General features: G+C 66.3%; 102 protein-coding genes, 2 rRNA genes, 1 pseudogene and 1 riboswitch (1 of these 106 running past the window's edge). Of the genes and pseudogenes, 71 read left to right on the plus strand and 34 right to left on the minus strand.

The window, feature by feature from the left end:
* Positions 1 to 2556, plus strand: a 23S ribosomal RNA gene (locus ASE11_RS05475); it begins 323 nt to the left of the window's first position.
* Between the two features lie 173 nt (positions 2557 to 2729).
* Positions 2730 to 2842: ribosomal RNA gene (rrf, locus tag ASE11_RS05480) — 5S ribosomal RNA — on the plus strand.
* Between the two features lie 106 nt (positions 2843 to 2948).
* Here the strand turns inward: rrf and ASE11_RS05485 are convergent.
* Both ASE11_RS05485 and ASE11_RS05490 read right to left on the minus strand, forming a co-directional pair.
* Positions 2949 to 3902: an MBL fold metallo-hydrolase gene (locus tag ASE11_RS05485; RefSeq protein ID WP_056267544.1), complete on the minus strand. Its 954-nt coding sequence runs from the start codon at positions 3900 to 3902 to the stop codon at positions 2949 to 2951.
* Between the two features lie 56 nt (positions 3903 to 3958).
* Entirely contained in the window at positions 3959 to 4696 is a 738-nt protein-coding gene (locus ASE11_RS05490; protein ID WP_235501208.1) for an FFLEELY motif protein, read from the minus strand.
* Between the two features lie 109 nt (positions 4697 to 4805).
* Here ASE11_RS05490 and ASE11_RS05495 point away from each other — a divergent pair, with 109 nt between their 5' ends.
* Positions 4806 to 5795: an esterase/lipase family protein gene (locus ASE11_RS05495; RefSeq protein ID WP_056267547.1), complete on the plus strand. Its 990-nt coding sequence runs from the start codon at positions 4806 to 4808 to the stop codon at positions 5793 to 5795.
* On the opposite strand, the gene phhA is transcribed toward ASE11_RS05495, so the two are convergent.
* Both phhA and hppD read right to left on the minus strand, forming a co-directional pair.
* Entirely contained in the window at positions 5717 to 6571 is an 855-nt protein-coding gene (gene phhA, locus ASE11_RS05500) for a phenylalanine 4-monooxygenase (protein WP_056267551.1), read from the minus strand. The genes ASE11_RS05495 and phhA overlap by 79 nt on opposite strands.
* An 11-nt stretch (positions 6572 to 6582) precedes the next feature.
* Positions 6583 to 7704: a 4-hydroxyphenylpyruvate dioxygenase gene (gene hppD, locus ASE11_RS05505; RefSeq protein WP_056267554.1), complete on the minus strand. Its 1122-nt coding sequence runs from the start codon at positions 7702 to 7704 to the stop codon at positions 6583 to 6585.
* Between the two features lie 116 nt (positions 7705 to 7820).
* Between hppD and ASE11_RS05510 the strand changes: the two genes are divergently transcribed.
* The 12 genes from ASE11_RS05510 (at position 7821) to ASE11_RS05565 (ending at position 19974) form a co-directional block, all read left to right on the plus strand.
* Positions 7821 to 8294: an Lrp/AsnC family transcriptional regulator gene (locus ASE11_RS05510; protein ID WP_056267558.1), complete on the plus strand. Its 474-nt coding sequence runs from the start codon at positions 7821 to 7823 to the stop codon at positions 8292 to 8294.
* Between the two features lie 108 nt (positions 8295 to 8402).
* Positions 8403 to 9140: a GNAT family N-acetyltransferase gene (locus ASE11_RS05515; RefSeq protein WP_056267562.1), complete on the plus strand. Its 738-nt coding sequence runs from the start codon at positions 8403 to 8405 to the stop codon at positions 9138 to 9140.
* 98 nt (positions 9141 to 9238) lie between these two features.
* Positions 9239 to 10105, plus strand: coding sequence for an HlyC/CorC family transporter (locus tag ASE11_RS05520; RefSeq protein WP_082585551.1), 867 nt, complete (start codon positions 9239 to 9241; stop codon positions 10103 to 10105).
* A 61-nt stretch (positions 10106 to 10166) separates the two neighbouring features.
* Positions 10167 to 12005 carry an apolipoprotein N-acyltransferase gene (gene lnt / locus ASE11_RS05525; protein WP_056267565.1) on the plus strand — a complete coding sequence of 613 codons (1839 nt, stop codon included), beginning with the start codon at positions 10167 to 10169 and terminating at the stop codon, positions 12003 to 12005.
* A gap of 127 nt (positions 12006 to 12132) precedes the next feature.
* Positions 12133 to 13593, plus strand: a complete 1461-nt coding sequence (locus tag ASE11_RS05530) for a hypothetical protein (RefSeq protein WP_156406247.1) — start codon at positions 12133 to 12135, stop codon at positions 13591 to 13593.
* Positions 13594 to 13697: 104 nt separating this feature from the next.
* On the plus strand, positions 13698 to 14603 hold the full coding sequence (glyQ, locus tag ASE11_RS05535) for a glycine--tRNA ligase subunit alpha (RefSeq protein WP_056268214.1): 906 nt from the start codon (positions 13698 to 13700) through the stop codon (positions 14601 to 14603).
* 21 nt (positions 14604 to 14624) lie between these two features.
* A complete protein-coding gene (gene glyS, locus ASE11_RS05540) occupies positions 14625 to 16751 on the plus strand; it encodes a glycine--tRNA ligase subunit beta (RefSeq protein ID WP_056267572.1) in 2127 nt (708 codons plus the stop codon).
* Between the two features lie 100 nt (positions 16752 to 16851).
* Positions 16852 to 17436, plus strand: coding sequence for a D-glycero-beta-D-manno-heptose 1,7-bisphosphate 7-phosphatase (gmhB, locus tag ASE11_RS05545; protein ID WP_056267577.1), 585 nt, complete (start codon positions 16852 to 16854; stop codon positions 17434 to 17436).
* A gap of 18 nt (positions 17437 to 17454) precedes the next feature.
* A complete protein-coding gene (locus tag ASE11_RS05550; RefSeq protein ID WP_156406248.1) occupies positions 17455 to 18195 on the plus strand; it encodes a lysophospholipid acyltransferase family protein in 741 nt (246 codons plus the stop codon).
* An 8-nt stretch (positions 18196 to 18203) separates the two neighbouring features.
* Positions 18204 to 19094, plus strand: a complete 891-nt coding sequence (locus ASE11_RS05555) for a M48 family metallopeptidase (protein WP_056267585.1) — start codon at positions 18204 to 18206, stop codon at positions 19092 to 19094.
* Between the two features lie 89 nt (positions 19095 to 19183).
* The gene (locus tag ASE11_RS05560; RefSeq protein WP_056267588.1) at positions 19184 to 19585 is read left to right on the plus strand and encodes a MerR family transcriptional regulator; all 402 of its coding nucleotides are present in this window, start codon (positions 19184 to 19186) and stop codon (positions 19583 to 19585) included.
* A 23-nt stretch (positions 19586 to 19608) separates the two neighbouring features.
* The gene (locus tag ASE11_RS05565; RefSeq protein WP_056267591.1) at positions 19609 to 19974 is read left to right on the plus strand and encodes a DUF1304 domain-containing protein; all 366 of its coding nucleotides are present in this window, start codon (positions 19609 to 19611) and stop codon (positions 19972 to 19974) included.
* Between the two features lie 4 nt (positions 19975 to 19978).
* Here ASE11_RS05565 and ASE11_RS05570 read toward each other — a convergent pair whose 3' ends face one another.
* Positions 19979 to 20584, minus strand: a complete 606-nt coding sequence (locus ASE11_RS05570; RefSeq protein ID WP_056267596.1) for an IMPACT family protein — start codon at positions 20582 to 20584, stop codon at positions 19979 to 19981.
* Between the two features lie 186 nt (positions 20585 to 20770).
* Between ASE11_RS05570 and ASE11_RS05575 the strand changes: the two genes are divergently transcribed.
* The 10 genes from ASE11_RS05575 to ASE11_RS05620 all read left to right on the plus strand — a co-directional run bounded on the left by ASE11_RS05575 (position 20771) and on the right by ASE11_RS05620 (position 32752).
* Positions 20771 to 21154, plus strand: a complete 384-nt coding sequence (locus ASE11_RS05575) for a PaaI family thioesterase (RefSeq protein WP_414842429.1) — start codon at positions 20771 to 20773, stop codon at positions 21152 to 21154.
* Between the two features lie 33 nt (positions 21155 to 21187).
* Positions 21188 to 22369 carry an isovaleryl-CoA dehydrogenase gene (locus ASE11_RS05580; RefSeq protein ID WP_056267603.1) on the plus strand — a complete coding sequence of 394 codons (1182 nt, stop codon included), beginning with the start codon at positions 21188 to 21190 and terminating at the stop codon, positions 22367 to 22369.
* A gap of 29 nt (positions 22370 to 22398) precedes the next feature.
* Positions 22399 to 23058, plus strand: coding sequence for a carbonate dehydratase (gene can, locus ASE11_RS05585; RefSeq protein ID WP_056267606.1), 660 nt, complete (start codon positions 22399 to 22401; stop codon positions 23056 to 23058).
* 73 nt (positions 23059 to 23131) lie between these two features.
* Positions 23132 to 24943, plus strand: a complete 1812-nt coding sequence (gene aceK / locus ASE11_RS05590) for a bifunctional isocitrate dehydrogenase kinase/phosphatase (RefSeq protein ID WP_056267609.1) — start codon at positions 23132 to 23134, stop codon at positions 24941 to 24943.
* Positions 24944 to 24979: 36 nt separating this feature from the next.
* Positions 24980 to 26164 (plus strand): acetyl-CoA C-acyltransferase, encoded by a 1185-nt coding sequence (locus ASE11_RS05595; protein ID WP_056267612.1) that lies wholly within the window; start codon positions 24980 to 24982, stop codon positions 26162 to 26164.
* A 101-nt stretch (positions 26165 to 26265) separates the two neighbouring features.
* Positions 26266 to 26934, plus strand: coding sequence for an SDR family oxidoreductase (locus tag ASE11_RS05600; RefSeq protein WP_056267616.1), 669 nt, complete (start codon positions 26266 to 26268; stop codon positions 26932 to 26934).
* A 20-nt stretch (positions 26935 to 26954) separates the two neighbouring features.
* Complete coding sequence (locus ASE11_RS05605) at positions 26955 to 28085, plus strand: acyl-CoA dehydrogenase family protein (RefSeq protein WP_056267620.1); 1131 nt, start codon at positions 26955 to 26957, stop codon at positions 28083 to 28085.
* Positions 28086 to 28398: 313 nt separating this feature from the next.
* Positions 28399 to 29790: a Trk system potassium transporter TrkA gene (gene trkA, locus ASE11_RS05610; protein WP_056267625.1), complete on the plus strand. Its 1392-nt coding sequence runs from the start codon at positions 28399 to 28401 to the stop codon at positions 29788 to 29790.
* Between the two features lie 17 nt (positions 29791 to 29807).
* Positions 29808 to 31280, plus strand: coding sequence for a TrkH family potassium uptake protein (locus ASE11_RS05615; RefSeq protein WP_056267629.1), 1473 nt, complete (start codon positions 29808 to 29810; stop codon positions 31278 to 31280).
* A gap of 11 nt (positions 31281 to 31291) precedes the next feature.
* Complete coding sequence (locus ASE11_RS05620; RefSeq protein WP_414842430.1) at positions 31292 to 32752, plus strand: TrkH family potassium uptake protein; 1461 nt, start codon at positions 31292 to 31294, stop codon at positions 32750 to 32752.
* A 114-nt stretch (positions 32753 to 32866) separates the two neighbouring features.
* Here the strand turns inward: ASE11_RS05620 and ASE11_RS05625 are convergent, their stop codons facing one another.
* Positions 32867 to 33571 carry a glutathione S-transferase N-terminal domain-containing protein gene (locus tag ASE11_RS05625; RefSeq protein WP_056267638.1) on the minus strand — a complete coding sequence of 235 codons (705 nt, stop codon included), beginning with the start codon at positions 33569 to 33571 and terminating at the stop codon, positions 32867 to 32869.
* 100 nt (positions 33572 to 33671) lie between these two features.
* Here ASE11_RS05625 and ASE11_RS05630 point away from each other — a divergent pair, with 100 nt between their 5' ends.
* From ASE11_RS05630 to ASE11_RS05640, 3 genes are read left to right on the plus strand one after another with little or no spacing between them, the layout of a single operon-like run.
* Positions 33672 to 34097: a rhodanese-like domain-containing protein gene (locus ASE11_RS05630; protein WP_056267641.1), complete on the plus strand. Its 426-nt coding sequence runs from the start codon at positions 33672 to 33674 to the stop codon at positions 34095 to 34097.
* On the plus strand, positions 34094 to 34471 hold the full coding sequence (locus ASE11_RS05635; protein WP_056267644.1) for a YchJ family protein: 378 nt from the start codon (positions 34094 to 34096) through the stop codon (positions 34469 to 34471). Before ASE11_RS05630 ends, ASE11_RS05635 begins: the two co-directional genes overlap by 4 nt.
* An 8-nt stretch (positions 34472 to 34479) precedes the next feature.
* A complete protein-coding gene (locus ASE11_RS05640; RefSeq protein ID WP_056267649.1) occupies positions 34480 to 35142 on the plus strand; it encodes an HAD family hydrolase in 663 nt (220 codons plus the stop codon).
* On the opposite strand, the gene ASE11_RS05645 is transcribed toward ASE11_RS05640, so the two are convergent.
* Entirely contained in the window at positions 35116 to 36168 is a 1053-nt protein-coding gene (locus tag ASE11_RS05645; protein WP_056267653.1) for an AraC family transcriptional regulator, read from the minus strand. The genes ASE11_RS05640 and ASE11_RS05645 overlap by 27 nt on opposite strands.
* Before the next feature lie 121 nt (positions 36169 to 36289).
* Here ASE11_RS05645 and ASE11_RS05650 point away from each other — a divergent pair, with 121 nt between their 5' ends.
* From ASE11_RS05650 to rhtB, 9 genes are all read left to right on the plus strand, one after another.
* Complete coding sequence (locus ASE11_RS05650) at positions 36290 to 37912, plus strand: carboxyl transferase domain-containing protein (RefSeq protein ID WP_056267658.1); 1623 nt, start codon at positions 36290 to 36292, stop codon at positions 37910 to 37912.
* A gap of 4 nt (positions 37913 to 37916) precedes the next feature.
* Positions 37917 to 38420 (plus strand): DinB family protein, encoded by a 504-nt coding sequence (locus ASE11_RS05655; RefSeq protein ID WP_056267660.1) that lies wholly within the window; start codon positions 37917 to 37919, stop codon positions 38418 to 38420.
* Positions 38421 to 38452: 32 nt separating this feature from the next.
* The gene (locus ASE11_RS05660) at positions 38453 to 39589 is read left to right on the plus strand and encodes an acyl-CoA dehydrogenase family protein (protein ID WP_056267665.1); all 1137 of its coding nucleotides are present in this window, start codon (positions 38453 to 38455) and stop codon (positions 39587 to 39589) included.
* A gap of 2 nt (positions 39590 to 39591) precedes the next feature.
* A complete protein-coding gene (locus ASE11_RS05665; protein ID WP_056267669.1) occupies positions 39592 to 40383 on the plus strand; it encodes an enoyl-CoA hydratase/isomerase family protein in 792 nt (263 codons plus the stop codon).
* Between the two features lie 6 nt (positions 40384 to 40389).
* On the plus strand, positions 40390 to 41019 hold the full coding sequence (locus tag ASE11_RS05670) for a DUF4126 domain-containing protein (protein WP_056267674.1): 630 nt from the start codon (positions 40390 to 40392) through the stop codon (positions 41017 to 41019).
* Positions 41020 to 41136: 117 nt separating this feature from the next.
* The gene (locus tag ASE11_RS05675) at positions 41137 to 43143 is read left to right on the plus strand and encodes an acetyl/propionyl/methylcrotonyl-CoA carboxylase subunit alpha (protein ID WP_056267677.1); all 2007 of its coding nucleotides are present in this window, start codon (positions 41137 to 41139) and stop codon (positions 43141 to 43143) included.
* 55 nt (positions 43144 to 43198) lie between these two features.
* Positions 43199 to 44119, plus strand: a complete 921-nt coding sequence (locus ASE11_RS05680) for a 2-hydroxyacid dehydrogenase (RefSeq protein ID WP_056267680.1) — start codon at positions 43199 to 43201, stop codon at positions 44117 to 44119.
* 20 nt (positions 44120 to 44139) lie between these two features.
* The gene (locus tag ASE11_RS05685; protein WP_056267683.1) at positions 44140 to 45048 is read left to right on the plus strand and encodes a hydroxymethylglutaryl-CoA lyase; all 909 of its coding nucleotides are present in this window, start codon (positions 44140 to 44142) and stop codon (positions 45046 to 45048) included.
* Positions 45049 to 45051: 3 nt separating this feature from the next.
* Entirely contained in the window at positions 45052 to 45693 is a 642-nt protein-coding gene (gene rhtB / locus ASE11_RS05690) for a homoserine/homoserine lactone efflux protein (RefSeq protein ID WP_056267686.1), read from the plus strand.
* 33 nt (positions 45694 to 45726) lie between these two features.
* Here the strand turns inward: rhtB and ASE11_RS05695 are convergent, their stop codons facing one another.
* Positions 45727 to 47616 (minus strand): hypothetical protein, encoded by a 1890-nt coding sequence (locus ASE11_RS05695; RefSeq protein ID WP_056267689.1) that lies wholly within the window; start codon positions 47614 to 47616, stop codon positions 45727 to 45729.
* Positions 47617 to 47764: 148 nt separating this feature from the next.
* Between ASE11_RS05695 and ASE11_RS05700 the strand changes: the two genes are divergently transcribed.
* Genes ASE11_RS05700 through ASE11_RS05710 form a run of 3 tightly spaced genes read left to right on the plus strand, consistent with a single transcriptional unit; the run spans position 47765 to position 49214 of the window.
* A complete protein-coding gene (locus tag ASE11_RS05700) occupies positions 47765 to 48268 on the plus strand; it encodes a YbaK/EbsC family protein (protein ID WP_056267692.1) in 504 nt (167 codons plus the stop codon).
* A gap of 14 nt (positions 48269 to 48282) precedes the next feature.
* Positions 48283 to 48522 carry a DUF1289 domain-containing protein gene (locus tag ASE11_RS05705; protein ID WP_056267695.1) on the plus strand — a complete coding sequence of 80 codons (240 nt, stop codon included), beginning with the start codon at positions 48283 to 48285 and terminating at the stop codon, positions 48520 to 48522.
* A 17-nt stretch (positions 48523 to 48539) separates the two neighbouring features.
* On the plus strand, positions 48540 to 49214 hold the full coding sequence (locus ASE11_RS05710; RefSeq protein ID WP_056268221.1) for a 2-hydroxychromene-2-carboxylate isomerase: 675 nt from the start codon (positions 48540 to 48542) through the stop codon (positions 49212 to 49214).
* On the opposite strand, the gene ASE11_RS05715 is transcribed toward ASE11_RS05710, so the two are convergent.
* Positions 49205 to 50275, minus strand: a complete 1071-nt coding sequence (locus ASE11_RS05715) for a substrate-binding domain-containing protein (protein WP_056267699.1) — start codon at positions 50273 to 50275, stop codon at positions 49205 to 49207. The two genes, ASE11_RS05710 and ASE11_RS05715, sit on opposite strands and share 10 nt — an antisense overlap.
* Before the next feature lie 66 nt (positions 50276 to 50341).
* On the opposite strand from ASE11_RS05715, the gene ASE11_RS05720 reads away from it, so the two are divergent.
* From ASE11_RS05720 to ASE11_RS05730, 3 genes are all read left to right on the plus strand, one after another.
* Positions 50342 to 52057, plus strand: coding sequence for an NADH-ubiquinone oxidoreductase-F iron-sulfur binding region domain-containing protein (locus ASE11_RS05720; protein ID WP_056267702.1), 1716 nt, complete (start codon positions 50342 to 50344; stop codon positions 52055 to 52057).
* Positions 52054 to 55008 (plus strand): molybdopterin-dependent oxidoreductase, encoded by a 2955-nt coding sequence (locus ASE11_RS05725; RefSeq protein WP_056267705.1) that lies wholly within the window; start codon positions 52054 to 52056, stop codon positions 55006 to 55008. The genes ASE11_RS05720 and ASE11_RS05725 overlap by 4 nt, the downstream gene beginning before the upstream one ends.
* Positions 55009 to 55100: 92 nt before the next feature.
* A complete protein-coding gene (locus ASE11_RS05730; RefSeq protein WP_056267708.1) occupies positions 55101 to 55538 on the plus strand; it encodes a universal stress protein in 438 nt (145 codons plus the stop codon).
* 2 nt (positions 55539 to 55540) lie between these two features.
* Here the strand turns inward: ASE11_RS05730 and ASE11_RS05735 are convergent, their stop codons facing one another.
* Positions 55541 to 56674: an ABC transporter substrate-binding protein gene (locus ASE11_RS05735; protein WP_056267711.1), complete on the minus strand. Its 1134-nt coding sequence runs from the start codon at positions 56672 to 56674 to the stop codon at positions 55541 to 55543.
* Between the two features lie 130 nt (positions 56675 to 56804).
* On the opposite strand from ASE11_RS05735, the gene ASE11_RS05740 reads away from it, so the two are divergent.
* Positions 56805 to 62873, plus strand: a complete 6069-nt coding sequence (locus ASE11_RS05740; RefSeq protein WP_162258027.1) for an excinuclease ABC subunit UvrA — start codon at positions 56805 to 56807, stop codon at positions 62871 to 62873.
* Entirely contained in the window at positions 62873 to 63196 is a 324-nt protein-coding gene (locus tag ASE11_RS05745) for a hypothetical protein (RefSeq protein ID WP_056267714.1), read from the plus strand. Before ASE11_RS05740 ends, ASE11_RS05745 begins: the two co-directional genes overlap by 1 nt.
* Here the strand turns inward: ASE11_RS05745 and ASE11_RS05750 are convergent, their stop codons facing one another.
* From ASE11_RS05750 to ASE11_RS05760, 3 genes are read right to left on the minus strand one after another with little or no spacing between them, the layout of a single operon-like run.
* A complete protein-coding gene (locus tag ASE11_RS05750; protein WP_056267715.1) occupies positions 63197 to 63580 on the minus strand; it encodes a hypothetical protein in 384 nt (127 codons plus the stop codon). It abuts the gene before it with no gap.
* A gap of 58 nt (positions 63581 to 63638) precedes the next feature.
* The gene (locus ASE11_RS05755; protein WP_056267718.1) at positions 63639 to 64913 is read right to left on the minus strand and encodes an MFS transporter; all 1275 of its coding nucleotides are present in this window, start codon (positions 64911 to 64913) and stop codon (positions 63639 to 63641) included.
* Complete coding sequence (locus ASE11_RS05760; protein ID WP_056268229.1) at positions 64910 to 65722, minus strand: HAD-IIB family hydrolase; 813 nt, start codon at positions 65720 to 65722, stop codon at positions 64910 to 64912. The genes ASE11_RS05755 and ASE11_RS05760 overlap by 4 nt, the downstream gene beginning before the upstream one ends.
* An 89-nt stretch (positions 65723 to 65811) precedes the next feature.
* A riboswitch (S-adenosyl-L-homocysteine riboswitch) is annotated at positions 65812 to 65887 on the plus strand.
* Between ASE11_RS05760 and ahcY the strand changes: the two genes are divergently transcribed.
* The 7 genes and pseudogenes from ahcY to ASE11_RS05795 all read left to right on the plus strand — a co-directional run bounded on the left by ahcY (position 65867) and on the right by ASE11_RS05795 (position 72216).
* Entirely contained in the window at positions 65867 to 67291 is a 1425-nt protein-coding gene (ahcY, locus tag ASE11_RS05765) for an adenosylhomocysteinase (protein WP_056267721.1), read from the plus strand. It overlaps the preceding riboswitch by 21 nt.
* 5 nt (positions 67292 to 67296) lie before the next feature.
* Positions 67297 to 68064: a TlyA family RNA methyltransferase gene (locus ASE11_RS05770; protein ID WP_056267723.1), complete on the plus strand. Its 768-nt coding sequence runs from the start codon at positions 67297 to 67299 to the stop codon at positions 68062 to 68064.
* A 42-nt stretch (positions 68065 to 68106) separates the two neighbouring features.
* Positions 68107 to 68937, plus strand: a complete 831-nt coding sequence (gene metF, locus ASE11_RS05775; protein WP_056267727.1) for a methylenetetrahydrofolate reductase [NAD(P)H] — start codon at positions 68107 to 68109, stop codon at positions 68935 to 68937.
* Positions 68934 to 69350 (plus strand): septal ring lytic transglycosylase RlpA family protein, encoded by a 417-nt coding sequence (locus tag ASE11_RS05780; protein ID WP_056267731.1) that lies wholly within the window; start codon positions 68934 to 68936, stop codon positions 69348 to 69350. Before metF ends, ASE11_RS05780 begins: the two co-directional genes overlap by 4 nt.
* On the plus strand, positions 69347 to 70603 hold the full coding sequence (locus tag ASE11_RS05785) for a LysR family transcriptional regulator (protein WP_082585553.1): 1257 nt from the start codon (positions 69347 to 69349) through the stop codon (positions 70601 to 70603). Before ASE11_RS05780 ends, ASE11_RS05785 begins: the two co-directional genes overlap by 4 nt.
* A gap of 123 nt (positions 70604 to 70726) precedes the next feature.
* Complete coding sequence (locus ASE11_RS05790) at positions 70727 to 71707, plus strand: Bug family tripartite tricarboxylate transporter substrate binding protein (protein ID WP_056267736.1); 981 nt, start codon at positions 70727 to 70729, stop codon at positions 71705 to 71707.
* Positions 71708 to 71713: 6 nt separating this feature from the next.
* Positions 71714 to 72216: pseudogene (locus ASE11_RS05795) on the plus strand (OmpW/AlkL family protein).
* Between the two features lie 9 nt (positions 72217 to 72225).
* Here the strand turns inward: ASE11_RS05795 and ASE11_RS05800 are convergent.
* The 5 genes from ASE11_RS05800 to paaA are packed head-to-tail and all read right to left on the minus strand — an operon-like array spanning position 72226 to position 76027.
* Positions 72226 to 73338: a 2Fe-2S iron-sulfur cluster-binding protein gene (locus tag ASE11_RS05800; RefSeq protein ID WP_056267739.1), complete on the minus strand. Its 1113-nt coding sequence runs from the start codon at positions 73336 to 73338 to the stop codon at positions 72226 to 72228.
* 4 nt (positions 73339 to 73342) lie between these two features.
* The gene (paaD, locus tag ASE11_RS05805) at positions 73343 to 73855 is read right to left on the minus strand and encodes a 1,2-phenylacetyl-CoA epoxidase subunit PaaD (RefSeq protein WP_200959314.1); all 513 of its coding nucleotides are present in this window, start codon (positions 73853 to 73855) and stop codon (positions 73343 to 73345) included.
* Positions 73856 to 73863: 8 nt separating this feature from the next.
* A complete protein-coding gene (paaC, locus tag ASE11_RS05810; protein ID WP_056267745.1) occupies positions 73864 to 74715 on the minus strand; it encodes a 1,2-phenylacetyl-CoA epoxidase subunit PaaC in 852 nt (283 codons plus the stop codon).
* The gene (gene paaB, locus ASE11_RS05815) at positions 74715 to 75017 is read right to left on the minus strand and encodes a 1,2-phenylacetyl-CoA epoxidase subunit PaaB (RefSeq protein ID WP_056267750.1); all 303 of its coding nucleotides are present in this window, start codon (positions 75015 to 75017) and stop codon (positions 74715 to 74717) included. Before paaB ends, paaC begins: the two co-directional genes overlap by 1 nt.
* Positions 75014 to 76027, minus strand: coding sequence for a 1,2-phenylacetyl-CoA epoxidase subunit PaaA (paaA, locus tag ASE11_RS05820; protein ID WP_056267752.1), 1014 nt, complete (start codon positions 76025 to 76027; stop codon positions 75014 to 75016). Before paaA ends, paaB begins: the two co-directional genes overlap by 4 nt.
* Before the next feature lie 112 nt (positions 76028 to 76139).
* Here paaA and ASE11_RS05825 point away from each other — a divergent pair, with 112 nt between their 5' ends.
* A complete protein-coding gene (locus ASE11_RS05825) occupies positions 76140 to 76535 on the plus strand; it encodes a CAP domain-containing protein (protein WP_056267755.1) in 396 nt (131 codons plus the stop codon).
* Between the two features lie 5 nt (positions 76536 to 76540).
* On the opposite strand, the gene ASE11_RS05830 is transcribed toward ASE11_RS05825, so the two are convergent.
* Complete coding sequence (locus tag ASE11_RS05830; protein WP_056267760.1) at positions 76541 to 77458, minus strand: 23S rRNA (adenine(2030)-N(6))-methyltransferase RlmJ; 918 nt, start codon at positions 77456 to 77458, stop codon at positions 76541 to 76543.
* Positions 77459 to 77663: 205 nt separating this feature from the next.
* On the opposite strand from ASE11_RS05830, the gene rplM reads away from it, so the two are divergent.
* The 5 genes from rplM to erpA all read left to right on the plus strand — a co-directional run bounded on the left by rplM (position 77664) and on the right by erpA (position 80214).
* On the plus strand, positions 77664 to 78095 hold the full coding sequence (gene rplM, locus ASE11_RS05835) for a 50S ribosomal protein L13 (RefSeq protein WP_056267763.1): 432 nt from the start codon (positions 77664 to 77666) through the stop codon (positions 78093 to 78095).
* A gap of 12 nt (positions 78096 to 78107) precedes the next feature.
* Entirely contained in the window at positions 78108 to 78500 is a 393-nt protein-coding gene (gene rpsI / locus ASE11_RS05840; protein WP_056267767.1) for a 30S ribosomal protein S9, read from the plus strand.
* A 101-nt stretch (positions 78501 to 78601) separates the two neighbouring features.
* Positions 78602 to 79309: a DUF6776 family protein gene (locus ASE11_RS05845; protein ID WP_056267770.1), complete on the plus strand. Its 708-nt coding sequence runs from the start codon at positions 78602 to 78604 to the stop codon at positions 79307 to 79309.
* A 29-nt stretch (positions 79310 to 79338) separates the two neighbouring features.
* A complete protein-coding gene (locus ASE11_RS05850; RefSeq protein WP_056267774.1) occupies positions 79339 to 79737 on the plus strand; it encodes a bactofilin family protein in 399 nt (132 codons plus the stop codon).
* A 111-nt stretch (positions 79738 to 79848) separates the two neighbouring features.
* Positions 79849 to 80214: an iron-sulfur cluster insertion protein ErpA gene (erpA, locus tag ASE11_RS05855; RefSeq protein ID WP_056267778.1), complete on the plus strand. Its 366-nt coding sequence runs from the start codon at positions 79849 to 79851 to the stop codon at positions 80212 to 80214.
* Between the two features lie 75 nt (positions 80215 to 80289).
* Here the strand turns inward: erpA and ASE11_RS05860 are convergent, their stop codons facing one another.
* Complete coding sequence (locus tag ASE11_RS05860) at positions 80290 to 81645, minus strand: M23 family metallopeptidase (protein ID WP_056267781.1); 1356 nt, start codon at positions 81643 to 81645, stop codon at positions 80290 to 80292.
* A 200-nt stretch (positions 81646 to 81845) separates the two neighbouring features.
* On the opposite strand from ASE11_RS05860, the gene tyrS reads away from it, so the two are divergent.
* Positions 81846 to 83108, plus strand: a complete 1263-nt coding sequence (tyrS, locus tag ASE11_RS05865) for a tyrosine--tRNA ligase (protein WP_056267784.1) — start codon at positions 81846 to 81848, stop codon at positions 83106 to 83108.
* A gap of 278 nt (positions 83109 to 83386) precedes the next feature.
* On the opposite strand, the gene ASE11_RS05870 is transcribed toward tyrS, so the two are convergent.
* The 10 genes from ASE11_RS05870 to glgB form a co-directional block, all read right to left on the minus strand.
* Positions 83387 to 84067, minus strand: coding sequence for an ankyrin repeat domain-containing protein (locus ASE11_RS05870; RefSeq protein ID WP_056267789.1), 681 nt, complete (start codon positions 84065 to 84067; stop codon positions 83387 to 83389).
* Positions 84064 to 84555, minus strand: a complete 492-nt coding sequence (locus ASE11_RS05875) for a GlcG/HbpS family heme-binding protein (protein ID WP_056267794.1) — start codon at positions 84553 to 84555, stop codon at positions 84064 to 84066. Before ASE11_RS05875 ends, ASE11_RS05870 begins: the two co-directional genes overlap by 4 nt.
* Positions 84556 to 84659: 104 nt before the next feature.
* The gene (locus ASE11_RS05880) at positions 84660 to 85301 is read right to left on the minus strand and encodes a response regulator transcription factor (protein WP_056267797.1); all 642 of its coding nucleotides are present in this window, start codon (positions 85299 to 85301) and stop codon (positions 84660 to 84662) included.
* Positions 85298 to 86764 carry a sensor histidine kinase gene (locus ASE11_RS05885; RefSeq protein WP_056267802.1) on the minus strand — a complete coding sequence of 489 codons (1467 nt, stop codon included), beginning with the start codon at positions 86762 to 86764 and terminating at the stop codon, positions 85298 to 85300. Before ASE11_RS05885 ends, ASE11_RS05880 begins: the two co-directional genes overlap by 4 nt.
* 41 nt (positions 86765 to 86805) lie before the next feature.
* On the minus strand, positions 86806 to 89274 hold the full coding sequence (locus tag ASE11_RS05890; protein WP_056267805.1) for a glycogen/starch/alpha-glucan phosphorylase: 2469 nt from the start codon (positions 89272 to 89274) through the stop codon (positions 86806 to 86808).
* Between the two features lie 56 nt (positions 89275 to 89330).
* Positions 89331 to 90851, minus strand: coding sequence for a glycogen synthase GlgA (glgA, locus tag ASE11_RS05895; protein ID WP_056267808.1), 1521 nt, complete (start codon positions 90849 to 90851; stop codon positions 89331 to 89333).
* Positions 90842 to 92107: a glucose-1-phosphate adenylyltransferase gene (gene glgC / locus ASE11_RS05900; protein ID WP_056267813.1), complete on the minus strand. Its 1266-nt coding sequence runs from the start codon at positions 92105 to 92107 to the stop codon at positions 90842 to 90844. The genes glgA and glgC overlap by 10 nt, the downstream gene beginning before the upstream one ends.
* A gap of 95 nt (positions 92108 to 92202) precedes the next feature.
* On the minus strand, positions 92203 to 93708 hold the full coding sequence (gene malQ, locus ASE11_RS05905) for a 4-alpha-glucanotransferase (RefSeq protein WP_056267817.1): 1506 nt from the start codon (positions 93706 to 93708) through the stop codon (positions 92203 to 92205).
* Positions 93705 to 95861, minus strand: coding sequence for a glycogen debranching protein GlgX (gene glgX / locus ASE11_RS05910; protein WP_056267820.1), 2157 nt, complete (start codon positions 95859 to 95861; stop codon positions 93705 to 93707). The genes malQ and glgX overlap by 4 nt, the downstream gene beginning before the upstream one ends.
* A complete protein-coding gene (glgB, locus tag ASE11_RS05915; protein WP_235501201.1) occupies positions 95858 to 97777 on the minus strand; it encodes a 1,4-alpha-glucan branching protein GlgB in 1920 nt (639 codons plus the stop codon). The genes glgX and glgB overlap by 4 nt, the downstream gene beginning before the upstream one ends.
* Before the next feature lie 82 nt (positions 97778 to 97859).
* On the opposite strand from glgB, the gene ASE11_RS05920 reads away from it, so the two are divergent.
* Together ASE11_RS05920 and dtd are read left to right on the plus strand one after the other, a co-directional pair.
* Positions 97860 to 98789, plus strand: a complete 930-nt coding sequence (locus ASE11_RS05920; RefSeq protein WP_056267826.1) for a cation diffusion facilitator family transporter — start codon at positions 97860 to 97862, stop codon at positions 98787 to 98789.
* Positions 98786 to 99229 carry a D-aminoacyl-tRNA deacylase gene (dtd, locus tag ASE11_RS05925; protein WP_056267829.1) on the plus strand — a complete coding sequence of 148 codons (444 nt, stop codon included), beginning with the start codon at positions 98786 to 98788 and terminating at the stop codon, positions 99227 to 99229. The genes ASE11_RS05920 and dtd overlap by 4 nt, the downstream gene beginning before the upstream one ends.
* A gap of 103 nt (positions 99230 to 99332) precedes the next feature.
* Here dtd and ybeY read toward each other — a convergent pair whose 3' ends face one another.
* The 3 genes from ybeY to ASE11_RS05940 are packed head-to-tail and all read right to left on the minus strand — an operon-like array spanning position 99333 to position 101183.
* Positions 99333 to 99791 (minus strand): rRNA maturation RNase YbeY, encoded by a 459-nt coding sequence (gene ybeY / locus ASE11_RS05930; RefSeq protein ID WP_056267832.1) that lies wholly within the window; start codon positions 99789 to 99791, stop codon positions 99333 to 99335.
* Positions 99791 to 100192, minus strand: coding sequence for an MliC family protein (locus ASE11_RS05935; protein ID WP_056267836.1), 402 nt, complete (start codon positions 100190 to 100192; stop codon positions 99791 to 99793). The genes ybeY and ASE11_RS05935 overlap by 1 nt, the downstream gene beginning before the upstream one ends.
* A gap of 10 nt (positions 100193 to 100202) precedes the next feature.
* Positions 100203 to 101183 (minus strand): PhoH family protein, encoded by a 981-nt coding sequence (locus ASE11_RS05940; protein WP_056267838.1) that lies wholly within the window; start codon positions 101181 to 101183, stop codon positions 100203 to 100205.
* Positions 101184 to 101289: 106 nt separating this feature from the next.
* On the opposite strand from ASE11_RS05940, the gene ruvA reads away from it, so the two are divergent.
* The 8 genes from ruvA to ASE11_RS05980 all read left to right on the plus strand — a co-directional run bounded on the left by ruvA (position 101290) and on the right by ASE11_RS05980 (position 108963).
* Positions 101290 to 101868, plus strand: a complete 579-nt coding sequence (ruvA, locus tag ASE11_RS05945) for a Holliday junction branch migration protein RuvA (protein WP_056267840.1) — start codon at positions 101290 to 101292, stop codon at positions 101866 to 101868.
* Positions 101869 to 101876: 8 nt separating this feature from the next.
* Positions 101877 to 102935: a Holliday junction branch migration DNA helicase RuvB gene (gene ruvB, locus ASE11_RS05950; protein WP_056267842.1), complete on the plus strand. Its 1059-nt coding sequence runs from the start codon at positions 101877 to 101879 to the stop codon at positions 102933 to 102935.
* Between the two features lie 13 nt (positions 102936 to 102948).
* Positions 102949 to 104241, plus strand: a complete 1293-nt coding sequence (locus ASE11_RS05955; protein WP_056267846.1) for an efflux RND transporter periplasmic adaptor subunit — start codon at positions 102949 to 102951, stop codon at positions 104239 to 104241.
* Between the two features lie 18 nt (positions 104242 to 104259).
* Positions 104260 to 105486, plus strand: coding sequence for an ABC transporter permease (locus ASE11_RS05960; protein WP_056267850.1), 1227 nt, complete (start codon positions 104260 to 104262; stop codon positions 105484 to 105486).
* A gap of 4 nt (positions 105487 to 105490) precedes the next feature.
* Positions 105491 to 106207, plus strand: a complete 717-nt coding sequence (locus ASE11_RS05965) for an ABC transporter ATP-binding protein (protein WP_056267853.1) — start codon at positions 105491 to 105493, stop codon at positions 106205 to 106207.
* A gap of 19 nt (positions 106208 to 106226) precedes the next feature.
* A complete protein-coding gene (locus tag ASE11_RS05970; RefSeq protein WP_082585569.1) occupies positions 106227 to 107225 on the plus strand; it encodes an SPOR domain-containing protein in 999 nt (332 codons plus the stop codon).
* 209 nt (positions 107226 to 107434) lie between these two features.
* The gene (locus ASE11_RS05975) at positions 107435 to 108568 is read left to right on the plus strand and encodes a 3-deoxy-7-phosphoheptulonate synthase (protein WP_056267863.1); all 1134 of its coding nucleotides are present in this window, start codon (positions 107435 to 107437) and stop codon (positions 108566 to 108568) included.
* Between the two features lie 74 nt (positions 108569 to 108642).
* Positions 108643 to 108963: a hypothetical protein gene (locus ASE11_RS05980; RefSeq protein ID WP_056267867.1), complete on the plus strand. Its 321-nt coding sequence runs from the start codon at positions 108643 to 108645 to the stop codon at positions 108961 to 108963.
* Between the two features lie 105 nt (positions 108964 to 109068).
* Here the strand turns inward: ASE11_RS05980 and mpl are convergent, their stop codons facing one another.
* The gene (gene mpl / locus ASE11_RS05985) at positions 109069 to 110454 is read right to left on the minus strand and encodes a UDP-N-acetylmuramate:L-alanyl-gamma-D-glutamyl-meso-diaminopimelate ligase (protein ID WP_056267872.1); all 1386 of its coding nucleotides are present in this window, start codon (positions 110452 to 110454) and stop codon (positions 109069 to 109071) included.
* Between the two features lie 90 nt (positions 110455 to 110544).
* Between mpl and ASE11_RS05990 the strand changes: the two genes are divergently transcribed.
* On the plus strand, positions 110545 to 111177 hold the full coding sequence (locus ASE11_RS05990; RefSeq protein ID WP_056267874.1) for a hypothetical protein: 633 nt from the start codon (positions 110545 to 110547) through the stop codon (positions 111175 to 111177).
* Positions 111174 to 111701 (plus strand): TlpA family protein disulfide reductase, encoded by a 528-nt coding sequence (locus tag ASE11_RS05995; RefSeq protein WP_056267878.1) that lies wholly within the window; start codon positions 111174 to 111176, stop codon positions 111699 to 111701. The genes ASE11_RS05990 and ASE11_RS05995 overlap by 4 nt, the downstream gene beginning before the upstream one ends.
* The last annotated feature ends 91 nt before the right edge of the window (positions 111702 to 111792 follow it).

The raw sequence follows: 111792 nt of genomic DNA on the forward strand, positions 1-111792 counted from the left end.
TAGCCCCGTACGTGAAAAGACCTGTGTGGTACTGAGCTAACGACAAGTAGGGCGGGACACGAGAAATCCTGTCTGAATATGGGGGGACCATCCTCCAAGGCTAAATACTCATCATCGACCGATAGTGAACAAGTACCGTGAGGGAAAGGCGAAAAGAACCCCGGGAGGGGAGTGAAATAGATCCTGAAACCGCGTGCTTACAAAAAGTAGGAGCCTCGAAAGGGGTGACTGCGTACCTTTTGTATAATGGGTCAGCGACTTACATTCAGTGGCAAGGTTAACCGAATAGGGAAGCCGTAGAGAAATCGAGTCCGAATAGGGCGATTCAGTCGCTGGGTGTAGACCCGAAACCAAGTGATCTATCCATGGCCAGGATGAAGGTGCCGTAACAGGTACTGGAGGTCCGAACCGACTAGTGTTGCAAAACTAGCGGATGAGCTGTGGATAGGGGTGAAAGGCTAAACAAACTTGGAAATAGCTGGTTCTCTCCGAAAACTATTTAGGTAGTGCCTCAAGTATTACCGTCGGGGGTAGAGCACTGTTTTGGCTAGGGGGTCATGGCGACTTACCAAACCAAGGCAAACTCCGAATACCGACGAGTACAGCTTGGGAGACAGAGCACCGGGTGCTAACGTCCGGACTCAAGAGGGAAACAACCCAGACCGCCAGCTAAGGTCCCTAAAACGGGCTAAGTGGGAAACGAAGTGGGAAGGCTAAAACAGTCAGGATGTTGGCTTAGAAGCAGCCATCATTTAAAGAAAGCGTAATAGCTCACTGATCGAGTCGTCCTGCGCGGAAGATGTAACGGGGCTAAGCCAGTTACCGAAGCTGCGGATTTGCAATTTATTGCAAGTGGTAGGAGAGCGTTCTGTAAGCCTGTGAAGGTGTCTTGTAAAGGATGCTGGAGGTATCAGAAGTGCGAATGCTGACATGAGTAGCGTTAAAGGGGGTGAAAAGCCCCCTCGCCGTAAGCGCAAGGTTTCCTACGCAACGTTCATCGGCGTAGGGTGAGTCGGCCCCTAAGGCGAGGCAGAGATGCGTAGCTGATGGGAAACAGGTCAATATTCCTGTACCGATTACAAGTGCGATGTGGGGACGGATCTTAATAGGTTATCCGGCTGTTGGATGTGCCGGTTTAGACAGATGTAGGCGACACGTAGGCAAATCCGCGTGTCATATACCGAGGCTGTTGATCGAGCGAGCTTGCTCGCGAAGTAACTGAACGAGGTCCCAGGAAAAGCCACTAAGCTTCAGCTTGTAATTGACCGTACCGCAAACCGACACTGGTGCGCGAGATGAGTATTCTAAGGCGCTTGAGAGAACTCAGGAGAAGGAACTCGGCAAATTGACACCGTAACTTCGGAAGAAGGTGTGCCCTAGTAGTGTGATGAGAACATCTGAGCACGAATGGGTTGCAAAAAATTGGTGGCTGCGACTGTTTATTAAAAACACAGCACTCTGCAAACACGAAAGTGGACGTATAGGGTGTGACGCCTGCCCGGTGCTGGAAGATTAATTGATGGGGTGCAAGCTCTTGATCGAAGTCCCAGTAAACGGCGGCCGTAACTATAACGGTCCTAAGGTAGCGAAATTCCTTGTCGGGTAAGTTCCGACCTGCACGAATGGCGTAACGATGGCCACACTGTCTCCTCCTGAGACTCAGCGAAGTTGAAATGTTTGTGATGATGCAATCTCCCCGCGGAAAGACGGAAAGACCCCATGAACCTTTACTGTAGCTTTGTATTGGACTTTGAACAGATCTGTGTAGGATAGGTGGGAGGCTTTGAAGCAGGGTCGCTAGATCTTGTGGAGCCAACGTTGAAATACCACCCTGGTGTGTTTGAGGTTCTAACCTAGGTCCATTATCTGGATCGGGGACAGTGCATGGTAGGCAGTTTGACTGGGGCGGTCTCCTCCCAAAGTGTAACGGAGGAGTTCGAAGGTACGCTAGGTACGGTCGGACATCGTGCTAATAGTGCAATGGCATAAGCGTGCTTAACTGCGAGACTGACAAGTCGAGCAGATGCGAAAGCAGGACATAGTGATCCGGTGGTTCTGTATGGAAGGGCCATCGCTCAACGGATAAAAGGTACTCTGGGGATAACAGGCTGATACCGCCCAAGAGTTCATATCGACGGCGGTGTTTGGCACCTCGATGTCGGCTCATCTCATCCTGGGGCTGTAGCCGGTCCCAAGGGTATGGCTGTTCGCCATTTAAAGAGGTACGTGAGCTGGGTTTAAAACGTCGTGAGACAGTTTGGTCCCTATCTTCCGTGGGCGCTGCAGATTTGAGGAAGCCTGCTCCTAGTACGAGAGGACCGGAGTGGACGCACCTCTGGTGTACCGGTTGTCACGCCAGTGGCATTGCCGGGTAGCTAAGTGCGGAAGAGATAACCGCTGAAAGCATCTAAGCGGGAAACTCGTTCCAAGATGAGATCTGCCGGGGCCTTGAGCCCCCTAAAGAGTCGTTCAAGACCAGGACGTTGATAGGTCAGGTGTGGAAGCGCAGCAATGCGTTAAGCTAACTGATACTAATTGCTCGTGAGGCTTGACCCTATAACTTTGATAAAATCTCAAAGTCAAATGTCAAACGACAGAAATGTCATGTGTATGCCGATATGGATCAATTGATTGGTCCAGCTCGTTGGCAGCAATCAAAAATCAGCTGATTCGAAGCTCTATGAATTCGTTAGGTTTGTGCATTTGTACAAACCCGACAACAAGTTATGCCTGACGACCATAGCGAGGTGGTACCACTCCTTCCCATCCCGAACAGGACAGTGAAACGCCTTTGCGCCGATGATAGTGCGGGTTCCCGTGTGAAAGTAGGTCATCGTCAGGCTCTTACCCAGCCCCCAAACCCCCTCGTGCCTCATGGCGCCTGGGGGTTTGGGCTTTTCGGATCTGAATCTCGGATGGCATCCATCGCCTCGGGAGCGAAGTTTGGTTCAAACGTTGTAAATGTAGCCAGACTCTATGCGCAGGGCGTGGCTCGCAATCAGTTCGCTGATCAAGGTGTCGAGTGATTCGCGGAGAAGGTGCTCAGCAGTGGGGTTCGACCGTTGCTCGATGGAGGCGATGTAGGGGGTGTTCCGGTACCAGTCAAAGAGTTCTTGAATCGACACGGATTGCCACTCGAGCAATTTGAACTTGATGAGGACTTTGAGCGCATGCCGGCGATGCTTGGCCGGATGTCGAGTGAATTGGTCGAGACGGCTTCTGGCGCGCTGCAGTGCCCCAGTGATTCCCTCAAATACCGAGCCGTGACCAGGAATGATGATGTTGGGAGCCAAGCGTTCGATCAGGTCCAGGGTATCTGAAACTTCGTTGAATGCGTCGATGCCTTCCAGTTCCGGGAAAACGATGCCAAACCCGTTCTCCCACAGCGCATCGGCCGAGATGAGGATGCGTGACTCGCGTTGAAAAAGGACCACGGAATGCGGATCGTGACCTTTGGCGGCGTGTATTTCCCAGGTGTCCCGGCCCAATCGCATGCTGGTGCCAGGGCTCAATACGCCTTGATGGATGAACGGGGGACATGATTGGCCAGTGGGGACGTAGGTCAGCGCAACAGGATCCCATGTTGCGACCGACGCCGCCTGACCCGGAGGAATCAGGGTGTGCAGATGGGGAAACACACTTTGCAGTTGAGCATTGCCACCGCAGTGATCGCTGTGAAGGTGGGTGTTCAACAGCAGGTCCAGAGGACGTCCGTGCAAGTCGTCCCGCAGCAAGGCGAGCGTTTGTTGCGCGTGTGTGCAGTAGCCCGAGTCAACCAGCGCGCTGGGGCCATCGCCTTGCAGCAGGATGTTGTTGGACGAAAGCCAACCACGTTCAAAGACGGTCACACCTTTCTCGGCCAGGTTTGAAATGACGGTGGGCTTGTCGTGGAGGGGAGGCATTCTATGCACCGCTTGTGTTGAAGAACAACTTTGGAAGGCGGCCGTATGGCCAGCGATCACCCGTGGCGCACCAACTCACGGCTCAAGGCCGCGCTGCAGGCTTCCAGTGGTTGGTCGAATAGCGCGGCTATCCACCGCGACTCCCGCTCCTGGATTGTGTCAAGAAATGCGCGCGCATCACCCAGTGCGGAGAAAGCGTCAAATCCGCTTTCGAGAAAGTGCTGCAATGCGTCCAGTCCAGCCAAGTGCGCTGGGTTGCGCATCATCCGCAGTCCCAACCGCAGGCTTTTCAGGCGCGTGAGGCGCTGCAATTCAAGCCCCATGTGCTGGACGACAGAAAGTTGTCGATCTCGAGCAGCCCGCGAATCGGTCAGCCGCCAGCTCAGGATGTAGCGCGTTGCCGTGGGCATCGCGCTGTTCAGCGTGAGCCAGTGTGTGGCGAGTTGTTGATCCAGCACCTCGGTCAGCGCGTGGGTCTCGGCCAAGTCGACGGCCAGTTGCGCAACGGCTTCGGGAAACAAGCGCTCCAGGGCTCCGGCAATTCGCGAAAATTGGGCATCGCGCTGCATGAAGTCGTGCACGCCGTAGAGTTCGTCGAGGAAAAAACGGGTGGCGGGAGCGTATCGCGCTTGCCCCAGAAAGTCGGCGTACGTTGCGCGAAACCGAAGGGCCTGCAATCGCTTGATATCGTCAACAGCCGACTTCAGTCCTTCAGCTTGTGCCCGCACACGCAGTTGCTCCACGCGCGCCAGATGCGCTCGTATCAGGTCTGCGGCGAGGGGATGTTCACTCATGTGGGACAACAGGCTTTTGAAGAGTCTAGACGGAGAGCCTCGGACCAGGTGTCGCGGATGATGACCGCGTGATCCGCCCAGGTGGGGGCAGGCATGCGATAGTTTGAGGATGAAATCGCCGACTCCATCCTTGGCTGCTGCAGCCCGCCCAGTCTCTTCCTCGCTCGCCAGGCTCCAACAGTCGATGGTCCTGATGGCCTTCGCGGTGGCCGGGGCATGGTTGTGCTGGATGGGGCCACGTTCTGCTGCTTGGGCTGCGGCGGGTGTGGGTGCCGTGTTCTTGGGGTATGCCGTCATTCTGGCGGTGGAGATGGTCGCTGCCGCGATGGTCAACCGCCATGATGCGGCGCCCAGGGCCAATGCCGCCCAGTGGATGGCGGCTTGGCGCCAAGAGGTGCGGGTGGCCCCGCTCGTGTTTGCATGGCGGCAGCCATTTTGCTGGAGGCAACTGCCGGACAGCGCCGAGGGGAGGGCCTCTCAACGGGCGGTGGTCCTGGTCCATGGGTTCGTCTGCAACCGCGGGTTCTGGTTGCCATGGATGAAGCGACTGCGAGCCCTCAACGTGCCCTACGTGTCGCTCAATCTGGAGCCGATCTTCGGCTCGATTGACGAATATGTGCCGCTTATGGACGCAGCTGTGGCGCGGGCCACAGCGCTGACAGGCCTGGCGCCAACGCTGATCTGCCACAGCATGGGCGGACTGGCCGCGAGGGCATGGCTGGCCAGTTCGCCGGGCGCAGCCTCACGTATCGACAAGGTCATCACGATTGGAACGCCGCACCGCGGCACCTGGCTGGCCCGATTCAGCCACCTGAACAATGGACGCCAGATGCGCCACGACTGTGACTGGCAGCAAGACCTGCTGTCGCGCGAGCTGCTGCTCCACGCCGAGCGCAACGCCGATCGGTTTGTCTGTTGGTACAGCAACACCGACAACATCGTCTTTCCGGCCTCGACGGCCACACTCCCCGGCTCCGACAACCGTCTGGTGGCTGGTGCTCCCCACGTTGCGTTGGCGTTTCACCCGAGGGTGATGAACGAGTCGCTGGCGATGGTGGCATCGGGTCCCAGCTCGCCGAGCGAGCGCACCGCCTCATAGATTGGCGCAAAGTCGGGCGCAGTCATCTCGAACAGCTGCTCGAAGCTGTCGATGACGAAGTAGGTGGCCTGGTAGTCGTCGATCTTGTAGCGCGTGCGCATGCAGCGCAGCAAATCCAGCGCAATGCGCTGCGGCTGCGGGCTGGTGACGCTGTGGCGCAGCTCCCCCGATGAACTGAGGATGCCGGCGCCATAAGCCCGCAAGCCGCCAGCCTGGCGGATCAGGCCGAATTCAATGGTGTACCAATACAGCCGCGAGAGCAGTTCGCCCGCACCCAGGTCGTGTGCCTTCAGGCCACCTGCGCCGTAGCGCTGCACGTAGTCGGCAAACACCGGGTTGAACAGCAAAGGCACATGGCCGAACAGATCGTGGAACACGTCGGGTTCGACGATGTAGTCGAACTCGTCGGGCTGGCGAATCCAGTCGGTGACGGGAAAGCGCCGGTGGGCCAGCAGGTCGAAGAACGGACGTTCCGGAATGAGGCCGGGCACGGCCACAATTTCCCAACCGGTCGCGGGCCTGAGGCGCTCGTTGATTTCCTCGAAGCGCGGAATGCGGTCCTTCACGCCCAGCGAGGGGAGCGCCTCGATGAAGGTGTCACAGGCCAAGCCTGGCAGCAGCGCGGTCTGGCGCTCGTAGAGGCGTTGGTAGGTGTCATGGTCGGCCTCGGTGTAGGAGGCCCAGTTCTGTGGGCAGGTGTAGTCGACCTGCGCGCGTGAGTAGTCGCCGCGCGGTGGGCGGTCGCTGGCGCCATAGACGACGGGTTCAACGGCCATGGCGTGTGCCCTCAGGCCTTGAGCACGCCACGGCGCACCTGGTCCAACTCCATGGTCTCGAACAGGGCCTTGAAGTTGCCTTCGCCAAAGCCCTGGTTGCCCTTGCGCTGGATGAACTCGAAAAATATCGGGCCGAGCTGGTTCTCGCTGAAGATCTGCAGCAGCAGCTCGCCGGGCGCGCCATCCACCAGAATGTTGCGCTGCTTCAGCGCCTCCACATCTTCACCGTGATTCGGGATGCGGTTGGGCAGCAGCTCGTAGTAGGTGTCACTGGTGTTGAGCAGCTTCACGCCACTGAGCTCGAGCGCGTCGACCGTGTTGTACAGGTTGGTCGAGCCCATCGCGATGTGCTGGATGCCTTCGCCGTGGTAGCGGTCCAGGTACTCCTGGATCTGCCCCGCCTTCTCGTTGCCCTCTTCGTTGATCGGGATGCGGATCTTGCCGCAGGGGCTGGTCATGGCCTTGCTCTTCACCCCGGTGGCCTGGCCTTCGATGTCGAAGTAGCGCACCTCGCGGAAGTTGAACAAGCGCTCGTAGAAGCCGGCCCACTCGTCCATGCGGCCGCGGTGCACGTTGTGCGTGAGGTGGTCAATGTAGGTGAGGCCATGGCCCACGGGGTTGAGCTCGGCACCGGGCAGGGGCTCGAAGTCCACATCGAAGAAGCCGATGTTGCCGATGTCGCCCTCCTTGGCGCCGTTCTTGCCACGCCAGCGGTCGATGAAATAGATGATGGAGTCGCCGATGCCCTTGATGGCCGGGATGTTCAGCTCGCCCGGACCGGCCGACTGCGCGTAGCCCCAGGCGCCCAGCGAAATGGCGCGCTCGTAGGCGGCCTTGGCATCGCGCACGCGCAACGCGATCGCGCACACACTGGGGCCATGCAGGCGTGCGAAGCGTTGCGCAAAGCTGTCGGGCTCGGCGTTGATGATGAAGTTGATCTCCCCCTGGCGGTACAGCGTCACGGCCTTGTGGCGGTGCTTCGCGATCGGTTTGAAGCCCATGCGCTCGAACAGGGAGCCCATGGCCACCGGGTCGGGCGCGGCGTATTCGATGAACTCAAAACCGTCGGTGCCCATGGGGTTCTCCCATTCGGAGACGGCGTTCTGGGCGGCAGTGGGCAAGGCGTTGTTCATGGCAGTCTCCGTTGGGCGAGGGTGATTCGCCACTGTATCGGCGCAGCGTGTCACGATTCCGGCGTTTTGGGGCGCTCCACTTGTCCTTCTTGCAGGAAACATGCATAGTTCAAAGAATGGAAGCACTGGACAAGCTTGATCGACACATTTTGCGCAGCCTGCAGGCCGACGGCCGCGCCACCTACGACCAGATTGCCGAATCCGTCGGCCTGTCTCCCAGCGCTGTGTTGCGACGCGTGCGCCGGCTCGAAGAGGCGCACGTCATTGACCGCTACGTGGCCCTGGTGCGCCCGGAAGCCGTGGGCCTGGGTCTCACAGCGCATGTGAACGTGCGACTGGAGAAGCACGCCGGCAGTGCAAAGCGCAACCCCATGGACCAGTTTCGCGCCAGTGTTCTGTCGTGGCCCGAGGTGGTGGAATGCGCGGCGCTCACTGGCGAGATGGATTTTCAGCTGCGCTTGGTGGTGGCGGACATGGCGGCCTATTCACGCTTCATGATGGACACCTTGCTCAAGCACCCGAGCGTGCAGGACTGCAAGACCAGTTTCGTGATGGACCGTGTGAAAAGCACGACCGCTTTGCCGCTTTAGACCATGACGCGAGGCGACCAGCAGTCGCCTGCAGTCCGCCCATCGGGTGCCTGAGGGTTTAGGGGCATCAGTCCTTGTGAATATAGGGATAACCCTTACATTTCTGCCATGGTCGATCCCACCCGTTGGTTCAAGTCTGCAACACCGCCCGCCCAGGCGCCGGTCAGCGCAGCTGCGAGCGGGGCGCGTGCGCCCACTGACCACAGTTTTCCGTCCACCAGCGTGGTGGTGCCCATCCGATCCATCGGCCCCGGCCAACGCGACCGAATCCTGGACCACCTGCTGTCGCTGGAGTCGCACGACCGCTATCTGCGCTTTGGATACGCGGCCAACGACGAGCAGATCACCCGCTATGTGGATCAACTCAACTTCGAGCGCGACGAACTCTTCGGCATCTTCAACCGCAAGCTCGACCTGATCGCCATGGCCCACCTGGCGTTCTCGATCGACCCGCAGTACACCAGTTGTGCCGAGTTCGGCGTGTCGGTGGCCAAGAGCGCACGCGGCCGGGGCTATGGCAGTCGGCTGTTCGAACGCGCTGTGATGCACGCTCGCAACGAAGGCGTGACGCAGCTGTTCATTCACGCCCTTTCGGAGAACACCGCCATGCTGAAGATCGCGCGCCACGCTGGCGCCATCATCGAGCGCGACGGCTCCGAGTCGGAAGCCCACCTGCGCCTGCCACCAGCCAATTTCGATTCGCGCATGACCGAGTTGGTCAACCAGCAGGTCGCCCTCACCGACTACCACCTCAAGGCCCAGGCCAAACAGTTCTGGAGCCTGCTTGCCGTGTTGCAAGACATTCGTCAGGGTGTGCGCGAAGCACGCGAACGCGTGCGCGGCTGACGCTGTCCGTGAGAGCGGTGGCGGCCTGACCGCCTTTTTGCTCCGAGACACCGGCTTGGGGTATCCTTTCGCACCGTTACAACTCCCCCCAACCTTCAGTGGCCGAATCCCCTCCCAGTAGTGGGCCGCAGCGCAGCCTGCGGCATGCCGACAAACGTGGTTTCCTGCAAAAGCTCGCGGAGTTCATCCACCCCGGGCCGGACTCCAAGGATGAACTGATCGAGACCCTCGCCGACGCCGAGGACAACGACATCATCAACGCCGAGTCGCGGGTGATGCTCGAAGGCGTGATCCGCATCGCCGACATGACTGCTGGCGACGTGATGGTGGCCACGCCACGCATGGATGTGCTGGACATCGATGCACCCTACGACGAGTTGCTTCATCTGGTCATCGACACGGCGCACTCGCGCTTTCCGGTCTTTGAGGGCGAGCGCGAAAACATCATCGGCATCCTGCTGGCCAAGGACCTGCTCAAGCTGCAGCGCGCCCCTGAACTCAACATCCGTGCCTTGCTGCGCCCGGCCACCTTCGTGCCCGAAACCAAGGGGCTCAACGACCTGTTGCGCGAGTTCCGTGGCAACCGCAACCACCTGGCGATCGTCATCGACGAGTTCGGCCGCGTGGCCGGCCTCATCACCATCGAGGACGTGCTGGAGGAAATCGTCGGTGAGATCGAAGACGAATTCGATGTCGCCGAGGACGAGGGTGACATCTTCGGTCTGGCCGACAGCACCTGGCGCGTGAGCGGCGACACGCCGATCGAGCGCATCAACGAATCCTTCGGGCTGAAGCTCTCGGAGGACGACTTCGACACCATCGGCGGCATGATCGCCCACGCCATGGGCCATGTGCCCAAACGCGGCGAGGTGTACGAGCTCGAGGGCCTGCGCTTCACCGTGCTGCACACCAAGGGCGGTGCCGTGAAGTGGTTCAAAGTCGCGCCCGTACCGGCCGAGCCCTGAAGCCGCCCGGTTTATGCGCAGCCTGTTCGGATCGCTTCACACGCCGTCGAGTTTCAACCCGATGAGCCGCCGTCCTCCGGGGCGCAGCGCTCGAGGCAGCGGCTATTTCTGGTGGTGGATCTGCCTGGCAGGCGGTGTCCTCCAGGCGGCCTCCGTCGCGTGGCCGTTCCCCGGCTGGAGCTTGCCGGGCATGAGTGCGGGCCAGCCCAGTGGCTTCTGGCAGATTGTTTCGTTGTCCATGCTGGTGTTGGCCCTGCAATACGCCACACGTGTGGGGCAGGCGGCTTGGCGGGGCTGGGTGTTCTCCACGGCATGGCTGTCCGGCACCTTCTGGTGGTTGTTCATCTCGCTGCACACCTATGGCGGTCTGCCAGCCTGGTTGGCGGTCGTGGCGGTGTTGACGCTGGCGGGCTTGCTCTCCATCTACTACGCCGTGGCCGTGGGCTTGTTGTGCAGCTGGGCGCCGGTTTCTCGGACCGCCCAGGCGCTGCTGTTTGCGTCGCTCTGGACATTGGCCGAACTGGCGCGCGGCCATTGGTTCACTGGTTTCCCGTGGGGCGCCGGAGGTTACGCCCAGGTGGACCTGATGGCGCCGTGGGCTCCGCTGGTGGGCGTGTACGGCATGGGTTTTCTGGCCGCCATCCTGGCCTATGCGTTGGCCTCGCTGATCTCGGGTTTGTGGCGGCGCGTGAGCACCTGGATGCTGTCGCCGGTGAGCCGTCCGGTCGGACGCACCGCAGTGGGTTCGCGCATGGCCGCGCCAGGCCCGCGTGTGCAGGCCCGCGTGGTCCCCGGGCTCACGGATGGCTGGTGGGGCCTGGCACGCACGTGTCTGCTGCTGTTGGCGGTGGCGGCCTTGCTCATGAGCATGCTCGCAGGCGGCCAGGCTTGGCGAACTCTGGGCCACCGCGGAACCACCGGCGCGGGTGAACTGCGGGTGTGGCTGCTGCAAGGCAACATTCCACAGGATCAGAAATTCGAGCCCGGGACCGGCATCGCCCAGGCCCTGTCCTGGTATCCGCAACAGATCGGTCTGGCGGTGGATGCTGCGCGCGCCAACACCGCCACCGGGCCGCAGCTGGTGGTGGCGCCCGAGACGGCCATTCCCCTGCTGCCCGACCAGCTGGGTGCCGAGTTCTGGAAACCGCTGCTCGGCAGCCTGGCGGATCAACCGGTCGGTGGGGTGAGCACCCTGGTCGGCCTGCCCCTGGGCAGCCTGGAAGAGGGTTACACCAATTCGGTGTGGGGGTTGAACCCCGAAACCGCAGCGAAGGAGCGAGACCGGGTCGATGTGCCTGGCGCGCTCGGCTCAGGGATTTACCGGTATGACAAGAATCACCTGGTGCCGTTTGGCGAGTTCATTCCGCCGCTGTTTCGCTGGTTCACCGATTTGATGAACATCCCCCTGGGCGACTTCAACCGGGGCGGCCTGGCCCAACCGTCGTGGCCGGTGGCCGGGCAGCGCCTTGCACCCAACATCTGCTTTGAAGACCTCTTTGGCGAAGAGCTGGCGGCGTCGTTCGGCAGTGCGGCCACCGCCCCAACCGTGCTGATCAACCTCAGCAACATCGCCTGGTTCGGGGATTCTGTGGCCATCGATCAGCATCTGCAGATTTCCCGGCTGCGCGCCATCGAACTGGGCCGACCCATGCTGCGGGCGACCAACACCGGCGCCACGGCCGTGATCGACCACAACGGAGTGGTCACGCACCAGCTTGAACGCCTCACACGTGGTCGGCTCGAAGCCACAGTGCAGGGGCGCAACGGCATCACGCCCTACGCCCAGTGGACCGCGCGCTGGGGACTGATGCCGATGTGGGTCGGCTGCCTGGTGCTCGTGCTCGTCATCGCGTCGCTGCGCAGCCTTGGCCGGCGTGGCGGACGTACCCGACGGCGCTGAGCCACCGCGCGCGGCATCAGCGATTCGGCAGGAATCGCTCAGAAGTCCATCAAACGCCTCGCCAGATGCCTTGATACAACCCAAGGTGCCCCACCAATTCGGCGGGAAATTCTTGCGGGAGTTCTCCATGGCGTCATCCATTCCGTTCGATCATCCCTCGCTGGTGCTGGGTCATGTTGTCAATACCGACCTGCTCAACCTCCTGGAAAAGATCGCCGGCCTGCAGGCCAAGACCGATGCCGCTTTCGAGCGGATGAACTCGTTCATTGCCATGCGGCGGGGGCTGAGCATGACCATCAATGAACTGGTCGGCCTGGGCGTGGACATCACGGAGCTCAAGGAAAGGATCGTCGACCTGAACAAGAAAGTGAGCGACGCGGCGCGCGACTACATGACGGCGCGCATCACGAACGACACTGGCGTGCAGCAACTGCGCGAAGAGGTGGCGTCCATCGAGAACGTTGCGGGGCTGGAGAGTCCGCTGGATTTCACGGGAGTGCAGGTCGCGCGGCTGTCGCTGGCCTCCGATTCGATCAAGATCGACCTTCAGTATTTTTTCTACGGAAGCAACGACGACACCCAGACCGCCGCCATCTCGGGCATCGAGAGTGCGATCCGCGAAACCACCTCGCCACTGGGCCCCACCGCCCGGGAGGTGCCCAAGGCCGCCGCGGCCCAGATCAGCCAGCAGCTCAAGAGCCACAACCTGGTCGGCACGCTGGTGATCACCGCCAGCGCCACACACCGATCATCAGCCATGCTGGAGCCGCTCAAGCTCGATGTGGACAAGGCGGTGGAGGTGTGGAACAGCGTGCACAGCGGTGCTGGCGACGGCATCAACACCTCCGACCTGGCGGCGATGATTCAGGCGTCCGAAGCGCAGGAGGGCGCTGCCAATGCCCGAACGCTCACCCTGCTCACGGGGGCGAACTACGGCTCCAGCTTCATCGGCATGGTGCACATGGTCAACAGTGAAGCCACCGGCACCGGCTTGGGCGAAGAGCAGGAACAAGCCTTGCAGGAACAGATGCGCTTGGGAGGGTGGATGAAAGCGGCCACCGGGGGTTTTGGCATCGATGAATCGGTGCTCGACAACGTGCGCAAGCTCCTCAGCACCCAGAGCGTGTCCACACATGCCAACCTCATCGTGTTGGGGGCAGTGCCGACCCTGTCGTCATCGCAGTTGCGCCTGGGCGTGGCCACCTTGCTGGACGATCAGTCGCGCGCGTTTGCGGGCTCGCAGGGCCAGCAACACGAGGCACGACAGACTCCCAGTTCCATGGCGGATGCATCGGTCAAAGGCGGGCAACAGGTGGCTCGGCAAAGTGGCCTGATGCAAAGCGTGATTCAGGGGCTGGGCGCTATCGACCACGGAAGCAACAAGGTGGTGGACCTCAGCACCTTGATGAATGCCTTCGACAACTACATCACTCAGGTCTCGGACACCCAATCCGTGGGTATTCCGATCAGCTTCTTCTTCAAGAAAATTTCCAAGAGCCACATCGCCCGCCTGTGGCTCGACAAGTACTTCTCCATGGCCAAGGCCAAGGGGGACCCCGCTGCGGCCAGGAGCACCGCAGTGAAGTGACCGGCTGCACCGGGTCGGGCGGGGCGCGCCCGTAAAATCGGGTGTTTGCGCAGCCGTGGTCGGCGCGCTCCTTCCCCATCCTTCGCGGCCCGCGCGCCAGCCCCATGTTGACCTTCCAGCAAATCATCCTGACCTTGCAGTCCTACTGGGACAAGCAAGGCTGCGCCCTGCTCCAACCCTACGATATGGAAGTGGGCGCCGGCACCAGCCACACCGCCACCTTCCTGCGCGCGCTCGGCCCCGAGCCCTGGAAAGCCGCCTACGTGCAGCCCAGCCGCCGCCCCAAGGACGGCCGCTACGGCGAAAACCCCAACCGACTGCAGCACTACTACCAATACCAGGTCGTCTTGAAGCCGGCGCCCAGCAACATCCTGGAGCTCTACCTCGGCAGCCTGGAAGCGCTGGGTTTCGACCTGAAGAAGAACGATATCCGCTTCGTGGAAGACGATTGGGAGAACCCCACATTGGGCGCCTGGGGCCTGGGCTGGGAGGTGTGGTTGAACGGCATGGAAGTCACGCAGTTCACTTACTTCCAGCAAGTGGGTGGCATCGACTGCAAACCCATCACCGGCGAGATCACCTACGGCCTGGAGCGCCTGGCCATGTACCTGCAGGGCGTGGACAACGTCTACAACCTCAAGTGGACCGACACGCTCAGCTATGGCGACGTCTACCTGCAGAACGAGAAGGAGCAGTCGGCCTACAACTTCGAGCACAGCGACGCCGACTTTCTGTTCACGGCGTTCACTGCGCACGAGAAGCAGGCCAAGCACCTGATGGAGCAGCAGCTCGCGCTGCCCGCCTACGAACAGGTGCTCAAGTGCGCGCACAGCTTCAACCTGCTGGACGCGCGCGGCGCCATCAGCGTGACCGAGCGCGCCGCCTACATCGGCCGCATTCGCAACCTAGCGCGTGGCGTGGCCCAGAGCTACTACGAGAGCCGCGAGCGCCTGGGCTTCCCCATGGCGCCGCGCGAGTGGGTGGACCAGATGGTGAAGAAGGCTGCGTGAGCGCCCGGAGAAAGAACAAGAATGACTGCACAGAACCTGCTCGTCGAGCTGTTTGTTGAAGAGCTGCCACCCAAGGCATTGAAGAAACTGGGCGACGCATTTGCCGCCGTGCTGGCCGACCAGCTCAAGGCCCAGGGCCTGGCGCCCGCCGACGCGGTGGTGACGGCGTTCGCCTCGCCTCGCCGCCTCGCCGCACATGTCACCGGGGTGCTGGCCCGCGCGGCCGACAAGGCCGTGTCGCAAAAACTCATGCCGGTGAACGTGGGCCTGGACGCCAGCGGCCAGCCCACCCCCGCACTGCTCAAGCGCCTGGGTGCGCTCGGCGCCGATGCGTCGGCGGTGGCGGGCCTCAAGCGTGCGCCCGACGGCAAGGCCGAGGCGTTGTTTTACGAGAGCGTGGCGCCCGGGGCCGCACTGGCCGCGGGACTGCAGAAGGCGCTGGACGAAGCGCTGGCCAAACTGCCGATTCCCAAGGTCATGAGCTACCAGCTGGAGACCGATTGCGAGCTGCCCGGCTGGACCAGCGTGAACTTCGTGCGGCCGGCGCACGGACTGGTGGCATTGCACGGCAGCACCGTGGTGCCCGTGAAGGCATTGGGACTGAAGTCGGGCAACACGACGCACGGTCACCGCTTTGAAGCGACCGTCTCACCCGTGGTGCTCAAGGATGCGGATGGCTATGCACTCACGTTGCTGGGCGATGGCGCGGTGATCGCCTCGTTCGCCGAACGCAAGGCCGAGATCGCACGCCAGCTCGCCGCAGCTGCTGCCAAGGTGGGTGGCGGCTGCAGGCCCATCGAAGATGACGCACTGCTCGACGAAGTCACCGCATTGGTGGAACGACCCAACGTGCTGATCTGCGAGTTCGAGAGTCAGTTTCTCGACGTGCCGCAGGAGTGCCTGATTCTCACGATGAAGGCGAATCAGAAGTACTTTCCGATGCTCGATGCGCAGGGAAAGCTCACCAACCAATTCCTGGTGGTCAGCAACATCAGCCCCACCGATGCGAGCGCGGTGATCGGCGGCAACGAGCGCGTGGTGCGCCCGCGCCTGGCCGACGCCAAGTTTTTCTTCGACCAGGACCGCAAGAAGACGCTGGCCTCGCGCGTCGAGGGCCTGGGCAAGGTGGTCTATCACAACAAGTTGGGCACGCAGGGTGAGCGCACCGAGCGGGTGCGCGCGATTGCTCGCGCAATCGCGCAACTACTTCGCGATGTCACCTCTCAGGTTGATAAAGCAGCACAACTCGCCAAAACCGATCTGCTGACCGACATGGTGGGCGAGTTCCCCGAACTGCAAGGCACCATGGGCCGCTACTACGCGCTGCACGATGGCGAATCTGAAGAGGTGGCGTTCGCAGTAGAGGATCACTACAAGCCACGTTTTGCGGGCGATGAACTGCCGCGCAACACGACAGGTGTCGTTGTGGCACTCGCGGACAAACTCGAAACTCTGGTCGGCATGTTCGGTATCGGCAACGTGCCCACCGGAGACAAAGATCCGTTCGCGCTGCGTCGTCATGCACTGGGCGTGATCCGGATGTTGACCGAGAAAGATCTGCGGCTGGAACTGTCAACGCTGCTCGATGCGTGCTACAGCGTGTTTGGCGACAAACTCCCAGCCGTTCGGGCTGAGCCTGTCGAAGCCCTCTCCAGCTTCATCTACGACCGCCTTGCCGGCAGCCTGCGCGAGCAGGGCGGTACCGCGCAGGAGGTCGATGCTGTGCTCGCCTTGAAACCCCAGCGTCTGGGTGATGTGACCAAGCGGCTCGCCGCCGTGCGCACCTTCGCCGCCCTGCCCGAAGCCCCCGCTCTCGCCGCCGCCAACAAACGCATCGGCAACATCCTCAAGAAATCCGAAGGCGAGGGCGCTGCGGTTCAGCAAGCATTGCTCGTCGAGCCTGCCGAGCAGGCGTTGTTCGCCGCCATGCAGACCACCGTGCCCGCCGCCAACGCGAAGTTCGACGCCGGCGACTACACAGCCAGCCTGCAGTCGCTCGCCGCGCTGCGCGCCCCTGTCGACGCTTTCTTCGACGGTGTCATGGTCAACGCCGACGACCCCGCGCTCAAGGCCAACCGCCTCGGTTTGCTCAAGCAATTGCATGTCGCCATGAACCGCGTCGCCGACCTGTCGCGCCTCGCCACATGAAGACCCCCACGCTCCGCCGCTTCGCGGGTCGCTGCCCCCCAAGGGGGCGCGGCCTTGCTTGGGGCGGCCCTGCGCTGCGGTCTTCCCTCGGAAGCCACTCATGAAACTCCTCATCCTCGACCGCGACGGCACACTCAACCGCAGCCGCGACGACTACGTCGCCTCGCCGGACGAGTGGGAGGCCTTGCCCGGCGCGCTCGAGGCGGTGGCGCGGCTCAACCAGGGCGGCTGGCGCGTGGTGCTGGCCACCAACCAGTCCGGCATCGGGCGGGGCTTGTTCGACATGGCCTCGCTCAACGCCATCCACGCCAAGATGCACCGCCAGCTGGCGGCCGCGGGCGCTCGTGTGGAGGCTGTGTTCTTCTGCCCCCACGCACCCGACGAAGGCTGCAGCTGCCGCAAGCCGCTGCCAGGCCTGTTCAAGCAGATCGGGGATCGTTTCGGCGTGTCCCTGGCGACGGTTCCGGCGGCCGGCAATGCGTTGCGACATGTCCGCGCGGCCGCAGCCGCCGGCTGTCCGGCTCACCTGCTGCTCACCGGCCAGTCCGAACACCTGCGCGGCCGTGTCGGCCAGGGCTCGGGCGGCGATCTCTCCGTGCTGGCACCCGACCTGCCGCCCGGCATCCACGTACACGACGACCTCGGCGTGTTCGCCGACTGGCTGCTCGCGCAACCCACGACCTGAACGGTTTTCATGCTTCTCATCAATCTTCTTCGTTCGATCGTGCACACGCTGTTCATGGCGGTGACGGTGGTGCCGTGGGCGCTCGCGGTGCTGATCGCCGCCCCGTTCCTCAACAGCACGCAGATCTACTGGATGTGCGCCGGCTGGCTCAAGCTGGCCGTCAACAGTGGCACGGTGATCCTCGGCATCAAGAACCACGTGATCGGGTTCGAGAACCTGCCCGTGGGGAGCACCGCGCCCGCGGTGTTGCTGGTCAAGCACCAGTCCACCTGGGAGACCTTCTGCATGCCCGCGCTCATGCCCCACCCGCTGGCCTACGTGTTCAAGAAAGAGCTGCTCTACGTGCCGTTCTTCGGCTGGGCCATGGGTCGCATGGACATGATCCACATCGATCGCAGCAAGCGCGCCCAGGCTTTCAACAAGGTGGTTGAACAGGGCCAGCGCCTGCTCAACCAGGGCACCTGGGTGATCATGTTTCCCGAGGGCACGCGCATCCCGCGTGGCCAGAAGGGCAACTACAAAAATGGCGGCACGCGCCTGGCGGTGGAGACCGGCGCGCCGGTGATCCCGATCGCGGTGACCTCGGCCAAATGCTGGCCGCGCAAGGCCTTCATCAAGAAGTCCGGCACGGTGGAGTTTTCCATCGGCAAGCCCATTCCCAGCGCGGGCCGTGAGCCCGATGAGCTGATGCGCGAAGTCGAGGCCTGGATCGAAGCGGAAATGCGCCGCCTCGACCCCACGGCCTACCCCCAGGGCTGAGGCTGGCCATGCAGCGCTTTCTCCAGCTGGCGCTCGACTTCCTCGGTGGACCCGATCCCGAGCCACTGCGCCCGGCTCCCCCGCCGCCGGTGGTGGCCGCTGCACCGGCACTGCCGATGAACCAGGTGTTTCAGCCCGCTGCCTGGCACCACCCGCGCGCCAACCGCATGCTGAGTCTGGGCTCGTGCGAAGTGGCTTACGAATTCAAGCGCGGCAAGCGCCGCACCATCGGCCTGTCGGTGAGCCCGGACGGACTGAGCGTGAGTGCGCCGCGCTGGACGCCGGTGGGTGAGGTCGAAGCCCTGCTGCACGACAAGTCGGCCTGGGTGCTGGAGAAGCTGCAGAACGCGCGCGAACGCGCCGGCGAGATGGCGCAGGCCCGCATCACGTGGGCCGATGGCGCCGAGTTCGACTACCTGGGTGAGCGTCTGCGCCTGGTGCTCGACCCGGCACACGGTTTCACGCAGGTGGGGGCGTTGTTCGAGGCCGCGGCCGCGCCCGCTGGCCTGGCCACACTGCGCCTGGGGCTGGCGCGCAACGCCGTTGAGTCGCAGATCCGCGACGCGGCGCAGGCCTGGCTGATGAAGCAGGCCAAGGTGCTGTTCGCCCAGCGGCTGGACCACTTCGCCCCGCAGCTGGGCGTGCGCTATACCAAGCTGCGCCTGTCCAGCGCGGGCACACGCTGGGGCAGCGCCAGCGCTGACGGCACCATCCGCCTCAACTGGCGCCTGATCCACCTCAAGCTGGAGATGGTGGACTATGTGGTGGTGCACGAGCTCAGCCACCTGCACCACATGGACCACAGCCCGCAGTTCTGGGATGTGGTGGCCAGTGTCATGCCCGACCATGCGCAGCGGCGCAAGGCGCTGCGCAGCGCGGCCGTGCCTCTGGGCGAGTGACTCGTCCAAGGCGTGGGTGCTGGCGACGGCGATTCCGTTAAGATCGCCGACTGACGTTGACGTAAACGTCAATTACAGGGCACGAACCCATGGCGACGAACCCGACTTACACCATCAGCGACCTGGCGCGCGAGTTCGACCTCACCACCCGCGCCATCCGTTTCTACGAAGACATGGGGCTGCTGCAACCGCAGCGCGAAGGCCCGGGCGGTCGCAACCGGGTCTACACCTCGCGCGACCGCACGCGTCTGAAGCTCACGCTGCGCGCCAAACGCCTGGGCCTGTCGCTGACCGAGGCCAAGGACATCATCGACATGTACGACAGCCCGCGCGACACCGGTCCGCAGCTGCGCAAGTTCCTCACCGTGCTGGCCGACCACCGCCGCCAGCTCGAAGAGCAGATGGCCGATCTGGTGGCCAACCTCGATGAGGTGAAGGTGCACGAAAAGGAAGCCCGCGCCCTGCTGGGCAAGGTGGAAAAGAAAGCTTGAATCCGTCCATTGAAGGAGTTGTCATGTCCCTGATCGCCAACATAGTCGTCGCGCTGGTTGCGCTTCTGCACTTCTACTTCCTGGTGCTGGAGATGTTCCTCTGGGACAAGCCGGCCGGGCTGAAGGCCTTCGGTCAGACGCCTGCATCGGCCGCCGCCACCAAGGTGCTGGCGGCCAACCAGGGGCTGTACAACGGCTTCCTGGCCGCTGGCCTGCTCTGGGGCCTGTGGCTGGGCCCCGCGGGGTTTGGCGTGAAGGTGTTCTTCCTGTTGTGCGTGCTGGTGGCGGGCCTGTATGGCGCGGTCACCGCGAGCCGCAAGATCCTGTTCGTGCAGGCGCTGCCGGCGGCCGTGGGCCTGGTGCTGGTGTACCTGAGCCGAGCGGCCTGAAGCGTCAGCCCGTGTCGGCGTCGTCGACGTTTCGCCACACCACCCGGCCTTGCCCGGCGTCGTTGATGCGCGCCACCAGCGCCGCTGCGCGTGGCTGGGGCACGCGCAGGGTGGCGTCCACCCCGTCGCCGTGTTGCACCTCGGCCAGCGTGGCGCCGAAAGCGCCGAGTTCGCGTCGCAACCAGCCTTCCAGCGCATAGGGCAGCACACAGCGCAGCAGCTGCCAGCGGATCACCGGTACCTTGTCCGCCGTCAACAGGGCCTGGGCCACGCTGTCGGTGTAAGCGCGCACCAGCCCGCCCGCGCCCAGCGGTGTGCCGCCGTAGTAGCGCACCACCGTGGCCAGCACACCTTCCAGATCCTGGTGGCGCAGCACTTCCAGCATCGGCCGTCCGGCCGTGCCACCCGGTTCTCCATCGTCGTTGGCCGCCGAGTGCCCGCCCGCCATGAGCGCCCAGCACACGTGGGTCGCGCCAGGGTGTTCTGCGCGCAGCCCGGCCACGCGCGCCAGAGCGGCAGCGCGGTCGGCCACCGGCTCCACGCAGCCGATGAAGCGGCTTTTCTTGAGGGTCAGGTCGCTGTGGACGGGGGCGGTCAGGGTGAAGGGCATGGCCGCTTGAGGATAGCCTTGGCCGGTGGTCCCGAAGCTGGCTTGAAGTTAACGTTTACGTAAACGTCAACGTAGAATCCAGGGCTTCCCCCACGCACCGAGAACGCCGTGAGCCTGCCCACTTTCGATCCCCGCAACCCCGACTTTGAAACCCGCGTGCGCGAGAGCTTCGCCCGCCAGGCCGCCATGCGCACCTTGGGCGCCACGCTCGCCGTCGTCAAGCCCGGGCGGGTGGAGATCACGCTGCCGTGGGCCGAGCCGCTGACCCAGCAACACGGCTTTCTGCACGCCGGCATGGTTGCCACGGGGCTCGATTCGGCCTGCGGTTACGCCGGGTTCTCACTGATGGCATCCGACGCGGCGGTGCTCACGATCGAGTTCAAGATCAACCTGCTGGCACCCGCCCAGGGCCAGAGCTTCCGCATGGTCGGCACGGTCATCAAACCCGGGCGCACCGTCACGGTGTGCGAGGGGCATGCTTACGCTATTGACGGCGGACGCGAAAAACTGGTGGCCACCATGGGCTGCACGCTCATGGCCGTGGTCGGTCGCGACAACATCCAGGGCTGAAGCCCGCTTCCTTTTTCATCGGAGACAACACCCATGACCAACCTGCCCGGCCTCGATTTCCAGCTCGGTGAAGACATCGACGCCCTGCGCGACGCGGTGCGTGATTTTGCTCAAGCCGAGATCGCACCGCGCGCGGCCGCGATCGACCAGAGCGACCAGTTCCCCATGGACCTGTGGCGCAAGATGGGCGATCTCGGCGTGCTCGGCATCACCGTGAGCGAGGAATACGGCGGTGCCAACATGGGCTACCTGGCCCACATGATCGCCATGGAAGAGATCTCGCGCGCTTCGGCCAGCGTGGGCCTTTCGTACGGCGCGCACAGCAACCTCTGCGTGAACCAGATCAAGCGCAACGGCAGCGACGCGCAGCGCCTGAAGTACCTGCCCAGGCTGATCAGCGGCGAACACGTGGGTGCTCTCGCCATGAGCGAACCGGGCGCCGGCTCCGACGTGATCAGCATGAAGCTGAAAGCCGAGGACAAGGGGGGCTACTACCTGCTCAACGGCAGCAAGATGTGGATCACCAACGGGCCCGATGCCGACACCATGGTGGTCTACGCCAAGTCGGAACCCGAGATGGGCGCGCGTGGCGTCACGGCCTTCATCGTCGAGAAGGGCATGAAAGGCTTCAGCACCGCGCAGAAGCTCGACAAGCTCGGCATGCGCGGAAGCCACACCGGCGAGATGGTGTTCAACAACGTGGAAGTGCCGGTCGAGAACATCCTGGGTGGCCTGAACAATGGCGCCAAGGTGCTCATGAGTGGCCTGGATTACGAGCGCGCCGTGCTCACCGGCGGCCCGCTGGGCATCATGCAGGCCGTCATGGACAACATCGTTCCCTACATCCACGACCGCAAGCAGTTCGGTCAGAGCATCGGTGAGTTCCAGCTGATCCAGGGCAAGGTGGCCGACATGTACACCGTGCTGCAGGCCGGCCGCTCGTTCGCCTACACGGTGGCGAAAAACCTCGATCTGCTGGGCGCAGAACACGTGCGTCAGGTGCGCAAGGACTGCGCCTCGGTCATCCTGTGGTGCGCCGAAGAAGCCACCAAGATGGCGGGCAACGGCATCCAGATCTTCGGTGGCAACGGCTACATCAACGAATACCCGTTGGGTCGCCTCTGGCGCGACGCCAAGCTCTACGAAATCGGCGCCGGCACGAGCGAGATCCGCCGCATGCTGATCGGCCGCGAGCTGTTTGCCGAGACCTGCTGAGCCACGACCCCACCCCCTAAGATCGCGCCATGACTTCCGAACTCAAAGATCTTTTCGAGCGCAACCGCGTCTGGGCCGCCGACATGGTGGCCGCGCGCCCCGGCTTCTTCACCGACCTGCTGGCCCAGCAGAGCCCGCAGTACATGTGGATCGGCTGCTCCGACAGCCGCGTGCCCGCCAACCAGATCACCGGCCTGGACCCGGGCGAGGTGTTCGTGCACCGCAACGTGGCCAACGTGGTCGTGCCGACCGACCTGAATTGCCTATCCACCATCCAGTACGCGGTGGACATGCTCAAGGTGCAACACCTCATGGTGGTGGGGCACTACGGCTGTGGGGGTGTGCAGGCCGCGCTGCGCGATGTGCGCGTGGGCCTGGCGGACAACTGGCTGCGCCACATCAAGGATGTGCGCGACCGGCATTCAGCCTTGCTGGACGCCACACCCGAGCAGCACCGCGCCGACGTGTTGTGTGAACTCAACGCCATCGAACAGGTGATGAACGTGGCGCAAACCACGGTGGTGCAGGACGCCTGGGCGCGCGGGCAGGCGCTCACGCTGCACGGCTGGGTGTACGGCCTGCGCGACGGCCTGCTGCACGACATGCACATGACGGTGGACAACAAAGACCAGATCGACGCCGCCTACCGCAAGGCCGTGGCCGGCGTGGGCTCGGTGCGCCAGAGCTGAGCGGCGGCCCCGCCATCCGTTGACACACCGACGGGACGCACCGCAAGGTCAACCCATACGGCAGGCCCACCCCATGCTTCCCCAGCGCCTCGACTCGACTCTGGCCTACGCCATCGCCAAGGCCATGATGGACGGCTTCAACCGGCACTACCGGCTGTTCCGCACCGAGTCGGCACGCGCCAAACACCGCTTCGAGACGCGCGACTGGCTTGGCCAGCAGCGCGCACAGCGCGAGCGCATCGAGTTCTACGACTTGCGGGTCAAGGAATGCGTGATGCGGCTCATGAAGGAATTCGGCGCCGACGAACAGCCCATGGACGTGTGGGAGCAGGTCAAGCTGCACTACATCGGGCTGCTGGTGAATCACCACCAGCCCGAGCTGGCAGAGACCTTCTTCAACTCGGTCACCACCAAGATCCTCCAGCGCGCCTACTTCCAGAACGATTTCATCTTCGTGCGCCCGGCGGTTTCCACCGAGTACATCGAGAACGAGGAACCCAGCGCGAAGCCCACCTACCGCTGCTACTACCCCACCGCAGAGACCATGCAGGCTGAGGCCTTGCGCATGCTCCAGGACTTCGCCCTGCGCGTGCCGTTCGAGAACCTGGAGTGCGACGCCGAGCTGGTGCTCGGCGCCATGAAGCAGCATTTTGATCATGTGAAGCTGCGCGCCAACTTCCAGTTCCAGGTGCTCTCGGGCCTGTTCTTCCGCAACAAAGGCGCGTACGTGGTCGGCAAGATCATCAACGGCTTCCAGGAGGTGCCGTTTGCCCTGCCCATCCTGCACAACACCGACGGCAAACTGGTGGTGGACGCCGCGCTCTTCGGCGAGGACGACCTGCTGATCCTCTTCAGCTTCGCGCGCGCCTACTTCATGGTCGACATGGAGATTCCGAGCGCCTACGTGCAGTTTTTGCGCAGCATGATGCCGCGCAAGCCGCGCGCCGAGTTCTACAACGCGCTGGGTCTGGCCAAGCAGGGCAAGACGCTGTTCTACCGCGACTTCCTTTTCCACATGCGGCACTCCACCGACAAGTTCCGCATTGCGCCCGGCATCAAGGGCATGGTCATGCTGGTGTTTGATCTGCCGAGTTTTCCGTTCGTGTTCAAGGTCATCAAGGACTACTACCCGCCGCAGAAGGACACGTCGCGCGAGCAGATCCGCGGCAAGTACCTGCTGGTCAAGCAGCACGACCGCGTGGGCCGCATGGCCGACACGCTGGAGTTCTCCGAGGTGGGTTTTCCGCGCGACCGCTTCACAGACGAACTGATCGCCGAGATCCAGAAGTTCGCGCCCAGCCAGCTCGAGATCAGCGACCGCGACGGTGATGGTGACATCGAGGTGGTGCTCAAGCACTGCTATATCGAACGCCGCATGATTCCGCTCAACATCTACCTGCGGGAAGCGTTCGACGCGCTGCAGGTGCAGGCTGCCGACCCCACGGCCCTGGCGCAGATCGAGCGCGCGGTGGTCGAATACGGCAACGCCATCAAGGATCTGGTGGCTGCCAACATCTTTCCTGGCGACATGCTGTGGAAGAACTTCGGCATCACCCGCCATGGCAAGGTCGTGTTCTACGACTACGACGAGATCGAATACATCACCGACTGCAACTTTCGCCGCGTGCCCGAGCCGCGCAACGCGGAGGATGAAATGTCGGGCGAGGTCTGGTACCCGGTCGGCAAGCGCGACGTGTTCCCCGAGACCTTCGGCCCCTTTCTGCTCGGCAACGATGCCGTGCGCGAGGTGTTCATGAAGCACCACGCCGACCTGCTCGACGCCGCCTTCTGGCAGGCGCACAAGGAGCGCATCGCCGCTGGCCATGTGCACGACGTTTTCCCCTACGAGCGCGATCGGCGTTTTCTTGCCCACGCGCTCGCCTGAAACCCATTCGTCCTCACCCTTTCAAGGAGATTCACCATGTCCCAAGACCCCGTCGTCATCGTTGGCGCCGCCCGCACCCCCATGGGCTCGTTCCAGAGCGACTTCGCCAGCCTCTCGGCCCACGACCTCGGTGGCGTGGCCATCAAGGCCGCCGTGCAACGCAGCGGCGTCGACCCCGAGAAGGTCGATGAAGTCCTGTTCGGCAACTGCCTGATGGCTGGCCAGGGCCAGGCCCCGGCGCGCCAGGCCGCGTTCAAGGGCGGGCTGCCGAAATCGGCCGGCGCCGTCACGCTCTCCAAGATGTGCGGTTCGGGCATGAAGGCCACCATGCTCGCGCACGACATGCTCGTCGCCGGCAGCGCCACCGTGATGGTGGCCGGCGGCATGGAAAGCATGACCAACGCGCCCTACCTGCTGCAAAAGGGCCGCGGCGGATACCGCATGGGCCACGACAAGATCTTCGACCACATGATGCTCGACGGCCTGGAAGACGCCTACGAGGCCGGCCGCTCCATGGGCACCTTTGGTGAAGACTGCGCGGCCAAATACAGCTTCACCCGCGAACAGCAGGACGCCTTCGCCATTGCGTCGGTCTCGCGCGCCAAGGCAGCCACCGAGAGCGGCGCGTTTGCCACCGAGATCACCCCGGTGACGGTGAAAGACCGCAGCGGCGAGCGCGTGGTGTCCACCGACGAAGGCCCGGGCAAGGTCAAGCTCGACAAGGTCACCAGCCTCAAGCCCGCGTTCAAGAAGGACGGCACCATCACGGCGGCATCGAGCTCGTCCATCAACGACGGCGCGGCTGCGCTGGTGCTCATGCGCCAGTCCACTGCGCAGGCCCAGGGCCTGAAGCCGCTGGCGCGCATCGTGGCCCACAGCACCCACGCGCAGGAGCCCAACTGGTTTGCCACCGCCCCGGTGGGCGCCACGCAGAAGCTGCTGGCCAAGACCGGCTGGAGCGTTGCCGATGTGGACCTGTGGGAGATCAACGAAGCCTTCGCCGTGGTGCCCATGGCGCTCATGACCGAACTGAACATCCCGCACGAGAAGGTCAACGTCAACGGTGGTGCCTGCGCGCTGGGTCACCCCATCGGTGCCAGCGGCGCGCGCATCCTCGTTACGTTGCTGCACGCACTGCAGGCGCGCGGCGGCAAGAAGGGCGTGGCCACGCTGTGCATCGGTGGTGGCGAGGCCACAGCCATGGCGATTGAATTGATGTAACACCCCCGCGCCGCCTTCGGCGTCACCCCCTCAAGGGGGCGCCACCAGCGGCCCGGCGAAGCCGGTTCCGCGGTAGCCTTGGTGTAAACACCCGTCACTCCATGAACACCATTCTTGTGATCGGCGCGTCGCGCGGCATCGGCCTCGAGTTCGCGCGCCAGTATCTCGCCGCAGGCGAGCGCGTGATCGCCACCGCGCGCGACGATGCCAGCCTGGAACGCTTGCGCGAGCTCGGTGCCGAGCCGCTGCGCCTGGACGTGGCCGACCCGGCCAGCGTGAGCGGCCTGGCCTGGTCGCTCGATGGCCAGGAGATCGACGTGGCGCTGTACGTCGCGGGCGTGTACGACACCAGCGACGCGCAGACCCCACCCACCCGCGAAGCCTTCGACCGCGTGATGCACACGAATGTGCTGGGTGCCATGCAGGCCATGCCGCAGGTGCTGCCGGCGGTCGAAGCGGCCCGCGGCGTGTTCGGCGTGCTCTCCAGCGGCATGAGCCAGATCGGCGACGTCTCCGCCAGCAACGCTTGGCTCTACCGCGTGAGCAAGGCCGCGCTCAACATGGCCCTGGCCAGCGCTCGCCACAGCTACCCCGCGGCCACCTGCGTCGCGCTCGACCCGGGCTGGGTGCGCACCGACATGGGCGGCGACTCGGCACCCTTGACGGCCGAGCGCAGCGTGGCCGACCTGCGCCGCACGATCGCCGCCCTCACACCTGACGACAACGGCCGCCTCATCCACCGCGACGGCCGGCGTGCCACCACTTGGTGAACCCCCCGAAAGACGCTTCCATGCCACTCAACCAAGACCAACTCATGATCCGCGACGCCGTGCGCGCCTTTGCCCAGGAGCAGCTCTGGCCGAACGCGGCGAAGTGGGACAAGGCGCACCACTTTCCGACAGACGTGCACCAGGGGCTGGCTGAGCTTGGCGCCTACGGCATCTGCGTGCCCGAGGCGCTGGGTGGCGCGGGGCTGGACTATGTGACGCTGGCCGTGGTGCTGGAAGAAATCGCGGCCGGTGACGGCGGCACCAGCACCGCGATCTCGGTGACGAACTGCCCGGTCAACGCCATCCTGATGCGCTACGGCAGCGCGCGCCAGCAAGAGCAATGGCTGCGCCCGCTGGCCGCCGGCCAGATGCTCGGTGTGTTCTGCCTGACCGAGCCGCACGTGGGCTCGGACGCATCGGCCTTGCGCACGACGGCGACCAAAGAGGGCGATGAGTACGTGCTCAACGGCGTCAAGCAGTTCATCACCAGTGGCAAGAACGGGCAACTGGCGATCGTGATCGCGGTGACGGACAAAGGCGCCGGCAAGAAAGGCATGAGCGCCTTCGTCGTGCCCACCAGCACCCCGGGTTATGTGGTCGCGCGACTGGAAGACAAACTCGGCCAGCACAGCAGCGACACCGCGCAGATCAACTTCGACAACTGCCGCATCCCGGCCGACAACCTGATCGGCGCCGAGGGCGAGGGCTACAGGATCGCGCTCTCGGCGCTTGAGGGCGGACGCATCGGCATTGCCGCGCAAAGCATCGGCATGGCGCGCAGCGCCTTCGACTGCGCACTGGCCTATTCGAAAGAGCGCGCAAGTTTTGGGCAGCCGATCTTCAACCACCAGGCGGTGGGGTTTCGACTGGCCGACATGGCCACGCAGATTGAAGCGGCGCGAGCGCTCACGCACCACGCCGCCGCCTTGCGCGACGCGGGGCAGCCCTGCCTGAAGGAAGCCGCGATGGCCAAGCTGTTTGCCAGCGAGATGGCCGAAGCCGTGTGCACTGCCGCCATTCAGGTGTTCGGCGGCTACGGCTATGTGAGCGACTTTCCGGTGGAACGCATTTACCGGGACGTGCGGGTGTGCCAGATTTATGAAGGCACTTCAGACATTCAGAAAATCATCATTCAGCGCGCTTTGGCTTGAGTTCCTGGCGGTTCTCTCCGGTGAGGCCGGTCATCGACGGCCATGGGGCACGGCTCCGCGAATGTCCCCCGCGGCCTTCGGCCCTCCTCCTTGATTTCGCTGCGCCGTGCCCCATGGCCGCCGATGACCTCGTTGGCGCTCGGTCCGCAGACGCGCAAACATCACTTAAGGCTCGCGGGCGTGGTGTGTTCTGCGCAGCGGCATCAAGGAGGAGGGACGGCGAAGCCGGCCCGGGGGACAGTCGCGGAGCAGAGCACACCGCGTCCGCGAGCCCGCGATGACGCAGCGCGCGGAGGGGTAACATCCCGCCACCATGAACATCATCATCCTGGGTGCCGGCCGAGTCGGCGAAAGCGTCGCGGAGAGCCTGGTCTCCGAACAGAACGACATCACCGTGATCGACATGGACCCGGCCCGCCTGCGGCTCCTGGAGGAGCGGATCGACCTGCGTGGCGTGGTGGGCAACGGCATCCAGCCCTCCGTGTTGCGCGAGGCGGGCGCGAAGGACGCCGACATGGTGATCGCCTGCGCCGCCAACGACGAAACCAACCTCGTGGTGTGCAAGGTCGCGCACGACATCTTCAACGTGCCCAGCACCATCGCCCGGCTGCGCTCACCCGAATTCGCCGAGGGCGACGAACTGCTGGGCCGCAACGGTTTTGCGGTGGACCATGTGATCTGCCCTGAAGAGTCGGTCACGCGCTACATCCACCAACTCATCAGCTACCCCGAAGCCCTGCAGGTGCTGGAGTTCGCCGACGGCCGCGCCAGCCTGATTGCGATCCGTGCCACGCACGGCGGCTCGCTGGTGGGCCACACCATCGGCGAATTCCGCGAACGCTTCCCCCACGCCGAGATGCGCGTGGTGGCGCTTTACCGGCTCGACACCGAGATGGAAGCCACCAAGACCACCCGCATCCTCGCGGGCGACGAGGTGTTCGTGCTGGCCGACACGCAGAAGATCCGCTACGTGCTGGGCGCCATCCACAACATCGACAAACCGGTGCGCCGCATCATGATCGCTGGCGGCGGCAAGGTCGGGCTGCGCCTGGCGCGTTCGCTGGAAGGCCAGTGCCAGGTGAAGATCATCGAGCACTACAAGGCCCGCTGCGAATACCTGGCCAGTCAGTTGCCCTCCAGCATGCTCATCCTCAACGGCGATGGCGCCGACGAGGACCTGCTGCTGGAAGAAAGCGTGGGCGAGATGGACATGTTTCTTGCGCTCACCAGCGACGACGAGGACAACATCATGTCGGCCATGCTGGCCAAGCGCATGGGCGCCGGGCGCGTGATGGCCCTGATCAACCGCCGTGCCTACGCCGACATGATGCAGGGCAGCACCATCGACATCGCGATTTCGCCTTCCCAGACCGTCATCGGCGAACTGCTCACGCACCTGCGCCGCGGCGACGTGGCGGCCGTGCACAGCCTGCGGCGCGGCGCGGCCGAGGCGCTCGAAGGCATTGCGCGTGGCGACGTGAAGACCAGCAAGCTGGTGGGTCGCAAGGTGGAAGAGCTCAAGCTGCCCAAGGGCGTTCGCATCGGCGCCATCGTGCGTGGCGAAGGGAGCCGGTCGGAAGTGCTCATGCCCCACCACGACACCGTCATCGAGGCCGATGACCACATCATCATGTTCATCCCGAACAAGCGCCTGGTGCGCGAGGTCGAAAAGCTGTTCCAGGTCGGCGCCACCTTCTTCGGCTGAAGCCGGAGCCTGCCTTCATGCCGTTGCTGCGCATCTTCCCTGTGCTGGGAGCCATCGTGATGGTGTTCTCCATCACCCTGCTCGTCCCCTGGCTGGTGTCCTGGCTGTCGCAGGACGGCGCCCAGGCGGCTTACTTGCCGGCCGTGGCAGTCACCTTTGTCGTTGGCCTGCTCATGCGCAGCGCCGTGTTCAAGGTTGGTCGCAATGTGGAATTGCAGACGCGCGACGGCATCTTGCTGGTGGGGCTGGTCTGGACGCTGCTGCCGCTGTTTGCCAGCCTGCCGCTGCGGCTGTATTTTGGCCAGACGGCCACCCCCATCAGCTGGACCGACGCCTACTTCGAGACCATGTCTGGCCTGACCACGACCGGTTCCACCGTGATCACCGGGCTGGATGCATTGCCCGGTTCGATCAATCTGTGGCGTTGTTTCCTGCAGTGGCTTGGCGGCATGGGCATCCTGGTGCTGGCCGTGGCAATCCTGCCCATGCTGGGCGTGGGCGGCAGCCAGCTGTTTCGCGCCGAGGCCACCGGCCCGATGAAAGACGCCAAGCTCACCCCGCGCATCACCGAAACCGCCAAGGGCCTGTGGACCGTCTACTGCGTGCTCTCGTTGCTTTGCGTGCTGGGCTACTGGCTGGGCGGCATGTCTGCGCTGGACGCCTGGGCCCACATGTTCACCACCATGAGCCTGGGTGGTCTGTCAACGCACGACAGCAGCTTCGGTTTTTTCCAGTCACCCACGCTGGAGTGGGTGGCCATTCTCTTCATGCTGGTGGCCAGTTGCAACTTTGCGCTGTATTTCGTGGCCTTCGCCAAACGACAACCCGCCCGCATCTGGCGGGACGCGGAGTGGCGCGGTACCGTGGGCCTGCTGCTGGGTTCCAGCGTGTTCGTGGCCGGGTTGTTGCTCCTCAAGGGCACCATGACCGACCCGCTTGAGACCCTGCGGGTGGCCCTGTTCAACGTGATCTCCATCGGATCGACCACCGGTTTTGCCACGGTGGACTACACCACCTGGCCCGTGTTTGCACCGCTGTTCATGATCATGCTGTCGGGCGTGGCCACCAGCGCGGGCTCCACCGGCGCTGGTATCAAGATGGCACGTGTGCTGATCCTGCTCAAGCAGGCGAAGCGCGAAATGTCGCGCATCATCCACCCGCGCGCGGTGTATCCGGTGCACCTGGGCGGGCACGTGGTGCAAACCGGCACCTTGCTGTCGGTGCTGGGCTTCATGCTGGTGTACGGTGGCACCATCATCGGGTTGACCATGCTGTTGCTGCTCTCCGACCTGCCGTTCGACACCGCGTTCTCGGCGGTGGTGGCCAGTGTGAACAACATGGGCCCGGGGCTCAACGAGGTGGGGCCGGCGGGCAACTTCCAGGGATTGACCGATTTCCAGACCTGGGTGTGTACCGTGGCCATGTTGCTGGGCCGGCTGGAAATGCTGTCGTTCCTCGTGCTGTTCACCCCCGGCTTCTGGCGCAAATAGACTGCCACATGCTGTTCACCCTGTTGCCCGTTCTCTCGGTGTTCTCGCGCGTCTTGCTGGCGTTTGCGCCGGCCTTTCTGGTGCCGCTCGGCTGGGCGCTGTTTCTGGACGCGCAGGGCCATGCGGCGGTGTGGGCCGTGGGCTTCGTGGTCACCATCCTCAGTGGCGTGCTGCTGTGGCAATGCACCAGGCAGCACCGCCGCGAGCTGCAGACGCGCGACGGCTTCCTGCTGGTCAACCTGGTCTGGCTGGTGTTGCCGGTGTATGCCGCGGTGCCCTTGCTCTACACCGTGCCCGACATCGGCTGGACCAGGGCCTACTTCGAGGCGATGAGCGCGCTCACGGCCACCGGGGCCACGGCGCTCTCGGGCCTGGACACGCTGCCCGTATCGGTCAACGTCTGGCGGTGTTTCCTGCAGCTCGTCGGCGGGCTGGGCATCATGCTGCTGGTGGTGGCGGTGTTGCCCCTGCTGGGGCTGGGCGGGGTGCAGCTCTATCGCGCCGAGACGCCCGGACCCATGAAAGACACCAAGTTCACCCCGCGCATTTCCGAAACCGCGCGTGGCCTGTGGGGGGTGTACGTGCTGTTTTCGGTGGCCTGCATGCTGGCCTACCGCTGGGCCGGCATGAGCTGGGCCGACGCCTTCATGCACATGTGCACCACCATGGGCCTGGGCGGTTTCTCGTCGCACGATGCCAGCTTTGGCTATTGGGATTCGCCGAAGATCGAGGCCGTGGCCACGGTCTTCATGGCGCTGGCCGGTGTGAGCTTCATGCGCTATTTCATCGTGTTGCGTCATCGTTCGCTGCGCCCGCTCACCCACGACCGCGAAATCCGCACCTACGTCAGCGTGCTGGTGGTGTCCGTGATGCTGGTGGCCATCCTGCTGACGGCGCATGGCGTGATAGGCAGTTTCCCCGAGGCGCTGCGAACCAGTGCGTTTCATGTCGTGTCGGTGGCCACCACCACGGGCTATGCGTCCACCGACTACGCGCAGTGGCCAGTGTTTGCGCCGGTGCTGCTGATGTTCCTGGGCTGTTTCGTGTCGTGCGCGGGTTCCACCGGCGGCGGCATCAAGCTGGTGCGCATGGTGCTGCTGATCAAGCAGGCGCGGCGTGAACTGGTGCGCATCGTGCACCCGCGCGTGGTCAACCCGGTCACGCTGGGCGGCGCCATCATGCCCCCGTCCGTCATGACCGCCGTGCTGGGCTACATGCTGATCTATGGCGCGGCCACCATGGGCCTGACCATGCTGCTGCTGTTCACCGGACTGGACATCGTGACCTCGTTCTCGGCAGTGGTCGCCACGGTCAACAACATCGGCCCCGGTCTGGGTGATGTGGGGCCGGCGAGCAATTTCGGCGTGCTCAACGAGTTCCAGATCTGGGTGTGTACCTTTGCGATGCTGCTGGGCCGACTTGAGCTGTTGACGGTGTTGGTTTTGTTCACGGGCCACTTCTGGAGGAAGTAGGCTCACCCCCGCGCCGCGCTTTCAGCGCGTCACCCCCTCAAGGGGGCGATGCCTGCGGCCTGGCAAAGCCAGTTCCGCGGAATCCTTGGTTGGGGGCACTTCGCGCGAGGAGTTTCAGCCGCGCGCTGGAATGTTCAGGCCGCGTTGCACGGCGGGGCGTTGTTCAAACGCTTGCAGCACGCGCGGCAGTTCGGCGAAGTCGCTGAAGCCCACCAGATCACCCGCGCCATAAAAGCCCACCAGGTTGCGCACCCAGGGCCAGATCGCGATGTCGGCGATGGTGTAGTCCGTGCCCATGATCCACTCACGCCCGGCCATGCGCTGGTTCAGCACAGCCAGCAGTCGCTTGGCTTCGCTCACGTAGCGGTCGCGCGGTCGCTTGTCCTCAAAGTCCTTGCCGGCGAATTTGTGGAAGAAGCCGAGCTGCCCGAACATGGGGCCCACGCCACCCATCTGGAACATCAGCCACTGCAGCGTCTCGTAGCGCGCGGCCGGGTCCCGCGGCAGGAACTGCCCGGTCTTCTCGGCCAGGTACACCAGGATGGCGCCCGACTCGAACAACGCCAGCGGCTGGCCGCCCGGGCCGTTGGGGTCGAGGATGGCCGGGATCTTGTTGTTCGGGTTCAGTGAAAGGAAGGCCGGCGACGTCTGGTCGTTGGTGTCGAAGCTCACCAGGTGCGGCTCGTAGGGCAGGCCGGTTTCCTCCAGCATGATCGAGACCTTCACGCCGTTGGGCGTGGGCAGCGAATACAGCTGCAGGCGCTCGGGATGCTGTGCGGGCCACTTCTGCGTGATGGGGAATTTGTCGAGAGATGTCATGAATGTCTTTCCTCTGAATGAGAGCCGCATTGAACACCCGTCCCGCATGACCCGGGCACTGCAAGGGCATCGATAATTCCGTATTCACCGGAGACAAGACATGCCGATCACCAAAGGCTCCCAGGCGCTCGTGGCTGAAGCCAGCGCACAGATCACCACCTACAGCGTGGCCGAGATCCAGGCCCGTCTGGCCGCGGGCGATGCGCTCCTGCAACTGGTCGACATTCGCGACGTTCGCGAGCTTGAGCGCGAGGGCACGGCGGTGGGTGCGCTGCACGCACCGCGCGGCATGCTCGAGTTCTGGGTCGATCCGGCCTCGCCGTACTTCAAGCCCGTGTTTGCCGACGAAGACCGGGAGTTCGTGCTCTATTGCGGCGCCGGCTGGCGCAGTGCGCTGGCCACCAAAGCCTTGCAAGACATGGGCATGACCAATGTGGCCCACATCGACGGCGGCTTCACCGACTGGGTGAAGCAGGGCGCGCCGGTGGAGACGCTGGAGCAGCGTCGCGCGAAGAAAGCCGGATGAAGAACCTGTGTGCCTGCGGGCGCGGTGCAGCCTTTGACGCTTGCTGCGGTCGCTACCTCGGCACCGATGTGCCCGCGCCCGACGCCGAATCGCTCATGCGCTCGCGCTACACCGCCTTCGTGCGCGGCGACGCGGCGCACCTGCGGGCCACCTGGCACGCCAGCACACGCCCGACCTCACTCGAAGTCGACGCGGACGTGAAGTGGTTGGGCCTGGAAGTGAAGCAGCACAAGCCGATCGACAGCGCTCACGCCGAGGTCGAATTCGTCGCGCGCTCCCGCGTGCAGGGCCGCGGACAACGCCTGCACGAGCGCAGCCGCTTCGTGCGCGAAGACGGCCAGTGGTTTTACCTGGATGGCGACATCCTGAGTTGAAGGACAACATGTTTGAAGCGGTTTTGTTTGATTGCGATGGCGTGCTGGTGGACAGCGAACCCATCACCAACGGTGTGCTGCGCGAGGTGCTCAACGAGAGCGGCTGGGCGCTCACGCAGGCCGAGTGCATGCAGATATTCATCGGCAAGGCGGTGCGCGACGAGCGCGCGCGCATCGAGGCCGAGACCGGGAAACCACTCACGGAAGACTGGATGCGCGCCTTTTACGCCCGGCGCGACGCGCGGCTTCGCGCCGAGCTGCAGCCGGTGCACGGTGCGATCGATGTTGTGATGGCCGCGCACCGTCACGCGGGTGGCCGCATCGCCTGCGCCTCTGGGGCTGACCGACCCAAGGTCGTGATGCAGATCGAGATGGCGGGCATGCAGCCCTACTTTGGCGACCGTATCTTCAGCGGTCACGACCAGCCGCGCTCCAAGCCGGCGCCCGATGTCTACCTGGCCGCAGCGGCACACCTGGGTGTCGACCCGGCGCGCTGTCTGGTGATCGAAGACACAGGCACCGGCGCGCTGGCCGGCCTGGCGGCGGGCGCTACCGTGTGGGGCTATTGCCCCGAAGGCCATGGCCGTGCCTTTGAAGGACTGGCAGTGCACCGGGTGTTCCACCGGATGCACGACCTGCTTGAATTACTGCCCTCGCCACTCGCCCGGTGACTTTCCCGTCCAGCCTTTGAAGGCGCGGATGAAACTCTTCTCGTTCTGAAAGCCCGCCGCCTCGGCCACCTGCTTGATCGGACGCTTCGTGCGCAGCAGCATCTCGGTCGCGCGTTGCCGACGTGACTCGTCCTTCAGGCTTTGCAGCGATGCGCCTTCGTCTCTCAGCTGGCGGTGCAGGGTGCGCGGTGAGGTGTTGAGCAGCGCGGCGAGGTCGTTGGCGTTGTGCGCGTCCTGCGGGCGGCTGGCCAGCACCTGCCGCACGCGCTGCACCAGCAGGCGGTCGCGCCGATAGGAACGCACGGTCAGTGGCAGGGCGCGCTGCAACAGCTGGTTCATGGCGGCCTCGTCGCGCCGCACCGGCAGGCTCAGGTAGCGGGCGTCGAAGTGGATGGCCGCGTGCTCCGCATCGAATCGGGTGGGCCCGTCAAAAAGAACGGCGTAGGCCTCGGCATGCGGCGGCGCGGCGTAGGGAAACTGCGCACCCAGCAACGCGATGCGCGAGTCCACGTACCAGCTGGCCAGGCCGTGGATGTTGCGCAGCAACGAGACCGCGCAGAGCTCGGCCATGGGCCCGGGGTCGCGGTGCAGATGCAGCGCGACGCTGACCACCTCGCCCGACTCCTCCACGGCCAGCGTCGCATCGGGTGCCAGCAGGCCGTGGTGGCGGCACCAGCGTTTGAGCGCCACCCCCAGCGTCGGGCTGGAGAGCGAGGCGCGCGCGAGCAGGCCGTAGCTGCCCCAGGGCAGCGGCCGGGCAAAACAGCCCAGCGCTTCGTCGTCCAGCTCTCGCATGGCCGCTCCCGAAATCACCTCCATCTGTGTCGCGGTGATCCGCCCAGCCGGATTTCTCAATTGTGCTGGCGTTATTTGTGCCTGCGCCAACGCGGCTGACGGGTCCATGCCGCGCGCATCGAAGGCCATCACCATGGCCCTGATGAGTGCAATGGGCGTGAGCGCAGGCCCCGCTAACAGCTGAGTGGCGTCGGGCGGGGCCGGCAGGCGGCGCGGAGTGGCTTGGGGCATACCCTGATTTTCGGTGGCATTGGCAGCATTTGCAACCCAACTGACCGACAGTGCCCCGCGCGCATCCCTATCCTCCACAATGACCCGAAACCCCCACAAGACAACCTGACAGGACCGCGACATGTCGACCCTGGAGACACAACTCAACGCCCGCTCTGCCGACTTTCAGGCCAATGCCGCCGCCATGCGCGCGGTGGTCGACGACTTGCGGGCGCAGGTGGCCAAGTCCACCTTTGGCGGTGGCGACGTTGCCCGCGCCCGGCACACCAAACGCGGCAAGCTGTTGCCGCGCGATCGCGTGCAGATGCTGCTGGACCCGGGCGCGCCCTTCCTGGAGCTGAGCCCGTTGGCCGCGCTCAACATGTACCCCGACCGCGACGGCACCGACAGCGCGCCCTGCGCCGGCGTGATCACCGGCATCGGGCGCGTCAGCGGGGTTGACTGCCTGATCGTCTGCAACGACGCCACCGTCAAGGGCGGCACCTACTACCCGATGACCGTGAAGAAACACCTGCGGGCGCAAGAGGTGGCGATGCAGAACAACCTCACCTGCATCTACCTGGTGGACTCGGGCGGTGCCAATTTGCCCAATCAAGATGATGTGTTCCCCGACCGGGACCACTTTGGCCGCATCTTCTACAACCAGGCCAACATGAGCGCCAACGGCATCGCGCAGATCGCCGTGGTCATGGGCTCGTGCACGGCCGGGGGCGCTTATGTACCAGCCATGAGCGACGAGACCATCATCGTCAAGAACCAGGGCACCATCTTCCTGGGCGGCCCACCGCTCGTGAAGGCCGCCATCGGCGAGATCGTTTCGGCCGAAGACCTGGGCGGTGGCGACGTGCACACCCGCCTCTCGGGCGTGGCCGACCACCTGGCGCAGAACGACGCGCACGCGCTGGCCCTGGCGCGCCAGGCCGTGGCCACGCTCAACAAGCGCAAGATCGCCACGCAGGCGCTGCGCGAACCGCGCGCACCGATCTATCCCACCGAAGACATTTACGGCGTGATCCCGGTGGACACGCGCAAGCCCTACGACGTGCGCGAGATCATTGCCCGCATCGTCGATGGCAGCGAGTTCCACGAGTTCAAGGCCCGCTATGGCGCCACGCTGGTGTGCGGCTTCGCGCACATCGAAGGCATGCCGATCGGCATCGTCGCCAACAACGGTGTGCTGTTCTCCGAGAGCGCGCAGAAGGGTGCGCACTTCATCGAGCTGTGCTGCCAGCGCAAGGTGCCGCTGCTGTTCCTGCAGAACATCACCGGCTTCATGGTCGGTAAGAAATACGAAAGCGAAGGCATCGCTCGCCACGGCGCCAAGATGGTCACCGCCGTGGCCACGGCCCAGGTGCCCAAGTTCACCGTGATCATCGGCGGCAGCTACGGCGCCGGGAACTACGGCATGTGCGGTCGCGCCTACAGCCCACGCTTCCTCTGGATGTGGCCCAACGCGCGCATTTGCGTCATGGGCGGCGAGCAGGCTGCCGGCGTGCTGGCCACCGTCAAGCGCGACGGCATCGAGGCGCGGGGAGGCACATGGAGTGCCGAGGAAGAGGCGGCTTTCAAACAGCCGGTGCTCGACCAGTTCGGGCACCAGTCGCATCCCTACTACTCCAGCGCCCGCCTGTGGGACGACGGCGTGATCGACCCGGCTGACACGCGCCGTGTGCTCGGCCTGGCGCTCTCGGCCGCGCTCAACGCGCCGATCGGCGAACCGAAGTTTGGTGTTTTCAGAATGTGACGCCATGCAGGCGCACCAGCATTTCACCCAACTCGCCCGCTACAACGTGTGGGCCACCGAGCGGCTGCTCGCTGCCATCGAACCGGTCAACGAGTTCGACTACCGGCGTGACCTGCGGCTGTTCTTCAAAAGCATTCACGGCACGCTCAACCACCTGCTGGTGGGCGAGCACATGCTGTGGCAGCGGCGCTTCGCGCGCGGGGAATCGCCGAAGCTGGAACTGGACATGGAAGCCGAGCCCGAGCGCGCCCGTCTGGCCCAGGCCTTGAAGGGCGGCGCCAAGGTGTGGGAGCCGTTGATTGCCGGCTGGCCCGCCGAGCGCTTCGACGGCAAGCTCGACTACACCAACATGCGTGGCCAGGCCATGAGCCTGCCGTTCGCCGCCACGCTGGCCCACGTGTTCAACCACGGCACGCACCACCGGGGCCAGATCAGCGCAGCACTCACCATGCTGGGCCAACCCGCGCCTGAGCTGGATCTGGTGTATTTCCTGCAGCAGACGGCTTGAGGATCACGACAACAACAAACGAGACAAGACCCATGAGCGCCACCATCTACGACAACCCCGACCACGAACTGCTGCGCGACCAGGTGGCGCGTTTTCTCGAGCGCGAAGTGGAGCCGCACGCCGCCGCGTGGGAAGAGACCGGCATGGTGCCGCGCGACGTGTTGCGCCGCATGGGCCAGGCGGGGTTGCTGGGCATTGCGTTCGAGGGCGAGTACGGCGGCGCCGACGCCGACGCCATGACCAACCTGGTGTTCGCCGAGGCGCTGTCGCAAAGCACCTTCGCCGGTTTCATCATCACCGTGCTCGTGCACACCGACATGGCCGGCCCGCACCTGCACCACGCCGGCACGCCAGCACAGAAAGCGAAATACCTGCCCAAGGTGACTTCGGGCGAGCTGATCACCGCGGTGGGCATCAGCGAACCCGGCGCAGGGTCCGACGTGGCCGGCATGCGCACCACGGCCCGACGCGATGGAGATGAGTGGGTGATCAACGGCACCAAGATGTTCATCACCAACGGCGTGCACGGCGACCTGTATTTCGTGGCCGCCAAGACCGGCACAGCGCGGCACGACATGTCGATGTTCATCGTCGAAAAAGGCACACCCGGCTTCACGGTCGGCCGTGCGCTCAAGAAGACTGGCTGGCTCTCCAGCGACACGGCTGAACTGGTGTTCGACAACGTGCGCATCCCCGCCGGCAATCTGCTGGGCGAAGAGGGCAAGGGCTTTTATTCGGTGATGAAGAACTTTCAGACCGAGCGCATTGCACTGGGTGCCATGGCCATCGGTCACTGCACGCAGGCCCTCAAGATCACGTTGGACCATGTGCGCCAGCGCCAGGCCTTTGGCGCCACGCTGTGGGATCAGCAGACCATCCGCCAGCGCATCTCGATGCTCGACGCCAAAGTGCGCGCGGCGCGGCAGTTCATGTACCACTGCGCCTGGAGCGTGACCCAGGGCCACGACATCGTGCAGGAGGTCTCCATGCTCAAGGCGCTCACCGGCGAGCTGGTCAACGAGGTGGTGCAGACCTGCCAGCAGTTCCACGGCGGCATGGGCTTCATCCGCGAGACGGCCATCGAGCGTCTGTGGCGCGATGCGCGTGTGCTCGCCATCGGCGGTGGTGCCACCGAAGTGATGCTTGAAGAAGTTGCGAAGAGGTACTGACCATGACGAACGTGCTTGATGTGACCCGCCCCAGCGCCCATGTGGCGCGCGTGTGGCTCAACCGCCCCGACGTGCGCAATGCGTTCAACGACGACGTGATCGCCGCGCTCACCGAGACCTTCACCGGCCTGTCGAAGGACGAAGAACTGCGCGTGGTGGTGCTCGGGGCGCACGGCAAGGCCTTCTGCGCCGGCGCCGACCTGAACTGGATGAAGGCCATGGCCGGCTACAGCTGGGACGAGAACCGCGCCGATGCGCAAAAGCTCGCCGACATGCTGTGGACGCTGGACCAGTGCCCGGTGCCGGTGGTGGGCCGCGTCCAGGGCGACTGCTACGCCGGTGGCATGGGGCTGGCCGCCATCTGCGACGTGCTGGTGGCCGTCGAGGGCGCAACCTTCTGCCTCTCCGAGGCACGCCTGGGCTTGCTGCCCGCGACCATCAGCCCCTACGTGGTGCGCGCCTTGGGGGAGCAGGCTTCGCGCCGCTACATGGTCACGGCCGAGCGCTTTTCGGCGGTGCGCGCGCACGCGCTGGGCATGGTCCACGAACTCGCCACGCCCGAGACGCTGGACGCCCGGGTCGACGAGATCGTGGCCACCCTGGTGGCCAACGGACCGAAGGCAGCGCGTGAATGCAAGCGCCTGGTGCGCGACGTGAGCGGTGTGCCCGTCACCGCCGAGCTGCGCGGCGAGACCGCGCGCCGCATCGCCGACATCCGCGCCAGTAACGAGGGCCGCGAAGGCCTTCAGTCCTTCCTGGGCAAACGCGCACCGGGCTGGTTGCCACAGGCCTGAGCGACCATGACGGAAACCCTCGCCTCCCTGGGAACGCCCGAGCTGCTGGCTCTGGCCGGGGCGCTCGGCTGGGCCAGCGGGTTCCGTCTTTACGCGGTGGTGTTTCTGGTGGGCGCGGCTGGTGCGCTGGGCTGGATGGAACTGCCCGCCGGTCTGCAGGTGCTGCAGCACCCTGCCTTGTTGGGGGCCAGCGGCTTCATGCTCTTTGTCGAGTTTTTTGCCGACAAGATTCCCGTGGTCGACTCGTTGTGGGACATGGTCAACAGCGTGGTGCGCATCCCCGCCGGCGCCGCGCTGGCGGCTGGCGTGTTCGGTGCCGACAGTGGTGCCATGGCCCTTGCCGCCGCCTTGCTGGGCGGCTCGCTCGCCGCCACGAGCCAGGCCGCCAAGACCACCACGCGCGCAGCCATCAACGCCTCGCCCGAACCTTTCTCCAACATCGCCATGAGCCTGGTCGAGGACGGCCTGGTGGTCGGCGCGGTGTGGCTCGCCACCCACCACCCCATTGCCTTCGGCGTGCTGCTCCTGATCACCGTGGTACTGATGTGGATCGTCACCTGGATGCTGTTCCAGTTCCTGCACGCGGTGTTTCGCCGCGCGCAACGTTTCTTCTCCGGACCTGTCAAGGAAGCCTGATGTTCACAAAAATCCTGATCGCCAACCGTGGTGACCAGCGGCAAAGCCGCGCAGCAGCGAAGCTACATTGCATGGCACGCATAGCGTGCGCAGGCGATTTCACCTCGGGAGTCCGTTATGTTTAAAAAGATCCTCATTGCCAACCGAGGTGAAATCGCCTGCCGTGTGGCTGCCACTGCCCGCCGACTCGGCGTGCGCACCGTGGCCGTGTACTCCGACGCCGACGCCAGCGCCAAGCACGTGGCCGCTTGCGACGAGGCGGTGCACATCGGCGGCAGCGCGCCCAAGGAGAGTTACCTCCAGTGGGAGCGCATCATTGAGGCCGCGAAGGCCACGGGTGCACAAGCCATCCACCCCGGCTACGGTTTCCTGAGCGAGAACGACGCCTTTGCCAACGCCTGCGCCAACGCCGGCATCGCCTTCATCGGCCCGCCGGCCTCCGCCATCCTGGCCATGGGCCTGAAGGCCGAGTCCAAACAACTGATGGAAAAAGCCGGCGTGCCGCTGGTGCCCGGTTACCACGAGGCCGACCAGGACCCCGCCATGCTGCAGCACGAGGCCAACCGCATCGGTTACCCGGTGCTGATCAAGGCCAGCGCGGGCGGCGGCGGCAAGGGCATGCGCGCCGTGGACAAGGCCGAGGACTTCGCCGCTGCGCTCGCGAGCTGCCAGCGCGAGGCGCGCAACAGCTTCGGCAGCGACGCGGTGCTGATCGAAAAGTACGTGCAGCGCCCGCGCCACATCGAGATCCAGGTGTTCGGCGACACGCACGGCAACTGCGTGTACCTGTTCGAGCGCGACTGCTCGGTGCAGCGCCGCCACCAGAAAGTGCTGGAAGAGGCGCCCGCGCCCGGCATGACGCCCGAGTTCCGCGCGCAAATGGGCGCGGCGGCTGTGGCAGCGGCCAAGGCGGTGAACTATGTGGGCGCCGGCACGGTGGAGTTCATCGTCGAACAGCCACCCGAAGGCGGCATGCGCTTCTACTTCATGGAGATGAACACGCGCCTGCAGGTCGAGCACCCGGTGACCGAAGCCATCACCGGGCTCGATCTGGTGGAGTGGCAGCTGCGCGTGGCCAGCGGCGAGCCGTTGCCGCTGAAGCAGGAGGACCTGCGCATCCACGGCCACGCGATCGAGGCGCGCATCTGCGCCGAAACGCCCGACAACAACTTTCTGCCGGCCACCGGCACGCTCACGGTGTACCGCAAGCCCGACTGCACCGCGTTTGAACGGGGCGTGGTGCGTGTGGACGATGGCGTGCGCGAGGGCGACACCATCAGCCCGTTCTACGACTCCATGGTGGCCAAGCTCATCGTGCATGGCGCCACGCGCGCCGAGGCGCTGGCGCGCATGGACGCGGCCCTGGCCGAGACGCGCATCGTCGGCCTGTCCACCAACGTGCAGTTCCTGCGCCACGTGGTCAACAGTCCGTCGTTCGCGCAGGCCAACCTGGACACCGCGCTGATCCCGCGCGAAGCCGCGGTGTTGTTCCACCAGGACAAGGTGGGTCTGGCGCTCGCGGTGGCCTCGGCCGTGGCGCAAACGCTGGTGGTCGAGCGTGCCGTGGAGGCCGTCGACCCGTTCTCGCGCCGCGACGGCTGGCGTCCGCACGGGCTCACCGTGCGCCGCTTCGACTTCGAGTACCTGGGCGAGCCCCTGCTTGCGCACCTCACCTACCTGCACGACGGCGCGTTGCAGCTCGCCTTTGGCGAGGTCAGTGGCGTGCTGCAGTTCGAGACCTTGCCCACCGAGGGCGGCGCCCGCATGGATCTGCAATTCCAGGGCCAGCGGCAGACCGTGCAGACCTGGCAGTTGGGCGAGATCGTGCATGTGTTCTGCGCTCTGGGTGCCACGCAGATCACCGAGATCGACGCGCTGGCCCACGCCGGCGTGGCCGCGGCCGACGGTGGTCGGCTCACCGCGCCCATGCCTGGCAAGGTGCTGTCGTTCGCGGTGAAGGCGGGTGACGTGATCAAGAAGGGTCAGGCCCTGGCCGTGATGGAGGCCATGAAGATGGAGCACACCATCGCCGCCCCCGCCGACGGTACCGTGGCCGAGCTGTTGTACGCGCCCGGCGACCAGGTGAGCGAAGGCGCCGAGCTGCTCAAGATCACCACGGCGTGATCGAGGCGATGGCCCCGTGACAGCGCGCGCGGGCCGCTTCTTTTAAGCTCGACGCATGAACATCACCATCTGCGTTGCCCAAACCAAAGCCGCCCCCTGGGAAGAGGGCTTTCGCGCCCAGCTGCCCGGCGCCCACGTGAGCACCTGGAAAGCCGGCGATCCGCAGGCCGACTACGCCATCGTGTGGTCGCCCCCGCAAGCGTTTCTGGACGAACAACCTGGCCTCAAGGCCATGTTCAACATCGGAGCCGGTGTGGACGCGATCATGAAACTGCGCCTGCCGCCGCAAGCCCAGGTGGTTCGGCTGGACGACGCCGGCATGTCGGTGCAGATGGCCGAGTACGTGTGCCACGCCGTCATCCGCCATTTCCGCGAGTTCGACGGTTACGAGGCCGACATCGCGGCCGGCCAGTGGTCCTACCGCAAGCCGCGCAGCCGCGCCGACTGCCCCGTGGGCGTGATGGGCCTGGGCGTGCTGGGCGAACGCGTGGCGCGGGCCCTGCGTGTGTTCGAGTTTCCCGTGCATGGCTGGAGCCGCAGCCCCAAGCAGATCGACGGCATCACCTGCCATTCAGGCACCGAGGGCTTCAACGGGTTTCTCGCGGCGAGCAAGGTCCTGGTCAACCTGCTGCCGCTCACGCCCGATACGCAGGACATCCTCAATCGCGAAACGATGGGCCGCCTGCAGCCCGGGGGCCATGTCATCAATGTTGCGCGTGGCGCGCATCTGGTGGAGGACGACCTGATCGCCCTGCTCGACAGCGGGCATCTGTCGGGCGCCACGCTCGATGTGTTCCGCACCGAACCGCTGCCGGCCGAGCACCCCTTCTGGCAACACCCCAAAGTCACCATCACCCCACACACCTCGGCCCGCACCCTGCGCGACGAGAGCATTGCGCAGATCGCCGGCAAGATCGTGGCGCTGTCGCGCGGCGAGCCGATCGCCGGTGTGGTGCACCGCGACCGCGGTTATTGAAAGCTGAAAGCGAGTCCCTCATGAACATCCCCACCCGCGTTCAACTCATCGACGTCGGCCCGCGCGACGGCCTGCAGAACGAAAAGCAGCCGGTGCCCGCCGCCATCAAGATCGAGCTGGTGCACCGCCTGCAGGCCGCGGGCCTGAAAGAGATCGAGGTCACCAGCTACGTGAGCCCGAAGTGGGTGCCGCAGATGGCCGACAACCACGACGTCATGGCCGGCATGTCGCGCCAGCGCGGCGTGCGCTACTCGGTGCTCACGCCCAACCTCAAGGGCTTCGAAGCCGCCGTGCTCGACAAGCCCGACGAGATCGTGGTGTTCGGCGCGGCCAGCGAGGCCTTCAGCCAGAAGAACATCAACTGCTCGATCGCTGAGAGCATCGAGCGCTTCGCGCCCGTGGTGGAGGCAGCCAGGGCTGCCGGCATCGCCGTGCGCGGCGCCATGAGTTGCACCGTCGGTTGCCCGTACGAAGGTGAGATCGCGCCCGAGCGCGTGACCTACCTCGCGGGGCTCATGAAGGGCATTGGCGTGCAACGCGTGGATGTGGCCGACACCATCGGTGTGGGCACGCCGCGCAAGGTGCAGGCCGCGCTCGAGGCCACACTGCAGCACTACGGCATCGACGAGGTGTCAGGCCATTTCCACGACACCTACGGTCAGGCCCTGTCCAACACGCTGGCTGCGCTGGAGATGGGGGTCTGGAATTTCCAGTCGTCCGTCTCGGGCCTGGGTGGCTGCCCCTACGCCAAGGGCGCCACCGGCAACGTGGCCACCGAAGACGTGGTCTACCTGCTGCACGGCATGGGCATAGCCACCGGCATCGACCTGGACGCGCTGGTCGACGCCGGCGTGTACATCAGCGAGCAGCTGGGCCGTCCGAGCGGCTCGCGCGTGGCGCGCGCCTTGCTGGCCAAGCGGGCGGGCTGACCTATGGAACTGCAAGTCTGGCTCGCGTATTTCCTGGCTTCCTGGGCGATTGCCCTGTCGCCGGGGTCGGGCGCGGTGCTGTCGATGACGCACGGCCTGGCCTACGGGATGAAGAAGACCAGTGCCACCATCGCTGGCCTGCAACTGGGGCTGGCGGTGATCCTGCTGGTGGCCGGTGTGGGCGTGGGCGCGCTGCTGCTGGCCTCGGCCACGGCCTTCACGGTGGTGAAGTTCGCGGGCGCGGCCTATTTGATCTGGCTCGGTCTCAAGCAATGGCGGGCGCATGCGGGGGCGGATGCCGTGAAGGGGGAGGCAGTGCCGACGCCCACCGGCGTACCTTCGGCGCGCGAGCGCTTCGTGATCGGCTTCTTCACCAACGTGACCAACCCCAAGGGCATCGTGTTCATGGTGGCGGTGCTGCCGCAGTTCATCGATCCGCAGCGCCCGCTCTGGCTGCAACTGCTGGTGCTGCTGATCACCACCATTGCGGTCGATCTGGTGGTCATGCACGGCTACGCGTTTCTCGCCTCGCGGGCCAAAGCCTGGCTGGCCACGGCGCGGGCCCGGCGCGCGCAGAACCGTGTGTTCGGCGGCGTGCTCATGGCCATGGGGGCCAGTCTGCTGCTGGTCAAGCGCGCGGCCTGACGCTGGCCCCACTCCGCAAGCTCGGGGTGGAGCTCAGCCGGCGGACGGCACGTGCAACACGGTGCACGGGATCAATGTGTCGATCCAGTCTTCCGTGTTCATGGGCGCGTACGGTGCCCTGCCGGTGCCCGGTGCACTGTGTCGCCCTGGCTTGCGTTGCCACAGGTGCACCGACACGTCAAACTCATGGCCGCTGAGGCTTTTGCCTGTGACATACAGACCCAGCGCCTGGTCGGGCTGCATGGGCTGGGGCACCCCGTCGATCGTGATCTGGCCGGTCCAGGGCAGCCAGCGCCGGTGGTACTGCTCGGCCACCCAAGGCCAGTCGCCGCGACTGAGACGACAGCCGATCACGCCGCCATGGCGCTTGCCTTCCACCATCTGCTCCCTGGTCAGCGCCATCTGCAGTTGCTCGGCAAAGCGTTGACGGGTGCGCGCATCGACCGCCATGACATGGATGTCTTTGCGCAGCAAACCGATCGCCACGTCCGCCCGATACAGAAGGCTGCGGACCTTTCGATCGTCGGGCTCGAGGCCATCCCTCACCCTTTGAAGCGGGGCCAGCAGGTCCATGCAGGCGTGCATGGCCGTCGAGTCGTTGATCAACGACTTGCTCCGCTCGATTTCCCAGATGCAGAAGTCGGCGTAGGTGCCGAGCCCGTTCTGCACCGTGAATCCGATATCCGCTTCGGTCAGGTCCAGATCGGTGCGTGCGATCTTCTCCGGCATCCTGGTCTTCACGCGCGCTTCCTGTCGAGCCGTTTTCTCCTTGGCCACAATGGCCTTGCGGTCCAGTGGCTGCGGTTCCTTGTCGCTGATGGGTCCCCCGATCCATTGCACCAGTTTGTTCACGGACCACGTGTTGACCGGGTCGAGATCGGGTGGGCTGGATGTGTCGTCGTTTTTGCGTTGATCCGGCGCCTGTGGCAATGTGTTTCGAAGCCGAAGGCGCTGCGGTGTCATGCGAAGCAACTGCTGCGACCAGACCTGATTGGCTGCCGCGATCGCAGCCTGGTTGCACTCCTGCACCTTGGCACCCAGGGGCACCCCGGCGCGAACGGCATCGATGGTGGCCTCGATGACCATCTGGGCCCGCGCGCTGTCGGTGGCGCGGCCCAGGGCCACCTGGTTGGCCACGATCTGGTCAATGTCTGTTTGCATCGATCCATCCAGATTGGCCGCCGTGCAGTCCTGCAACACGCTCACCAGAATGTCGCCCTCGGAGGCCACCAACAAGCCAGCGTTGAGCAAGGCGGCCCCGGTGCTGCGCACGGCGCCAGCGAGACGGTGTCGAGCGGCCAGCGCCAGCAGTTCGAGAAACATCGGTCGTTCTGCCTGTGGGCGCGTGAAACAGGCGCTGAGCAGCAGATGTTCTTCTTTCGTCTGCGTTTCGATGCCCAGAGCGCCCATCAGGGTGTCAAGGCTTTTCACGAGTTCAGCGCAGCAGGTTGCCCATGGCGGCTGGGCCATGGACACCATGTGCAGCCGGGCGGCCTGGCTGCGGACCATGCTTTCCAGAAAGGCATCGGGCACCAGTGGTGCCAACAGGCTGATGTGGCTGATGCCGGCAGTCACACCGGGCAGCGCAGGCGTTCCCTGGAAGTAGGCATCCAGCGTCGTGGTGATCAGGGCCTCGCGCTCCTTGCGCTGCGCATCGGGCAGGCGGAGGTGGGCCAGGGCGATGTACAGATCGGACACCAGGTCGACCGTGTCGGCGGGCAAGCCCCGGGCGATGGCGCTCAGTATTTTGAGCTGGGCGTCTGTGAGGTCATGCACTTCGTTCTTCATTTGCTTGAGTGCCTGGCCTCGTGCGGACGCTTGTGCAGGGGTCAAGTCCGGCAACGCAAGATCACGGCACAGGAAATAGCTCACGGTCCAAGGGGCTTGAGCGTGTTCGGGTTTGTAGTCCAGTTGGCCGTACATGGGTTCTCCTGGGTGGGGTTGGGGCTTGAGTGGCGCGATCCGGCCAGGTGGCGGACGGAGGCAAGTCTGTGCGCTTGCCCGTGCGCCGACCATCGCTTCGCCAGCCCATGGCAGCAGCGTCACGCGAGGGCCGATACCATCGGTGTCCATGAGCGATGTTTCCAGTTTCAGCACCCCGTCCGTTCAACGCGTGGCCGAGCACCTGCGCGCGCTGGGCCACCCCAACCCACCCCACATGCTCGACGACGCCGCGCGCACCGCGCAGCAGGCGGCCGACGCGTTGGGCGTGGGGCTCGGGCAGATTGCCAAGAGCATCGTGTTTCGCCGCAAGCCGGACGGCGTGGCAGTGCTCGTCGTCACCTCGGGCGATCTGCGGGTGGACGAGAAGAAGGTGCAGGCCCTCGTTTGCGCCGAGGGCAGCAAACTCGGTCGCGCCGATGCCGATTTTGTGAAGAGCGCCACCGGCTTCTCCATCGGTGGCGTCTCGCCGCTGGCGCATGCCACGCCGGTGGTCACACTGGTCGACCAGCAACTGTTCCGCTTTGACGAGATCTGGGCCGCCGCCGGCCATCCACACGCGGTGTTCCGCCTCACGCCCCACCAACTCCAGACCCTGACGGGTGCGCCCGTGCACGACGTCACCGTGGTCTGACAACCTCTCCCACCATGTCCCAGCCCTCCCGCCCGCCCGTCACGCTCTATGCCGCCCGCGCCAAAGCAGGCATTGCTCCCGGCGTGCCCTCGCCCTGCATCTCGGTCTGCGAGATGGACGAAAGCACGAAGTCGTGCAAAGGCTGTTTCCGCACGCTGGCCGAAATCTCGCAATGGAGCCGCATGGCCGATGCGGACAAGCTGGTGGTGTGGCAACAGATCGAGGCGCGACAGGTGCAGGTGGTCGCTCCATGAGCGCGCCCGGCGCCGCCCTGCGCGAGATCACGTTCCACTACGACCCCATCTCGCCCTACGCGTTTCTGGCGTTCGAACGCCTGCCGCAGGCGCTCATGGGCCACAGCGTGGCCGTGCGCTACAAGCCGGTGCTGTTCGCCGCGCTTCTCAAGGCCCACGGTCAGCTGGGCCCGGCCGAGATTCCCACCAAGCGCAACTGGACCTACCGCCAAGTGAGCTGGCTCGCCCACCACCACGGTGTCCAGCTCGATCTGCCGGCGGCGCACCCGTTCAACCCGTTGCCCCTGCTGCGCCTGGGCCTGGCCTGCGCCACCGATGACGTCCCCGGCGAGACCAACCGGTATGTGACAGAGCAGTTGTTCCACCACGTGTGGCACGGCGGCCTGGACGCCACCGATCCGGCTCGTCTGGCCGAACTGCAAGGCCGTTTGCAGAACCACATGGCCCAGCGCGACAAGCCCTGGAACACGCCCGACAGTGACGTGGTGAAGCAGCGCCTGCGTGCCAACTCCGACGAGGCCATTGAGCTCGGCCTGTTCGGCGTGCCGGCGATGGTGGTCGAGGGCCGCGTGTTCTGGGGCTTCGACGCGCTGCCGATGCTGCGTGCCTACCTCGATGGCGATGCCTGGTTCGACGCGCAGTGGGAGGCCACGGCGGACCGCCCTCAAGGCGCGCGCCGTCCTCAGGCCTGAAAGGCTTCGCCCACCGTAGTCACCTGTCCGGTGCTGGCGGCCTCGTAGCCCTTGAGCGCCGCCACGCGCGAGCGGAACGCGGGTGAGCGCAGCACGGTGAGCACCGGGCGCAGCTCCGCGCGGTCCATCGCGTCGGGCGGCAAGGCGAAGAAGTAGCGCTCCTTCAGCAGGGGGATGAAGTGCAGGCCGAAGCGGTGTGCGGCGGTCTGCACGCCCAGCCCCAAGTCGGCCATGCCGCTGGCCACATAGGCCGCCACGCCAGCGTGGGTCAGCTCGGTGTTCTCAAAGCCGGCCACATCGCGCGGCGCGATGCCGTGGCGCTGCAGCAGCAAGTCGGTCAGCACCCGGGTGCCCGAGCCCTCAGGCCGGTTGACGAAGCGCAGGCCGCGCCGCGTGAGGTCGGTCAGGCCATGAATGGCCAGCGGGTTGCCGGGCGCGCAGAACAGGCCCTGGGTGCGCACCGCCAGGTGCACCAGCAGGTGCTGGTCGGGCTTGAGCCATGGCAGATAGCGCTGGGCCGCCGCGGCCTCGAATTCGCCCAGCGGTACATGAAAACCGGCCAGTTCGCAGTCGCCCTGGGCGAGCGCGGCCACGGCTTCCTGGCTGTTGCGGTAGCGCAGCTCCACCGGCACCTGGCGCGCGGCGAGCTGCTCGCGCAGCGCGGCCACCGCAAACCCGTGGCTGGCGTGCAGGCGCGGCACGGCGCGCTGGCGGCGCTGCACGCGACCGAGTTCGCCTTCGAGCTCCGAGGCCAGCGACTCCAGCAGCGGCTGCAGCCGGGCGCCAATGCGGGCGTCGGCCCAGATGAGTTTTTCGCCCAGCTCGGTCAGCACCGATCCGCGACCCCGGCCGCGCACCAGCAGCGCCTGGCCAAACAGCAGCTCGGCTTGCTGCAGCAGGCCCCAGGCATGTCGGTACGACAGGTCCAGCTCCCGGCCCGCCTGCGAGATGCTGCCCGAGGCCTGCACGGCCGCCAGCAGGTGCAGCAGGGTGTTGGCGTCCAGCGCGGCGCCGTCGTCCTGGCTGACGCGCCATTGGGGTTGCAGGGTGATGCGCAGCATTGTGACCGTGGGGGTTTATGAAATGGTGAACATATTAGATCGGACCTGCGGTGCTAGGCTGACGCCATGAGCACCGTGATCCCCATCCACCCCCTGAACGACCCCGTCCGCAGCCGCCCACGCCACGCACCCAAGGGCCGGCAAGTGCAGCCCGTCGCGCGAGAGCGGGTGGCCTTCTTGTGTGCCGGCCTGGCGCCGCGCGCCGACCTGCTGATCGAACACCTGCACCGCCTGCAGGACGGCGAAGGCGCGCTGCGCCACGGGCACCTCGCGGCGCTGGCCGAACACCTCAAGCTCAGCCAGGTCGAGGTGTTCGAGGTCGCGAGCTTCTACCACCACTTCGAGACCGTCGACGACGACGCGGCCGTGCCCGCCACGGTGGTCCGCGTATGCAACAGCCTCTCTTGCACCCTCGCCGGCAGCGAGTCCTTGATGAACGACCTGAAGGCTGCCCTGGCGCACGACAGCTCGGTGCGCGTGCAGGCCGCGCCCTGCATCGGCCAGTGCCACCGCGCGCCGGCCGCCTGCGTGGGCCAGCGGCAGTTGCCGCATGCGAGCGTGGGCGAAGTGAAGGCCTTGCTGGACAGCGGCGACACCGGCCCGCGCGAGCTGCCGGTGCCCGAGGCGTCTGAACTCAGACAGTTGCAGCGCCTGCTCTCTGGCGAGCTCAGCGCCGAGGCGGTGCTCGCCGAGCTCAAGGCCTCCAACCTCCGCGGCCTGGGCGGGGCGGGCTTTCCGGCCTGGCGCAAGTGGGAGACGGTGCGCGCGCAACCTGGCCCGCGCCACATGGTGGTCAACATCGACGAGGGCGAGGTCGGGACCTTCAAGGACGGCCATGTGCTCACCAGCGCGCAGGCCGGCGCGCCGCAGGTGCTGGAAGGCCTGCTGATCGCCGCGCAGGTGGTCGGCATCGAACACGTGTGGCTGTACCTGCGCGACGAATACCACGACGCGCGCGTGCTGCTGCAGCGCGAGCTCAACACGCTGCAAGCGCGGCTGCAGGCGCTCGCCGTGCAGTACCCGAGCTATCGGCCACCGCGCATCGAGCTGCGCCGTGGTGCGGGCGCCTACATCTGCGGCGAGGAGTCGGCGCTCATCGAATCGGTGGAAGGCAAGCGCGGCCTGCCACGGCTCAAACCCCCCATCGTCGCGCTGCACGGCGTGTTTGGCCGCCCCACACTGGCGCACAACCCCGAAACCCTGTGGTGGTTGCCCGAGATCCTGGCGCACGGCGGCGCCTGGCTGACCGCGCACGGGCGCGCCGGGCGCAACGGCCTGCGGCGCTTTTCGGTGTCTGGCCGCGTGAAACAGCCGGGGGTGTATCTCGCGCCCGCCGGCATCACGTTGCGCGAACTGATTGACGAACACGCCGGCGGCATGGCCGAGGGCCACACGCTGTATGCGTACCTGCCGGGCGGCGCCTCCGGCGGCATCCTGCCGGCAGCACTCGCTGACGTGCCGCTGGACTTCGACACCCTGGCCGAGCACGGCGCTTTTGTGGGCTCCATGGCGGTGGTGGTGCTGGGGCAGCACGACAAGGCGCGCGACGCAGCCCTCAACCTCATGCGTTTCTTCGAACACGAATCCTGCGGGCAGTGCACGCCGTGCCGCGCCGGCACCACCAAGGCGGTGGAGCTGATCCAGGCGCCGGTGTGGGACGCAGCCCTGCTGGCCGAACTGTCGCAGGTGATGCGCGACGCCAGCATCTGCGGCCTGGGCCAGGCCGCGCCCAACCCGGTGGACAGCGTGCTGCGGTTTTTTCCTCACGAGGTGAGCGCATGAAGACCAACGACCTGCCGGACCACGCCACCCCGATCGCCTTCACGCTCAACGGCCGCGCGGTGGAAGCCGCACCGGGCGAAACCTTGCTGAAGGCCGCACAGCGCGCCGGTGTGGCGGTGCCGCACCTGTGCCACAAGGACGGCCTGCGCAGCCCCGGCAACTGCCGGGCTTGCGTGGTGGAGATCGAGGGCGAGCGGGTGCTTGCGCCTTCCTGCTGCCGCGCGCCCACGCCGGGCATGGTGGTCACCACCGACAGTCCGCGGGCGGCGGCGGCGCAGAAGACGGTGCTGGAGCTGCTGTTGTCGGACGCACCCGATACCGCCGCGCTCAAGTTCGACAGCGAGTTGGCGCATTGGGGGCAAGTTGCCGGTGCGCAGGCAAGGCGTTTCCCCTCGCGCACCCACTACCCCGTTCGGGCTGAGCCTGTCGAAGCCCAGCGCACACCACCCGTGGATGCCCTTCGACAGGCTCAGGGCGAACGGGTATTGGCTCAAGGCGAACGGATGTCCGCTCAGACCGAACGGTGGGGTACCGACACGTCGCACCCGGCGATGACCGTCAACCTCGACGCCTGCATCCAGTGCACCCGCTGCATCCGCGCCTGCCGGGAGACGCAGGGCAACGACGTGCTGGGTCTCGCGTTTCGCGGCGGCCACGCGCAGATCGTGTTCGACCAGAACGACCCCATGGGCGAGAGCACCTGCGTGGCCTGCGGTGAATGCGTGCAGGTCTGCCCCACGGGCGCGATCGCACCGGCCAACGGCGCTTACGCCAAGGCATCAGACAAGCAGGTGGATTCGGTCTGCCCGTTTTGCGGTGTGGGCTGCCAGCTCACGTACCACGTGACCGACGAGAAGATCGAACATGTCGAAGGCATCAACGGCCCTGCCAACGAGGGCCGGCTGTGCGTCAAGGGTCGTTTCGGCTTCGACTACGCGCACAGCCCCGAGCGGCTCACGCGCCCGCTGATCCGACGCGCCGACGCACCGAAAGATCCGCAGGCGGTGATGCTCCGCGACTGGCGGGAGTTGTTCCGCGAAGCCAGCTGGGACGAAGCGCTCGACGCCGCCGCAAACGGCTTCAAGCAGGCGATGGCCAGCACCACCGCGCGCGGCCGCCAGGGCCCGGTGGCGGGCTTCGGATCGGCCAAGGGCACGAACGAAGAGGCCTACCTGTTCCAGAAGCTGATCCGCACCGCGTTCGACACGCACAACGTGGACCACTGCACGCGCCTGTGCCACGCCTCCAGCGTGGCCGCGCTCATGGAAGGCCTGGGCTCGGCCGTGGTCACGAACCCGCTGCGCGACGTGCAATACGCCGACTTCGTGCTGCTGATCGGCGCCAACCCGGCGCAGAACCACCCGGTGGGCGCGACCTGGATCAAGAACGCGGTGAAGAACAACGGCATGAAACTCGTGCTGGCCGATCCGCGCCGCACCGAGCTCGCGCGCCACAGCTGGAAACACCTGGGCTTCAAGTCGGGCACCGACGTGGCGCTGCTCAACGCGCTGCTGCACACCATCGTGTTCGAAGGCCTCACCGACCCGGCCTACATCGAGGCCCACACGCTGGACTTCGCGCAACTCAAGGCGCACCTGGTGGACTTCTCGCCCGAAGCCATGGCGCCGGTCTGCGGGATTGAGGCGGGCACGCTGCGTGAGGTGGCGCGCGCCTACGCCACGGCGAAGAACGCCATGATCCTCTGGGGCATGGGCATCAGCCAGCACACGCACGGCACCGACAACGCGCGCTGCCTGATCGCGCTCTCGCTCATCACCGGCCAGATCGGTCGGCCCGGCACCGGGCTGCACCCGCTGCGCGGGCAGAACAACGTGCAGGGCGCGAGCGACGCGGGGCTGATCCCCATGGTGCTGCCCGACTACCAGAAGGTGGGCGATGTGCATGCGCGCGAGAAGGCCGAGCACCTGTGGCACCTGCCGCCCGGCACGCTGGGCAGCGAGGCGGGCCTCACCGTGGTGGAAATCATCGACGCGGCCCACCGCCGCGAGATCCGCGCCATGCTGATCCAGGGCGAGAACCCGGCCATGAGCGACCCCGACGCCACCCATGCGCGCGAAGCACTCGCCGGGTTGGACCACCTGGTGGTGCAGGACATCTTTCTGACCGAAACCGCAAGCCTGGCCGACGTGGTGCTGCCCGCCACCGCCTGGCCCGAGAAGACCGGCAGCGTGACCAACACCGACCGCTGCGTGCAGCTCGGCCGCAAAGCCGTGCGCGCGCCCGGCGAGGCCATGGCCGATGCGTGGATCACCGAACAGCTGGCGCGCCGGCTGGGCCTGGACTGGACCTACGGCGTGGCGGCCGACGGCAGCGCCGCGGCACACGCGCAGGGCGGCATCGGCGCGGTGTTTGAAGAGATGCGCGCCATGATGCCCAGCATCGCCGGCCTTTCGTGGGCGCGGCTGCAGCGCGAAGGCGCGGTGACCTACCCGGTGAGCAGCGAGGACGACCCCGGTCAGCCGGTGGTGTTCACCGACGGTTTTCCCACCGCCAGCGGGCGCGCCTCGCTGGTGGGTGCCAGCGTCACGCCGCCGGCCGAGGTGCCCGACGCCGCGTTCCCGATGGTGCTCATCACCGGGCGCCAACTCGAGCACTGGCACACCGGCAGCATGACGCGGCGCAGCGAGGTGCTCGATGCGCTGGAACCCGGCCCGGTGGTGAGCCTGCACAGCACCACCGCGCGGCGGCTGGGGCTGAGGGCGGGCGCGGTGGCGCAAGTGCGTTCGCGCCGCGGCGAGGTGGCGCTGCCGGTGCGACTGGACGATGCGATGCCGCTGGACACGGCCTTCATCCCGTTTGCCTACGCCGAAGCGGCGGCCAACCTGCTCACCAACCCTGCACTGGATCCGGTAGGCAAGATCGCCGAACTGAAGTACTGTGCTGTGGACGTGCGGCCCGCGGTCACCACGCAGGAGTCGGTCCGGGTTTGATCTGACGCAAGGTCTCTCAGTCCGGCCCTCCTTACCATGGAAAGATGCGGCCCGAGCGGCCTTGTTCATTCATCACCTGGAGGAGATCGACCATGTTCAAAAAAATCCTGCTGCCCACCGACGGTTCCGAGCTCGGTGTCTTTGCCACCCGCGCGGCCGTGGGCCTGGCCAAGAGCCAGGGCGCGCAAGTGGTGGGCGTGTACGTGATCGATCCGTTCCCCTACATCGGCATCGGTGACGCCTCGGCCATTGGCTTGCAGTCCTACCTGACCGAGGCCAAGGCGGCGGCCGGTGTGGCGCTGGATGCCGCACGCATGGCCTGCGCGGCCGCCGGTGTGCCGTTTGAGGGCGACACCATCGAGCGCAACGTGGTCTATGAAGGAATCATCGAGACGGCCGAGGCCGAGGGCTGCGACCTGATCGTGATGGGCTCACACGGCCGCCAGGGCGTGAAGGCGCTCATCCTGGGCAGCGTGGCGCAGAAGGTGCTGACCCACGCGAAGATCCCCGTGCTGATCGTCAAGTCCTGAGTTCAGCGCATGAACTTGCCTGAGGCGTTCACGATGGAGAGATCCGAGAAGTCCAGACCGGTGTGGTCCGTGGCGCTGTAGTTGATCTGCAGACCACCAATGTCGTAGTTGCGCATGCCTTCCAGCGCGTCGCGCAAGGCCACCGGTGTCGGGTTGGGACCGGCGCGCTTCAAGCCCTCCGCCACCACCTTGGCGGCGGCAAAGCCCTCCATCATGGCCGGTGACACGCCCTCCAGGCCCTTGGCCTTGGCCAGGTCCTGCGCTTCCTTGATCAGCGGGTAGGCCACAGAACGTTCGTTGGGGAACACCTGCGTGACGATCACGCCGCGGGCGTGTTCGCCGAGCAGTTTGATGAAGCCGTCGGAGGCGTTGTTCGACAGCGTGACTGCCTGCGCCCGCGAGCCTGCTGCGCGGATCGCCTTGACCGCGTTGGCGGTGTTGCCGGCCGAGCCGATGACCACCACCGCCTGGGCATTGCTGGCGTTCACGCGTTTGGCCTGCTCGGTGAAGTCCGGCTTGTCGCGCGGGAACTTCTCTTGCAGCACCGGATTGAGCTTGGTGTCGGTGAAGCCCTTGAGCGCGCCCTCGGCGCCGTCGGCTCCAAAGGTGTCGTCGGTGGCGAGCAGTGCGATACGCGTGATGCCGATGCTGGCCAGGTGCTCGATGGCCTTGGCCGCTTCGCGCTGGTAGGTGGCGCGCACGTTGAAGACCCAGGGGTTCACCGGCTCGTGCAGCACCATGGCGCCCGTGCTCGGCCCCACCAGCGGCACCTTGTATTCGGCGAGCAGGGGCAGCAGCGCTTGTGAATGTGGCGTGCCCCGGTTCAGGAACAAGGCCAGCACCTTCTGCTCGGTGATGAGCTTTCGCGAGACCTCCACCGTGACCTTGGGGTCGAACTTGTCGTCGATCGAAACCAGCTCGATCTTCTGCCCGTTGACACCGCCGCGCGCGTTCACGGCATCGAAGTACAGCCTGGCGCCATCGATGTTCTCTTTCACACCGGCCGCCACCGAGCCGGTGATGCCCGTTGGATTGCCGATGCGCAGTTGCGCCGAGGCGGGCGCTGTGAAGGTGACGAGGGCTGCAAGGCCCAGCGTGGTGAGTCGAACTGACAAGAAGGGACGGTTGTTTTTCATGAGGGTGTCTCCAGAGTTGGGCAGAGTCTAGGCAGTGCAGTCAAACGGGAAATTGTGGATATGACGTAGTCGCCGACGCCTTTGTCACGTCGCTCCGTAGAATCTTCGCGTCCCCCTCTGGAGCCCCTGCATGTCCGATGCTTTCCTGCCCGCCGAATCACCTGCGGTAGTTATTTCAACTTCATCCGATGCGCAGGAACCCGACCGACCGACGGAAGGTGGCACCGGGCTGATCCGCATTCGTGGCGCGCGCCAGCACAACCTGAAGAACATCGACCTGGACATCCGCACCGGCGAGCTGACGGTCGTGACCGGGCCCAGCGGTTCCGGCAAATCGAGCCTGGTGTTCGACACCCTGTTCGCCGAAGGCCAGCGCCGTTACGTGGAAACCTTCAGCGCCTACGCGCGCCAGTTTCTCGACCGCATGGACAAGCCCGCGGTGGACCGGGTGGAGGGCGTGCCACCAGCGATCGCGATCGACCAGACCAACCCGGTGCGCAGCTCGCGCTCCACGGTCGGCACCATGACCGAGCTCAACGATCACCTGAAGCTGTTGTTCGCGCGCGGCGCCGAGCTGTTCGACCGCGACACTTCGGCGCTGGTGCGGCATGACTCGCCGGAGTCGATCTACCTGGAGTTGACACAGCGCGCGCAAGAGCGGGGTGATCCCCGGCTCGTCGTCACCTTTCCGGTGGAGCTGCCGGCCAGCACCACGCCCGAAGAAATCGAGCAATGGCTCTCGGCCAGCGGCTACACGCGGGTGCAGGCCGAGCGTGTCGTGCAGCGCGCCGCGCCCGCCGTGGACGACAAGGCCAAGACCAAAGGCAAGGCCAAGGCCGCGCCCATGGAGGCCATCAAGGTGCTCGACGTGGTGGCCGACCGTTTCCGCATCGGAACCACCGAGCCCGCCCGCGTGATGGAAGCCATCGAGGTCGGCTTGAAGCGTGGCGGCGGCAAGCTCATGGTCTATGCCTTGAAATCGGAATCCGACCCCCAATCGGGTGCGGCGGTCGAGCCCGAGATCTGGAGATTCAGCACCGGTTTGCATTGCCCCGAGAGCGACATCCGCTACAGCGAGCCCACGCCGTCGATGTTCTCGTTCAACTCGGCCGTGGGGGCTTGCGAGGCCTGCCGGGGGTTCGGGCGGGTGATCGGGGTGGACTACGGACTGGTGATTCCGAACGACAAGCTCACGCTGCGCGCCGGTGCGATCAAGGTGTTCCAGACGCCGGCCTGGAAAGAGGCGCAGGACGACATGATGCGCCACGCCGAGGCCGCTGGCATCCCGCGCGACACGCCCTGGGCCAAGCTGACCGACGAACAGAAGCACTGGGTGCGGGCCGGCTCGCCGCAGTGGAACGGCAAGTGGAACCAGCACTGGTACGGCGTGGACCGCTTCTTCGAATACCTGGAGAGCAAGGCCTACAAGATGCACATCCGCGTGCTCTTGTCCAAGTACCGCAGCTACACCGAGTGCCCGAGCTGCGGCGGCGCGCGCCTGAAGACCGACAGCCTGCTCTGGCGCCTGGGCTCGAAGGCGCAGGCGGATGCTGTGCTGCCCGCCACGAAGCGCTACCTGCCACATGGCGTGAAGTGGAGCCGTGCGCAGGTGGAGGCTTTGCCGGGGCTGTGTCTGCACGACCTGATGTTGTTGCCGCTGGACCGGTTGCGGGTGTTTTTTGCGAGCCTGGAGCCCTCACCCCAACCCTCTCCCGCAAGCGGGAGAGGGGGCAGTTCACTCCCTCTCCCGCTTGCGGGAGAGGGTTGGGGTGAGGGCCAGCGTCAAGCGCTCAAACTCCTGCTCGACGAAATCAACACCCGCATCCGTTACCTCTGCGAGGTCGGCATCGGCTACCTCACGCTGGACCGCCAGAGCCGCACGCTCAGCGGCGGCGAGGTGCAGCGCATCAACCTCACCACGGCCCTGGGCACCTCGCTGGTGAACACGCTGTTCGTGCTCGACGAGCCCAGCATCGGCCTGCACCCGCGCGACATGGCGCGCATCAACGACGCCATGCTGCGCCTGCGCGACGCGGGCAACACGCTGGTGGTGGTGGAGCACGACCCGGCCGTGATGCTCGCGGCCGACCGCCTGATCGACATGGGACCGGGCCCGGGTGAGCGCGGCGGGCAGATCGTGTTCGACGGCACGCCCGAGCAGATCCGCTCGGCCGACACGCTCACCGGCGCCTACCTCGGCGCGCGCAAGACCATCGGCATGGGTTTCAAGCGCGCGGTGACCGACAGCACGCCGCGCCTCATTCTTGAAGGCGCGCGCGAACACAACCTGAAGGACGTCTCGGTCGAGTTCCCGCTGCAGCGCCTGGTGGTGGTCACCGGCGTCTCGGGCTCGGGAAAGTCGAGCCTCATTCAAGACGTGCTGGCCCCCGCGCTGTTGCGCCACTTCGGCAAGTCCACCGACACGCCCGGCGCGCACGACCGTTTGCTGGGCGCCGACCTGCTCTCCGAGGTGGTGTTCGTCGACCAGTCACCCATCGGCAAGACCGCGCGCTCCAACCCGGTGAGCTACGTGGGTGCGTGGGATGCCATCCGCGCTCTGTTCGCCGACGCGCCGCTCTCGCGCCAGCGCAGCTACACGCCGGCCAAGTTCAGTTTCAACAGCGGCGACGGGCGCTGCCCCACCTGCGGTGGCTCGGGCTTCGAGCACGTGGAGATGCAGTTCCTGAGCGACGTGTATTTGCGCTGCCCGGACTGCGACGGCAAGCGTTACCGGCCGGAGATTCTGGAGGTCAAGATCGAGCGGCTTTGGCCCGCGCATCTCCCCGTTCGCCCTGAGCTTGTCGAAGGGCTCACCCAGGTGTTGGCAGGGGCTTCGACAGGCTCAGCTCGAACGGTGGTTTTGAACGTGGCCGATGTGCTCGACCTCACCGTGAGCGAAGCCGCCGCGCTGTTCGCGAACGACCGCGAAGTCATCCGCGTGCTGCAACCCATCGTCGACGTCGGTCTGGAATACGTGAAACTCGGCCAGCCCGTGCCCACGCTTTCGGGCGGCGAGGCGCAGCGCTTGAAGCTCGCGGGCTTTCTGGCCGAGGCCTCGAAAAGTGCGAGCACCAGCCGCCAGGCGCTCTCGCGCAAGGGCACGCTGTTCCTGTTCGACGAGCCCACCACCGGCCTGCACTTCGACGACATCGCCAAGCTCATGCGCTCGCTGCGCAAGCTGCTCGACGCCGGCCACTCGCTGGTGGTGATCGAACACAACCTGGACGTGATCCGCTCGGCCGACTGGCTGATCGACCTCGGCCCCGAGGGTGGCGACGCCGGGGGTCTGGTGGTGGCCGAGGGCGCGCCCGAGCAGGTGCGTGAACACGCCAGCAGCCACACCGCCAAGGCGCTGCGCGAGTACGCGCTGTCCATGGGCGAGGTGCACGCGGTGCGCGAAGGCCGCGTGTCCGACTACCTGGGCCAGTCCAGCGGTCTGGCCGCCGCCGCCCGCCGCAGCGACCAGCACGGCCACGCCATCCGCATCGTCAACGCCAAGGAACACAACCTCAAGAACCTGAGCGTGAACATCCCGCGCGGGCAGTTCAACGTGATTTCGGGTGTGAGCGGCTCGGGCAAGTCCACGCTGGCCTTCGACATCCTGTTCAACGAAGGCCAGCGGCGCTACCTGGAGAGCCTGAACGCCTACGCGCGCAGCATCGTGCAACCGGCGGGCCGGCCCGAGGTGGACGCGGTCTACGGCATCCCGCCCACCGTGGCGATCGAGCAGCGCCTCTCGCGTGGCGGGCGCAAGAGCACGGTGGGCACCACCACCGAGGTCTGGCATTTCCTGCGCCTGCTCTATGTGAAGCTGGGCACACAGCACTGCGTGCACGACGGCGCGGCCGTGATGCCGCAGAGCGCCGACAGCATCGCCGCGGCCATCCTCAAGCGCTACGCCGGCCAACACATCGGCCTGCTCGCACCACTCGTGGTCAACCGCAAGGGCGTCTACACCGAGCTGGCGGACTGGGCGCGCCCGCGCGGTTACACGCATCTGCGGGTGGATGGCGAGTTTTTGCCCACCAGCGGCTTCCCGCGCATCGACCGTTTCAAGGAACACACCATCGAGCTGCCGGTGGCCGACTTCGTGGTGAGCGCCGACCAGGAGGCTCAGCTGCGCAGCCAGCTCGCCAAGGCGCTGGAGATCGGCAAGGGCGTGGTGCACGTGTTGCACCCGCTCGATGGTCTGGCGCGGGCGCTGGCCGACGGCACATCGACGCGTGACCTCGGCCGGCTGGAGGTCTTTTCCACCACGCGCGCCTGCCCGGTCTGCGCCACCAGTTACCCCGAACTCGACCCGCGCCTGTTCTCGTACAACAGCAAACACGGCTGGTGCCCCGACTGCGTGGGCACGGGCCTCAAACTCTCGCGCGACCAGCGCACTGTGCTGGACGATTCGGTGCGCGACGACAAGGAGCGCGGGCGTGAACAGAGCTTCGCCGAGCCCGAGGTGGAAGACCTGGTCGACGAGGTCTGCCCGTGCTGCGAAGGCACGCGCCTGAACGCTCAGGCCCGCGCGGTGAAGTTCAGCGCTGTGGGCATCACCGATGTGGCGCGGCTGTCCGTTCGTGAGGTTCGACTCTGGGTGCAGGGCCTGATGAAAGACGCCGTGATGTCCACGCGCGAGACCGGCATCGCGCGCGACCTGCTGCCCGAGATCGAAAGCCGCCTCGCCTTCCTGGAAGAGGTGGGGCTGAACTACCTCACGCTGGACCGCGGCGCGCCCACGCTCAGCGGCGGTGAGGCGCAGCGCATCCGCCTGGCCGCGCAGCTCGGCAGCAACCTGCAAGGCGTTTGTTACGTGCTCGACGAACCCACTATCGGCCTGCACGCGCGCGACAACGCCATCTTGCTCAACGCGCTGCACAAGCTCGGCAACATGGGCAACACGCTGGTGGTGGTGGAGCACGACGAAGACACCATCCGCCGCGCCGATCACATCATCGACATCGGCCCCAGCGCGGGCAAGCGCGGTGGGCGTGTGGTGGCCCAGGGCACGGTGGACGACCTGTCGGCGAACCCCGAGTCGGTGACCGGGCGCTATCTGCTGCATGCGATGAAGCACCCGCTGCAGCCGAGGCGCGAAGTCTTGCCCCCTCTCCCGCCTGCGGGAGAGGGCAGGGGTGAGGGCTCCCCATGGCTCCACGTCCACCGCGCGCAACTCCACAACCTCAACCAGCTCGACGCCGCAGTCCCGCTGCAACGCCTGGTGGTCATCACTGGTGTCTCGGGCTCGGGCAAGTCCACGCTTGCTCGCGACGTGCTGCTGACCAACGTGGCCGCCGCCGTCTCCCAGCGCAGCACGAGAGCTGGCCGCGACGCGATGGACAAAGGCGAATACCCCGCGTGGTCCGGCTGTGCCGGCGTGAGCGGTTTCGAGACCGTGGACCGCGTGCTCGAAGTCGACCAGACACCGATCGGCAAGACGCCGCGCAGCTGCCCCGCCACCTACATCGGGTTCTGGGACACGGTGCGCAAGCTGTTCGCCGACACGCTCGAAGCCAAGGCGCGCGGTTATGGCCCGGGCCGTTTCAGCTTCAACACCGGCGAAGGCCGCTGCCCGGGCTGCGAAGGCCAGGGCATGCGCACCATCGAGATGAGCTTCCTGCCCGACGTGAAGGTGCCCTGCGAGGTCTGCCACGGCGCGCGTTTCAACCCCGAGACTCTGGCCGTGACCTGGAAGGGCAAGAGCATCGGCGACGTGCTGCAGATGGAAGTGGACGAAGCGGTCGATTTCTTCGCCGCCATGCCCAGCATCGGTCACCCGCTGCAGTTGCTGAAAGATGTGGGGCTGGGCTACCTCACGCTGGGCCAGCCCAGCCCCACGCTCAGTGGCGGCGAGGCGCAGCGCATCAAGCTGGTGACCGAACTCAGCAAGGTGCGTGACGACATCACGCGCCGAGGTCAGAAGCCGCCGCACACGCTCTATGTGCTCGACGAGCCCACGGTGGGCCTGCACATGGCCGACGTGGAGAAGTTGATCCGCGTGCTGCACCGCCTGGTGGACGGTGGCCACAGCGTGGTGGTGATCGAACACGACCTGGACGTGATGGCCGAAGCCGACTGGATCATCGACCTGGGCCCCGAAGGCGGTGGCGGTGGTGGCCTCATCGTGGCCGCCGCGCCACCCGACGAGGTGGTGCGGCTGGACACGCACACCGGGCGCGTGCTGGGACCGGTTCTGGCGCGGGCCTGATGCCACGCGATCAGGTCATCCACATCCACCCGGCCGCGCCGGCCCAGCCCGCGCTGGGTACACCGTGCAACGGCTGTGGCGTCTGCTGTCTGGCAGAGCCGTGCCCACTCGGGCAGGTGCTCTCACGCAAGCGCCATGGCGCCTGCGATGCCTTGCGTTGGGTTGAGGTGCAAGCGGTCTACCGCTGCGGCGCCATCACCGATGCCGCCGGTGTGTTGGGCCCGCGATGGCGCTGGGCGGCCCCGGTGCTGCGAAGGCTGGCAGGTCGCTGGATCGCAGCCGGCGTGGGGTGCGACGCCCACCTGAAGAGCGAACGGGGTTGATCAGCGCACGAACAGCACGATCACGCCGGCGACCAGCGCGGCGATGACGAAGATGAACACGCGGGTGCGCACGCGCAGCAGCTCCACGGCCGCCACCAGGCGCGCGTTCTGCTCGGCCAGTTCGGCCAGGGTCTGCGCCATCTGGGTCTGTGTTTGAGCCTGCTGGTCGATCAGTTGCCGCGCTTCGATCAGGCGGCTGCGCAACTCACCCAGGCTGGGCGGCGCGTCCGACACCAGGTCCATGGGCGTGGTGGAGGCCGGGGGGCTCTCGGGCGATTTCTGTCGCTCCATCAGCTTGCGAGCGGCGTTGAGCACCTTGGGCGCATGTTCGATCACGTCGCCCCAGGGAATCACTTTGAGGGCGAGCAGCCAGGGAATGGCCATCGGGGGAGTCCTTTCGCTTGTCGGGGAGAGCCGGAGGGGTCTGCCCCGTGGGAGCAGCTTAACCCTGCGGGGTTCCCGCAGATGGGGACGGCGCCGCGCGTCTCAACAGCCACCAGCCCAGCCCGGCCACCGACAGCAGCAGCACCGGAAACCCCACCGTGGGCGCCCACTGCAGCGCCGCGGCGCCCAGCGCCGGCGCCAGCACGCCGCCCAGCGTGTACGAGAGCACCAGCACAGCGGTGCTGTTGACCAGGGTGATGCCGTCCTCGCGCGAGCCGATGTCGATCATGGCCAGGGTGTAGAGGCTGCCGCCAGCGCCGCCCCACAGAAAGGCCACCGGCGCGGCCAGCCAGGGTGTGCCGGCCACGAAGGGAATCACCAGCGTGGCCAGCAGCGTGATGAGCGCGCACACCCGCATGATCTTCAGACGCGTGGCGCCGGCGTTGCCCCAGCGTTGCGTGGGGTGGTGGGCCAGGCGGTCGGCCAGCAGTCCGGCGGGCAGCATCATGAGCGCGCTGCCCAGGCCGCTGGCCGAGACCAGCAGCGCGGCCGCCGTGGCGCCCAGGCCGAGCGCCAGGCCGTACAGCGGCAGGATGGAGGTGAGGCCGCTCTCGAAGAAACCGCCGACGAAGCCCACCGTCATGATCAGCGGATGCGCGAGCAGTGCGTGCCACACGCCCGACAGGCCCACCTGTGCACTGTGCGTGTCGGCGGCGGCGGGCATGCGCGGAATGAGCAAGCTCCAGCCCAGGCCGAACACGGTGAGCGCCAGCGCCAGCCAGAGCGCGGCATCGCTCCGCGCGCCCAACCAGGCCAGCACCAGCGGGCCCAGCACGAAGGTGGTGCCCACCATGGTTTCGAAGATGCCGACATTGCGCCCGCGTTGGGTGGGCGGGGAAAACTCGGCCACCACCGCCTCGGCCAGTACCCAGCGCAAGCCAGCGGCCATGCCTTCGATGAGGATGCAGACGAACCACAGCACCAGCGAGTTGCTGAACAGGAAGCCGCAGATGGCCACCACCGGCACGAAGGCCGCGAGCCAGAGCGAGGGCCGCCGGCCCAGCCGCTGCGTGATGGCCGAGGCGAACGGCGTCATGGCAAACACGCCGAGCCAGCCGGTGGCCACGAACACACCCGCGAGCGCGGTGGACACGCCGTCGCCCTTGAGCCGCAACAGGAGCAGCGGCATGAGCATGAAGTAGCCCACCAACTGGAAGAAGGTGGAGCCGAAGATCGCCACCAGGCCAAGGCGGGCTTGCGTGGGCGCGGGCGTGCCGGGTGCGGTGCCCGTGATGGCATGGCTGTGCTGGGGTGGCAGCGGGTGTTCGCTCATGCTGCCCTCGCCCCCAGCACCGCGTCCGCCACCTCGGTGAAACCCGCGCCGCGCTCACCCTGCGCCACAAAGCGCGGGTGGTGGCTCAGCGCTGCCCAGAAGCGCGCCACATTGGCCACGCCCACGCTGTGCGGGAAGTGGTCGAACATGCGGGCGTCGTTGGTCGAGTCGCCCACGTAGACCCAGCGGTCGAGCTCGGTGTCGAGATCGCGCCCCAGGCGCGTGCGCACGATCCAGCGCGCGCCGGCGAGCTTGTCGTGCTCGCCGATCCAGCCGTTGATGTGGATCGAGCTCACGGTGGCGTTGAGGCCTTCGTTCTTCATGAGCTGCACCGCGCGCGCGATGACGGCTTCGCTCAGGTGCGCGAATTCGCTGTGGTCGATGGCGATGTCGGTCTCGCGCCCGGGGCTGTCGGTGGACAGGCGCGTCTGCGGCAGCTCGGTCAGCACGCGCTGCGCCACGGCCTGCAGTTTCTGGAAATTTGTCGCGCGCGTGGCCGCGTCCTGCAGGTAATCGCGGCAGAGCTCGCCCGAGGCACCGCGCCACAGCGCCACGGCGCCGTTTTCCGCCACGATCGCATCCACCGGCCAGGCCAGGGCAAAGGGCTCGCTCCAGCCGGCCGGGCGGCCGGTGATGGCGAACACCGGCAGGCCGGCGGCGCGCAGGCGGTGCAACGCGTCCAGCGCATCGGCGGTGATGGCGCCGTCGGTCGTCAGGGTGTCGTCGATGTCGGTCAGCACCCCGTGGATGCGCTCGCGCGCTGCGGTGGGCCACAGGGCAAGCGGGGAGGGCGCGGGGATGGTCGGCATGGGGCCGGCAGTGTCGCACAAGCTTACAAAAGGACGGGTCTCCTGCTTCGCAGACCACACAGCCGGCGGCATGCTGGGCTAAAATCTCGCATCCGAGGAGCGTTGCAGCGTCCCCACTTGCGGGGCGTGAGGCTCGGACCATCCATGCAACGACGCTCATCCACATCCCGTGCGATGAGTGCCGACATCACCCTGGCCGATTGGGGCCGCAAGGAAGTCAAGATCGCCGAGACCGAAATGCCTGGCCTGATGGCCATCCGCGAAGAGTTCGCCAAGGCGCAGCCGCTCAAAGGTGCGCGCATCACCGGCAGCATCCACATGACGATCCAGACCGCGGTGCTGGTCGAGACCCTGCAGGCGCTGGGTGCCAGCGTGCGCTGGGCGTCGTGCAACATCTTCTCCACCCAGGACCACGCCGCCGCCGCGCTGGTGGCGCAGGGCACGCCGGTGTTCGCGCACAAGGGCGAGACCCTCACCGAGTACTGGGACTTCACGCACCGCATCTTTGAGTTCGGCGCCGCCGGCACCGAAGGCGAAGGCCCGAACATGATCCTGGACGATGGCGGCGACGCCACGCTGCTGATGATCCTGGGCCAGAAGGCCGAGAAGGACATTTCGGTGGTGGCCAACCCGACCAGCGAAGAAGAAACCTGCCTGTACGCGGCCATCAAGTCCAAGCTCGCGCAAGACCCGACCTGGTACAGCCGCAAGGCCGCGCAGATCATCGGCGTGACCGAAGAGACCACCACCGGCGTGCACCGCCTGAAGGAAATGAGCGCGAAAGGCACGCTGCCGTTCCGCGCCATCAACGTCAACGATTCGGTGACCAAGAGCAAGTTCGACAACCTCTATGGCTGCCGCGAATCGCTGGTCGACGGCATCAAGCGCGCCACGGACGTGATGATCGCCGGCAAGGTCGCCTGCGTGGCCGGCTACGGTGACGTGGGCAAGGGTTCGGCCCAGGCGCTGCGCGCGTTGTCGGCCCAGGTCTGGGTGACCGAGATCGACCCCATCAACGCCCTGCAGGCCGCGATGGAAGGCTACAAGGTCGTGACCATGGAGTACGCCGCCGACAAGGCCGACATCTTCGTGACCACCACCGGCAACAAGTCCATCATCACGCACGACCACATGGCCGCGATGAAGGATCAGGCCATCGTGTGCAACATCGGCCACTTCGACAACGAGATCGACATCGCCTCGATCGAGAAGTACAACTGGGACGAGATCAAGCCCCAGGTCGACCACGTGACCTTCCCCGACGGCAAGAAGATCATCATGCTGGCCAAGGGCCGCCTGGTGAACCTGGGCTGTGGCACCGGCCACCCCAGCTTCGTGATGTCGAGCTCGTTCGCGAACCAGACCATCGCGCAGATCGAGCTGTTCTCGCACCCCGACAGCTACGACATCGGCAAGGTGTACGTGCTGCCCAAGCACCTGGACGAGAAGGTCGCGCGCCTGCACCTGAAGAAGGTCGGCGCGATGCTGACCGAGCTGACCGACGAACAGGCGGCCTACATCGGCGTGCCCAAGCAGGGCCCGTACAAGCCCGACACCTACCGGTACTGAGCCCCATGCGGGCAGACCAACTGCTCGTCGAGCGCGGGCTGGCGGCTTCCAAGTCGCAAGCCCAACGGCTGATTGCATCGGGCGTGCGCTGGCGGCTGCTGCCGGGCGACTGGAAAACCGTCTCGAAGAACGGCGAAGAGCTGCGCGAGACGGTGGAACTGCAGGCGGTGGACAACGCCGAGACAAGGTTCGTCTCGCGCGGCGGCCTCAAGCTCGACGGTGCCCTGCAACGCGTGGCACTCGACGTGCGCGGCCTGCGCTGCCTCGATGTGGGCCAGAGCAGTGGGGGTTTCACCGACTGCCTGCTGCAGCGCGGCGCGCTTCAAGTGGTGGGTGTGGACGTGGGCCAGGGCCAGTTGCATCCGCGCCTGCGTGCTGACGCGCGGGTGGTCTGCATCGAGCGCTGCAACGCGCGCGAGCTGACCGCCGAAGCCCTGACCGACGCCGGTGGCGAAACCGCAACCGCACCGTTCGATCTGATCGTGGGCGACCTGTCGTTCATCTCGCAGACGTTGGTGTGGCCGGCGCTCATGCCGCTGCTCAAGGCGGGCGGGCATGTGCTCATGCTGGTCAAGCCGCAGTTCGAGCTGCAGCCCGAGCACATCGGCAAGGGCGGCCTGGTCAAGAGTGAGGCCAGCTACCCGCTGGTGCGCGAGCGCATCGAGCAGGTGGTCAAGGACAGCGGCCTCGTGCTGCTGGATTACTTCGAGAGTCCGATCACCGGGGGTGACGGCAACCGCGAATTTCTGGTGTTCGCCCGCAGCCCGGCCTGAAGCCGCTGGCGGTGTCGAACCCGCACATTTCTGGAGAACCCCATGGGCCTGCCCGTGAGTCTTGAATTTTTTCCGCCCAAGACGCCCGAGGGCGTGGACAAGCTGCGCGCGGTGCGCCAGCAGCTCTATGGATTGAAGCCCGAGTTCTGCTCGGTCACCTACGGTGCCGGTGGTTCCACGCAGGAAGGCACCTTCAACACGGTGCGCGACATCCTCGCCGAGTCGGTGCCCGCGGCCTCGCATTTTTCGTGCATCGGCGCCACCAGGGCATCGGTGCGGGAGCAGCTGGCCACACTCAAGGCCATGGGCGTGAAGCGCCTGGTGGCGTTGCGCGGTGACCTGCCCAGCGGCTACGGCGCAGGTGGCGAGTTCCACTACGCCAGCGACCTGGTGTCCTTCATCCGCAGCGAAACCGGCGACGACTTCCACATCGAGGTGGCGGCCTACCCCGAGGTGCATCCACAGGCGAAGTCGCCCGAGTCCGACCTGCAGGCCTACGCGACCAAGGTGCGCGCGGGCGCGCACTCGGCCATCACCCAGTATTTCTACAACAGCGACGCCTACTTCCGCTTCGTGGACGACGCCTTCAAGCTGGGCGCCGATGTGCCGGTGGTGCCCGGCATCATGCCCATCACCAGCTCCACCCAGCTCATGCGTTTCTCGGATGCGAGTGGCGCCGAGATCCCGCGCTGGATCCGCCTGCGGTTGCAGGCTTTTGGTGACGACACCGCGTCGATCAAGGCCTTCGGCCTGGACGTGGTGACCGACCTGTGCGACCAGTTGCGCAACGGGGGTGTGCCGGCGCTGCACTTCTACACCATGAACCAGAGCGTGGCCACGCTGGAAATCGCGAAGCGGCTGCAGTTGTCATGAGCTTCAAATCCGCGTTCACGCTCGCACTGGCCACCGTGTTGTGGCTCGGCGGCTGTGCGACGCGGGCGCCCTCGGTGTCGCCCACGCCCGAAGGGGATGACCCCGGTGCGGTGCTGGACGCGCGCGAGATCGAACGGGGCCTGGCCTCGTGGTACGGCGAGCCCTTTCATGGACGACGCACCGCCAGCGGTGAGGTCTTCAACATGAACGAGCTCACCGCTGCCCACAAGACCCTGCCTTTCGGCACGCGCTTGAGGGTGCGCAACCTCGCCACGGGCCAGGATGTGCTGGTGCGCATCAACGACCGTGGCCCTCATGTCAGGGGCCGCATCATCGACCTGAGCCGCGCCGCCGCCGCGCAAGTCGGCCTGCTGCGCACCGGCACGGCGACGGTGGTGCTGCTGGCCGAATGAGCGCCGAGTTGCCGGCGGGTGCCCCGGGCGGGCCCTTGGTGCTGCGCTGGCTGCACGTGTTGACGGCCGTGGTCGCGCACGGCAGCGTGGCCCGGGCGGCCGCCGAACTCTGCCTGTCGCCCTCGGCGGTTTCGCGCGCGGTGCGCCAGACCGAGGCCGCCATCGGCATCGACCTGTTCGAACGCGGCGCGCGCGGCATGACCGCGCTGCCAGCGGCGCGCCAGCTCGCGCTGCGTGCGCAGCGGGCCCAAGAACAACTGCTCAAGGCCGATGCCGCCGGGCGGGCCAGGGCGGCCACCCCGCGTCGTGCGCTGCGCGTGTCGCAGATCACCGATGGCATGCTGCACGCGCTGGTGTCCATCGCGCGCAGCGGCAACGAAACGCTGGCGGCTGCCGCACTCGGCGTGACGCAGCCGGCCGTGCACCTGCGCCTGCGCGGGCTGACCCACCTCGCGGGCACGCCGCTGGTGCGCCGCACCGACCGGGGCGTGCGCCTCACCGATGCGGGCGAGCGCTGGGCCGCCGCCGCCGAACTGGCCCTGAGCGAGTTGCGGGTGGCCGAGGAAGAGCTGGCCGGCTGGCGTGGCCTGGCGGTGGGTCAACTGGCGGTGGGTGCCCTGCCCATGGCCGGCACCGAGCTGGTTCCACGCGCGCTTGGTCGGCTGCTGGAACGCCTGCCCGGCGTGCAGGCCACGGTGGCGGACGGCACCTACGAAACGCTGCTGCACCTGTTGCGCCATGGCGAGATCGACCTCGTTGTGGGCCCATTGCGCGGCGCGCTCGCGGCGGCCGACATCGAGGAGCAGACGCTGTTTGTCGACCACCTGGTGCCGGTGGTGCGCGCCGGGCATCCGTGGCTGGGCCGCTCGAAGGCGGCGCTGCGCCGGGACCTGTCGGGTGCCGACTGGATCTCGCCGTTGCGCGGCTCGCCCGCGCGCCTGGCATTCGAGGCGGCGTTTCGCGCCACCGGGCACGAGCCGCCAGCGGCGCGGCTGCACGCCAACAGCCCGTCGGCGGTGCGCGCCTTGTTGCTGCAGTCCGACCGGGTGGCCCTGCTGTCGCCACTGCAGGTGCTCAGCGACGTGGCCGGCGGTGTGCTCGCCGTGCTGCCCCTGCCGCTGGCGGGCACCGAGCGGGCCATCGGCATCACCACGCGGCGCGCTGGCCTGCCGTCGCCGGCCGGTCGGGTGTTCATGGACGAACTGCGCGCGGTGGTGGTAGGTCTTCAACTGACGGACGCGACGCCGGTATAAGCAATACGGCAGGCTGATGTGGGCAATTGCAGCCCGAGCGGTCAACACGGTGGCGATACTGGAAAGCCACCTCCGGGCAAGTCAGCGGCGAGCACGCTGCGCGCCCCCGCATCAGGAAATCGCATGCACTCTCCTTCTTCATTGACCCGCCGCACCGTGCTGTTGGCTGCGGCAGCCAGCGTGGCGGCGCCCGCGCTGCGGGCCCAGACCCTGCCCCGCACCATCCGGCTGGTGGTGCCGTTCCCGCCCGGTGGTTCGCCCGACATCCTGGCCCGCGCCTTGCAACCCCGGCTGGCCGCCGCGCTCGGTGTGACCGTGGTGATCGACAACAAGCCGGGGGCCGGTGGGTCGCTCGGAGCGACCGATGTCGCGCGCTCTGCGCCCAATGGCGCGACCTTGCTCATGGGCCACACCGGCACGCTGGCCGTCAACCCGGCGATTTACCCCAGCCTGGCCTACGACCCGCAAAAGAGTTTTGCACCGATCGCCTGGGTGGCTCGCGTGCCCAACGTGCTGGTGATCAACTCGTCGCTGCCCATCACCACGTTGAAACAATTGATTGAGCGTGCCAAGGCACAGCCCGGCCAGCTCACGCACGCGTCGGGCGGCAACGGCAGCGCCGCCCACATAGCCTTCGAATACCTCAAGCAGCGCGCGGGCATGTTCATGCTGCACATCCCTTACCGCGGCACGGCGCCCTCGATCACCGATGTGATCGGTGGACGCGTCGATTGCACCTTCACCGGTGCCCCGGCCGTGTTGCAGCACGTGCAGGGCGGGCGTCTGCGTGCGTTGGCGGTGTCCAGCCCGCAGCGCCTGCCCATCCTGCCCAACGTGCCCACGGTCGCCGAGAGCGGTTACCCCGGCTTCGAGGCCGATCAGTGGTACGGCGTGGTCGGCCCGGCTGGCATGGCGCCCGAGCTGGTCGCGCGGCTCAACGCCGAAATCAACGCGGCGCTGGTCCATCCCGATGTGCTGGAGCCGCTCACCCGCGAAGGTGCCACGCCCATGCCGTCGAAGCCGCAGGATTTTGCGGCGTTGATCGCGCGCGAGATTCCGCGTTGGGCCGAGGTGGTCCGGGTCGGCAACGTCAAGCCTTCCTGAGCGGCGTTGCCGGCCAGCCCACCGCCTGAGGGCGCGGCCATTGCGCAAGACTTCACCGCGGGCTCGCTGCTGGCGCGCGCTCGCGCTGTTCACCTGGACAGCGCCAACAAGGACAGCACCGGCCTGAAGCTGTCGATCAACAACAAGACGCTGCCCGAAGTCGACTTCACCGATTTCTTCAGCCCCAATCTGGCCGTCGAGCTGGTGTTGACCGTGCCGCAAAAGCATCGCGTGTACGCCGGCGCCGCGCAGATCGGTAACTTGACGCACCTGCCGCCCACGCTGACGCTGCAGTACCACGTCAACCACAGCAGCGGCATCAAGCCCTACGTGGGCGCGGGTCTGGCCTTCCAGGCGGGTGTTGACTTCCCTCTGTCCAAAAACCTGTACTCAACGTCGATGTGAAGAAGGTCTACATCAAGACCGACGTGATCGCTGGCGGCACCAACATAGGCACTTTCAAGGTCGATCCAGTGCTGGTCGGTGTGGGGCTGGGCTGGTGCTTCTGAAGCGGCGCTTCAGCGCTCGTCGTAGCTGATCACCAGGCGTTCGCTCGTGGGGCGCGCCTGGCAGCTCAGCACGAAACCCTTGTCGGTTTCCCAGGGCTCCAGCGTGTAGTTCTTCTCCATTGCCACCGAGCCCTCCACCACCTTGGCGCGGCAGGTGCAGCACACGCCCCCTCGGCACGACCAGGGCAGGTCGAGCCCGGCATTGAGTGCCACGTCGAGCACGCGCTCGTTGCGGTTCATGCGCAGTTCGTGTGGCTTGCCGTCGAGCAGCACGGTGAGCGCCACGTCGCCCTCGGTGCGCACGGCCGCATCGGCATGACCGAGCACCGCTGCCCTGCGCGCTTCGGCCGTCAAGGCTTCGAGCGTGGGCGAAGTGAAACGCTCGGTGTGCACGCGGTCGGGACGAACGCCTGCATCGAGCAAGGCTTTCTCGGTCGCTTCAATCATGGCTTCGGGCCCGCAGATGAACACCTCGTCCATGCTGGCCACCGGCAGCAGCGTGGCAATGAGCGCTCGCACTTTGTCGCCGTCGATGCGGCCTTCGAGCAGCGGCACCTCCTGCGCCTGCCGCGAGAGGATGTGGATCAGCGTGAGCCGCCCGGCGTAGCGGTCCTTCAGGTCCTGCAGCGCTTCGTTGAACATCACGCTGTCCATGCGGCGGTTGCCATAGACCAAGGTGAATTTGGCCTGTGGCGATTCTTCGAGCGTGCTGGCCATGAGCGAGAGGATGGGCGTGATGCCCGACCCCGCTGCGAAGCCCACACGGTGCAGCGCGCGAGGCTTTTGCACGGTGAAGCGGCCGTCCGGCGGCATCACCTTCAGTGTGTCGCCGGCCTTCAGCTCGCTGGCGGCCCAGTTGGAAAACACGCCGCCGTCCACCGGCCGGATGCCCAGCGTGAGCTCACCGCGTTGCGTGAGCAGGCTGCGTGGGCTGCTGATGGAATAGCTGCGTCGCACGTCCTGCCCGCCAATGGTGGCGCGCACAGTGAGGAACTGGCCGGGCTCGAACGCAAACGCCGCGTGCTGCTCGGGCGGGATGGTCAGGGTGATGGCCACCGCGCCAGCGGCCTCGGGGCTGATGCGGGCGATGGGCAGCTCGTGGAAGCGGGGTGCGGTGCTCATGGCATCAATAGGGTTTGAAATAGTCGAAGGGTTCGAGGCAGTCGAGGCAGCGGTACATGGACTTGCATGCTGTCGAGCCGAAGGGGGAGGTCTCGGTGGTGTGGGTGGAGCCGCATTGCGGGCAGGGCACGTCCACACGTTGCAGGGCCTGGCGAGAAAACTTCAGCACGTTGGTGCTGCTGCCGCACTGTGGCGGCGCGATGCCATAGGCGCGCAGCTTCTCGCGCGCGACCTCGCTCATCCAGTCGGTCGTCCAGGCCGGCGCGAGTTGCGTGACCACGCGCGCGCTGATGCCGGCCTTTACCAAGGCGGCGCGCACATCGTCCTCGATCTGGCCCATGGCCGGGCAGCCACTGTAGGTGGGCGTGATCACCACCTCGGGTGTGCCGTCGCACCCTTGACGCACCTCGCGCAGGATGCCCAGTTCGCTCAGGTTGACCACTGGAATTTCGGGGTCGCTCAGGTCGGCGAGCGCGGCCCAGATATCGGCGTGGTCGTGAACGGCGGCCATAGTCATGGTGCTGCTCACCAGACCGCTTGCGGATGCGCGCGCGCCAGGCTCTGCATCTCCGCGAGCAGGAAGCCCATGTGTTCCGAATGCACACCCAGCTTGCCCTGCGGCACGTAGCCTTGCACGGCCGGGCGCTTGAGCGTGGCCTCGTTCACGGTGTCGTCCACCAGCGCGTCCCAGTCGGCTTTGAGGGCGGCCACATCGACGCCCGTGCCGCTGTTCACCGCCTGCGTTTCGGCCTCGCTGCCGATCCAGAATTCCTGGCAGTAGGGCAGCAGGTGGTTGAGCGCGGCTTGCGCGCGTGCGTGCGATTCGTCGGTGCCGTCGCCAAAGCGCACCAGCCAGTCGCTGGCGTGGCGCAGGTGGTAGCGCACCTCCTTCAGCGACTTGGCGGCGATGGCGGCCAGGTGCGCGTCGGCCGAGGTCTGCAGCCTGTCCCACACCAGCACCATGAGCGCGCTGTAGAGGAAGTTGCGGGCGATGGTGGTGGCGTAGTCGCGGTCGCCCGACGCCGTGCTGGCCAGAGGCCCGCTGTGCGGCAGCTCCAGCAGCGTGAGGTTGCGGAACTCGGCGGTGTCACGGAAATAGGCCAGCGTGTCCTCGGTCACGCGGCCATCGGAGCGTGCACCCTGCAGATGCTGGAAGCGCTGCGCGAGGTCGGCATCGTCGTTGATGAGCGCGGCGGCGTGCTGGTACAGCATGCGGGCCTGGCCGAGCAGATCGAGGCTGTTGTTGGCCAGGGCAAGGTCTTCTTCCAGCACGGGCCCGTGGCCGCACCACTCGGCGTTGCGCTGGCCGAGCACCAAGGCGTTGTCGGCCAGGTGCAGCAGGTAGTTCACTGGTGCGTGGGTAGGAGCCGACACCATCACATGTGCCCCACTTTGTCGGGGATCTCGTAGAACGTGGGATGGCGGTACACCTTGTCGGCCGCCGGATCGAAGAAGCTGTCCTTGCTGTCGGGCTCGCTGGCCGTGATGCTGTTGGACGGCACGACCCAGATGCTCACGCCTTCCTGCCGGCGTGTGTAGACGTCCCGCGCCATCTGCAGTGCGTGGGGCGCGTCGCTGGCGTGCAGGCTGCCGCAGTGCTTGTGTTCCAGACCCTGCTTGCTGCGCACGAAGACCTCCCACAGGGGCCATTCCTTCAGTGAAGTGTTCGGTGTGCTCATGCGGCCTCCTTCATGGCGCGTGCCTGTTGTTTGGCCGCATGGGCCAGGGCCGCGTCACGCACCCACTGGCCGTCGCTCCAGGCCTTCACGCGCGTGGCCAGGCGTTCCTTGTTGCAGGGGCCATCGCCATTGACCACGGCCCAGAACTCGTCCCAGTCGATCTGTCCGTAGTCGTGGTGGCCGCGTGCCTCGTTCCATTTCAGTTCGGGGTCGGGCAGGGTGACGCCCAGCACCTCGGCCTGCGGCACGGTTGCGTCCACAAATTTCTGGCGCAGGTCGTCGTTGGAAATGCGCTTGATGCCCCAGCGCATGCCCTGCACGCTGTTGGGGCTGTCGGCGTCGGGCGGGCCGAACATGGCCAGGCACTTCCACCACCAGCGGTTCACCGCGTCCTGCACCATGGCCTTCTGCTCGGCCGTGCCCTGCATCATGGCCATCAGCGACTCGAAGCCCTGGCGCTGGTGGAAGCTCTCTTCCTTGCAGACGCGGATCATGGCGCGCGCGTAGGGGCCGAAGCTGCAACGGCACAGCGGTATCTGGTTCATGATCGCCGCGCCGTCCACCAGCCAGCCGACCACGCCGACGTCGGCCCAGGTCAGGGTGGGGTAGTTGAAGATCGAGCTGTACTTGGCCTTGCCCGAGTGCAAGGCATCGAACATTTGGTCGCGGCTGGTGCCCAGGGTTTCGGCCGCGCTGTAGAGGTACAGGCCATGGCCACCTTCGTCCTGCACCTTGGCCACCAGGATGGTCTTGCGCTTGAGACTCGGTGCGCGGCTGATCCAGTTGCCCTCGGGCAGCATGCCCACGATCTCGCTGTGCGCGTGCTGGCTGATCTGGCGCACCAGCGTCTTGCGGTACGCATCGGGCATCCAGTCGCGCGGTTCGATCTTGCCGTCGGCGTCGATCACGGCGTCAAAGTGCGCCTGCAGGGCGGGATCGTGTGGCACCGACTTGAGCGGGTTGCCGGCTTTGGTGTCGGCATCCGGAACGTTGAACGACTGGGTGTACATGCGCGTCTCCTGCGCCACGGGCCGGGCGCGTGGATTGCAGTATATCCAATTAGCCGACCGATCGGTCGGCTAATTTTCCTGCACAAATTCAACGTGTCTCCGCACCGCACCGATGCAGATCAATGCGGCGCGCTCGGTGGCCCGCACCTGCGGCAGTGCCGCGATGGCGGCCACCGCACTCCTGACCTGGAACGACCGCCTGTTTTCCGCCGCTGCGCGCCATTCGCGCGACACGGCGACCAGAAACTACTTTTCCCACATCGGTCTGGATGGTCGCAACCCGGCACAGCGCGTTGCCCACGAAGGCTGCGCATGGTCCTGGGTGGGGGAGAACATCGCCGCAGGGCAAACCGCCGTGTCGACGGTGATGGGCAGTTGGCTGGCCAGTCCGGGCCATTGCGCGAACACCATGCGACCCGAGTTCCGGGAGGTGGGCGTGAGCTGGGTGCAGCAGCCGGGACGTACCTATGGTCGTTACTGGACCATGGCGCTGGGCCGTCCGCAGTGATCGCTTCAGCCGCCCGATTCCAGGGTTTGTGACTTGCCGCGACCACGGCCCAGGTGTGCCAGCAACTGAGGCAAGGCCGTCTGCAACACGGCCTTGAGCGTGTGGGGCGGGTTGATCACGAACATGCCGCTGGCGGTCAATCCGGGCCGGTCTTCAGGACCGTGCGTCGGGTCCTGGCCGATGGCCAGCGCGGCGTTGAGCCACGGCTTCTGCGCTTGATTGGCCAGCGTCTTGAGCCGGCGCGGCAAATCGTGGGCCTCGGGTCGCGGAATCACCGGGTACCAGACCAGGTAGGTGCCGGTCGGAAACCGTTTGATGGCTTCTTGTATGCAGGCGCTCACTTTCCCGTAATCGCTCTTGATCTCGTAACTCGGGTCGATCAGCACCACGGCGCGTTTGGAGCCGGTGGCAGACGGCGGTGGCGGCAGCAGGGGGCGCAGGCCCTCAAAGCCGTCTTCGCGCGCTACCGCAATCTGCCGCCCGGCGTCGAGTTGGGCGATGTTGGCGGCCAGTGTCTTGCTGTCGGTGGGGTGCAGTTCAAACAGCTTGAGCCGGTCGCGCGATTCGGTCCGCATGAGCTGCTGCATCACGAAGGGCGAGCCGGGGTAGACGCGCAACGCGCCGGAGGGGTTGAAGCCCGCGATGATGTCGAGATAGTCGTCGATCGCGGGCGACACGTCCTTGGCCGGTGGCTGGTCGGCGGCTCGAAGGGCCGCCATCAGCTTGACCACGCCGTCCTTGGCCTCGCCCCCGGTCTCGGTGTAGTCGCCATCCAGACGGTACAGACCGGCGCCGGCATGGGTATCGACCAAGGTGATGCCGGCCTCTTTCTGCATCAGATGGCGCAGCGTGGCGATGAGGGTGGTGTGCTTGAGCACGTCGGCGTGGTTGCCGGCGTGGAAGGCATGGCGATAGCTGAACATGCACGGATGGTAGCCGTTTGGCCACATCGCCAGACCCCCGGCGCGAACGATTTGCCATGCAGGGCGGTAATTTCGTACAATCGAAGGCTTCGCAGCGAACTGCTGGCTCCGCGGCGAAGTATCCAAAACCCACCTAAGAGCGTTCCGTCAGAGAACGACCGACCGTGGAAAAGAGCCGCCAAACCACCTCTTCAAGAGAAAACTCATGACCAAAACGTTCAGCGCAAAACCCGCTGACGTGACGCACGAGTGGTTTGTGATTGACGCGACCGACAAGGTCCTCGGACGAGTAGCCAGTGAAGTTGCTCTCCGTTTGCGCGGCAAACACAAGGCCATTTATACGCCTCACGTCGATACCGGTGACTTCATCGTCATCATCAACGCAGCCAAGATCCGCGTCACGGGCAACAAAGCCCTCGACAAGGTGTACTACCGCCACTCGGGTTACCCCGGCGGTATTTATGGCACCAACTTCCGCGACATGCAGGCCAAGCACCCTGGCCGCGCACTCGAAAAGGCCGTCAAGGGCATGCTGCCCAAAGGCCCGCTCGGTTACGCCATGATCAAGAAGCTCAAGGTGTACGGCGGTGCAGAGCACCCGCACACCGCCCAACAGCCGCAAGTGCTGGAACTCTAAAGGAGCCTTGAGATGATTGGTGAATGGAACAATGGAACCGGCCGTCGCAAATCCAGCGTCGCCCGTGTTTTCCTGAAAAAAGGCAGCGGCCACATCACGGTCAATGGCAAGGACATTCAGGCCTACTTCGGCCGTGAAACCTCCATCATGATCGCCAAGCAGCCCCTGCTGCTGACCAACCACGCCGAGACGTTCGACATCCAGGTCAACGTGCACGGTGGTGGCGAATCCGGTCAAGCTGGCGCCGTGCGCCACGGCATCACCCGCGCCCTGATCGACTACGACGCCACGCTCAAGCCGGGCCTGTCGCAAGCCGGTTTCGTGACGCGCGATGCCCGCGAAGTGGAACGGAAAAAAGTCGGTCTGCGCTCTGCGCGTCGTCGCAAGCAGTTCAGCAAACGCTAATCTGTCTGGCCTCAACTGCAAAAGCCGCCTTCAAGTCGAACTTGGGGCGGTTTTTGCTTTCTGGGACTGGGTTGCGTTTGCTTTCATTTTGAAAGGTTTGCATGCGGTTTCGGCTTCTGCGCAGAAAACTCACCGTCAGCGCGCCGCGTATGGCGGTGCGCAGCGCGTTGCCGTGGCCGTTTCGCTGGCTGCTCGGTGCGGTGGTGCTCGGCTTTTCCGGATCGCTGGCCATGTGGGCGTTCGAGTTTGGTCGCGACATCGCCGGCCTGGATCGAGCGTCCAAGCAGGAGCTCACCCAGCTGCGTTCCGAAGTGCAAGCCTTGCGTGTCGAACTGCTCAACGCTCAGTCGGTGGCCAACACCTCCGAGAGTCTGCTCACCACCGAGCGCAGCCTGCAAGAACAGCTGGCCATGCGCATCCGCCAGCTCGAAGCCGACAATGAACTGCTGCGCACCGATCTCGGTTTCTTCGAGCGCCTGATCCCGGGTTCGGGCGGAGATGCCTTGAGCATTCGCAGTCTGCAGGCCGAGCGCGTGTCCGACACCCAGTGGCGGTGGCAGGCGCTCATGATGCAAGCCACCAAGAATGCACCGGACTTCAAGGGCGCACTTGCAATCACTTTCACCGGTACGCTTGACGGCAAGCCCTGGTCGCTGGCGCAGGCGCCCGTGCCGCAGCCCGTGTTGATCAAAGGCTATCTGCGCCTCGAAGGCATCGTCGACGTGCCCGCGCAGGCCATGGTAAAAAACGTGACGGCCAAGATTCTTCAAGGAAGCTTGGTGCGGTCGGTACAAACATTCCAGCTGTAGCAGCAGCGATACGTCGTTCGGAGAAGCCCATGTTCGGCAAGAAGAAACAGCCCCCCATCAAGAGCCTGATCGCCCAAGGCACGCGCATCGAGGGCAACGTCTTGTTCCACGACGGGCTGCGTGTCGATGGCGAAGTGGTCGGCGATATCCGTGCCAGCGACGAGCACCCCAGTATTCTGGTGATCAGCGAGGTGGCGGTGATCACCGGCCAGATCCTGGCCGATCACGTGATCATCAATGGCCACGTCAAGGGCCCGGTGCAGGCGTTCGAACTGCTGGAGCTGCAGCCCAAGGCGCGCATCGAGGGAGACGTGTCGTACAAGGCGCTTGAAATGCACCAAGGCGCCACCATCACCGGTCAGCTCAAGCCCATGGTTGGCGGTTTGGAGGACAAACCCACACTGAAACTGGCGGCAAACAACGGTTGAGCGCATTTCCGAGCGATTTGATTTAGTATCTTTCTCATCTTCCGGAGCGCAGTGCGCCCGGTCTTTCTCCGTGGACCTGATTGAGGGCCACATCATCCCAAGAGGTCATCCATGAGTGCAGTGGCAGAAAACATCCAGACTGAAATGCCGGCGCCGCTGGTGTTCACCGACAGCGCCGCCGCCAAGGTGGCGGAGTTGGTGGCTGAAGAAGGCAACCCCGACCTGAAGCTGCGCGTGTTCGTGCAGGGCGGCGGATGCTCCGGCTTCCAGTACGGTTTCACCTTCGACGAAGTGACCAACGAAGACGACACCACCATGACCAAGAATGGCGTGTCGCTGTTGATCGACGCCATGAGCTACCAGTACCTGGTGGGCGCCGAGATTGACTACAAGGAAGACTTGGAAGGCGCGCAGTTCGTGATCAAGAACCCCAACGCCAACAGCACTTGCGGTTGCGGGTCCAGCTTCAGCGTCTGATTCGCCCAAGCCATTCGCGGCAACAAAAAAGGGGAGCTTCAAGCTCCCCTTTTTTGTTGCCTGCGTGTTGCTGGCCTATTCGGCGCTGGCCTGCTGAACGCTGGCTGCGGCGTTGAGCTGCACCCGCTGCAGTTGGGCCACGGCATCGAAGCGGGCACGGGCCGACGGATTGATTGGAATGGACTCGCTCTGGCGAGCGATGGCCAGGGGATCTTGATGAACGCCGTTGTCGCGGAACTCGAAATGCAGGTGTGGGCCGGTGGATGCACCGGTGGAACCCACGGCGCCAATCCAGTCGCCCTGGCTGACCTTCTGGCCCTGGCGCACGCCAATGCGGCTCAGGTGGGCGAATACCGTGGTCTGGTTGCTGCGGTGGCGAATGTAGATCACGTTGCCATAGCCGCGCTGCACGCCGGCGAATTCGACCACGCCGTCGCCGATGGTGCGCACCGGCGTGCCGGTGGGCGCGGCATAGTCCACGCCCATGTGGGCCCTGCGCCCTCCCGTGATGGGGTGAAAGCGCATGCCATAGCCGCTGCTCACGCGTGAGAACTCCAGCGGGGAAGACAGGTAGAACTTGCGTGAGCTCTCGCCATTGAAGCCATAGTAGGCGCCGCGCTGGCCGGGTTCTTCAAACCACACGCCTTCGTGCTTGCGGCCGTTGTTGACGAACTCGGCGCTGAGCACACGGCCGGTGCGCATGCTCTCGCCATCGGCCTCCAGGCTTTCATAAACCACGCTGAAGCGGTCGCCCTGGCGCAGGTCGCGGCGGAAGTCGATATCGCTGGAGAACATCTCGGCCAGTTGCACGGCGACTGGGTCGGGGATGTTGGCCGCGTCGGTGGCGGCGAACAGGGAGCTGCGGATCACGCCACTGGCCAGGCGGGCCGAAGCGGTGAGGTCGCCGGTTTCGAGCCGTGACTTGAAGCCCTGGGGGCTGTTCTCGATCACCAGGCGGGAGAACTTGCGGTCGTCGCCGGCGAGCCAGCGCGAGGTCAGGCGTTGCAGTTCCTGGCGGTCGTTGGTTTCAACGCTCACCAGGCGACCAGCGCGGCCTTGCAGCAACTGGCGGGCCGTGGGGTCGTTGCGCAGGAAACCCTGAGCTTCGGAGTCGACAACGCCCAGACGCTGCAACAGGCTTTGCGCCGTGTCGTCGCGCCGCGTCATTTCGCTGCGGAACAGCACGAAGTCGGTGGCGGGGGCACCGAGCAGGCCTGCAGAAGCGAATGCGGAGGGGTCGAGGGTTTCGACGATCTGGCGCACGGGGAGGTTGGAGGCGTCGGGTGCGAGCGGCGCGATACCGAAGGCGGTGACGCCAGTGCCCAGCAGCAACGCGCCGATGCCGCCCATGATGCGGCGGGGGTGCCTGGCGAGGCTCTGACGGGTGGCGTCGGTGACCTGGGTCAGCGAGTGGAGCAGCGAGCGGATCAAAATCGTTGTTTCCTGGGAAAAGTTCCAACGGTCCGTTGGATGGCACACACAGGCTGACAGGCCCAGCCGGAACAAGTTCACATGAAATGTGCCGAGGCGATGAGCTGGGTCTGAGATGTGCAAAAAACGCGCCAACTAAAATCCGTCACTCGGCGCGAAGTATAGCCAGCGCCATGTAGCCCGCATCTGAGAAAACGCGTATGAAACCCAGCACCCAAGAAGCACAAAGTACTCACCAAAACCCTCCTGTTGAGAGCGTACTGACAGACGGTGTGAAAAATGCCTTGAGCGTGACACTCAGAGGGTGCGAAGAATTGATCCCTCAGGCCGACTGGGTCAAAAAATTGTCACAGTCGGAGAAGAGCGGGCAGCCCTTGCGCATCAAGTTGGGGCTGGACCCGACGGCGCCCGACATTCACATCGGCCACACGGTGGTGCTCAACAAGATGCGCCAGTTGCAGGACCTGGGGCATCAGGTGATCTTTCTCATTGGTGACTTCACCAGCCTGATCGGCGACCCCTCGGGCCGCAACAACACACGTCCTCCACTCACCACCGAGCAGATCCAGGCCAACGCCGAGACCTACTACAAGCAGGCCAGCCTGGTGCTGGACCCGGCGCGCACCGAGATCCGCTACAACAGCGAATGGAGCCTGCCGCTGGGCTCGATGGGCATGATCCAGCTGGCGGCCAAGTACACGGTGGCGCGCATGATGGAGCGCAACGATTTCCACGACCGCTTCAAGGCCGGCACACCGATCAGCGTGCACGAGTTCCTGTACCCGCTGATGCAAGGCTACGACTCGGTGGCGCTCAAGAGCGATCTGGAGTTGGGCGGCACCGACCAGAAGTTCAACCTGCTGATGGGCCGGCACCTGCAGGCCGAATACGGCCAGGAGCCGCAATGCATCCTGACGATGCCGCTGCTCGAAGGTCTCGACGGTGTGGACAAGATGTCCAAGAGCAAGAACAACTACATCGGCATCACAGAGACCGCGAACTCGATGTTCGCCAAGGTGCTGAGCATTTCCGACACGTTGATGTGGCGCTGGTACACGCTGCTGTCGTTCCAGTCGCTGGCGCACATCGAGTCGTTGAAGCAGGCGATTGCCCAGGGTGCGAACCCGAAGGACGCGAAGGTGGCGCTGGCCAAGGAAATCACCACACGGTTCCACAGCGCTGCCGCGGCCGATGCGGCCGAGCAGGACTTCATCAACCGCAGCAAGGGCGGTGTGCCGGACGAGATTCCCGAGGTGTCTTTGTCGGGCGCGCCGATGGGCATTGGTTCGTTGTTGAAGTCGTCGGGCCTGGCACCTTCCACCAGCGAGGCCAACCGATTGATCGAGGGCGGTGGTGTGCGTGTGGATGGGGCTGTGATCAGCGACAAGGGCTTGAAGCTGCCTGCGGGGACGTTTGTGGTGCAGGTGGGGAAGCGGAAGTTTGCTCGGGTTTCGCTTGCCTGACTTCCGTTTCGTTCATTGACCTCGCGGGATCGGAGCGGCACGGCGCTCTGCTCCGCGAATGTCCCCCGGGGCCTGCGGCCCCTCCTCCTTGATTTCGCTGCGCAGAGCGCCGTGCCGCTCCGATCTGACGAGATGTGGGCACACCGACGTTGGCGTGCTGAGATGTTGGCTGCTGGCTGAATCGGGGTGGACGGCGCAGCGAAATAAAGGGGGAGGCGGCCCCAGGCCGACGGAGGACATTCGCGGAGCTGTCCGCCCCGGTTCGGCCAGCGAAGAAGCTACCGGCCCCCAGCCTTCTCCAACATCAAAACCATCGCCGAGTAACCACGCGACCGCGCCAAAGCCAGCGGCGTCTGACCATGCCGATCCGCCAGTTGCAGGTTCGCACCCGCATCGATCAAGGCCTTGAGGGTGGCCTGGTGGCGCGGGCCGCCATCGCCCAACACAACGGCCTCGATCGCGGCCGTCCAATGCAGGTTGTTCACATGGTCCAGCGGTGCACCGGCAGCGATCAATTGGCGCACCACGCCATCGTGGCCGAGATGCGCCGCGGCGATGAGGGCGGTGCCGTCGTAGCGGCTGGTGGTCTGCTTCGCGCTCGCACCCAGGCGCAGCAACACACGCAACGTTTCCTCATCGTCGGCGACCGAGGCGATCGTCACCGCGTCGTAGCGGTCGTTCTCGAGCCGGTTGATGTCGGCACCCGCCTTGACCAGGGCAGCAATCGCATCGCGTTGGCGAGCAAAGGTGGCCACGTGCAGCGGCGTGCGGCCGTGCGTGTCGGTGGCGTTCACCGCCGCGCCACCCGCCACCACGCGCGCGATCTTTGCTGCATCATCTTGGAGGGCCGCTGCGTGCATCCCGGTGTAGGTCGCCGCTTCGGTCGCGCTGGGGGCGACCTGGGCTTGAGCAGTTGCACCATTGAACGCCAGTGCAAGAACCAGCAGCAGCGTCTTCATTTCAGCAGCTCGGCCACCTTGGCAATGCCCGCGTTCGCGCATTGCTCGTCCAGATGACCACCGGGCGCACCGCCCACACCCACCGCGCCGATGACCTCGTTGCCCACCTTCACCGGCACACCGCCGCCCAGCACCAGGAAGCCCGGAATGTCCACCAGCGTCGCGGCACCGGGATTCTTCTGCACGTTCTCCAGCATGGCGCCTGTGGTGTTGCGCGCCGAAGCCGAGGTGTAGGCCTTGCCTTGCGCGGCTGCCAGGGTGTGCGGGCCGGCGTTGTCGGCGCGCTGCAGGGCCCGCAGGGTGCCGGCGCGATCCACCACGGCGGCCGTCACGTTGTAGCCGCCAGCGCTGCACGACGCGACGGTGGCGGCGGCGATCTGGTTGGCCAGGTCCAGCGACATGTTTTTCTCCACGCGCACGGCCTGGGCGCTGGCGGCGGTGGCGATCAGGGTCATGGCGAGGAAGGACGTCTTTGCAAGGAAGGTCATGGTGTTCTCCGGTGGTGTTGAACGGTTCGATCAACCGTGGGAGAACTGTAAAAATTCGCGCGGCAAACCACCATTCGGACAGCTACGCGCGGCCCTCCGTAGAACTACGCGGTGCCGTTGGCGCCATCCGCGTCAACCAGCGCGGCGTAGTGGCGGATCAGCTGCGCCAGCGACGGCGCCTGCAGCTTGGCAAACAGGTTGGCGCGGTGGGTTTCCACCGTGCGTGGCGAGAGGCCCAGCGCGCGGCCGATCTCCTTGTTGGTCAGGCCCTCGACGATCAGGCCCAGCACCTCACGCTCGCGCTCGGAGAGTTGCGCATAGCGCTCACGCGCCGCGCGGTCGGCCTGGTAGCGCTGGCGCGAACGCACATGTTGGCGCACAGCGTTCTGCAGCGCTTCGAGCAGGGCCTCGTCGTTCACCGGCTTTTCCAGGAACTCGGCTGCGCCCGCCTTGAAAGCGCGGCGGCACATGTCCACCGTGCCGTGGCCGGTGAGCATGATCACCGGCTGGTCCACGCCCTGCGCCACCAGCGTGTCAAGCACGGCCAGCCCGCTGATGCCGGGCATGCGCACGTCGAGCACGATGGCGCCGATGGCTTCGCGGTCGAAGGTGCTCAGAAAGGCCTGCGGGTCGCTCCAGGGCTGCACGCGCAGGCCCACGGTGCCGATCAGCAGGGCCAGGCTGTCGCGCACGGCTTGGTCGTCGTCGATCAGGTGCACGGTGGGGGAGAGGGTGTCGGTGCTCACGCTGCGTCTCCCGCCAAAGGCAGTCGCAATCGGAACACCGCGCCACCGGTGGTTGCGTTGGCGGCCGAGAGCGAGCCACCCATGCTGCTGGCCAGCGTCTCGCACAGGCTCAGCCCCAGGCCCAGACCGCCTTCGCGCGTGGAGAAGAACGGCTCGAACAGGCGCGGCAACACCTCGGGCGCGATGCCTGGTCCGTTGTCAGCCACCGCGAGTTCGCCCAGACCATCGACCGTGCGCAAGGTGAGCGTGAGCCGGCGCTGCGCGGCGGGCACCTGCTCCAGGGCCTGCAGCGCGTTGACGATCAGGTTGTGCACGATCTGGTCGAGCGCCACCGGATCGGCCATCACGTCGAGCGCGGGTGCGCCGTCCAACGCCGGCGCCACACCCCGGCGCTGGCACTCGGGTTCCAGCAGATGGAGTGCGCGGCGCACGGCGTCCACCGCATCGACGGACTGGCGCTGTCCGGCGCTGTCGGGACGCTCCACCGCGCGGCGCAGCCGGCCCACCACCTCGGCGGCGCGGCGGGCCTGCGCCGCGGCCTGCGCCATGGCAGCACGCGCGGTGGCCAGTTCGGGTGGGTCGTCATCCAGCAGGCGCTGCGCGGCCTGGGTGTTGGCCAGCACCGCGGTCAGGGGTTGGTTGAGTTCGTGCGCCATGCCGGCGGCGAGTTCGCCCAGCGTGTTCAACCGCGCCACCTGACCCAGACGCAGCAGCTCTTCGGCGCGGCGGCGCGCCATGCGCTGGCGCTGCAGGTGCCGCACCGCCGCCAGCAATGCGGCCACCGCGAGCGTCCAGGCCAGCATGCGGGCCCAGGGCAACTGGCGCCAGCCCACGGTTTGTGTGGCGACCACGTCGAAAGGCTGGCTCTCGGCGGCCACCACCTTGTGGAATGCGAAGCGCGAGCCGGCCTGAAGCCGCCCGGGCTGGATCGGGTGGTGTTGTCCCGCCAGCACCAGCTCGACCCGCACCGCGCTGGTCTCTGCCGCCATCGGCCACTCCGTCCACGGCACCAGGGCCTGCAGGTCGATGGTGAGCGCGTAGCTGGCGGGCTCCGAGGCGAGCACCAGCCGGTAGCGGCCGCTCTGCAGGTCCAGCGGCGCGAGCGCGGCGCGGCCGCTCTGGCGCGACAGGCGTTCGGCCTCGGCCAGCCCGGGGTCGGTCCACGGGGTGGTGGCGTCGCTGCGCTGCACCGAGAGGATGCGCGGGTAGAGCGCGGGCAGGCGCTGCTCCGGGGAGCCGGTGTGGGGTGCGGCGGGCGCGGGCTGTAGCAGTGCGAGCGTGGCCAATATCGCGTCGTGCTGCACCACCTGCTGGCTCAGCAGCCGGTGCACGATGCGTGCGTCGGTCTCGAAGAGGGCGCGTTGCTGTTCCAGCGACTGGCGCGCGATGGCGGCCGCGCCGGCCAGGGCGATCACCGCCCCGCCGACCACCCACCACCACGAGAAACGCCAGGGCTGCCGCATGCCGCGGATTCTGGCACGCGCCTTCGCGGCGCGGCACCGTTTCAGGGGAACAGGGGTTTGACGTTCCAGATCTCGTCGGCGTACTCGCGGATGGTGCGGTCGGACGAAAAATGCCCCATGCCGGCCACGTTCATGATGGCGTGTCGCGTCCATTCGCCCGGGTTGCGGTAGAGCGTATCGACCTTGTGCTGCGTGACCAGGTAGTCGGTGTAGTCGGCCAGCAGCAGGTAGTAGTCGGACTCCAATAGCGTGCGCGTGATGTCCTGGAAACGCGCGGGCTCCTCGGGGCTGAAGGCGCCCTCGGCGATGCGGTCGATGGCGGTCTTGAGGTCGTAGTTGTGGTCGTAGTAGCGGCGCGGGTTGTAGCCGCTGGCGCGCAGGGCCGCCACCTGCTCGGTGCGGTGGCCGAAGATGAAGATGTGCTCCAGGCCCACGTGTTCGGCGATCTCGATGTTGGCGCCGTCCCAGGTGCCGATGGTGAGCGCACCGTTGAGCGCGAACTTCATGTTGCCGGTACCCGAGGCCTCGGTGCCGGCGGTGGAGATCTGCTCGGAGAGATCGGCCGCGGGGATGATCACCTCGGCCAGCGACACGCGGTAGTTGGGGATGAACACCACCTTGAGCTTGTCACCGATGCGCTTGTCGTGGTTGACCACACGCGCCACGTCGTTGATGAGCTTGATCACCAGCTTGGCCATGAAATAGGCCGAAGCCGCCTTGCCGGCAAACACCACCGTGCGCGGCACCCAGTCGGCGTGCGGGTGCGCCAGGATCTGCTGGTAGCGCGTGACCACGTGCAGCACATTGAGCAGTTGGCGCTTGTACTCGTGCATGCGCTTGATCTGCACGTCGAACAGGCTGGCCGGGTTCACGATCACGCCGGTCTCGGTGGCGATGCGCTTGGCCAGCCGGTGTTTGTTCTGCGCCTTGGCATCCTGGAAGGCGCTGACGAATTCGGGGTCGGTGGCCAGCGGGCGCAGCTGTTCGAGCTCATCCAGGTTGCGCCGCCAGGTGGTGCCGATGCGTGCGTCGATCAGGCTCGCCAGAGGCCGGTTGGCCTGCGAAAGCCAGCGCCGCGGCGTGATGCCGTTGGTCTTGTTGCAGAAGCGCTCGGGGTAGAGCCGCGCGAAGTCGGCAAAGATGGTCTGCACCATCAGCTGGCTGTGCAGGGCCGACACACCGTTGACCTTGTGGCTGGCCAGCACCGAGAGGTAGGCCATGCGCACGCGGCGCTGGCCGCGTTCGTCGATCAGCGACACCCGGCGCAGCAGGTCGTTTTCACCGGGGAAGCGCTCGTGCACCTCGGCCAGGAAGATCGCGTTGAGGTCGTAAATGATGCGCAGGTGGCGCGGCAGCAGGCGGCCCAGCAACTCCACCGGCCAGGTCTCCAGCGCTTCCTGCATCAACGTGTGGTTGGTGTAGCTGAACACGCGTTTGCAGATGCCCCAGGCGGTGTCCCACTCCAGGCCCTGCTCGTCGACCAGCAGGCGCATGAGCTCGGGCACGGCCAGCGCGGGGTGGGTGTCGTTGAGGTGGATCGCCACGCGGTCGGCGAACAGCACAAAGTCGCCCTGGTGCTTGAGGAAGCGGCGCACGATGTCCTGCAGCGAGGCGCTGACGAAGAAATACTCCTGGCGCAGGCGCAGTTCCTTGCCGTGGTCGGTGCTGTCGTCGGGGTAGAGCACGCGCGAGACGTTTTCCGACTCGTTCTTGGCCTCCACCGCGCGCATGTAGTCGCCCTTGTTGAAGGCGTCGAGGTTGATGCCGCTGGTGGCGCGCGCGGTCCACAGCCGCATGGTGGCCACGCTGCTGAGTTCGTGGCCGGGCACGCCCGAGTCGTACGCGGTGGCAATCACATCGTCGGTCTCGACCCAGCGCACGTGGCCATCGGCCTGCACCAGGCGCCCGCCGAACTGCACCGTGTAGCTGAACTCCGGGCGCATGAACTCCCAGGGGTTGCCGTTGACCAGCCAGTAGTCGGGCTCTTCCACCTGGCGGCCATCGACGATGCGCTGCGCGAACATGCCGTAGTCGTAGCGAATGCCGTAACCCATGCCGGGGATGCCCACGGTGGCCATGGAGTCGAGGAAACAGGCCGCCAGCCGTCCCAGGCCGCCGTTGCCCAGGCCGGCGTCGGCCTCAAGGTCGATCAGCGCTTCGAAGTCCACGCCGAGCTGGGTGCACGCGGTGCGGGCCTCGTCGAGGATGCCCACCGACAACAGGGCGTTGGTCAGCGCGCGCCCGGTGAGGAACTCCATCGACAGGTAGTACACGCGCTTGGCGTCGCTGTCCTGCGAGGTGGCCAGGGTCTCGCGCCAGCGGTGCATCATGCGGTCGCGCACGGCGTGGAACAGGGCGAAGAGCCAATCGCGCTGGGTGGCCGAACGCGGGTCGCGGCCGACCGAGTAGATCAACCGGTTGGCGATGGACTTGCGCAAGGCGTCCACGCCGTTGTCCAGGTGGTCGTATTCGAACGGGACGGGATCGGGGGTGGGCTGCGTGTTGGTCATGGCGTTGGGGCGTTCGTTGGGGTGCTGAAGGGCAATGGCAATAAACGTGCAGGCGCTCAGGTGATGGTCGGCGCCGGCATGACCGAGGCATAGACCCGCAGGTAGTCGCTGGCCGCATGATCCCAACCGAAGCGCAGCGACATGGCGTGGCGCTGCACGGCGTGCCAGTCGGCCGGACGGCGCTGCAGCGCAAAGGCGCGGCGCATGGCCGAGAGCAAGCCGCTCATCTCCAGCTCGCGGAAGACGAAACCGCTGGCGCTGCCGTCGTCCAGGTTCTCCAGGCTGCAATCGACCACGGTGTCGGCCAGCCCGCCGACGGCGCGCACCAGTGGCAGCGTGCCGTAGCGCAGGCCGTAGAGCTGGGTCAGGCCGCAAGGCTCGAAACGCGAGGGCAGCAGGATCACGTCGGCCCCTGCGATGACGCTGTGCGCCAGGGCTTCGTCGTAGCCCACGGTGAGCGCCACCTGGCCGGGGTGGCGCCGGGCGCAGTCGCGCAGGTCCTGTTCGATGGCCGCGTCGCCCGAGCCCAGCACCGCGAGTTGCCCGCCGCGCTGCACCAGCTCGTCCACCACGGCGGACAGCAGGTGCAATCCCTTCTGTTCGGTGAGGCGGCTGACCACCGAGAACAGCAGCGCATCGGGCCGGGGCGCCAGACCCATGCGCTGTTGCAGGCGGGCCTTGGCCTGTTCCTTGCCCTGCAGGTGGTCGGCGTCGAAGCCGGGTTGCACCAGCGGGTCGGTCTGCGGGTTCCACACCGCGTCGTCCACACCGTTCAGGATGCCGTGCAGCTGCGCCTGGCGCTGGCGCAGCACGCCGTCCAGCCCGCAGCCTTGTTCGGCGCCGGTGATCTCGCGTGCGTAGGTCGGGCTCACGGTGGTGATGGCGTCGCTGTATTTCAGCCCCGCCTTCATGAAGCTGATCTGGCCGTGGAACTCCAGCCCCTGCAGGTGGAAGAGCCCGTCGGGCAGGCCCAGGCGCGGGCGCAGGCCGGCGTTGAACACGCCCTGGTAAGCCAGGTTGTGCACGGTGAACACGGTGGCCGGCCGGTGCTCGGCGGTGCGCGCGAGTTCGCGCAGGTAGGCGAAGGCCAGGCCGGTGTGCCAGTCGTGGCCATGCACCACATCGGGGAACCAACCGGCATCCAGGCCGGTGCCCAGCAGGGCCGCGGCCCAGCCGAGCCAGGCGAACTGCTCGGCGCTGTCGGGCCAGGCCCGGCCGTGCTCGTCCACGTAGGGGTTGCCGCTGCGCTCGTACAGGCCCGGCGCGTGCAGCAGCCACACCGGCATGCCGCTGTCGGTGATGCGCCCGGCACGCAGCCACGGTGTGGGGCCGTGGGCGCTGGCAGGCTGCGGACCCAGGCCGGCGGGCAGGCCGCTGCTGCCCCCGGCCGGCACCAGCAGCGTGGGGCCTTCGGGCGTGACCCCAGCCACCACACCGGGAAAGGCCGGCAACAACAGGCGCACATCGGCGCCCAGGGCGTGGAGTGCGGGCGGCAGGCCCGCGCTCACATCGGCCAGCCCGCCGGTCTTGAGCAGCGGGAACACCTCGGAACAGACGTAGAGAACCTTCAGGGACATTCGAGTTTTTCCAGCATTTCGCGGGTCACCAGCACCACGCCGGACGGCGTGCGGAAGAAGCGGCGCGTGTCTTCGGCCGCGTCCACGCCGATCTTCATGCCCGGCGGGATCACGCAGCCGTTGTCCACCACCACCTTGTGCAGTTCGCAACCGCGGCCGATGTCGACCTCGGGCAGGATGACCGACTCCTCCACCGACGCATACGAGTGCACCCGCACGCGCGAAAACAGCACCGAGCGGCGCACCAGTGCGCCCGAGATGATGCATCCGCCCGAGACCAGCGAGTCCACCGCGCAGCCGCGGCGGCCGTCGTCGTCGAACACGAACTTGGCTGGCGGCAGTTGCTCCTGGTAGGTCCAGATCGGCCAATCGCGGTCGTACATGTCGAGCTCGGGGATGGTGTTGGTGAGGTCGAGGTTGGCGGCCCAGTAGGCGTCGACCGTGCCCACGTCGCGCCAGTAGGCCGGCGCTTCGGACGCGCTCTTCACGCACGACATGCCGAACGGGTGCGCCACGGCGTCCCCGGCGGCTACCATGGCCGGGATGATGTCCTTGCCGAAATCGCGGCTGGAGCCAGGGTTGCTCGCATCGCGTTTCAGCGCTTCGAACAGGTGCTCGGTGTTGAACACATACACGCCCATGCTGGCCAGTGCGGTGTCGGGTTTGCCGGGCATGTGGGGCGGCTGGGCCGGCTTCTCCAGGAAGCGCACGACGTTGCGTCGTGCATCGATGTCCATCACGCCGAAGGCCGTGGCTTCGGCCAGCGGCACCTCGATGCAGGCCACGGTGCACTTCTTTCCCAGCGCCACGTGGTCGGCGATCAGGGTGGCGTAGTCCATCTTGTAGATGTGGTCGCCCGCGAGCACCAGGATGTACTCCGGCTTGTGCGCGCGCAGGATGTCCAGGTTCTGGTAGACCGCGTCGGCCGTGCCGAGGTACCAGCTCTGGTCGTCCATGCGCTGCTGGGCCGGCAGCAGGTCGATGAATTCGTTGAACTCGTTGCGCAGGAAGCTCCAGCCGCGTTGCAGGTGGCGCAACAGGCTGTGCGACTTGTACTGGGTGAGCACACCGATGCGGCGCACACCCGAGTTCAGGCAGTTGGAGAGTGCGAAGTCGACGATGCGGAACTTGCCGCCGAAGTACACGGCGGGTTTGGAGCGCCGGTCGGTGAGGGCGTGCAGACGCGAGCCGCGTCCGCCCGCCAGCACCAGTGCGATGGTGCGTTTGGCGAGTTGCTGGGGCGATGTCTTTTCCATGCTTGTCTCCGGTGGTGGGTGACGGGTGCGTCTTGGTGCGCACTGGCTCATTGAAACGGGAATCGTGAAACGGGAACAGGCCAGGCTGTTGCCGTTCAGGGTATTCGGCCGTGCGCGCGGGTCAAGGCGAGCAGGCGTTGGGCGGGCCGGTGGTCGACCTGGCGCCAGTCGAAGCGCCATTCCCAGCAGCCGGTGGCTTGTCCCGGCGTGTTCATGCGGTGCTTGCCGTCCAGACCCAACACGTCCTGGAACGGCAGCACCAGCGTGTTGGCCACCGACTGCGACAGCGCCGTGATCAGCGTCCAGTGCGGCTCGGTGTCCACCGCGGGGCCCAGGTAGGCGCGCGCGGCGGTTTTGTCGTGCGCAGAGGCGGCGCGCCACCAGCCCAGGGTGGTGTCGTTGTCGTGCGTGCCGGTGTAGGCCACGCAGTTGCGTTCCAGGTTGTGCGGCAGGTAGGGGTTGGCCGCATCGCCGCCAAAGGCGAACTGCAGGATGCGCATGCCGGGAAAGCCGCAGGCCACGCGCAGTGCGGTCACCTCGGGCGTGATCAGGCCCAGGTCTTCCGCGATGATGGCCAGCGGACCCAGCTCTTCCTGCAAGGCTGCAAAGAGCGGCAGGCCCGGGCCGCTTTGCCATTGGCCGGCCACCGCGGTGGGTTCGCTGGCCGGGATTTCCCAGTGCGCCTCGAAGCCGCGGAAGTGGTCCAGCCGCACCACGTCAACCTGCTGGAACAGGTGCGCCACCCGCTCCTTCCACCAGCGGTAGCCGTTCTGTGCCATGACCGGCCAGTTGTAGAGCGGGTTGCCCCAGCGTTGGCCGGTGACGCTGAAATAGTCGGGCGGCACACCGGCCACCACGCGAGGTTCGAAGTCGTCGTCGAGCAAAAACTGGTTCGCATGCGCCCACACGTCGGCGCTGTGGTGGGCCACGAAGATGGGTGCATCACCCACGATCTGCACGCCGCGGCTGCGGGCGTAGTCGCGCAGCGCTTGCCACTGCACCCAGAAGCGCCACTGCACGAACTGCCAGAAACCCAGTGCCTTGGGCGAATGCTGGCGCACCTCGGCGAGTGCCGCCGGGTCGCGTTGCGCGAGGGGCGCGGGCCACTGCGGCCAGCTGCCGATGTGGCGCTCGTGCAGCACCATGAAAAGGGCGTAGTCGTCGAGCCAGTGCGCGTGGTCGGTGCAGAAGTCGGCCAGTGTCTCGCGGCAGTCGTCGCTGGCGCGCTGGCTGAAGCCCTCCCAGGCCTTGCGCAGGCAGGCCATGCGCCAGGGCGCCACGCGCTCGAAGTCGCAGTGGTGGTGATCGAAGCCCTGGGTCGGCATCCAGGGCAGCCAGCCCATCTGGACCAGATCGTCCAGGTCCACCATGAGCGGGCTGCCGGCGAAGGCCGAGACGCTCTGGTAGGGCGAATTGCCCGGGCCCGCCGGCGACAGCGGCAGGATCTGCCACATCGATTGACCGGCCGACGCGAGCCAGTCCACGAAATGGCGCGCGCCGATGCCGAGGTCGCCCGAGCCGTTGGGGCCGGGCAGGCTGGTGATGTGCAGCAGCACGCCGCTGGTGCGGCGCGCCAGATGAGGGTGGATGGCGATGTTCATGGCAGACCCGGTGGGGTGCCATCGGGCGCATGCAAGCCCTGGACCAGCACCCACACGCCGGCTTCATGCAGCGGCAGCCGGGTGGTGACCGTGTCAGGGGCCTGGCCCGGCGGCGCCACCAGCGCGCGGGCGCTGTCCATCAGCACGCCCCAGTCGCCGGGCGGCAGCGTGAGCCGGCAGTGGCCGTGGGCGGCGTGCCAGACCAGGAGCAGGCTCTCATGGGGCGGTGCGTCGCCGTCACCCACGGTGATCAGGGCCGTGAGCGTGTGGTGGTCGCGCGCTTGCCAGGCGTTGGGTCGCATGGGCTGCCCGTCGGTGTCGAGCCAGGCGATGTCGGGCGCGTGGCCAACGCCTTCGAACCAGCGTGCGTGGCGCAGGCCGGGGTGCTCCCGCCGCAGCGCGGCAAGACCGGCGACGAAGTCGGCGAGTTCGGTGTCGGCGTGGGCCCAGTCGAGCCAGGTGGTCTCGTTGTCCTGGCAGTAGCAGTTGTTGTTGCCTTGCTGGCTGTGGCCGAGTTCGTCGCCGGCCAGCAGCTGCGGCGTGCCCTGTGCGCAGAAGAGCGTGGCCAGCAGGGCGCGGCGCCACAGGCCACGGCGGTGCAGCACCATGGGGTCGTCGGTCGCGCCCTCCGTTCCTCCGTTGGCGCTGAGGTTGTGGCCATGGCCGTCTCGGTCGTCTTCACCATTGGCGGCGTTGTGCTTTTGCTGGTAGGCGGTCAGATCGGCCAGATTGAAGCCGTCGTGCGCGGTGACCATGTTCACGCTGGCGGTGGGCCGGCGGCCGCGCTGGTTGAACAGGTCGCCGCTGGCGCATGTGCGCGTGGCGAGCTCGCCGCGCGTGCCGTGGTGGCCAAGCCAGAAGGCGCGCACGCCGTCGCGGAAGCGGTCGTTCCACTCCAGCCAGCCGGCCTCGAACCCACCCAGGTGGTACCCGTTCGGCCCCACGTCCCAGGGCTCGGCGATCAGGCGCACGCCGCGCAGCACCGGGTCTTGCGCCATCGCGTTCAGCAAGGCACTGCGCGGGTTGAAGGCGTGGTCGAGTGCGGCGTCGCGGCCCAGCGAGACCGCGAGATCAAAGCGGAAACCGTCCACACCGAAGGCCCGCACCCACCAGCGCAGGCTGTCCATCACCCACTGCAACACGCGCGGCTCGCTGAACGCCAGGCTGTTGCCGGTGCCGCTGAAGTTGTGCGGCACGCCGTGTTCACCCATGGCGTACCAGCGGTTCTGGCCCAGACCGCGCCAGGCGAGGGTGGGGCCGTTGAGATCGCTCTCGGCCGTGTGGTTGAAGACCACGTCGAGCACCACCTCGATGCCCGCGCGGTGCAGCGTGTCGACCATCTGGCGGAACTCGGCGCGCACGGCGGTGGTGTCTTCGGAAGTGGCCGCGGCGTAGGCCGGTTCAGGCGAAAACACGTTGAGCGTGTTGTAGCCCCAGTGGTTGCTCAAGCCCCGTTCAATCAGGTGGCGTTCGCTGATGTGCTGGTGCACCGGCAGCAGGCACACGGTGGTGATGCCCAGGCGCTGCAGGTGCTGCACCACGGCGGGGTGGGCGAGGGCCGCGTAGGTGCCGCGCTGGTGCTCGGGCACCTCGGGGTGCAGGCGGGTGAGGGCCTTCACGTGCGCTTCGTAGATCACCACGCGGTCACTGGCCACGGCGGGCCGGGGCGCGATGGCCAGGCCCGCGGCCAGCTCGGCTTGTGCGTCCACCACGACGCAGCGCGGCATGTGGGCGGCGTTGTCGGTGGGGTCGGGCTGGTGCTCGCTCCAGGCCTGCGTGAGGTGCACGGGGTCGGCGCAGGCGTGACCGGATTGCAGCGCCAGTCGATCGGTGTTGCCCACCAGCGCCAGCGCCCAGGGGTCGAGCAGCAGGCGGGCGGGGTTGAAGCGGTGGCCAGTTTCGGGCAACCACGGGCCGCTGGCGCGCAGCCCGTAAAGCTGGCCGGCGGTCACGCCGGGCACGAAGGCCGCCCACACGCCATCACCCAAAGGTGCCAGTGCCACGCGGCGCTGTTCAACCGCAGCGCCGGGTTCGAACAGGCAGACGTCCGCCCCATGGGCATCGGGTGCCCAGACCGAGAAGTGCACGCCGCCCTCGCCCTGCTGGTGGCAAAGATGCGCACCCAGCGCAGGAGAGCCGCAGGAGGGCGTCATGCCTGTTCTGGCTGGAGCCACAACACAGCTAGCGGTGGCAGCGTCAAGACGGCCGACCAGCGCTGGCCGTGCTGCGCCACGTCGTCGGCCACCACGCGGCCGTGGTTGCCCACGTTGCTGCCGGCGTAGTGGCTGGAGTCGGTGTTGAGCCGCTCGTACCAGTCCCCGCCGTACGGCAGGCCCACGCGGTAGCCGTGGCGCACCATGGGGGTGAGGTTGGCGATCACCACCACCGTGTCTTCGAGCGCGTGGCCGTAGCGAGCGAAGGCCAGCACCGAATGGTCGGCGTCGTCCACCACCAGCCACTGGAAGCTGTAGGGGTCGGTGTCGCGGGCATGCAGGGCCGGTGCGCTGCGGTAGATATGGTTGAGATCGCGCACCAGGTGCTGCACGCCGGCATGCGCCGGGTCTTTCAGCAGATGCCAGGGCAGCTCGGCGTCGTGGTCCCACTCGGTGGCTGGAGCCAGCTCGGCCCCCATGAAGAGCAGCTTCTTGCCCGGGTGGGCGTACATCCAGGCGTACAGCGCGCGCAGGTTGGCCCGCTGTTGCCAGCGGTCGCCGGCCATCTTGGTCAGCAGGGAGCCCTTGCCGTGCACCACTTCGTCGTGCGAGAGCGGCAGCACGTAGTCTTCGGTGTGCGCGTACATCATCGCGAAGGTCAGCTTGTTGTGGTGCCAGCGCCGGTGGATTGGATCGAGCGCGAAGTACGACAGGGTGTCGTGCATCCAGCCCATGTTCCATTTGTGGTCGAAGCCCAGCCCGCCCTCGGCCACGGGGCCGGTCACGCGCGGGAACGCGGTGGATTCTTCGGCGTAGGTGGTGGCGCGCGGTGCCTCCTGGTGAAGCACCTCGTGCACCTCGCGCAGGAAGGCAATGGCCTCGTAGTTCTCGCGCCCGCCGTGCTCGTTGGGCACCCACTCGCCGGCCGGGCGGCTGTAGTCTCGGTAGAGCATGGAGGCCACCGCGTCCACGCGCAGGCCGTCGATGCCGTACTGCTCGACCCAGAACAGTGCGTTGCCGACCAGGAAGTTGCGCACCTCGAAGCGGCCGAAGTTGTAGATGAGGGTGTTCCAGTCGCGGTGGAAACCTTCGCGCGGATCGGCGTGTTCATACAGCGCCGTGCCGTCGAAGCGGGCCAGCGCGTGTTCGTCGGTGGGGAAGTGGGCGGGCACCCAGTCCAGGATGATCTTGAGCCCGGCGGCGTGCGCGGCCTGCACGAAGCGCCGGAACGATTCGGGTGAACCGTGGCGCGCGGTGGGCGCGTACAGGCCGGTGGGCTGGTAGCCCCACGAGGCGTAGAACGGGTGCTCGCTCACCGGCAGCAGCTCCAGGTGGGTGAAGCCCATATCCACCGCGTAGGGCACGAGGTGGGTGGTCAGGTCGTCCCAGGTGGGCACGGTGTGCGGGCCGTCGGGCCGGCGCCACGACCCCACGTGCACCTCGTAGATGGCCATGGGCACTGCCGGGCGCTCATGGGCCGCGCCGCCTCGGTCGGCGGCGGGTCGCAAGGGTTCGCACACGCGGGCCGCGTTGCCCGGCGGCAGCTCGGTCTCGCGGGCGTAAGGGTCGGTCTTGAAGACGTGACGGCCGTCGCTGCCCTGCACCTCGAACTTGTACCAGTCGCCCACTGCCGCGCCAGGCACGAACAGCTCCCACACGCCACACTCGGGACGCAGGCGCATGGGTTGCGCGCGCCATTGGTTGAAGTCACCCACCAGCCCGACGAGTCGCGCGTGTGGCGCCCAGACGGCAAACGCGGTGCCCGCCTGTCCGTCCAGCGTGGTGGCGTGGGCGCCGAGCTTCTGCCAGGGGCGCAGGTGCTTGCCTTCGGCCAGCAGCCAGACATCGGTCTCGCCGAGCCAGAAGCTGGGGGAGGCGGGGGCTGCGGTGCAGGGTGGGGGCGGCGTCGTGGTCATGGTTGCTGTGGGGCGTTCCATTCTGGCACCGCCCACGCCCCGGGCAGACATTTCCTTCAGGGCGGTGGAGGACAATCACGGCATGACCCCCGACCGCGCGCGCCTGCTCACCCCCCAACGCCTGCTCATGGCCTCGGTTGTGGTGGCCCTCATGACCATCGCACTCAAGACGGGGGCCTGGCTCATCACCGACTCGGTGGGCCTGCTGTCCGACGCGATGGAGTCGCTGGTGAACCTGGCCAGCGCGGTGTTCGGCCTGGTGATGGTCACCATCGCGGCCCGTCCGGCCGACCAGGACCACCCCTACGGCCACCACAAGGCGGAGTATTTTTCGTCGGGTTTCGAGGGCATTTTGATCATCGCGGCGGCACTGGGCATCATCTGGGTCGCCGGGCACCGGCTGATTGATCCGCAGCCGATCGAACAGGTGGGCTGGGGTCTGGCGCTCTCGGTGGTGAGTTCCGCTCTCAACGGCCTGCTGGCCTGGGTGATGTTTCGCGCCGCCCGTGAGCACCGGTCGATCGCGCTGGAAGCCGACGCCAAACACCTGGTCACCGACGTGTGGACCTCGGTGGGCGTGGTGGTGGGCATTGCCCTGGTGCACTTCACCGGCTGGCTCTGGCTCGACCCGCTCGTGGCCATGGGGGTGGCGGCCAACATCCTGAAAGAGGGATTCCACCTCATGTGGCGCTCGTCGCAGGGACTGATGGACGAGGCGCTGGAGCCCGAGGTGATGGCCACGATCCAGCGGACGCTGGGCGATTTCGCGTCCGGCGAAGGTGAAGCCAGCATCATCCGGTTTGACCACGTGAGCACGCGCAAGGCCGGCCAACGCCGCTTTGTTGACCTGCACATGCACATGCCGGCAAGCTGGTCGCTGGGCCGGGCGGCTGCTGTGCGCGCGAGCGTGGAGCAGGCGCTGATGAGCGCGGTGCCGGGGCTGCGCGCGACCATCCAGCTGCTGCCCAGCGACGTGGAAGCGCACTTTGACGACGAGAAGGATCTGATTTGATTGCTGTCCTGCAGCGCGTGAGTGAAGCCCGTGTGGAAATCGGCGGTGAGATCGTCGGCTCGGTCGGCCCAGGCCTGCTGGTGCTGCTGTGCGCCGAGCCTGATGACACCGAGGCGGTGGGCGAGAAGACGCTCGCCAAGATCCTGAAGCTGCGGATCTTTGGCGACGCCGCCGGCAAGATGAACCTGAGCGTGCAGGACATCGGCGGCGGCCTGCTCATCGTGAGCCAGTTCACCCTGGCGGCCGACACGAAGAGTGGCAACCGCCCGGGATTCACGGGGGCTGCGCCGCCGGCGTTGGGCGAGGCGCTCTTTGATGCGTTCGTGAAGGCGGCGCGCGCTGCACATCCGGTGGTGCAGACCGGCCGCTTTGGTGCCGACATGCAGGTGCACCTGGTCAACGATGGACCGGTGACGATCCCGCTGCGGATCACGACCTGACGAGATCTCCGTTCGGGCTGAGCTTGTCGAAGCCCTGGCCTGCCTGCTTCGTGAGAACCCTTCGACAAGCTCAGGATGAACGGTGGGTTTGGGTTGAGCGGTTTTATCGGGCGTAGGGGTTGGGCTGGCCCAAGCCGGCCAGGATCTCGGTCTCGCGCGCTTCCATTTCTTCAGCATCCGCCTCGCTGGTCTCGTGGTCCCAGCCCTGCGCATGCAGCGTGCCGTGCACCAGCAGGTGTGCGTAGTGCTCGGCCAGCGGCTTCTTCAGCTCGGCGGCTTCGCGCGCCACCACCGGTGCGCACAGCACCAGATCGGCCATCACCAGCGGCTCGGTGGCGTAGTCGAAGGTCAACACGTTGGTGGCGTAGTCCTTGCCCCGGTAATCGCGGTTGAGCGCCTGCCCTTCTTCGGCGTCGACGATGCGCACGGTGATCTCGGCATCGGCGTCGAGTGCGTGGCGAATGCAGCGCGCCACTGTGTGGCGCGGCAGCGCGGCGCGGTGGTTGGCCGCATCGGCGAGCTCGCCGAACTGCAACGACAGGGTGAGTGCGTGCAGGGCCATCAGCGTTTGCCCGGTTGGGCAAAGCAGTTGGCCAGCAGCGTCTTTTCCTGCGCGGTGTGGTCGGCGGCCAGAAAGCTGAGCTCGCCCTTCATGCCCTGGGTGTACCAGCGCAGGCTGTTCTGCTCGTCGAGCGCGACGAAGCGCACACCGGTGGTGGCGCGGCGCCCCTGCAGCATCACGGTGCGGCCGTCGAAGTGCAGGGCGGCAAACGCATTGCCGTTGCTCAGGTTCAGATAGACCAGCTCGATTTCGGCCCCCCCGTCGCAGCGGTATTGCACCGCCTGGCTGCTGAAGATCAGCGTGGGCGCGGCGGGTGCGGGTGGGCTGCCCTGGCCGAAGGCCGTGAAAGGCAGCAGGGCCAGCAGGCCGGTGAGTGCTCGGGTGATGAGTGTCGGGTGCATGGGTCGGTTTTCAGGCTGCCTTGCGACGCGCCCGCTTGGCAGGTGCGGCATCTTCAATGTGAGGCGTGCGCGCGTCGTAGGCGTCCACGATGCGCGCCACCAGCGGGTGGCGCACCACGTCGGCGCTGGACAGGCGCGTGATCGCGATGCCCTGCACGCGCTTCAACACACGCTCGGCGTCGATCAGGCCGCTCAGCTCGGTGCGCGGCAGGTCGATCTGGCTCACGTCGCCGGTGATCACCGCCTTGGCGCCGAAGCCGATGCGGGTGAGGAACATCTTCATCTGCTCCACCGTGGTGTTCTGCGCCTCGTCCAGGATCACGAAGGCGTGGTTGAGCGTGCGTCCGCGCATGAAGGCCAGCGGTGCGATCTCGATCTGCTGGCGCTCGAAGGCCTTCTGCACCTTCTCGGCGCCCATCAGGTCATAGAGCGCGTCGTACAGCGGGCGCAGGTACGGGTCCACCTTCTGGCCCAGGTCGCCGGGCAGGAAGCCCAACTTTTCACCGGCTTCCACGGCCGGGCGCGTGAGCACGATGCGCTGCACCGCGCTGCGCTCCAGCGCGTCCACAGCGCAGGCCACGGCGAGATACGTCTTGCCGGTGCCGGCCGGGCCGATGCCGAAGGTGATGTCGTGCGTGGCCATGTTCTCCAGGTAGCGCGCCTGGTTGGGCGTGCGCCCGCGCACCTCGCCGCGGCGCGTCTGCATGGCCAGGGCACCATCGCCGGGGTCGACCAGGGCGGTGTCGCCGCTGAGCATGAGCTGCACCTGCTCGGCCGGAATCGGCTTCTTCGCCATCTCGTACATGGCCTGCAGGGTTTCCAGCGCCTGGTTCACCTTGGGTTTGGTGCCCTCGATGCGGAACTGCTCGAAACGGTGCGCCACCTTGACCTGCAAGGCCGCCTCGATGCTGCGGATGTGGCTGTCCAGCGGGCCGCAGAGGTGACCCATGCGGACGTTGTCGGGCGGGGAGAAGGTGTGTCTGAGAATCAAGCCGATAATTCCTTGAAATTGAAGCCCCCAAACCTGGCTGCGCCAGGCCCCCCGAGGGGGTGCTGTCGTTCTTGGGACGGCCCGGCGAACGACAAAGGATATCCAGATGATAGGCAAGTTGACCGGTACGTTGCTGGAGAAAAACCCACCCCAGATCCTGCTGGACTGCCACGGTGTCGGTTACGAGGTCGACGTGCCCATGAGCACGTTTTACAACCTGCCCGGCACCGGTGAAAAAGTGGCCCTGCTCACCCACTTCGTGGTGCGCGAGGACGCCCAGATTCTCTACGGCTTTGGCACCGCCCCCGAACGTGAGGCCTTTCGCCAGCTCATCAAGATCAGTGGCGTGGGTCCGCGCACCGCGCTCTCGGTGCTCTCGGGCATGAGCGTGGGCGACCTGGCCCAGGCCATCAGCGCGCAGGACAGTGGCCGCATCATCAAGGTGCCCGGCATCGGCAAGAAGACCGCCGAGCGCCTGTTGCTCGAACTCAAGGGCAAGCTGGGTGCCGACTTGAACCTGGGCGGCGCCGGCCCGGCGCAGAGCGACGTGCAGAGCGACATCCAGCAGGCCCTGATGGCGCTGGGCTACAGCGACAAGGACGCCGCCGCTGCCCTCAAGCCCCTGCCGGCCGATGTGGGTGTGAGCGAGGGCATCAAGCTCGCGCTGAAGGCACTGGCGAAATGAAGAAGTAAATGAGCATCCAGACCGACGACTTCGCCCCCGCGCCGCGCATGGTGTCCGCTGCGCCGGCCTCGCCCAAGGAAGAGGCGATCGAGCGCGCGCTGCGGCCCAAGCTGCTCGACGAATACGTGGGCCAGGTGAAGGTGCGCGAGCAGCTGGAGATCTTCATCGGCGCGGCAAAGAAGCGCAACGAGGCGCTGGATCACGTGCTGCTGTTCGGCCCGCCGGGGCTGGGCAAGACCACGCTGAGCCACATCATTGCGCAGGAGCTCGGCGTGAACCTGCGCCAGACCAGCGGGCCGGTGCTGGAAAAACCCAAGGACCTGGCCGCGCTGCTGACCAACCTCGAAGCCAACGACGTGCTCTTCATCGACGAGATCCACCGGCTCAGCCCGGTCGTCGAGGAGATCCTGTACCCCGCGCTGGAGGACTACCAGATCGACATCATGATCGGCGAAGGACCAGCTGCTCGCAGCATCAAGCTCGACCTGCAGCCGTTCACCCTGGTGGGCGCGACCACCCGCGCCGGCATGCTCACCAACCCGCTGCGCGACCGCTTCGGCATCGTCGCGCGCCTGGAGTTCTACACCTCGGAAGAGCTCGGCCGCATCGTCAAACGCAGCGCAGGTTTGCTGAATGCGCCGATGGACGAGGAGGGTGGCTTCGAGATCGCGCGCCGCTCGCGCGGCACACCGCGCATCGCGAACCGGCTGCTGCGCCGGGTGCGCGACTTCGCCGACGTGAAGGGCACGGGCAACATCACCAAAGACATTGCCAACCGCGCGCTGGCCATGCTCGACGTGGACCCGCAGGGCTTCGATCTGATGGACCGCAAGCTGCTCGAGGCCGTGATCCACCGCTTCGACGGCGGCCCGGTCGGACTGGACAACATTGCGGCCAGCATCGGCGAGGAGCGCGACACCATCGAAGACGTGATCGAGCCCTACCTGATCCAGCAGGGCTTTTTGCAGCGCACGCCGCGTGGGCGCATCGCCACGCTGGCGGCCTACCGGCACCTGGGCGTGGCCCCGCCCACCACCGACAACGGGCTGTTCCAGCCCGGCAACTGAAGCCGCTTCCGCCATGACCCTGTCTTCCGCTCAACGTCGCTGGGGATGGGGCGCAGCAGGGGTGTTGCTGCTGCTCGCGTTCTGGGCCGGCTGGCTCTGGCGCCACCCGAAGGTGGACGCCGTGGAACTGCGGTCGGCGCCCCTGGTGCGCAGCCTGCAGTTTTCGGCCCGCGTGGCCACGCTGTCGCGGGTGGAGATCGGCAGCACCATCACCGGGCGGGTGCAGGCTGTGCTGGTGGAAGAAGGCGCCAACGTTCGCCGGGGCGACGTGCTGCTGCGCCTGGAATCCGACGAACTCGCCGCAGCATTCACGCAGGCGGAGGCGGCCGAGCGCCAGGCCTCCGCGCGGCTGGCGGGCTTGCGCAGCACCGGGCGCACCGCCGCCCAGGCCGCGCTGGCCCAGACCGAAGCCACCGTGCGCGCCGCTCAAGCCGAGCTCAAACGCACCGAACAGCTGGTGGCGCAAGGCTTCGTGAGTGCCTCGCGTCTGGACGAGGTCCTGCGCGCTCTGGAAGTGGCCCAGGCACAGCAGACCAGCGCGCGTGCGCAGACGCGGGCCAATGAAGAAACAGGTTCTGATCTGGTGCAGGCCCAGGCTCAACTGGCCGTGGCACAAGCCACCACCCAGGCGGCGCAGGCCCGGATGGCGCAAGCCACGCTGGTGGCCCCGGCCGATGCGCAGGTGCTGTTGCGCGAGGTCGAGCCCGGCCAGATCGTGCAGCCTGGCAAAGCCTTGCTGGAGCTGGCCCTGGCCGGCCCCACGCAGATCAGCGCGCAGGTGGACGAGCGCTTCCTTGAACAACTGCAACCGGGCCAGAGTGCGCGGGTGGTGGCCGATGCATTTGCCGAGCAGCCCCTGGCCGCGCGCGTGCTGTCCATAGCCCCGTCGGTCGATGCGCAGCGCGGTGCCATTGAAGTCAAGCTCGCGCTGGACGCGCCTGCGCCGGCTTTCCTGCGCGAAGACATGACGGTGTCGGTCGAGGTGGAAACCGCCAGGCGCGAGCGGGCGCTGGTGTTGCCGCTGGCCGCGTTGCGCAACTCGCTGCCCGACGGCTCGGCCACCGTGATGGTGAGTTCCGAGGGCCACGCGCGCGCCCGCTCGGTGAAGCTCGGCCTGCGCACGCTCGACGCCGCCGAGGTGGTGGACGGGCTGGCCGAGGGTGAGCTGGTGCTGATGGGCGGCACGCCCCAGGCCGACGACCGCGTGCGCGTGCGACGGGTGCCGTGGCAGCCGGGCACGCGCATGACCCCCGGTGCGGCAGCGCCCGACGCGGGCGCTGCACTGACCAACGCCATGGGGCGCTGAAAACGCCTGGATTCTCATATGAGCACATGGCTGGGTTTCGAGAGGCGCGTCGCGTTGCGCTTCCTGCGCGAAGGGCGCATGCAAACCGTGCTCATCATCGTGGGCGTGGCCGCCGGAGTGGCCGTGATCGCCTACATCTCGGCGCTCATCAGCGGCCTGCAGACCAACACCCTGAACAAGACACTCGGCGCGCAGGCCCACATCACCCTGAGCGCGCCCGACGACGTGGTGGCGCCGCCCGCCATCAGGGCGGCCGGCACGACCACCCTGACAGAAGCCCAGCCGCGCGCGCAGCGCCTACGCTCGGTGGCCAACTGGCAGGCCTTGGTGCCACAGCTTGAACGCCTGCCCGGCATCGCGGCAGTCTCGCCCATGGTGGCCGGTGGTGCGCTGGCGCTGCGCGGCGAGGCCACACAATCCGTCTCGCTGTTCGGTGTGGAGCTCGACCGCTACGACCACATCGTCGGCCTGCGCAGCAAGGTGGTCAGCGGCAGCGCGCGCCTGGCGCCGGGCGAGGCGATCGTGGGGCGCGATCTCGCGGCCGATCTGGGCGTGCGCGTGGGCGACCGCCTCACGGTACAGACCAGCAGCGTGAGCGAATCGGTGCGCGTGACCGCACTGGTCGATTTCGGTGTGAAAGAACTCAACCGGCGCACCGTGATCCTGCCGCTGCGGGGTGCGCAAAGTCTGCTCGGCCTGCCCGGTGGCGCCACCACCATCGATCTGACGGTCAACGACGTGTGGGCCGCGCAGGGGCTGGTCGATGACCTGCGCCGTCAGCTGCCCTACCAGTTTGAGAGCTGGCAGGAGAGCAACGCCCAACTGGTCTCGGCGCTCAACGCGCAGTCGGTGAGCACGGGCCTCATCCGGGCCGTGGTGCTGGTGGTGGTGGTGCTGGGCATCGCCAGCGTGCTGGTGGTGTCGGTGGTGCAGAAGCGCCGCGAGATCGGCATCCTGCGCGCCATGGGTGCCACGCGCGGACAGGTGCTGCGGGTGTTCCTGGTGCAGGGCGCGGTGGTGGGCGCGGTGGGCTCGGTGCTCGGCATTGCGCTGGCCGTGTTCATGATCTGGGTGTTCACCACTTTCGTGCGCGGCTCCGATGGGCAGCCGCTGTTCTTCATTGTGCTGCCGCCCCTGCTCGCGCTGCAGGTGGCCGTCATGGCCACCGCCTGCGGCGTGCTGGCGGCCATTGCGCCGGCCCGTCGCGCCGCAGCGATGGACCCGGGACAGGCCATCCGCTTGTGACGCGATGAACCCCTCCAGCACCGTCCCGCTGATCGAGCTCAGCGCCGTCCGCAAGTCCTACAACGTTGGCCTGCCCAGCGAGGCCGAGGTGCTGCACGGCCTGAACCTGCGTGTGATGCCTGGCGAGTTCATCGCGCTCATCGGGCCGTCGGGTTCGGGCAAGAGCACCTTGCTCAGCATCATCGGCCTGCTCGAACGCATGAGCTCGGGCACCTACCGCTTCCAGGGCGAAGAGGTGCAGGGTCTGGATGACCACGGCCTCACCATGCGCCGACGCAACCTCTTGGGCTTCGTGTTCCAGTTCCACCACCTGCTGCCGGCCTTCACCGCGCTGGAAAACGTGACCATGCCCGCGCTCATGGCCGAAGGCCATGTGAGTGCGGTGCAACTGGCCAAGGCGCGCGAACTGCTGGACGCGGTGGGGCTCGCCCAGGCCATGGACAAGCGACCGTCGCAGCTCTCGGGCGGCATGCAACAGCGCGTGGCGATCGCACGGGCGCTGGTGATGGAGCCACCGCTGGTGTTGGCCGACGAGCCCACCGGCAACCTCGACACGGCGTCGTCCGACGAGGTGTTCGTGCAGCTGCGCCGCATGCACGCCGAGCGAGGTGTGTCCTTCGTCGTGGTCACGCACGATCCGCGCCTGGCGGCGCGCTGCGACCGGCTGGTGGAACTGGTGGACGGTCGCATCTCGCGCGACGAACCCATCGTTCACACCTAGAAAACACACCGTGGGCACCATGCCAGAATCCGGCATGCCCGTGACGCCGCAGCCCGCTTCGGAGACCGCCACCACCGCGCTCTACCGCGCGGCCTTGGGCCCGGTGAATGTCGGTCGTTATCTGCCCGTATTTGCCCGCTTCGACGAGGCGGGCCGCTCCGGTCCCAGCTGGAACTGGGCTGCAGCGCTCCTGACACTGAACTGGCTGGCTTTTCGACAGCTCTGGGGCTTGGCTCTGGTGTACGTGGCGGCGGTGGAAGGGCTGGCCCTGCTGGTGCTGGGGCTGGGGCTGGGACGCGAATGGCTGGCCCGGCCGTCTCTCCTCGATGGGGGCCTTCTGGGCGCGATCCTTGTGCTGAGCTGCCTGATCCCCGGTGTTTATGGCAACGCCTGGCTGCATGCCGACGCGCGTCGCCGCATGACGCGTGCCGTTCGCGAGGCCAAAACCGTGCGTGAGGCGTGTGTGGCCCTGGCGCTGCGGGCCAGCAACCGCCGCCGCCTGCTGGGCCTGGGCGCCATCAACGGGGTGCTCGCGGTTGCAACCATCGTCATGTACTGGGGGCTGTCCCGATGGGCGGCCGACCGGCAGGTGCTGCCGATGGTGGCAGTGCCGGTGGTGGTGGCGCCTGCCGAACCATCGCCACTCGCGCCGGCAGAGACCGCGGCCGTGGCCACACCACCACCCATGGAGTCTGTTGCTGAGCCGCCACCCGTGCCACCGGCCGAACCACCGTCCTTGGAGCCCGCCATTGCTGCAGCACCTGCACCGGCGCCCACGCCGGCCGCGCAGGAGGGATTCGCCATCAACGTGGGGCTGTTCGCCGACGCCACCAACGCCGAGCGCGTGCACACCCGGCTCATCGATGCGGGCTTGCCGGCCTACATCCAGGTGGTCGATTCTTCCAGCGGGCGGCGCACGCGCGTGCGGGTCGGGCCGTTCGCCAGCCGCGCCCTGGCCGACGAAGCGGCGCCGCGCATCCGCGCGCTGGGGCTGGACGCGGTGGTGTTCCGGCAGTAAGCCGGACAACGGCGGGCCTGTGCTACATTGCCAACCCATGAAAGCGCGCAACTTCTTTGCCTTTTACTTTTGGTTCTCAGTCCCCGGCGGACGAGAGGCGAGGCTGTAAGCGCATCACCCCATCTCGATCAAACCGCCGGAGCCCTCAGCCCGGCGGTTTTTTTTCGACCTTGTTTCCTTAACCGCAACACCAGCCCAGGAGCCCCGTGATGACCGCGAAACATGCCCCAGCCAGCAGCGATGCCTGGCACACCCGTTCGATCGACAAGACCAGCCAGACCGACGACGAACGCATCAAGGACATCACCGTGTTGCCACCCCCCGAGCACCTGATCCGCTTCTTCCCCATTGGCGGCACGCCAGTGGAGAGGCTGATCAGCCAGACCCGTCAGCGCATCCACAACATCCTGCACGGCAAGGACGACCGCCTGCTGGTGATCATCGGCCCGTGTTCCATCCACGACCCGGCCGCCGCGGTGGACTACGCGCGCCGCCTGCAGCCACTGCGTGAGAAATACGCCGACACACTCGAGATCGTGATGCGCGTGTACTTCGAGAAGCCCCGCACCACGGTGGGCTGGAAAGGGCTGATCAACGACCCCTACCTGGACGAGAGCTTCCGCATCGACGAAGGCTTGCGCATCGCGCGCCAGTTGCTGATCGAGATCAACCGCCTGGGCCTGCCCGCCGGCAGCGAGTTCCTTGACGTGATCTCGCCGCAATACATCGGCGACCTGATCGCCTGGGGCGCCATCGGCGCGCGCACCACCGAGAGCCAGGTGCACCGCGAGCTGGCCTCGGGCCTCTCAGCCCCGATCGGCTTCAAGAACGGCACCGACGGCAACATCAAGATTGCGACCGACGCGATTCAAGCTGCCTCGCGTGGCCACCACTTCCTGTCGGTGCACAAGAACGGCCAGGTCGCTATCGTGCAGACCAACGGCAACAAGGATTGCCACGTGATCCTGCGCGGCGGCAAGGCCCCCAATTACGACGCCGCCAGCGTTGCCGCGTCGGTGAAGGAGCTCGAAGCCGCCAAGCTGGCGCCGCGCCTGATGGTGGATTGCAGCCATGCCAACAGCAGCAAGCAGCACGAGAAGCAGCTCGACGTGGCGCGCGACATCGCCAGCCAGATCGCCAGCGGCTCGCGCAGCGTGTTCGGCGTGATGATCGAGAGCCACATCGAAGCCGGCGCGCAAAAATTCACCCCGGGCAAGGACGAGGTGGGCGCGCTCAAGTACGGACAGAGCATCACCGATGCCTGCCTGGGCTGGAGCGATTCGCTGCAGGCACTCGAGGTGTTGTCCGGCGCGGTTCAGTCCGCGCGCAAGGCGAAGGCCTGAAACGGTCTGCGGGCTTTCACGGGGTGCCTCCTCGTGGGCGAGGGCCACAATGGAAGCCCATCAGGAGATTCACCATGCGAAGCCAAGTCACCGTGAGCTGGGGCCGCTCGGCCGTTTACCACTTCGATCTGGAAGAGGTGCAGCCGATGCCGCACGATCTGGCTCGCGCGTGGCTGGACGAGCAGTTCACGTTCCTCGGCTGCGAGCCGATCCGTCCCACCGGCAAGGTGCTCACGGCCGACAAGATCCTGGGGGTGGCCGAGGCGGTGGGCGAAGAGCGCTTTCGCGATGAGGCGCACCGCGCCTGGGCCATGGCGTTTGCACGGGCGACCAGCGCCGCGCTGGCAAAACCCGTGGTGTCGGTGGATGTCCCTGCCCAGGCGTTGAGCTACTAGCAGGGGAGCACCCCCGCGCCGCCTTCGGCGTCACCCCCTCCAGGGAGGCGCATCCTGCGGCCTGGCAAAGCCAGTTCCGCGGAAGCTCTGGCAGTGAGGGCTTTTTCAGTTGGCCAGCGCCTTGAGCAGGCGCTCGTGCACGCCGCCAAATCCGCCGTTGCTCATGCAGACGATGTGGTCCCCGGGCCGGGCGGCCGACACCACCTGAGCCACCAGCTCGTCGATGGTTTTGCCGATCTGGGCGCGTGCGCCCATGGGCGCCAGGGCCTCGGTGGCGTCCCAGTCCAGACCACCCGAGTGGCAGAACGCGAGATCGGCCGCTGCCAGGCTCCACGGCAGCTGTGACTTCATCGTGCCCAGCTTCATGGTGTTGCTGCGCGGCTCGAACACCGCGAGGATGCGCCCGCGCGGGCTGCCGAGGCGGCGCTGCAGGCCGTCAAGCGTGGTGCGGATGGCGGTGGGGTGGTGGGCGAAGTCGTCGTAGACCGTGATCACGCCATCCATGCGCGCCACCGTGCCGCGCACCTCCATGCGACGGCGCACGTTCTCGAACCTGGCCAGTGCCCGCGCAGCGTCGGCCGGCGCCACGCCCACATGCTCAGCCGCCGCAATGGCCGCCAGCGCATTGAGCTGGTTGTGCACGCCGCTGAGTGACCACTCCACGCGACCCGTCGGCTTGCCCTGGTTGAGCACGTCGAAGGCGTGGGGTTCGCCCTCGGCCGTGAAGTCGCTCACCGCCGCGCCGAAGGTGCGCAGCTCGCTCCACAGGCCTTGGTGCAGCACGCGGTCCAGGCTTTCCTCCAGACCGTTGGACACCACACGTCCCGACGGCGGCACGGTGCGGATCAGGTGGTGGAACTGACGTTCGATGGCGGCGAGGTCGTCAAAGATGTCGGCGTGGTCGAACTCGAGGTTGTTCAGGATCGCCGTGCGCGGGCGGTAGTGAACGAATTTGCTGCGCTTGTCGAAAAACGCGGTGTCGTACTCGTCCGCTTCTATGGTGAATGTGTTGCCCTGACCCAAGCGAGCTGAAACGCCGAAGTTCATGGGGACACCACCGACCAGGAAACCCGGCTGCAGTCCATTGGCCTCCAGAATCCACGTCAACATGGCGGTGGTGGTGGTCTTGCCGTGGGTGCCGGCCACGGCCAGCACATGCCGGCCCTGAAGCACGTGTTCGGCCAGCCACTGCGGGCCACTGGTGTAGGCCGCGCCGCTGTCCATGATGGCTTCCATCAGCGGGAATTTCGGCGTGCCGTCGGGTCTTCGGGCGCGGCTGACCACGTTGCCCACCACGAACACGTCGGGTTTGAGCGCGAGCTGGTCGGCGCCGAAGCCCTCGATCAGGTCGATGCCCAGCGCGCGCAGTTGGTCGCTCATGGGGGGGTAGACGCCGGCGTCGCAACCCGTGACGCGGTGACCGGCTTCGCGGGCCAGAGCGGCCAGGCCGCCCATGAAGGTGCCGCAAATGCCCAGAATGTGTATGTGCATCCGGCGATTCTAGGTGGCGGCCCACCCCGGCCTTGCGGGTATGGCCGCACGCTGCCGCACCCAAACCCCTGCGCGGGCACAATCCCCAGCATGGAAGCGAGCCGGGACGACATCACCTTTGAAATCGCGGCGGTGGCCGCCCGCCTGGTGGTCGAGGACGGGCTGGAGTACGCGGCAGCCAAACGCCAGGCCGTCAAGCAGCTCGGCTTGCCGGCGCGCACGGCCCTGCCCGACAACACCACGCTGGAAGCGGCGGTGCGCGAGCACATCGACATTTTCTGCGCCGACACCCAACCAGGCGAGTTGCTGGCCCTGCGTGAACTCGCCCTGCTGTGGATGGAGCGCCTGAAGGCGTTTCGCCCGCATCTGGGCGGCTCGGTCTGGCACGGAACCGCCACGCGCCACAGTGATATCTACATGCAGCTCTTTTGCGACGACCCCAAGGCGCCGGAATGGGCACTGCTCGATCACCGGGTGGAGTACCACCCCGGTACGGTGAACGGCTGGCGCGGCGAACCGGTGGAGGCGCTCACCTTGCGCACCCGCTGCGACGCGCTGGGCCAGTGGGTGCTCATTCATTTGATGGTGCACGAGCACGACGATCTGCGTGGGGCCCTCAAGCCCGATGCCCAAGGCCGCAAGCCGCGAGGAGACGCTGCGGCGCTGCTGCAACGCATGGTCGATGCACCCGAAATCCCCGGACTGGACGAACCCGCCTCATGAAACTGCAACGAAGAACGGTGTTGATGACCGGGGCCGCTGTGGCCGCCGCCGGCGCGGGGGCCTGGATGTCATGGCGCCGGATCGCGCCGCAAGCCGTGATGAGCGAGGCCGAAGCGGCGTTCTGGGCCAGCAGCTTCGAAGGCCCGAATGGTGAGGCGGTGAACCTGACCGCCATGCGCGGGCGACCCTTGCTGGTGAATTTCTGGGCCACCTGGTGCCCGCCGTGTGTGGAAGAGTTGCCCCTGCTCAACGCCTTCAACAAAACCAACGCGGCCCAGGGTTGGCAGGTGCTCGGGCTGGCGGTGGACCAGCCCGGCGCGGTGCGCAGCTTCATGCAGAAGTTGCCGCTGAATTTCCCCGTGGGCATGGCGGGCTTCGCCGGGACCGAGCTCAGCCGCAGCTTGGGCAACCCGAGCGGCGGCCTGCCGTACACGGTCGTGTTCGGTGCGGAAGGCGCGGTCGTGCACCGCAAGATCGGCAAGGTGTCCGAGGCCGATCTGGCCCAATGGGCGCAGCTGGGCTGACACCACGGCAGGGTGATCGACCGCTGGTCCGTTGCTGGGAACGCCCTGGGATAAAGGGCTAAATTCCAGCTTTGTCGCCAAAAGTTCCGTG

It is taken from the genome of Hydrogenophaga sp. Root209 (assembly GCF_001428625.1).
Taxonomy (GTDB): domain Bacteria; phylum Pseudomonadota; class Gammaproteobacteria; order Burkholderiales; family Burkholderiaceae_C; genus Hydrogenophaga.

What these genes read in the sequence shown, in the direction of transcription:
- ASE11_RS05485 (WP_056267544.1), bottom strand. Translation starts at nt 3,902, where the DNA reads ATGCCTCCCCTCCACGACAAGCCCACCGTCATTTCAAACCTGGCCGAG.
- ASE11_RS05490 (WP_235501208.1), bottom strand. Translation starts at nt 4,696, where the DNA reads ATGAGTGAACATCCCCTCGCCGCAGACCTGATACGAGCGCATCTGGCG.
- ASE11_RS05495 (WP_056267547.1), top strand. Translation starts at nt 4,806, where the DNA reads ATGAAATCGCCGACTCCATCCTTGGCTGCTGCAGCCCGCCCAGTCTCT.
- phhA (WP_056267551.1), bottom strand. Translation starts at nt 6,571, where the DNA reads ATGGCCGTTGAACCCGTCGTCTATGGCGCCAGCGACCGCCCACCGCGC.
- hppD (WP_056267554.1), bottom strand. Translation starts at nt 7,704, where the DNA reads ATGAACAACGCCTTGCCCACTGCCGCCCAGAACGCCGTCTCCGAATGG.
- ASE11_RS05510 (WP_056267558.1), top strand. Translation starts at nt 7,821, where the DNA reads ATGGAAGCACTGGACAAGCTTGATCGACACATTTTGCGCAGCCTGCAG.
- ASE11_RS05515 (WP_056267562.1), top strand. Translation starts at nt 8,403, where the DNA reads ATGGTCGATCCCACCCGTTGGTTCAAGTCTGCAACACCGCCCGCCCAG.
- lnt (WP_056267565.1), top strand. Translation starts at nt 10,167, where the DNA reads ATGAGCCGCCGTCCTCCGGGGCGCAGCGCTCGAGGCAGCGGCTATTTC.
- ASE11_RS05530 (WP_156406247.1), top strand. Translation starts at nt 12,133, where the DNA reads ATGGCGTCATCCATTCCGTTCGATCATCCCTCGCTGGTGCTGGGTCAT.
- glyQ (WP_056268214.1), top strand. Translation starts at nt 13,698, where the DNA reads ATGTTGACCTTCCAGCAAATCATCCTGACCTTGCAGTCCTACTGGGAC.
- glyS (WP_056267572.1), top strand. Translation starts at nt 14,625, where the DNA reads ATGACTGCACAGAACCTGCTCGTCGAGCTGTTTGTTGAAGAGCTGCCA.
- gmhB (WP_056267577.1), top strand. Translation starts at nt 16,852, where the DNA reads ATGAAACTCCTCATCCTCGACCGCGACGGCACACTCAACCGCAGCCGC.
- ASE11_RS05555 (WP_056267585.1), top strand. Translation starts at nt 18,204, where the DNA reads ATGCAGCGCTTTCTCCAGCTGGCGCTCGACTTCCTCGGTGGACCCGAT.
- ASE11_RS05560 (WP_056267588.1), top strand. Translation starts at nt 19,184, where the DNA reads ATGGCGACGAACCCGACTTACACCATCAGCGACCTGGCGCGCGAGTTC.
- ASE11_RS05565 (WP_056267591.1), top strand. Translation starts at nt 19,609, where the DNA reads ATGTCCCTGATCGCCAACATAGTCGTCGCGCTGGTTGCGCTTCTGCAC.
- ASE11_RS05570 (WP_056267596.1), bottom strand. Translation starts at nt 20,584, where the DNA reads ATGCCCTTCACCCTGACCGCCCCCGTCCACAGCGACCTGACCCTCAAG.
- ASE11_RS05575 (WP_414842429.1), top strand. Translation starts at nt 20,771, where the DNA reads ATGCGCACCTTGGGCGCCACGCTCGCCGTCGTCAAGCCCGGGCGGGTG.
- ASE11_RS05580 (WP_056267603.1), top strand. Translation starts at nt 21,188, where the DNA reads ATGACCAACCTGCCCGGCCTCGATTTCCAGCTCGGTGAAGACATCGAC.
- can (WP_056267606.1), top strand. Translation starts at nt 22,399, where the DNA reads ATGACTTCCGAACTCAAAGATCTTTTCGAGCGCAACCGCGTCTGGGCC.
- aceK (WP_056267609.1), top strand. Translation starts at nt 23,132, where the DNA reads ATGCTTCCCCAGCGCCTCGACTCGACTCTGGCCTACGCCATCGCCAAG.
- ASE11_RS05595 (WP_056267612.1), top strand. Translation starts at nt 24,980, where the DNA reads ATGTCCCAAGACCCCGTCGTCATCGTTGGCGCCGCCCGCACCCCCATG.
- ASE11_RS05600 (WP_056267616.1), top strand. Translation starts at nt 26,266, where the DNA reads ATGAACACCATTCTTGTGATCGGCGCGTCGCGCGGCATCGGCCTCGAG.
- ASE11_RS05605 (WP_056267620.1), top strand. Translation starts at nt 26,955, where the DNA reads ATGCCACTCAACCAAGACCAACTCATGATCCGCGACGCCGTGCGCGCC.
- trkA (WP_056267625.1), top strand. Translation starts at nt 28,399, where the DNA reads ATGAACATCATCATCCTGGGTGCCGGCCGAGTCGGCGAAAGCGTCGCG.
- ASE11_RS05615 (WP_056267629.1), top strand. Translation starts at nt 29,808, where the DNA reads ATGCCGTTGCTGCGCATCTTCCCTGTGCTGGGAGCCATCGTGATGGTG.
- ASE11_RS05625 (WP_056267638.1), bottom strand. Translation starts at nt 33,571, where the DNA reads ATGACATCTCTCGACAAATTCCCCATCACGCAGAAGTGGCCCGCACAG.
- ASE11_RS05630 (WP_056267641.1), top strand. Translation starts at nt 33,672, where the DNA reads ATGCCGATCACCAAAGGCTCCCAGGCGCTCGTGGCTGAAGCCAGCGCA.
- ASE11_RS05635 (WP_056267644.1), top strand. Translation starts at nt 34,094, where the DNA reads ATGAAGAACCTGTGTGCCTGCGGGCGCGGTGCAGCCTTTGACGCTTGC.
- ASE11_RS05640 (WP_056267649.1), top strand. Translation starts at nt 34,480, where the DNA reads ATGTTTGAAGCGGTTTTGTTTGATTGCGATGGCGTGCTGGTGGACAGC.
- ASE11_RS05645 (WP_056267653.1), bottom strand. Translation starts at nt 36,168, where the DNA reads ATGCCCCAAGCCACTCCGCGCCGCCTGCCGGCCCCGCCCGACGCCACT.
- ASE11_RS05650 (WP_056267658.1), top strand. Translation starts at nt 36,290, where the DNA reads ATGTCGACCCTGGAGACACAACTCAACGCCCGCTCTGCCGACTTTCAG.
- ASE11_RS05655 (WP_056267660.1), top strand. Translation starts at nt 37,917, where the DNA reads ATGCAGGCGCACCAGCATTTCACCCAACTCGCCCGCTACAACGTGTGG.
- ASE11_RS05660 (WP_056267665.1), top strand. Translation starts at nt 38,453, where the DNA reads ATGAGCGCCACCATCTACGACAACCCCGACCACGAACTGCTGCGCGAC.
- ASE11_RS05665 (WP_056267669.1), top strand. Translation starts at nt 39,592, where the DNA reads ATGACGAACGTGCTTGATGTGACCCGCCCCAGCGCCCATGTGGCGCGC.
- ASE11_RS05670 (WP_056267674.1), top strand. Translation starts at nt 40,390, where the DNA reads ATGACGGAAACCCTCGCCTCCCTGGGAACGCCCGAGCTGCTGGCTCTG.
- ASE11_RS05675 (WP_056267677.1), top strand. Translation starts at nt 41,137, where the DNA reads ATGTTTAAAAAGATCCTCATTGCCAACCGAGGTGAAATCGCCTGCCGT.
- ASE11_RS05680 (WP_056267680.1), top strand. Translation starts at nt 43,199, where the DNA reads ATGAACATCACCATCTGCGTTGCCCAAACCAAAGCCGCCCCCTGGGAA.
- ASE11_RS05685 (WP_056267683.1), top strand. Translation starts at nt 44,140, where the DNA reads ATGAACATCCCCACCCGCGTTCAACTCATCGACGTCGGCCCGCGCGAC.
- rhtB (WP_056267686.1), top strand. Translation starts at nt 45,052, where the DNA reads ATGGAACTGCAAGTCTGGCTCGCGTATTTCCTGGCTTCCTGGGCGATT.
- ASE11_RS05695 (WP_056267689.1), bottom strand. Translation starts at nt 47,616, where the DNA reads ATGTACGGCCAACTGGACTACAAACCCGAACACGCTCAAGCCCCTTGG.
- ASE11_RS05700 (WP_056267692.1), top strand. Translation starts at nt 47,765, where the DNA reads ATGAGCGATGTTTCCAGTTTCAGCACCCCGTCCGTTCAACGCGTGGCC.
- ASE11_RS05705 (WP_056267695.1), top strand. Translation starts at nt 48,283, where the DNA reads ATGTCCCAGCCCTCCCGCCCGCCCGTCACGCTCTATGCCGCCCGCGCC.
- ASE11_RS05715 (WP_056267699.1), bottom strand. Translation starts at nt 50,275, where the DNA reads ATGCTGCGCATCACCCTGCAACCCCAATGGCGCGTCAGCCAGGACGAC.
- ASE11_RS05720 (WP_056267702.1), top strand. Translation starts at nt 50,342, where the DNA reads ATGAGCACCGTGATCCCCATCCACCCCCTGAACGACCCCGTCCGCAGC.
- ASE11_RS05725 (WP_056267705.1), top strand. Translation starts at nt 52,054, where the DNA reads ATGAAGACCAACGACCTGCCGGACCACGCCACCCCGATCGCCTTCACG.
- ASE11_RS05730 (WP_056267708.1), top strand. Translation starts at nt 55,101, where the DNA reads ATGTTCAAAAAAATCCTGCTGCCCACCGACGGTTCCGAGCTCGGTGTC.
- ASE11_RS05735 (WP_056267711.1), bottom strand. Translation starts at nt 56,674, where the DNA reads ATGAAAAACAACCGTCCCTTCTTGTCAGTTCGACTCACCACGCTGGGC.
- ASE11_RS05740 (WP_162258027.1), top strand. Translation starts at nt 56,805, where the DNA reads ATGTCCGATGCTTTCCTGCCCGCCGAATCACCTGCGGTAGTTATTTCA.
- ASE11_RS05745 (WP_056267714.1), top strand. Translation starts at nt 62,873, where the DNA reads ATGCCACGCGATCAGGTCATCCACATCCACCCGGCCGCGCCGGCCCAG.
- ASE11_RS05750 (WP_056267715.1), bottom strand. Translation starts at nt 63,580, where the DNA reads ATGGCCATTCCCTGGCTGCTCGCCCTCAAAGTGATTCCCTGGGGCGAC.
- ASE11_RS05755 (WP_056267718.1), bottom strand. Translation starts at nt 64,913, where the DNA reads ATGAGCGAACACCCGCTGCCACCCCAGCACAGCCATGCCATCACGGGC.
- ASE11_RS05760 (WP_056268229.1), bottom strand. Translation starts at nt 65,722, where the DNA reads ATGCCGACCATCCCCGCGCCCTCCCCGCTTGCCCTGTGGCCCACCGCA.
- ahcY (WP_056267721.1), top strand. Translation starts at nt 65,867, where the DNA reads ATGCAACGACGCTCATCCACATCCCGTGCGATGAGTGCCGACATCACC.
- ASE11_RS05770 (WP_056267723.1), top strand. Translation starts at nt 67,297, where the DNA reads ATGCGGGCAGACCAACTGCTCGTCGAGCGCGGGCTGGCGGCTTCCAAG.
- metF (WP_056267727.1), top strand. Translation starts at nt 68,107, where the DNA reads ATGGGCCTGCCCGTGAGTCTTGAATTTTTTCCGCCCAAGACGCCCGAG.
- ASE11_RS05780 (WP_056267731.1), top strand. Translation starts at nt 68,934, where the DNA reads ATGAGCTTCAAATCCGCGTTCACGCTCGCACTGGCCACCGTGTTGTGG.
- ASE11_RS05785 (WP_082585553.1), top strand. Translation starts at nt 69,347, where the DNA reads ATGAGCGCCGAGTTGCCGGCGGGTGCCCCGGGCGGGCCCTTGGTGCTG.
- ASE11_RS05790 (WP_056267736.1), top strand. Translation starts at nt 70,727, where the DNA reads ATGCACTCTCCTTCTTCATTGACCCGCCGCACCGTGCTGTTGGCTGCG.
- ASE11_RS05800 (WP_056267739.1), bottom strand. Translation starts at nt 73,338, where the DNA reads ATGAGCACCGCACCCCGCTTCCACGAGCTGCCCATCGCCCGCATCAGC.
- paaD (WP_200959314.1), bottom strand. Translation starts at nt 73,855, where the DNA reads ATGACTATGGCCGCCGTTCACGACCACGCCGATATCTGGGCCGCGCTC.
- paaC (WP_056267745.1), bottom strand. Translation starts at nt 74,715, where the DNA reads ATGGTGTCGGCTCCTACCCACGCACCAGTGAACTACCTGCTGCACCTG.
- paaB (WP_056267750.1), bottom strand. Translation starts at nt 75,017, where the DNA reads ATGAGCACACCGAACACTTCACTGAAGGAATGGCCCCTGTGGGAGGTC.
- paaA (WP_056267752.1), bottom strand. Translation starts at nt 76,027, where the DNA reads ATGTACACCCAGTCGTTCAACGTTCCGGATGCCGACACCAAAGCCGGC.
- ASE11_RS05825 (WP_056267755.1), top strand. Translation starts at nt 76,140, where the DNA reads ATGCAGATCAATGCGGCGCGCTCGGTGGCCCGCACCTGCGGCAGTGCC.
- ASE11_RS05830 (WP_056267760.1), bottom strand. Translation starts at nt 77,458, where the DNA reads ATGTTCAGCTATCGCCATGCCTTCCACGCCGGCAACCACGCCGACGTG.
- rplM (WP_056267763.1), top strand. Translation starts at nt 77,664, where the DNA reads ATGACCAAAACGTTCAGCGCAAAACCCGCTGACGTGACGCACGAGTGG.
- rpsI (WP_056267767.1), top strand. Translation starts at nt 78,108, where the DNA reads ATGATTGGTGAATGGAACAATGGAACCGGCCGTCGCAAATCCAGCGTC.
- ASE11_RS05845 (WP_056267770.1), top strand. Translation starts at nt 78,602, where the DNA reads ATGCGGTTTCGGCTTCTGCGCAGAAAACTCACCGTCAGCGCGCCGCGT.
- ASE11_RS05850 (WP_056267774.1), top strand. Translation starts at nt 79,339, where the DNA reads ATGTTCGGCAAGAAGAAACAGCCCCCCATCAAGAGCCTGATCGCCCAA.
- erpA (WP_056267778.1), top strand. Translation starts at nt 79,849, where the DNA reads ATGAGTGCAGTGGCAGAAAACATCCAGACTGAAATGCCGGCGCCGCTG.
- tyrS (WP_056267784.1), top strand. Translation starts at nt 81,846, where the DNA reads ATGAAACCCAGCACCCAAGAAGCACAAAGTACTCACCAAAACCCTCCT.
- ASE11_RS05870 (WP_056267789.1), bottom strand. Translation starts at nt 84,067, where the DNA reads ATGAAGACGCTGCTGCTGGTTCTTGCACTGGCGTTCAATGGTGCAACT.
- ASE11_RS05875 (WP_056267794.1), bottom strand. Translation starts at nt 84,555, where the DNA reads ATGACCTTCCTTGCAAAGACGTCCTTCCTCGCCATGACCCTGATCGCC.
- ASE11_RS05885 (WP_056267802.1), bottom strand. Translation starts at nt 86,764, where the DNA reads ATGCGGCAGCCCTGGCGTTTCTCGTGGTGGTGGGTGGTCGGCGGGGCG.
- ASE11_RS05890 (WP_056267805.1), bottom strand. Translation starts at nt 89,274, where the DNA reads ATGACCAACACGCAGCCCACCCCCGATCCCGTCCCGTTCGAATACGAC.
- glgA (WP_056267808.1), bottom strand. Translation starts at nt 90,851, where the DNA reads ATGTCCCTGAAGGTTCTCTACGTCTGTTCCGAGGTGTTCCCGCTGCTC.
- glgC (WP_056267813.1), bottom strand. Translation starts at nt 92,107, where the DNA reads ATGGAAAAGACATCGCCCCAGCAACTCGCCAAACGCACCATCGCACTG.
- malQ (WP_056267817.1), bottom strand. Translation starts at nt 93,708, where the DNA reads ATGAACATCGCCATCCACCCTCATCTGGCGCGCCGCACCAGCGGCGTG.
- glgX (WP_056267820.1), bottom strand. Translation starts at nt 95,861, where the DNA reads ATGACGCCCTCCTGCGGCTCTCCTGCGCTGGGTGCGCATCTTTGCCAC.
- glgB (WP_235501201.1), bottom strand. Translation starts at nt 97,777, where the DNA reads ATGACCACGACGCCGCCCCCACCCTGCACCGCAGCCCCCGCCTCCCCC.
- ASE11_RS05920 (WP_056267826.1), top strand. Translation starts at nt 97,860, where the DNA reads ATGACCCCCGACCGCGCGCGCCTGCTCACCCCCCAACGCCTGCTCATG.
- ybeY (WP_056267832.1), bottom strand. Translation starts at nt 99,791, where the DNA reads ATGGCCCTGCACGCACTCACCCTGTCGTTGCAGTTCGGCGAGCTCGCC.
- ASE11_RS05935 (WP_056267836.1), bottom strand. Translation starts at nt 100,192, where the DNA reads ATGCACCCGACACTCATCACCCGAGCACTCACCGGCCTGCTGGCCCTG.
- ruvA (WP_056267840.1), top strand. Translation starts at nt 101,290, where the DNA reads ATGATAGGCAAGTTGACCGGTACGTTGCTGGAGAAAAACCCACCCCAG.
- ruvB (WP_056267842.1), top strand. Translation starts at nt 101,877, where the DNA reads ATGAGCATCCAGACCGACGACTTCGCCCCCGCGCCGCGCATGGTGTCC.
- ASE11_RS05955 (WP_056267846.1), top strand. Translation starts at nt 102,949, where the DNA reads ATGACCCTGTCTTCCGCTCAACGTCGCTGGGGATGGGGCGCAGCAGGG.
- ASE11_RS05960 (WP_056267850.1), top strand. Translation starts at nt 104,260, where the DNA reads ATGAGCACATGGCTGGGTTTCGAGAGGCGCGTCGCGTTGCGCTTCCTG.
- ASE11_RS05965 (WP_056267853.1), top strand. Translation starts at nt 105,491, where the DNA reads ATGAACCCCTCCAGCACCGTCCCGCTGATCGAGCTCAGCGCCGTCCGC.
- ASE11_RS05970 (WP_082585569.1), top strand. Translation starts at nt 106,227, where the DNA reads ATGCCAGAATCCGGCATGCCCGTGACGCCGCAGCCCGCTTCGGAGACC.
- ASE11_RS05975 (WP_056267863.1), top strand. Translation starts at nt 107,435, where the DNA reads ATGACCGCGAAACATGCCCCAGCCAGCAGCGATGCCTGGCACACCCGT.
- ASE11_RS05980 (WP_056267867.1), top strand. Translation starts at nt 108,643, where the DNA reads ATGCGAAGCCAAGTCACCGTGAGCTGGGGCCGCTCGGCCGTTTACCAC.
- mpl (WP_056267872.1), bottom strand. Translation starts at nt 110,454, where the DNA reads ATGCACATACACATTCTGGGCATTTGCGGCACCTTCATGGGCGGCCTG.
- ASE11_RS05990 (WP_056267874.1), top strand. Translation starts at nt 110,545, where the DNA reads ATGGAAGCGAGCCGGGACGACATCACCTTTGAAATCGCGGCGGTGGCC.
- ASE11_RS05995 (WP_056267878.1), top strand. Translation starts at nt 111,174, where the DNA reads ATGAAACTGCAACGAAGAACGGTGTTGATGACCGGGGCCGCTGTGGCC.